The organism is Pseudomonas sp. P867 (assembly GCF_019891455.1).
GTDB classification, from domain to species: Bacteria; Pseudomonadota; Gammaproteobacteria; order Pseudomonadales; family Pseudomonadaceae; genus Aquipseudomonas; species Aquipseudomonas synxantha_A.
Window position 1 is genome coordinate 228,653 of the sequence record NZ_JAFLXB010000001.1, and the last position, 114,238, is coordinate 342,890.

The 114,238-nt window shown below is 60.4% G+C and carries 103 protein-coding genes, 1 other RNA gene, 1 pseudogene and 1 riboswitch (2 of these 106 cut by a window edge); of the genes and pseudogenes, 56 read left to right on the plus strand and 49 right to left on the minus strand.

Annotation, left to right across the window (positions count from 1 at the left end; translation table 11 throughout):
* The 3 genes in view from lptC to J1G33_RS01130 are tightly spaced (at most 8 nt apart) and all read right to left on the minus strand, a layout consistent with a single transcriptional unit that may run on beyond the window.
* Positions 1-347, minus strand: partial view of an LPS export ABC transporter periplasmic protein LptC gene (lptC, locus tag J1G33_RS01120; protein ID WP_032877780.1) — the 5' portion only. It extends 226 nt beyond the left edge of the window; only the first 347 of its 573 coding nucleotides appear in the window; the start codon lies at positions 345-347; its stop codon lies off the left edge, out of view.
* 8 nt (positions 348-355) lie between these two features.
* Positions 356-880: an HAD family hydrolase gene (locus J1G33_RS01125; RefSeq protein ID WP_005784847.1), complete on the minus strand. Its 525-nt coding sequence runs from the start codon at positions 878-880 to the stop codon at positions 356-358.
* Positions 881-1,855 (minus strand): KpsF/GutQ family sugar-phosphate isomerase, encoded by a 975-nt coding sequence (locus J1G33_RS01130; protein WP_223017594.1) that lies wholly within the window; start codon positions 1,853-1,855, stop codon positions 881-883. It abuts the gene before it with no gap.
* 298 nt (positions 1,856-2,153) lie between these two features.
* On the opposite strand from J1G33_RS01130, the gene J1G33_RS01135 reads away from it, so the two are divergent.
* From J1G33_RS01135 to hisC, 10 genes are all read left to right on the plus strand, one after another.
* Positions 2,154-2,963 (plus strand): ATP-binding cassette domain-containing protein, encoded by an 810-nt coding sequence (locus J1G33_RS01135; protein ID WP_005784851.1) that lies wholly within the window; start codon positions 2,154-2,156, stop codon positions 2,961-2,963.
* A complete protein-coding gene (gene mlaE / locus J1G33_RS01140; protein WP_005784853.1) occupies positions 2,963-3,760 on the plus strand; it encodes a lipid asymmetry maintenance ABC transporter permease subunit MlaE in 798 nt (265 codons plus the stop codon). Before J1G33_RS01135 ends, mlaE begins: the two co-directional genes overlap by 1 nt.
* Positions 3,760-4,227: an outer membrane lipid asymmetry maintenance protein MlaD gene (mlaD, locus tag J1G33_RS01145; protein ID WP_005784855.1), complete on the plus strand. Its 468-nt coding sequence runs from the start codon at positions 3,760-3,762 to the stop codon at positions 4,225-4,227. Before mlaE ends, mlaD begins: the two co-directional genes overlap by 1 nt.
* 11 nt (positions 4,228-4,238) lie before the next feature.
* Positions 4,239-4,886 carry an ABC transporter substrate-binding protein gene (locus tag J1G33_RS01150; protein WP_032877773.1) on the plus strand — a complete coding sequence of 216 codons (648 nt, stop codon included), beginning with the start codon at positions 4,239-4,241 and terminating at the stop codon, positions 4,884-4,886.
* Positions 4,883-5,188 carry an STAS domain-containing protein gene (locus J1G33_RS01155; protein WP_005784859.1) on the plus strand — a complete coding sequence of 102 codons (306 nt, stop codon included), beginning with the start codon at positions 4,883-4,885 and terminating at the stop codon, positions 5,186-5,188. Before J1G33_RS01150 ends, J1G33_RS01155 begins: the two co-directional genes overlap by 4 nt.
* Before the next feature lie 116 nt (positions 5,189-5,304).
* Positions 5,305-5,544 carry a BolA family protein gene (locus J1G33_RS01160; RefSeq protein WP_003188597.1) on the plus strand — a complete coding sequence of 80 codons (240 nt, stop codon included), beginning with the start codon at positions 5,305-5,307 and terminating at the stop codon, positions 5,542-5,544.
* A 23-nt stretch (positions 5,545-5,567) separates the two neighbouring features.
* Positions 5,568-6,833: a UDP-N-acetylglucosamine 1-carboxyvinyltransferase gene (gene murA / locus J1G33_RS01165; protein WP_032877771.1), complete on the plus strand. Its 1,266-nt coding sequence runs from the start codon at positions 5,568-5,570 to the stop codon at positions 6,831-6,833.
* A 138-nt stretch (positions 6,834-6,971) separates the two neighbouring features.
* Positions 6,972-7,607, plus strand: coding sequence for an ATP phosphoribosyltransferase (gene hisG / locus J1G33_RS01170; protein WP_003188599.1), 636 nt, complete (start codon positions 6,972-6,974; stop codon positions 7,605-7,607).
* Between the two features lie 128 nt (positions 7,608-7,735).
* Positions 7,736-9,052: a histidinol dehydrogenase gene (gene hisD / locus J1G33_RS01175; RefSeq protein ID WP_003188601.1), complete on the plus strand. Its 1,317-nt coding sequence runs from the start codon at positions 7,736-7,738 to the stop codon at positions 9,050-9,052.
* A 3-nt stretch (positions 9,053-9,055) separates the two neighbouring features.
* Complete coding sequence (gene hisC, locus J1G33_RS01180) at positions 9,056-10,108, plus strand: histidinol-phosphate transaminase (RefSeq protein ID WP_078820295.1); 1,053 nt, start codon at positions 9,056-9,058, stop codon at positions 10,106-10,108.
* 130 nt (positions 10,109-10,238) lie between these two features.
* Here hisC and J1G33_RS01185 read toward each other — a convergent pair whose 3' ends face one another.
* Both J1G33_RS01185 and upp read right to left on the minus strand, forming a co-directional pair.
* Positions 10,239-11,513: a uracil-xanthine permease family protein gene (locus tag J1G33_RS01185; RefSeq protein ID WP_032877767.1), complete on the minus strand. Its 1,275-nt coding sequence runs from the start codon at positions 11,511-11,513 to the stop codon at positions 10,239-10,241.
* 2 nt (positions 11,514-11,515) lie between these two features.
* Positions 11,516-12,154 carry a uracil phosphoribosyltransferase gene (gene upp, locus J1G33_RS01190; protein WP_003188608.1) on the minus strand — a complete coding sequence of 213 codons (639 nt, stop codon included), beginning with the start codon at positions 12,152-12,154 and terminating at the stop codon, positions 11,516-11,518.
* A 164-nt stretch (positions 12,155-12,318) separates the two neighbouring features.
* Between upp and J1G33_RS01195 the strand changes: the two genes are divergently transcribed.
* The 3 genes from J1G33_RS01195 to J1G33_RS01205 all read left to right on the plus strand — a co-directional run bounded on the left by J1G33_RS01195 (position 12,319) and on the right by J1G33_RS01205 (position 13,707).
* Positions 12,319-12,876, plus strand: a complete 558-nt coding sequence (locus J1G33_RS01195; protein WP_005784869.1) for a hypoxanthine-guanine phosphoribosyltransferase — start codon at positions 12,319-12,321, stop codon at positions 12,874-12,876.
* 3 nt (positions 12,877-12,879) lie between these two features.
* Positions 12,880-13,347, plus strand: coding sequence for a WbuC family cupin fold metalloprotein (locus tag J1G33_RS01200; protein WP_223017595.1), 468 nt, complete (start codon positions 12,880-12,882; stop codon positions 13,345-13,347).
* 72 nt (positions 13,348-13,419) lie between these two features.
* Positions 13,420-13,707: a PA4642 family protein gene (locus tag J1G33_RS01205; protein ID WP_032877763.1), complete on the plus strand. Its 288-nt coding sequence runs from the start codon at positions 13,420-13,422 to the stop codon at positions 13,705-13,707.
* 53 nt (positions 13,708-13,760) lie between these two features.
* On the opposite strand, the gene mqo is transcribed toward J1G33_RS01205, so the two are convergent.
* Together mqo and J1G33_RS01215 are read right to left on the minus strand one after the other, a co-directional pair.
* A complete protein-coding gene (gene mqo / locus J1G33_RS01210; RefSeq protein ID WP_005784875.1) occupies positions 13,761-15,269 on the minus strand; it encodes a malate dehydrogenase (quinone) in 1,509 nt (502 codons plus the stop codon).
* Between the two features lie 726 nt (positions 15,270-15,995).
* Positions 15,996-16,229, minus strand: coding sequence for a hypothetical protein (locus J1G33_RS01215; RefSeq protein WP_032877761.1), 234 nt, complete (start codon positions 16,227-16,229; stop codon positions 15,996-15,998).
* A 182-nt stretch (positions 16,230-16,411) separates the two neighbouring features.
* On the opposite strand from J1G33_RS01215, the gene J1G33_RS01220 reads away from it, so the two are divergent.
* Entirely contained in the window at positions 16,412-16,996 is a 585-nt protein-coding gene (locus J1G33_RS01220; protein ID WP_078820298.1) for a YajG family lipoprotein, read from the plus strand.
* A gap of 59 nt (positions 16,997-17,055) precedes the next feature.
* Here the strand turns inward: J1G33_RS01220 and J1G33_RS01225 are convergent, their stop codons facing one another.
* Positions 17,056-17,265, minus strand: coding sequence for a hypothetical protein (locus J1G33_RS01225; protein ID WP_005784881.1), 210 nt, complete (start codon positions 17,263-17,265; stop codon positions 17,056-17,058).
* 182 nt (positions 17,266-17,447) lie between these two features.
* Here J1G33_RS01225 and J1G33_RS01230 point away from each other — a divergent pair, with 182 nt between their 5' ends.
* Positions 17,448-17,696: a hypothetical protein gene (locus J1G33_RS01230; protein WP_032877757.1), complete on the plus strand. Its 249-nt coding sequence runs from the start codon at positions 17,448-17,450 to the stop codon at positions 17,694-17,696.
* Positions 17,697-17,862: 166 nt separating this feature from the next.
* Here J1G33_RS01230 and J1G33_RS01235 read toward each other — a convergent pair whose 3' ends face one another.
* Positions 17,863-19,026: a 1-acyl-sn-glycerol-3-phosphate acyltransferase gene (locus tag J1G33_RS01235; protein ID WP_223017596.1), complete on the minus strand. Its 1,164-nt coding sequence runs from the start codon at positions 19,024-19,026 to the stop codon at positions 17,863-17,865.
* Positions 19,027-19,158: 132 nt separating this feature from the next.
* Here J1G33_RS01235 and J1G33_RS01240 point away from each other — a divergent pair, with 132 nt between their 5' ends.
* The 4 genes from J1G33_RS01240 (at position 19,159) to J1G33_RS01255 (ending at position 21,219) form a co-directional block, all read left to right on the plus strand.
* Positions 19,159-19,341, plus strand: a complete 183-nt coding sequence (locus tag J1G33_RS01240) for a CPXCG motif-containing cysteine-rich protein (protein ID WP_032877753.1) — start codon at positions 19,159-19,161, stop codon at positions 19,339-19,341.
* A gap of 31 nt (positions 19,342-19,372) precedes the next feature.
* Positions 19,373-19,633 carry a DUF2007 domain-containing protein gene (locus J1G33_RS01245; RefSeq protein WP_032877751.1) on the plus strand — a complete coding sequence of 87 codons (261 nt, stop codon included), beginning with the start codon at positions 19,373-19,375 and terminating at the stop codon, positions 19,631-19,633.
* Between the two features lie 37 nt (positions 19,634-19,670).
* Positions 19,671-20,291 (plus strand): SOS response-associated peptidase, encoded by a 621-nt coding sequence (locus J1G33_RS01250; protein ID WP_005784892.1) that lies wholly within the window; start codon positions 19,671-19,673, stop codon positions 20,289-20,291.
* Between the two features lie 109 nt (positions 20,292-20,400).
* A complete protein-coding gene (locus tag J1G33_RS01255; protein ID WP_078820301.1) occupies positions 20,401-21,219 on the plus strand; it encodes a M48 family metallopeptidase in 819 nt (272 codons plus the stop codon).
* A 66-nt stretch (positions 21,220-21,285) separates the two neighbouring features.
* On the opposite strand, the gene J1G33_RS01260 is transcribed toward J1G33_RS01255, so the two are convergent.
* The 3 genes from J1G33_RS01260 to J1G33_RS01270 form a co-directional block, all read right to left on the minus strand.
* Complete coding sequence (locus tag J1G33_RS01260; RefSeq protein ID WP_005784895.1) at positions 21,286-21,870, minus strand: TMEM165/GDT1 family protein; 585 nt, start codon at positions 21,868-21,870, stop codon at positions 21,286-21,288.
* Between the two features lie 88 nt (positions 21,871-21,958).
* Positions 21,959-22,077, minus strand: a riboswitch (yybP-ykoY riboswitch).
* Between the two features lie 51 nt (positions 22,078-22,128).
* Positions 22,129-23,127 carry a class I SAM-dependent methyltransferase gene (locus J1G33_RS01265; RefSeq protein WP_032877748.1) on the minus strand — a complete coding sequence of 333 codons (999 nt, stop codon included), beginning with the start codon at positions 23,125-23,127 and terminating at the stop codon, positions 22,129-22,131.
* Between the two features lie 30 nt (positions 23,128-23,157).
* On the minus strand, positions 23,158-24,123 hold the full coding sequence (locus tag J1G33_RS01270) for a 2-hydroxyacid dehydrogenase (protein WP_223017696.1): 966 nt from the start codon (positions 24,121-24,123) through the stop codon (positions 23,158-23,160).
* Between the two features lie 84 nt (positions 24,124-24,207).
* On the opposite strand from J1G33_RS01270, the gene J1G33_RS01275 reads away from it, so the two are divergent.
* From J1G33_RS01275 to J1G33_RS01295, 5 genes are all read left to right on the plus strand, one after another.
* Positions 24,208-24,840 carry a LysE family transporter gene (locus tag J1G33_RS01275; RefSeq protein WP_078820303.1) on the plus strand — a complete coding sequence of 211 codons (633 nt, stop codon included), beginning with the start codon at positions 24,208-24,210 and terminating at the stop codon, positions 24,838-24,840.
* A gap of 265 nt (positions 24,841-25,105) precedes the next feature.
* Positions 25,106-26,788, plus strand: coding sequence for a fatty acid--CoA ligase (locus J1G33_RS01280; protein WP_005784903.1), 1,683 nt, complete (start codon positions 25,106-25,108; stop codon positions 26,786-26,788).
* A gap of 332 nt (positions 26,789-27,120) precedes the next feature.
* Complete coding sequence (locus J1G33_RS01285; RefSeq protein ID WP_032877744.1) at positions 27,121-28,980, plus strand: DUF1302 domain-containing protein; 1,860 nt, start codon at positions 27,121-27,123, stop codon at positions 28,978-28,980.
* A gap of 42 nt (positions 28,981-29,022) precedes the next feature.
* The gene (locus tag J1G33_RS01290; RefSeq protein WP_005784906.1) at positions 29,023-30,387 is read left to right on the plus strand and encodes a DUF1329 domain-containing protein; all 1,365 of its coding nucleotides are present in this window, start codon (positions 29,023-29,025) and stop codon (positions 30,385-30,387) included.
* Positions 30,388-30,637: 250 nt separating this feature from the next.
* Positions 30,638-33,370 carry a LuxR C-terminal-related transcriptional regulator gene (locus J1G33_RS01295; RefSeq protein WP_148853466.1) on the plus strand — a complete coding sequence of 911 codons (2,733 nt, stop codon included), beginning with the start codon at positions 30,638-30,640 and terminating at the stop codon, positions 33,368-33,370.
* A 12-nt stretch (positions 33,371-33,382) separates the two neighbouring features.
* Here J1G33_RS01295 and J1G33_RS01300 read toward each other — a convergent pair whose 3' ends face one another.
* From J1G33_RS01300 to J1G33_RS01315, 4 genes are read right to left on the minus strand one after another with little or no spacing between them, the layout of a single operon-like run.
* Positions 33,383-33,940: a PqiC family protein gene (locus J1G33_RS01300; protein WP_032877738.1), complete on the minus strand. Its 558-nt coding sequence runs from the start codon at positions 33,938-33,940 to the stop codon at positions 33,383-33,385.
* Between the two features lie 14 nt (positions 33,941-33,954).
* The gene (locus J1G33_RS01305; protein ID WP_032877736.1) at positions 33,955-35,604 is read right to left on the minus strand and encodes an MlaD family protein; all 1,650 of its coding nucleotides are present in this window, start codon (positions 35,602-35,604) and stop codon (positions 33,955-33,957) included.
* Positions 35,585-36,229: a paraquat-inducible protein A gene (locus tag J1G33_RS01310; protein ID WP_223017597.1), complete on the minus strand. Its 645-nt coding sequence runs from the start codon at positions 36,227-36,229 to the stop codon at positions 35,585-35,587. Before J1G33_RS01310 ends, J1G33_RS01305 begins: the two co-directional genes overlap by 20 nt.
* Positions 36,226-36,816, minus strand: coding sequence for a paraquat-inducible protein A (locus tag J1G33_RS01315; protein WP_005784917.1), 591 nt, complete (start codon positions 36,814-36,816; stop codon positions 36,226-36,228). Before J1G33_RS01315 ends, J1G33_RS01310 begins: the two co-directional genes overlap by 4 nt.
* Before the next feature lie 149 nt (positions 36,817-36,965).
* Here J1G33_RS01315 and J1G33_RS01320 point away from each other — a divergent pair, with 149 nt between their 5' ends.
* Both J1G33_RS01320 and J1G33_RS01325 read left to right on the plus strand, forming a co-directional pair.
* Positions 36,966-37,610, plus strand: a complete 645-nt coding sequence (locus J1G33_RS01320) for an MBL fold metallo-hydrolase (protein WP_223017598.1) — start codon at positions 36,966-36,968, stop codon at positions 37,608-37,610.
* A gap of 177 nt (positions 37,611-37,787) precedes the next feature.
* The gene (locus tag J1G33_RS01325) at positions 37,788-38,561 is read left to right on the plus strand and encodes an OmpA family lipoprotein (protein ID WP_032877730.1); all 774 of its coding nucleotides are present in this window, start codon (positions 37,788-37,790) and stop codon (positions 38,559-38,561) included.
* A gap of 69 nt (positions 38,562-38,630) precedes the next feature.
* Here the strand turns inward: J1G33_RS01325 and J1G33_RS01330 are convergent, their stop codons facing one another.
* From J1G33_RS01330 to J1G33_RS01345, 4 genes are all read right to left on the minus strand, one after another.
* Positions 38,631-39,212 carry a BON domain-containing protein gene (locus J1G33_RS01330; RefSeq protein WP_005784922.1) on the minus strand — a complete coding sequence of 194 codons (582 nt, stop codon included), beginning with the start codon at positions 39,210-39,212 and terminating at the stop codon, positions 38,631-38,633.
* Positions 39,209-39,802, minus strand: a complete 594-nt coding sequence (locus J1G33_RS01335; protein WP_007904374.1) for a phosphoheptose isomerase — start codon at positions 39,800-39,802, stop codon at positions 39,209-39,211. Before J1G33_RS01335 ends, J1G33_RS01330 begins: the two co-directional genes overlap by 4 nt.
* Positions 39,803-39,895: 93 nt before the next feature.
* Positions 39,896-40,267, minus strand: a complete 372-nt coding sequence (locus J1G33_RS01340; protein WP_005784926.1) for a YraN family protein — start codon at positions 40,265-40,267, stop codon at positions 39,896-39,898.
* Positions 40,267-42,078: a penicillin-binding protein activator gene (locus J1G33_RS01345; RefSeq protein ID WP_032877729.1), complete on the minus strand. Its 1,812-nt coding sequence runs from the start codon at positions 42,076-42,078 to the stop codon at positions 40,267-40,269. The genes J1G33_RS01340 and J1G33_RS01345 overlap by 1 nt, the downstream gene beginning before the upstream one ends.
* Before the next feature lie 176 nt (positions 42,079-42,254).
* Between J1G33_RS01345 and rsmI the strand changes: the two genes are divergently transcribed.
* The 18 genes from rsmI to lpxC all read left to right on the plus strand — a co-directional run bounded on the left by rsmI (position 42,255) and on the right by lpxC (position 61,787).
* Positions 42,255-43,160 (plus strand): 16S rRNA (cytidine(1402)-2'-O)-methyltransferase, encoded by a 906-nt coding sequence (gene rsmI / locus J1G33_RS01350; protein WP_164699512.1) that lies wholly within the window; start codon positions 42,255-42,257, stop codon positions 43,158-43,160.
* 95 nt (positions 43,161-43,255) lie between these two features.
* Positions 43,256-43,609: RNase P RNA component class A (gene rnpB / locus J1G33_RS01355), an RNA gene on the plus strand.
* Positions 43,610-43,964: 355 nt separating this feature from the next.
* Entirely contained in the window at positions 43,965-44,420 is a 456-nt protein-coding gene (gene mraZ, locus J1G33_RS01360) for a division/cell wall cluster transcriptional repressor MraZ (RefSeq protein ID WP_003171868.1), read from the plus strand.
* 2 nt (positions 44,421-44,422) lie between these two features.
* Entirely contained in the window at positions 44,423-45,364 is a 942-nt protein-coding gene (rsmH, locus tag J1G33_RS01365; RefSeq protein WP_223017697.1) for a 16S rRNA (cytosine(1402)-N(4))-methyltransferase RsmH, read from the plus strand.
* Positions 45,361-45,654 (plus strand): cell division protein FtsL, encoded by a 294-nt coding sequence (gene ftsL / locus J1G33_RS01370; RefSeq protein WP_003188663.1) that lies wholly within the window; start codon positions 45,361-45,363, stop codon positions 45,652-45,654. The genes rsmH and ftsL overlap by 4 nt, the downstream gene beginning before the upstream one ends.
* Positions 45,654-47,396: a penicillin-binding protein 2 gene (locus tag J1G33_RS01375; RefSeq protein ID WP_164699553.1), complete on the plus strand. Its 1,743-nt coding sequence runs from the start codon at positions 45,654-45,656 to the stop codon at positions 47,394-47,396. Before ftsL ends, J1G33_RS01375 begins: the two co-directional genes overlap by 1 nt.
* Positions 47,396-48,859, plus strand: a complete 1,464-nt coding sequence (locus J1G33_RS01380; protein ID WP_005784935.1) for a UDP-N-acetylmuramoyl-L-alanyl-D-glutamate--2,6-diaminopimelate ligase — start codon at positions 47,396-47,398, stop codon at positions 48,857-48,859. The genes J1G33_RS01375 and J1G33_RS01380 overlap by 1 nt, the downstream gene beginning before the upstream one ends.
* Positions 48,852-50,222: a UDP-N-acetylmuramoyl-tripeptide--D-alanyl-D-alanine ligase gene (murF, locus tag J1G33_RS01385; RefSeq protein ID WP_078820310.1), complete on the plus strand. Its 1,371-nt coding sequence runs from the start codon at positions 48,852-48,854 to the stop codon at positions 50,220-50,222. Before J1G33_RS01380 ends, murF begins: the two co-directional genes overlap by 8 nt.
* Positions 50,222-51,304, plus strand: coding sequence for a phospho-N-acetylmuramoyl-pentapeptide-transferase (gene mraY / locus J1G33_RS01390; protein ID WP_005784939.1), 1,083 nt, complete (start codon positions 50,222-50,224; stop codon positions 51,302-51,304). Before murF ends, mraY begins: the two co-directional genes overlap by 1 nt.
* Positions 51,305-51,310: 6 nt before the next feature.
* On the plus strand, positions 51,311-52,657 hold the full coding sequence (gene murD / locus J1G33_RS01395; RefSeq protein ID WP_005784940.1) for a UDP-N-acetylmuramoyl-L-alanine--D-glutamate ligase: 1,347 nt from the start codon (positions 51,311-51,313) through the stop codon (positions 52,655-52,657).
* 8 nt (positions 52,658-52,665) lie between these two features.
* Positions 52,666-53,877 carry a putative lipid II flippase FtsW gene (ftsW, locus tag J1G33_RS01400; RefSeq protein ID WP_164365925.1) on the plus strand — a complete coding sequence of 404 codons (1,212 nt, stop codon included), beginning with the start codon at positions 52,666-52,668 and terminating at the stop codon, positions 53,875-53,877.
* Positions 53,867-54,937 (plus strand): undecaprenyldiphospho-muramoylpentapeptide beta-N-acetylglucosaminyltransferase, encoded by a 1,071-nt coding sequence (gene murG, locus J1G33_RS01405; RefSeq protein WP_032877722.1) that lies wholly within the window; start codon positions 53,867-53,869, stop codon positions 54,935-54,937. Before ftsW ends, murG begins: the two co-directional genes overlap by 11 nt.
* On the plus strand, positions 54,930-56,378 hold the full coding sequence (murC, locus tag J1G33_RS01410; protein WP_005784945.1) for a UDP-N-acetylmuramate--L-alanine ligase: 1,449 nt from the start codon (positions 54,930-54,932) through the stop codon (positions 56,376-56,378). Before murG ends, murC begins: the two co-directional genes overlap by 8 nt.
* Positions 56,375-57,331 (plus strand): D-alanine--D-alanine ligase, encoded by a 957-nt coding sequence (locus J1G33_RS01415; protein WP_032877721.1) that lies wholly within the window; start codon positions 56,375-56,377, stop codon positions 57,329-57,331. Before murC ends, J1G33_RS01415 begins: the two co-directional genes overlap by 4 nt.
* Before the next feature lie 3 nt (positions 57,332-57,334).
* Complete coding sequence (locus tag J1G33_RS01420; protein WP_032803262.1) at positions 57,335-58,204, plus strand: cell division protein FtsQ/DivIB; 870 nt, start codon at positions 57,335-57,337, stop codon at positions 58,202-58,204.
* 15 nt (positions 58,205-58,219) lie between these two features.
* Positions 58,220-59,482 carry a cell division protein FtsA gene (gene ftsA / locus J1G33_RS01425; RefSeq protein WP_003188682.1) on the plus strand — a complete coding sequence of 421 codons (1,263 nt, stop codon included), beginning with the start codon at positions 58,220-58,222 and terminating at the stop codon, positions 59,480-59,482.
* A gap of 75 nt (positions 59,483-59,557) precedes the next feature.
* On the plus strand, positions 59,558-60,763 hold the full coding sequence (ftsZ, locus tag J1G33_RS01430; protein ID WP_005784951.1) for a cell division protein FtsZ: 1,206 nt from the start codon (positions 59,558-59,560) through the stop codon (positions 60,761-60,763).
* Positions 60,764-60,875: 112 nt separating this feature from the next.
* Complete coding sequence (lpxC, locus tag J1G33_RS01435; RefSeq protein WP_003171886.1) at positions 60,876-61,787, plus strand: UDP-3-O-acyl-N-acetylglucosamine deacetylase; 912 nt, start codon at positions 60,876-60,878, stop codon at positions 61,785-61,787.
* Positions 61,788-61,854: 67 nt separating this feature from the next.
* On the opposite strand, the gene J1G33_RS01440 is transcribed toward lpxC, so the two are convergent.
* The 6 genes from J1G33_RS01440 to J1G33_RS01465 form a co-directional block, all read right to left on the minus strand.
* Complete coding sequence (locus tag J1G33_RS01440; protein WP_103734617.1) at positions 61,855-63,339, minus strand: diguanylate cyclase; 1,485 nt, start codon at positions 63,337-63,339, stop codon at positions 61,855-61,857.
* A gap of 105 nt (positions 63,340-63,444) precedes the next feature.
* The gene (locus tag J1G33_RS01445; protein ID WP_032877718.1) at positions 63,445-64,767 is read right to left on the minus strand and encodes an OprD family porin; all 1,323 of its coding nucleotides are present in this window, start codon (positions 64,765-64,767) and stop codon (positions 63,445-63,447) included.
* A 382-nt stretch (positions 64,768-65,149) separates the two neighbouring features.
* Positions 65,150-66,514 carry a heavy metal sensor histidine kinase gene (locus J1G33_RS01450; protein ID WP_148853472.1) on the minus strand — a complete coding sequence of 455 codons (1,365 nt, stop codon included), beginning with the start codon at positions 66,512-66,514 and terminating at the stop codon, positions 65,150-65,152.
* Positions 66,504-67,181 (minus strand): heavy metal response regulator transcription factor, encoded by a 678-nt coding sequence (locus J1G33_RS01455; protein ID WP_005784958.1) that lies wholly within the window; start codon positions 67,179-67,181, stop codon positions 66,504-66,506. Before J1G33_RS01455 ends, J1G33_RS01450 begins: the two co-directional genes overlap by 11 nt.
* Positions 67,182-67,188: 7 nt before the next feature.
* Entirely contained in the window at positions 67,189-70,284 is a 3,096-nt protein-coding gene (locus J1G33_RS01460; RefSeq protein ID WP_223017599.1) for a multidrug efflux RND transporter permease subunit, read from the minus strand.
* On the minus strand, positions 70,281-71,447 hold the full coding sequence (locus J1G33_RS01465) for an efflux RND transporter periplasmic adaptor subunit (RefSeq protein WP_103734613.1): 1,167 nt from the start codon (positions 71,445-71,447) through the stop codon (positions 70,281-70,283). Before J1G33_RS01465 ends, J1G33_RS01460 begins: the two co-directional genes overlap by 4 nt.
* A gap of 193 nt (positions 71,448-71,640) precedes the next feature.
* Here J1G33_RS01465 and J1G33_RS01470 point away from each other — a divergent pair, with 193 nt between their 5' ends.
* Positions 71,641-71,874 carry a hypothetical protein gene (locus tag J1G33_RS01470; protein WP_005784964.1) on the plus strand — a complete coding sequence of 78 codons (234 nt, stop codon included), beginning with the start codon at positions 71,641-71,643 and terminating at the stop codon, positions 71,872-71,874.
* Positions 71,875-72,036: 162 nt separating this feature from the next.
* Positions 72,037-72,819 carry a transporter substrate-binding domain-containing protein gene (locus tag J1G33_RS01475; protein ID WP_078820316.1) on the plus strand — a complete coding sequence of 261 codons (783 nt, stop codon included), beginning with the start codon at positions 72,037-72,039 and terminating at the stop codon, positions 72,817-72,819.
* A 51-nt stretch (positions 72,820-72,870) separates the two neighbouring features.
* Here the strand turns inward: J1G33_RS01475 and J1G33_RS01480 are convergent, their stop codons facing one another.
* From J1G33_RS01480 to J1G33_RS01495, 4 genes are all read right to left on the minus strand, one after another.
* On the minus strand, positions 72,871-73,614 hold the full coding sequence (locus tag J1G33_RS01480) for a YkgJ family cysteine cluster protein (RefSeq protein WP_103734610.1): 744 nt from the start codon (positions 73,612-73,614) through the stop codon (positions 72,871-72,873).
* Between the two features lie 108 nt (positions 73,615-73,722).
* Complete coding sequence (locus J1G33_RS01485) at positions 73,723-74,205, minus strand: GNAT family N-acetyltransferase (protein WP_032877712.1); 483 nt, start codon at positions 74,203-74,205, stop codon at positions 73,723-73,725.
* Positions 74,206-74,208: 3 nt separating this feature from the next.
* Positions 74,209-75,111 (minus strand): chemotaxis protein, encoded by a 903-nt coding sequence (locus tag J1G33_RS01490; RefSeq protein ID WP_223017600.1) that lies wholly within the window; start codon positions 75,109-75,111, stop codon positions 74,209-74,211.
* Between the two features lie 198 nt (positions 75,112-75,309).
* Positions 75,310-76,284 (minus strand): D-glycerate dehydrogenase, encoded by a 975-nt coding sequence (locus J1G33_RS01495; protein WP_223017601.1) that lies wholly within the window; start codon positions 76,282-76,284, stop codon positions 75,310-75,312.
* Between the two features lie 211 nt (positions 76,285-76,495).
* Between J1G33_RS01495 and J1G33_RS01500 the strand changes: the two genes are divergently transcribed.
* Entirely contained in the window at positions 76,496-76,888 is a 393-nt protein-coding gene (locus J1G33_RS01500) for a hypothetical protein (protein ID WP_103734608.1), read from the plus strand.
* Positions 76,889-76,944: 56 nt separating this feature from the next.
* On the opposite strand, the gene J1G33_RS01505 is transcribed toward J1G33_RS01500, so the two are convergent.
* Entirely contained in the window at positions 76,945-77,913 is a 969-nt protein-coding gene (locus J1G33_RS01505) for a LysR family transcriptional regulator (protein ID WP_032877708.1), read from the minus strand.
* A 181-nt stretch (positions 77,914-78,094) separates the two neighbouring features.
* On the opposite strand from J1G33_RS01505, the pseudogene J1G33_RS01510 reads away from it, so the two are divergent.
* The 4 genes and pseudogenes from J1G33_RS01510 (at position 78,095) to J1G33_RS01525 (ending at position 82,855) form a co-directional block, all read left to right on the plus strand.
* Positions 78,095-79,606 (plus strand): annotated as a pseudogene (locus tag J1G33_RS01510) (efflux transporter outer membrane subunit).
* A gap of 10 nt (positions 79,607-79,616) precedes the next feature.
* Complete coding sequence (locus J1G33_RS01515; RefSeq protein WP_223017602.1) at positions 79,617-81,794, plus strand: FUSC family protein; 2,178 nt, start codon at positions 79,617-79,619, stop codon at positions 81,792-81,794.
* Entirely contained in the window at positions 81,784-81,984 is a 201-nt protein-coding gene (locus J1G33_RS01520; protein ID WP_046070983.1) for a DUF1656 domain-containing protein, read from the plus strand. The genes J1G33_RS01515 and J1G33_RS01520 overlap by 11 nt, the downstream gene beginning before the upstream one ends.
* A 10-nt stretch (positions 81,985-81,994) precedes the next feature.
* Positions 81,995-82,855: an HlyD family secretion protein gene (locus J1G33_RS01525; RefSeq protein ID WP_032877703.1), complete on the plus strand. Its 861-nt coding sequence runs from the start codon at positions 81,995-81,997 to the stop codon at positions 82,853-82,855.
* Between the two features lie 506 nt (positions 82,856-83,361).
* On the opposite strand, the gene J1G33_RS01530 is transcribed toward J1G33_RS01525, so the two are convergent.
* Entirely contained in the window at positions 83,362-83,763 is a 402-nt protein-coding gene (locus J1G33_RS01530; RefSeq protein WP_103733347.1) for a nuclear transport factor 2 family protein, read from the minus strand.
* Positions 83,756-84,943: an MFS transporter gene (locus J1G33_RS01535; RefSeq protein ID WP_103733348.1), complete on the minus strand. Its 1,188-nt coding sequence runs from the start codon at positions 84,941-84,943 to the stop codon at positions 83,756-83,758. Before J1G33_RS01535 ends, J1G33_RS01530 begins: the two co-directional genes overlap by 8 nt.
* A gap of 111 nt (positions 84,944-85,054) precedes the next feature.
* Between J1G33_RS01535 and J1G33_RS01540 the strand changes: the two genes are divergently transcribed.
* Positions 85,055-85,912: a LysR family transcriptional regulator gene (locus J1G33_RS01540; protein ID WP_032877699.1), complete on the plus strand. Its 858-nt coding sequence runs from the start codon at positions 85,055-85,057 to the stop codon at positions 85,910-85,912.
* On the opposite strand, the gene J1G33_RS01545 is transcribed toward J1G33_RS01540, so the two are convergent.
* From J1G33_RS01545 to J1G33_RS01555, 3 genes are all read right to left on the minus strand, one after another.
* Positions 85,909-86,721 (minus strand): SDR family oxidoreductase, encoded by an 813-nt coding sequence (locus J1G33_RS01545; RefSeq protein WP_032877698.1) that lies wholly within the window; start codon positions 86,719-86,721, stop codon positions 85,909-85,911. The genes J1G33_RS01540 and J1G33_RS01545 overlap by 4 nt on opposite strands.
* Before the next feature lie 14 nt (positions 86,722-86,735).
* On the minus strand, positions 86,736-87,200 hold the full coding sequence (locus J1G33_RS01550; RefSeq protein ID WP_005784995.1) for a hypothetical protein: 465 nt from the start codon (positions 87,198-87,200) through the stop codon (positions 86,736-86,738).
* Between the two features lie 167 nt (positions 87,201-87,367).
* Positions 87,368-87,580: a DUF3077 domain-containing protein gene (locus J1G33_RS01555; protein ID WP_148853492.1), complete on the minus strand. Its 213-nt coding sequence runs from the start codon at positions 87,578-87,580 to the stop codon at positions 87,368-87,370.
* 193 nt (positions 87,581-87,773) lie between these two features.
* On the opposite strand from J1G33_RS01555, the gene J1G33_RS01560 reads away from it, so the two are divergent.
* Positions 87,774-91,502, plus strand: a complete 3,729-nt coding sequence (locus J1G33_RS01560; protein ID WP_223017603.1) for a DUF6543 domain-containing protein — start codon at positions 87,774-87,776, stop codon at positions 91,500-91,502.
* A gap of 140 nt (positions 91,503-91,642) precedes the next feature.
* On the opposite strand, the gene J1G33_RS01565 is transcribed toward J1G33_RS01560, so the two are convergent.
* The 13 genes from J1G33_RS01565 to yaaA all read right to left on the minus strand — a co-directional run bounded on the left by J1G33_RS01565 (position 91,643) and on the right by yaaA (position 109,733).
* Positions 91,643-93,094, minus strand: coding sequence for a mannose-1-phosphate guanylyltransferase/mannose-6-phosphate isomerase (locus J1G33_RS01565; protein WP_032877695.1), 1,452 nt, complete (start codon positions 93,092-93,094; stop codon positions 91,643-91,645).
* A gap of 187 nt (positions 93,095-93,281) precedes the next feature.
* Positions 93,282-93,938, minus strand: a complete 657-nt coding sequence (locus J1G33_RS01570; protein WP_005785001.1) for an alginate O-acetyltransferase AlgF — start codon at positions 93,936-93,938, stop codon at positions 93,282-93,284.
* A gap of 16 nt (positions 93,939-93,954) precedes the next feature.
* Complete coding sequence (locus tag J1G33_RS01575) at positions 93,955-95,124, minus strand: alginate O-acetyltransferase (RefSeq protein ID WP_103733352.1); 1,170 nt, start codon at positions 95,122-95,124, stop codon at positions 93,955-93,957.
* 11 nt (positions 95,125-95,135) lie between these two features.
* Positions 95,136-96,668, minus strand: coding sequence for an MBOAT family protein (locus J1G33_RS01580; protein WP_032877692.1), 1,533 nt, complete (start codon positions 96,666-96,668; stop codon positions 95,136-95,138).
* Between the two features lie 228 nt (positions 96,669-96,896).
* On the minus strand, positions 96,897-98,006 hold the full coding sequence (locus J1G33_RS01585; protein WP_103733353.1) for a mannuronate-specific alginate lyase: 1,110 nt from the start codon (positions 98,004-98,006) through the stop codon (positions 96,897-96,899).
* Positions 98,007-98,014: 8 nt separating this feature from the next.
* A complete protein-coding gene (locus J1G33_RS01590) occupies positions 98,015-99,463 on the minus strand; it encodes an alginate O-acetyltransferase (RefSeq protein ID WP_032881093.1) in 1,449 nt (482 codons plus the stop codon).
* 11 nt (positions 99,464-99,474) lie between these two features.
* Positions 99,475-101,043: a mannuronan 5-epimerase AlgG gene (gene algG, locus J1G33_RS01595; RefSeq protein ID WP_032877689.1), complete on the minus strand. Its 1,569-nt coding sequence runs from the start codon at positions 101,041-101,043 to the stop codon at positions 99,475-99,477.
* Positions 101,043-102,530, minus strand: coding sequence for an alginate export family protein (locus J1G33_RS01600; RefSeq protein ID WP_223017604.1), 1,488 nt, complete (start codon positions 102,528-102,530; stop codon positions 101,043-101,045). The genes algG and J1G33_RS01600 overlap by 1 nt, the downstream gene beginning before the upstream one ends.
* Entirely contained in the window at positions 102,527-103,948 is a 1,422-nt protein-coding gene (gene algK / locus J1G33_RS01605; RefSeq protein WP_223017698.1) for an alginate biosynthesis TPR repeat lipoprotein AlgK, read from the minus strand. The genes J1G33_RS01600 and algK overlap by 4 nt, the downstream gene beginning before the upstream one ends.
* 110 nt (positions 103,949-104,058) lie before the next feature.
* On the minus strand, positions 104,059-105,225 hold the full coding sequence (locus J1G33_RS01610; protein WP_005785015.1) for an alginate biosynthesis protein Alg44: 1,167 nt from the start codon (positions 105,223-105,225) through the stop codon (positions 104,059-104,061).
* 37 nt (positions 105,226-105,262) lie between these two features.
* Positions 105,263-106,744, minus strand: a complete 1,482-nt coding sequence (gene alg8 / locus J1G33_RS01615) for a mannuronan synthase (RefSeq protein ID WP_164699511.1) — start codon at positions 106,742-106,744, stop codon at positions 105,263-105,265.
* An 81-nt stretch (positions 106,745-106,825) separates the two neighbouring features.
* Entirely contained in the window at positions 106,826-108,142 is a 1,317-nt protein-coding gene (locus J1G33_RS01620) for a nucleotide sugar dehydrogenase (RefSeq protein ID WP_014717010.1), read from the minus strand.
* Between the two features lie 811 nt (positions 108,143-108,953).
* Positions 108,954-109,733 carry a peroxide stress protein YaaA gene (gene yaaA / locus J1G33_RS01625; RefSeq protein WP_032877684.1) on the minus strand — a complete coding sequence of 260 codons (780 nt, stop codon included), beginning with the start codon at positions 109,731-109,733 and terminating at the stop codon, positions 108,954-108,956.
* Between the two features lie 120 nt (positions 109,734-109,853).
* Between yaaA and J1G33_RS01630 the strand changes: the two genes are divergently transcribed.
* The 3 genes from J1G33_RS01630 to J1G33_RS01640 all read left to right on the plus strand — a co-directional run.
* Positions 109,854-110,978: a polysaccharide deacetylase family protein gene (locus J1G33_RS01630; protein ID WP_223017605.1), complete on the plus strand. Its 1,125-nt coding sequence runs from the start codon at positions 109,854-109,856 to the stop codon at positions 110,976-110,978.
* 340 nt (positions 110,979-111,318) lie between these two features.
* Positions 111,319-112,713 (plus strand): PhoH family protein, encoded by a 1,395-nt coding sequence (locus J1G33_RS01635; RefSeq protein WP_032877681.1) that lies wholly within the window; start codon positions 111,319-111,321, stop codon positions 112,711-112,713.
* Between the two features lie 310 nt (positions 112,714-113,023).
* Positions 113,024-114,238, plus strand: the beginning of a protein-coding gene (locus tag J1G33_RS01640; RefSeq protein WP_223017606.1) for an autotransporter serine protease. 2,514 nt of this gene lie beyond the right edge of the window; 1,215 of the gene's 3,729 nt are visible here — the first part of the coding sequence; the start codon lies at positions 113,024-113,026; the stop codon falls past the right edge of the window.

Sequence of the window (114,238 nt, forward strand, 5' to 3'; positions counted from 1 at the left end):
AGTTCAACTTCGGTGCCGTCCGAGTTCACCTCGCCACGCTTGCTGGTCACGTGCCAGGGAAATTCGGTACCGCGATACAGATTCAGGTCCGGGTTGGTCAGCAGGCTGACATCGGCTACCTTCAAGTGCTCGACCTTGTCCGATGTCATTTCATACTGCACCTTGCCGTCTGGCAGGAACTGAATGCTGTAGGCGTTGGTGGCGTAATAGTCGATAACACCTTCGTCAACCTGCGCAACAGGCTTGTCGAGAAAGCGCTCCGGGCTGATATTCCAGTAGCCCACCGCCAGGAACAGCGCGGCAATGACCCCGAATAGCAGGAAGTTGCGAATCTTTTTGCTCAGCATATAACGCTCTATAGGTAGGCGGCGTGGGCCGCTTCAAGGCTGCCCTGGGCACGCAGGATCAACTCGCAGAACTCGCGGGCAGCACCTTCGCCGCCACGGGCGGTGGTGATGCCATGGGCGTGTTCGCGCACAAACGCCGCGGCATTCGCGACCGCCATGCCCAGGCCTACCCGGCGAATCACCGGCAGGTCGGGCAGGTCATCACCTAGATAGGCGACTTGTTCATAGCTTAGGTTGAGTTGGCCAAGAAGCTCGTCCAGCACCACCAGTTTATCCTCGCGGCCCTGATACAGGTGAGCAATTCCGAGGTTTTGTGCGCGGCGTTCCACAACCGGCGTCTTTCGACCACTGATAATCGCCGTTTGCACACCCGCCGCCATCAACATCTTGATGCCCTGGCCATCGAGCGTATTGAATGTCTTGAATTCGCTGCCGTCTTCGAGAAAGTACAGGCGGCCGTCGGTCAGCACGCCGTCAACGTCGAAAATCGCCAGCTTGATGTTTTTACCGCGTTGCAACAGATCGCTGGTCATTTACATCACTCCTGCGCGCAGCAAGTCGCCAAGGTTAAGGGCTCCGATCGGTCGATCATCCTTATCGACGACGATCAGCGCGCCGATCCGGTGGTCTTCCATGATTTTCAGCGCTTCAGCCGCGAGCATTTCAGCGCGGGCGGTCTTGCCGTGGGGTGTCATCACCGCGTCGATGGTGGCGGTGTGAATATCAATGGTGCGGTCCAGGGTGCGGCGCAGATCACCGTCGGTGAATATCCCGGCCAAGCGTCCGTCGGTCTCCAGGATTGCCGTCATGCCGAGGCCCTTGCGGGTCATTTCCATCAGCGCATCCCTGAGCAGGGTACCGCGTGGAACGCTTGGCAGTTCGGCGCCCGAATGCATGACATTTTCCACTTTCAGCAGCAAGCGACGCCCGAGGGCACCGCCTGGATGGGAAAATGCGAAGTCTTCTGCGGTAAACCCGCGGGCCTCCAGCAGCGCCACCGCCAGGGCATCGCCCATGACCAGTGCGGCGGTGGTGGAGGAAGTCGGTGCCAGGTTCAACGGGCAGGCCTCATGGGCCACGTGCACGTTGAGGTTGACGTCGGCGGCCTTGGCCAGGGTCGATTCCGGGTTGCCCGTGAGGCTGATCATCTGGATGCCCAGGCGCTTGATCAACGGCAACAGGGTCACGATTTCGTTGGTGGTGCCGGAATTGGACAGCGCCAGAATCACGTCATCCTTGGTGATCATGCCCATGTCGCCGTGGCTGGCTTCGGCCGGATGCACGAAAAAAGCGGTGGTCCCGGTGCTTGCCAGGGTGGCGGCGATCTTGTTGCCGATGTGGCCGGATTTACCCATGCCGACCACGACAACGCGGCCCTTGCTGGCCAGGATCATCTCGCAGGCGCGCACGAAATCCGCGTTGATATGGGCCAGCAAGCCTTCTACGGCTTCAAGCTCTAGGCGGATGGTGCGTTGTGCGGATTGAACAAGTTCGCTGGATTGGCTCATGTCTGAAATCGTATAGCCTGACGAAAAGGCGGCGATTATAGCGGTAATGATCAATTCCCTCACGTAAGTTCGTCAGGCTTTGTGCGCGAAGTTCCAGCCAATCACCTTCGGTAACGGTTATTCCCTGTCCTAAATCTGAACGAGCGCTGTTCCGGCCTTGGGGGCGCCGCACCAGCGGTGATATAGTTCGCCGCCAGTTCGGTCCGCCCAACCCATGTACCTAATTATTGCGCATCCGTTGCAAACCAAAGTCGCACACATGGTGTCTGAGTGAAAGGCTGCATCCCAAGGAGATTAGATGAGTGCCGATAACGCCTACGCGGTCGAGCTGAAGGGCCTTACCTTCAAGCGCGGTTCGCGCAGCATCTTCAATAACGTCGATATTCGCATTCCTCGCGGCAAGGTCACGGGCATCATGGGGCCTTCCGGTTGCGGCAAGACCACCCTGTTGCGCCTGATGGGCATGCAATTGCGCCCCAGTGCCGGCGAAGTGTGGGTCAACGGCCAGAACCTGCCGACGCTGTCGCGTAGCGATCTGTTCGATGCGCGCAAGCATATGGGCGTGCTGTTCCAGAGCGGCGCGCTGTTTACCGACCTCGATGTTTTCGAAAACGTAGCGTTCCCGCTGCGGGTGCATACCCAGCTGTCCGATGAAATGATTCGTGACATTGTGTTGCTGAAGCTGCAGGCCGTTGGCCTTCGCGGTGCCATCGACTTGATGCCGGACGAACTGTCCGGCGGTATGAAGCGCCGTGTCGCCCTGGCGCGGGCCATTGCCCTCGACCCGCAGATCCTTATGTACGACGAGCCATTCGTGGGTCAGGACCCGATCGCCATGGGTGTGCTGGTGCGCCTGATCCGCCTGCTCAATGATGCATTGGGAATCACCAGCATCGTGGTGTCTCACGATCTGGCCGAAACCGCGAGCATCGCCGACTACCTGTACGTAGTGGGTGATGGCCAGGTGCTGGGGCAGGGTACGCCTGAAGAGCTGATGAACGCCGATAACCCGCGTATCCGCCAATTCATGACCGGCGATCCCGATGGCCCGGTGCCTTTTCACTTTCCGGCAGCGGACTACCGCTCAGATCTTCTGGGGAAGCGCTGATGCGCAAGACATCTCTCATCGAAAAGGTTCGCCTTTTCGGTCGCTCGGGCATCGACATCATCGAAGTCCTGGGGCGTTCGACCATTTTCCTGTTCCACGCCTTGCTGGGCCGCGGTGGCATCGGCGGGGGCTTCGGCCTGCTGCTCAAGCAGCTGCACGCAGTGGGTGTGATGTCCCTGGTGATCATTGTGGTCTCCGGGGTGTTCATCGGCATGGTGCTGGCGCTGCAGGGCTTCAACATCCTGTCCAGCTACGGCTCGGAGCAGGCGGTAGGCCAGATGGTGGCCTTGACCCTGCTGCGTGAGCTCGGCCCGGTGGTCACTGCCTTGCTGTTCGCGGGGCGTGCAGGTTCGGCGCTGACCGCCGAAATCGGCAACATGAAGTCCACCGAGCAACTGTCCAGCCTGGAAATGATCGGTGTGGACCCGCTCAAGTACATTGTTGCCCCGCGCCTGTGGGCCGGCTTCATTTCCCTGCCATTGCTGGCGATGATTTTCAGCGTGGTGGGTATCTGGGGCGGTTCGTGGGTGGCGGTTGACTGGTTGGGCGTCTATGACGGCTCCTACTGGGCCAACATGCAAAACAGCGTGACCTTCACCGGTGACGTGCTCAACGGCATCATAAAGAGCATTGTCTTTGCCTTTGTAGTGACGTGGATTGCCGTATTCCAAGGCTATGACTGCGAGCCCACCTCAGAAGGGATCAGTCGTGCCACTACCAAGACCGTTGTGTACGCCTCGCTGGCGGTACTGGGCCTTGACTTCATTTTGACCGCCTTGATGTTTGGAGATTTCTGATGCAAAACCGCACTGTGGAGATCGGTGTCGGCCTTTTCTTGCTGGCTGGCATCCTGGCTTTACTGTTGTTGGCCCTGCGAGTCAGCGGCCTGTCGGCCAGCCCCACCGCCGATACCTATAAACTTTACGCGTATTTCGACAATATCGCCGGTTTGACGGTCAGAGCCAAAGTGACCATGGCCGGCGTTACCATCGGCAAGGTCACGGCAATCGATCTGGACCGCGACAGCTTCACCGGGCGAGTGACCATGCAGGTGGACAAGAAGGTAGATAACCTGCCGACCGACTCCACGGCATCTATCCTCACTGCGGGGCTACTGGGCGAGAAATACATCGGTGTCAGCGTGGGCGGGGAAACAGCCTTGCTCAAGGATGGCTCTACAATCCACGACACACAGTCGTCGTTGGTACTTGAAGACCTGATCGGTAAATTCCTGCTCAATACGGTCAATAAAGACGCTAAATGAGGAATCTGTTCATGATCTCTACCTTGCGACGTGGCCTGCTGGTACTGCTTGCAGCGTTGCCGCTGATGGCCAATGCGGCAGGTTCTGCGCACGATTTGGTGCAGGACACGACCAGCAGGATGCTGGCCGACCTGAAGGCCAACAAAGAGCAGTACAAGCAAGACCCTTCCAGGTTCTACGAAGCACTCAACACGATTGTTGGCCCGGTGGTCGATGCCGAAGGTATTTCCAAAAGCATCATGACGGTCAAGTATTCGCGCAAGGCAACCCCGGCGCAGATGCAGACGTTCCAGGAAAACTTCAAGCGTGGTCTGTTCCAGTTTTACGGCAACGCTCTGCTGGAATACAACAACCAGGGCATCGTCGTTGACCCTGCCAGGGAGGAGTCGGGCGACCGTGCCGAGGTCGGGATGAAAGTCTCGGGCAGCAATGGCGCGATCTATCCGGTGTCCTACACCCTGACGAAAATCAACGGTGAATGGAAGCTGCGCAACGTGGTCATCAACGGCATCAACATCGGCAAGCTGTTCCGTGACCAGTTCGCCGATGCGATGCAGCGCAATGGCAATAACCTGGACAAGACCATCAATGGTTGGGCCGGTGAAGTGGCCAAGGCCAAGGAAGAAACCGACAAAGCTGCCGGGAAGCCTGCGCAATGACCGAGGCGGCTGTTCGTATCGGCGACGCCGGCGAGCTGTTGCTCAGCGGCGTGCTCGATTACCGTACCGGGCCTGACCTGCGCAAGCAGGGCCAGGCACTGATCAAGGCCAGCAATGCGCCTGCGCTGGTGGTTGACTGTTCGGCGGTGACCAAGTCCAGCAGCGTCGGTCTGTCGTTGCTGCTGTGCTTCATGCGCGATGCCGAAGCAGCAAAAAAGCCGCTCAGTATCCGTGCCTTGCCTGAAGACATGCGCGAGATTGCCGAGGTTTCCGGCCTGACCGAGCTGTTGGCACACCCTTAATACACATTTATCAGAAAAGCCCCCCCGTCAGAGTCCTGCTATGCGGGGTTCGCAGGCGCGGGGCTTTTTTGTATGATGTGCGACCCGTGCGCACTGGGCGCCGATAGAGGTTGAGCATGCAGGCCCTAGAAGTTAAGAGCTTCCTTGAAGGAAAGCTGCCGGAAACGACTGTTGAAGTTGAAGGCGAAGGCTGCAATTTCCAGCTGAACGTGATTAGCGATGAACTGGCGGCATTGAGCCCGGTCAAGCGTCAGCAGCAGATCTATGCCCATTTGAACCCATGGATCACCGATGGCAGCATCCATGCGGTCACTATGAAATTTTTCAGCCGCGCGGCCTGGGCCGAGCGCACCTGAGCCCCCAAGGCGTCGAGATTCTTATGGATAAATTGATTATTACCGGCGGTGCCCGCCTTGATGGCGAGATCCGCATTTCCGGTGCGAAAAACTCCGCCTTGCCGATCCTGGCAGCGACCCTGCTGTGCGATGGCCCGGTGACTGTAGCCAACCTGCCGCACCTGCACGACATTACCACCATGATCGAGCTGTTCGGCCGCATGGGCATTGAGCCGGTGATCGACGAGAAGCTGGCCGTCGAAATCGACCCGCGCACCATCAAGACCCTGATCGCACCGTACGAACTGGTGAAAACCATGCGTGCGTCGATCCTGGTGCTGGGCCCGATGGTTGCTCGTTTCGGCGAAGCCGAAGTGGCCTTGCCTGGCGGTTGCGCCATTGGTTCGCGTCCGGTCGACCTGCACATCCGTGGCCTTGAGGCCATGGGCGCAGTCATCGACGTCGAAGGCGGCTACATCAAGGCCAAGGCGCCGGAAGGCGGCCTGCGTGGCGCGAACTTCTTCTTTGATACCGTCAGTGTGACCGGTACCGAAAACATCATGATGGCCGCTGCCTTGGCCAACGGCCGCAGCGTGCTGCAAAACGCTGCGCGTGAGCCGGAAGTGGTCGACCTGGCCAATTTCCTGAACGCCATGGGCGCGAAGGTTTCCGGTGCTGGCACTGACACCATCACTATTGATGGTGTAAAGCGTCTGCACACCGCCACCTACAAAGTCATGCCTGACCGCATCGAGACCGGTACCTACCTGGTTGCCGCTGCTGTGACCGGTGGCCGCGTGAAGGTCAAGGACACCGATCCGACCATCCTTGAAGCCGTCCTGGAAAAACTCAAGGAAGCCGGCGCAGAGATCACCACCGGCGAAGACTGGATCGAGCTGAACATGCACGGCAAGCGGCCAAAAGCCGTCAATGTGCGTACTGCTCCGTATCCGGCGTTCCCGACCGACATGCAAGCGCAGTTCATCTCCCTGAACGCCATTGCCGAAGGCACCGGTGCCGTGATCGAGACCATCTTCGAAAACCGCTTCATGCATGTGTATGAATTGCACCGCATGGGCGCCAAGATCCAGGTCGAAGGCAATACCGCCATCGTCACCGGCATCGACAAGCTCAAGGGCGCGCCAGTAATGGCTACCGACCTGCGTGCTTCCGCCAGCCTGGTAATCTCGGCACTGTGCGCCGAAGGCGACACCCTGATCGATCGCATCTACCACATAGACCGTGGCTACGAGTGTATCGAAGAAAAACTGCAGATGCTCGGCGCGAAGATCCGCCGCGTACCGGGCTAACCCCCACTGCCCTGTAGGGGTGAGCAAGCTCGCTCCTACACACTGGTTTGTTTCAAATCGAGGCTGTCATGGCCTCGATCTGTGTCTGGCACTGTTTGTGACCGGACAGCAATAGCCTGATGAAGGACTGACGTTCCCATGTTGACCATCGCACTGTCCAAGGGCCGCATCCTTGACGACACGTTGCCGCTTCTGGCTGAAGCGGGCATCGTGCCGACCGAGAATCCGGACAAGAGCCGCAAGCTGATCATCCCCACGACCCAGGACGACGTTCGCCTGCTGATCGTGCGGGCTACCGACGTGCCGACCTACGTTGAACATGGTGCCGCCGACCTCGGTGTCGCGGGTAAGGATGTGCTGATGGAATACGGTGGCCAGGGCTTGTATGAGCCACTGGACCTGCGTATCGCCCTGTGCAAGTTGATGACCGCTGGCCGTGTCGGTGATGTCGAGCCCAAGGGCCGTCTGCGAGTGGCGACCAAGTTCGTGAACGTCGCCAAGCGCTACTACGCCGAACAGGGCCGCCAGGTCGATATCATCAAGCTCTACGGCTCGATGGAGCTGGCACCGCTGATCGGCCTGGCCGACAAGATCATCGACGTGGTCGACACCGGCAACACCCTGCGCGCCAACGGTTTGGAGCCACAGGATTTCATCGCCGACATCAGCTCTCGCCTGATCGTCAACAAAGCTTCTATGAAGATGCAACACGCCCGTATCCAGGCGTTGATCGACACCCTGCGCAAGGCAGTGGAGTCTCGACACCGCGGTTGACTCACCCGCGTAGCCCAAAGGCTGCGCCCGTCTATCCGCCTCATAGCCAGAATTCTCAGGTGCCCAAGCGGAAACGACTGCTAGTTTAGGGCGCCTGAGTTTTTGCCAATTCTATTGAGGCCCTCGCTATGACCACGTCCACTGCAATTGCCCGACTCAACGCTGCCGACCCGGATTTCGCCCATCATCTGGATCATCTGCTGAGCTGGGAAAGCGTGTCCGACGATTCGGTCAACCAGCGGGTGCTCGACATTATCAAGGCCGTGCGCGAGCGCGGTGATGCGGCGCTGGTGGACTTCACCCGTCAGTTCGACGGCCTGGACGTCAAGTCGATGGCGGACCTGATCCTGCCCCGCGAGCGCCTTGAGCTGGCCCTGACGCGTATCACCGCGCCCCAGCGCGAAGCCCTGGAAGTCGCAGCGGCGCGGGTACGCAGCTACCACGAAAAGCAGAAGCAGGACTCCTGGAGCTACACCGAAGCCGATGGCACCGTACTGGGCCAGAAGGTCACGCCGTTGGACCGTGCCGGCCTTTACGTGCCGGGCGGTAAAGCCTCTTATCCGTCGTCCGTGTTAATGAACGCGATTCCGGCCAAAGTGGCGGGCGTCACTGAAGTGGTCATGGTGGTGCCGACCCCTCGTGGTGAAATCAACGAACTGGTACTGGCTGCCGCCTGCATCGCGGGTGTCGACCGAGTGTTCACCATCGGTGGCGCCCAGGCCGTCGCGGCTTTGGCCTATGGCACCGAAAGCGTGCCGAAGGTCGACAAGGTTGTTGGCCCAGGCAACATCTACGTCGCCACCGCCAAGCGCCATGTGTTCGGCCAGGTCGGCATCGACATGATCGCCGGCCCTTCGGAAATTCTGGTGGTGTGTGACGGCCAGACCGATCCGGACTGGATCGCCATGGACCTGTTCTCCCAGGCTGAGCACGACGAAGATGCCCAGGCGATCCTGGTCAGCCCCGATGCCGAGTTCCTCGACAAGGTCGCCGCCAGCATCAATAAGCTGCTGCCGACCATGGAGCGTGCCGAAATCATCGAGAAGTCGATCAATGGCCGCGGCGCCCTGATTCTGGTGCGTGATATGGAGCAAGCCATCGAAGTGGCCAACCGCATCGCGCCGGAACACCTGGAGCTGTCCGTAGCGGATCCACAGGCCTGGTTGCCGTCGATTCGTCACGCCGGTGCGATCTTCATGGGGCGTCACACCAGCGAAGCCCTGGGCGACTACTGCGCCGGGCCTAACCACGTGTTGCCGACCTCCGGCACTGCGCGTTTTTCATCGCCGCTGGGGGTGTATGACTTCCAGAAGCGTTCGTCGATTATCTTCTGCTCGCCACAAGGTGCTTCCGAGCTGGGCAAGACTGCCTCGGTGCTGGCCCGTGGTGAATCCCTCAGCGCTCACGCACGCAGCGCTGAATACCGCATCGTCAAGGGAGAGTAAGGCATGAGCAAATTCTGGAGCCCTTTCGTCAAGGACCTTGTGCCTTACGTACCCGGTGAGCAACCGAAGCTGACCAAGCTGGTCAAGCTCAACACCAACGAAAACCCATACGGCCCATCGCCCAAGGCATTGGCAGCGATGCAGGCCGAGTTGAACGACAACTTGCGCCTGTACCCGGACCCCAACAGCGACCTGCTTAAACAGGCAGTGGCCAGGTATTACGGAATCGACGCCGGGAAGGTATTCCTGGGCAACGGTTCCGATGAAGTCCTGGCGCACATCTTTCATGGCCTGTTCCAGCACGATCTGCCACTGCTGTTCCCGGATATCAGCTACAGCTTTTACCCCGTCTATTGCGGCCTCTACGGCATCAAGTACGACGCGCTGGCGTTGGACGAGCAGTTCCAGATTCGCGCATCTGACTATGCCAGGCCCAACGGCGGGATCATCTTCCCCAACCCGAACGCACCCACCGGCTGCGTACTGGCGCTGGATGCGGTGGAGCAGATCCTCAAGGCCAGCCCGGATTCGGTGGTGGTGGTCGACGAAGCCTACATCGACTTCGGTGGCGAAACCGCCATCAGCCTGGTGGACCGTTACCCGAACCTGCTGGTGACCCAGACCCTGTCCAAATCGCGCTCACTGGCCGGTTTGCGTGTGGGCCTGGCCGTGGGTCATCCGGACCTGATCGAGGCGCTGGAGCGGGTCAAGAACAGCTTCAACTCCTACCCGCTGGATCGCCTGGCGATTGTTGGCGCGGCGGCGGCGTTCGAAGACCGTGAATACTTCGAGCAGACCTGCCAGATGGTGATCGACAGCCGCAACAAGGTGGTCGCGCAACTGGAAGGCAAAGGGTTTGAAGTGTTGCCCTCGGCGGCGAACTTCATCTTTGCGCGCCACCCACGGCATGACGCTGCTGGATTGGCAGCCAAGTTGCGTGAGCAGGGGGTTATCGTGCGGCACTTCAAGCAGGAGCGGATTGCCCAGTTCCTGCGGATCAGTATCGGTACGCCTGAGCAGAACCAGGCGCTGATTGATGGCCTGGGCGAGCTCTAAGCCACACTGAAAATCAAAAAAATGTGGGAGGGGGCTTGCTCCCGATAGCGGTGGATCAGTCGATTAGATGTCGACTGGCACTCCGTCATCGGGGGCAAGCCCCCTCCCACATTCTATTTTGCGGCGTTAGTTAAAGAAGCGGCTCATCCGGCTTCTTGTTCTTCCAGCCATCATTGCCCGGCAGCAGCAGGTTCAAGCCAATCGCCACCACCGCACACAGGGCAATGCCCTTGAGGCCGAAATCGTCCGGGCCGGTGCCGGTGCCGACCAGCACACCGCCAATCCCGAATACCAGGGTTACCGACACGATCACCAGGTTGCGTGCTTCACCCAGGTCGATCCTGTGGCGAATCAGCGTGTTCATCCCCACCGCGGCAATCGAGCCGAACAGCAGGCACAGAATCCCGCCCATCACTGGCACGGGGATGCTCTGCAGCAGTGCGCCGAACTTTCCGATAAACGCCAGGCTGATGGCAAACACTGCCGCCCAGGTCATGATTTTCGGGTTGTAGTTCTTGGTCAGCATCACTGCGCCGGTCACCTCGGCGTAGGTGGTGTTCGGCGGGCCGCCAAACATGCCGGCAGCCGTAGTGGCGATACCGTCACCCAGCAAGGTGCGGTGCAGGCCGGGCTTTTTCAGGTAGTCGCGACCGGTCACGCTGCCCACCGCAATCACACCGCCGATATGTTCGATCGCCGGGGCCAGGGCAACCGGGACGATAAACAGGATCGCCTGCCAGTTGAACTCCGGCGCGGTAAAGTGGGGCAGGGCGAACCACGGCGCAGCCGCGATCTTTGCGGTGTCGACCACGCCAAAATAGAACGACATGGCAAAGCCCACCAGCACGCCGGAGATGATCGGCACCAGGCGGAAAATACCTTTGCCGAACACGGCCACGATCAAGGTGGTCAGCAGCGCGGGCATCGAGATCAGCATCGCCGTCTGGTAATGGATCAACTCGGCTCCGTCGCCGGACTTGCCCATGGCCATATTGGCGGCAATCGGCGCCATGGCCAGGCCGATCGAGATGATCACCGGGCCGATGACCACCGGTGGCAGCAGTCGATCGATAAAGCCGGTGCCCTTGACCTTCACGGCCAGGCCCAGGAACGTATAGACGAAACCGGCCGCCATCACCCCACCCATGGTCGCCGCCAGGCCGAATTGGCCTTTGGCGAGGATGATCGGGGTGATAAACGCGAAGCTCGATGCCAAAAATACCGGCACCTGCCGCCCTGTCACCACCTGGAACAGCAATGTGCCCAGGCCGGCGGTGAACAGTGCGACGTTTGGATCAAGACCTGTGATCAGCGGCATCAACACCAGCGCGCCAAATGCTACGAAGAGCATCTGTGCGCCAGACAGGATCTGGCGCCAAAGCGGGTCGTTGAATTCATCCTGCATGTTCACGCGTCCTTCTGCTTGGTGCCGAAGATCTTGTCACCGGCATCGCCAAGGCCTGGGATGATGTAGCCGTGTTCATTCAGGCGCTCATCAATGGATGCGGTGTAGATCTGCACATCCGGATGGGCTTTCTCGACGGCGGCGATGCCTTCGGGCGCGGCCACCAGCACCATGGCACGGATGTCCCGGCAGCCGGCTTTTTTCAGCAGGTCGATGGTCGCGACCATGGAGCTACCGGTGGCGAGCATCGGGTCGATGATCATGGCCAGGCGCTCGTTGATTTCCGGAACGAGCTTCTCCAGGTAGGTGTGGGCCTGCAGTGTTTCTTCATTGCGGGCAACGCCCACGGCGCTGACCTTGGCGCCCGGGATCAGGCTGAGTACACCTTCGAGCATGCCGATACCGGCGCGCAGGATAGGGACGACGGTAATTTTCTTACCGGCGATTTTTTCCACTTGTACGGGACCGGCCCAACCGGGGATCTCGTAGGTTTCCAGGGGTAAATCCTTGGTGGCTTCGTAAGTCAGCAGCGCTCCGACTTCCTGAGCAAGCTCACGGAAATTCTTCGTGCTAATGTCGGCACGGCGCATAAGGCCGAGTTTGTGTCGGATCAGCGGGTGGCGGATCTCGCGAGTGGGCATGGGAAAGGCTCCGGCGGCGGGCAAAAAAACCGGCCTAGATTAATCTATCCGAGAGTGTTGTCCTATAGACATCAAGTACGTTAGTCCATAAAGGCTTGATTGGAGCGCACGAGAAGCGTACCTTCGCCCGCTTTTCTTGCCACAGCACCCCCTTGGAGAGCGCCATGTCTGCTGATCTCGAGCATATCCGTCAAATCATGCACGAGGCTGACTGCCTGTACACCGAAGCGCAGGTCGAAGCAGCAATCGCCAAGGTCGGCGAGCACATCACCCGCGAAATGGCCGACACCAACCCGGTGGTCTTTTGTGTGATGAACGGTGGCCTGATCTTCGCCGGTAAATTGCTCACCCACCTGCAATTCCCACTGGAAGCCTCTTACCTGCACGCCACCCGTTATCGCAACGAAACCAGCGGCGGCGATCTGTTCTGGAAGGCCAAGCCGGAAGTTTCGTTCATTGACCGCGATGTGCTGATCATTGATGACATCCTCGATGAAGGTCATACCCTGGGCGCGATCATCGATTTCTGCAAACATGCCGGCGCGCGCAAAGTGCATACCGCTGTGTTGATCGATAAAGACCACGACCGCAAGGCCCGCCCTGAATTGAAGGCCGATTTTGTTGGGCTGCCGTGCGTCGACCGCTATATCTTCGGGTATGGCATGGATTACAAAGGCTACTGGCGTAACGCCAATGGCATCTTTGCCGTTAAAGGAATGTAATCGATGGCCCGCTTTCTTGATCAGACCCTGTTTGCCGAATTGGCCGAGAAAGCGGCTGCCAATCCCCGTGGGCGTCAGAACGTCAACTTCCATGAGATGCAAGAGCCTTGTCATCGCATGGCGGTCGGCTTGCAGCCCAGCACCTATGTGCAACCTCATCGTCACCTGACCGCTGATAAAGCTGAAACCTTGCTGGTAATGAAAGGGCGCCTAGGTATCCTGATTTTCAGCGACACGGGCGAGGTGTTGAGCAAACGTGTACTGCAGGCTGGAGGAGAGTGCCTGGGTGTAGACCTGTCGCCAGGAGTGTTTCATAGCTTGGTGGTGCTGGAGCCGGACAGCGTGATGTTTGAATGTAAGGCTGGCCCTTACCGTCCGGTTGGCGAGGGCGAATTGGCAAGCTGGGCGCCCCGTGAAGGCGAGGCGGGTATGGCGGAGTATCACCGCTGGATGCTTGCCCAGTTCGATTGAGCCCCTCCCACATCCTGCGTCGCGCAGGTAGACTTCAAACCCCGTGTAAATGTCTGCAGGCTGGAGTCGGTAATGCGTAAAGATAAGAAACAGGTGATTGGCGACGAGATCGGTGACGACCAAATCAAGTTGTTCCTGGACTTCGAGCCGGTTGATGCGACTTCGCCGTCCCTGCACAAACTGATCAAGGCCTATCGCGGCCTGCGTATCGACGACTTCGAGCGTTTCCTGGGCTTTTTCCAAGAAGCAGGCCTGGACCTGGATGGCAAGGACGAGCATGGCCAGACCTTCGTTGATCTGATCAAGGACCAGCGCAACGCCGCCGAGTACATCGAGCTGATCGACAAGGCCCGCGGCTGATTATCCGAGCCACAAAAAAACGCCCCGAGGGGCGTTTTTTTTGCATTCAAACCTTAAGCGTAGCTTTGGGCTTCGTTGCTTTGCTCCACCAGCTCAAGGCTGATGTTGTTCTGCGTGTTGATCTTGCGATACAGCTCGGCATCCGTCTCCAGGACCTTTTCCCGCGCCGGGAAGATCTCGTGCAGCTTGCTCGCCCATTCACCGGCAGCCTTCTGCGGGAAGCAGCGTTCAATCAGCTCCAGCATGATCGATACGGTCACCGAGGCACCCGGAGATGCGCCCAGCAGCGCCGCGAGCGAACCGTCCTTGGCCGCCACCAGCTCGGTGCCGAATTGCAGCACGCCGCCTTTCTTCGGGTCTTTCTTGATGATCTGCACCCGCTGGCCGGCCACTTCCAGGCGCCAGTCTTCGGCTTTTGCCTCGGGGTAGAAGCGACGCAGGGATTCCAGGCGCTGCTCCATGGATTGGCGCACTTCGCTGACCAGGTACTTGGTCAGGTCCATGTTGTCGCGGGCCACGGCCAGCATCGGGCCAATATTGCCAGCGCGAATCGACATCGGCAGGTCAAGGAACGAGCCGTGCTTGAGGAACTTGGTGGTAAAGCCTGCGTATGGCCCGAACAGCAGCGACTTCTTGCCATCCACCACGCGGGTGTCCAGGTGCGGCACGGACATGGGCGGCGAACCCACGGCAGCCTGGCTGTAGACCTTGGCCTGGTGCTGTTTGACCACTTCCGGGTTGTCGCAACGCAGCCACTGGCCACTGACCGGGAAACCGCCGAAGCCTTTGCTTTCTTCGATGCCCGAGGCTTGCAGCAGCGGCAGGGCCGCACCACCGGCGCCGAGGAACACGAACTTGGCGTCCACTTCGCGGCTGTTGCCGCTGTTGACGTCCTTGATGCTCACGGTCCAGCCGGCGCCGTTACGCTTGAGGCCGGTGACGCGCTTGCAGTATTTGACCTGGGCATCCGGCGAACTGGTCAGGTGGCTGAGCAACTGATTGGTCAGGGCGCCGAAGTTGACGTCGGTGCCGTTCATCACGCGGGTCGCGGCGATTTTTTCGTCAAGCGGGCGGCCCGGCATCATCAGCGGCATCCACTCGGCCATTTCGCTGCGGTCTTCGGTGTAGTGCATGTCCGAAAACGCGTGATGCTGGCTGAGGGTCTCAAAACGCTTCTTGAGGAAGGACACGCCTTTGTCGCCCTGCACGAAGCTCAGGTGCGGGACCGGGCTGATGAACGACTTGGACGAGCCGAAGGTGCCCTTCTTGGTCAGGTACGCCCAGAACTGTTTCGACACCTCGAACTGGGTGTTGATGTGCACGGCTTTCTTGATGTCGATGGAGCCATCGGCGGCCTGTGGCGTGTAGTTCAGCTCACACAGCCCGGCGTGGCCGGTACCGGCGTTGTTCCACGGGTTGGAACTCTCCGCGGCACCCGAATCCATCAGCTCAACGACTTCCAGCTTGAGGCCGGGGTCGAGCTCCTTGAGCAGTACGGCCAGGGTGGCACTCATGATGCCGGCCCCTACCAGAACTACGTCGACTGCTTCGTTATGCGCCATTTAACGCGTCTCCAAAATCTGCAGCACCAAATTGACGGCATGGCTGCCAGGAGTGACGGGGCGGTTCACGTGTTGCCCCAGGTTACCCATGGCCAGGATCGCCATGTCCGTTTCGCAATTCTTTGCAACTTCAGCACACGCTTCCTGCCGGGCTAATCTGCCTATGAACGCATTCATGGGCGCCTGTGGCAATTCGACTTATGGTCAAAGCGTGCGATTCGTGCAACCAATCCGTAGCGGACAGGCTCAAGCTCCGGTTTTTGAGAAAGGCTCGATCCTGTGTAATTGGGCTGCCCCAGACGCTGGTGGTGTTTGTACAAACGCCAAACTATTCATTTGCTCGCCACACTCTTGTGAAGTTGTGAAAACCCGTTTTTTCACGCTCTTTTGAAGACGTGAACCTCAAAAAAGGGCTGCCCCAGCCTGGCACCTGGCCCGTAAACCTCTGCCGACATGCGGCAAAACGGGCAAACAACACAAGTGGCCGAGCGCAATGGCAGCTCTGGCAGATCCGATAAAGGCGGGGTGGTTTGCAAAGGAAACAGCAAGCACGCCAGCTTCACTTGATCTGTGTGGGCGGCTCTCTGTGGGCGATTTTGGGGCTAATGCCTGGGCATTAACGATGCTGCGGGGCCCGATCAGGAGACGTCCTTATAATCGGGGGGAGATTGTAGCGAAGAACGCCAGGGAAATGGGCGTGTTTTATGACTTTTATTCGGGTCCCGGTCAGGAGGCCAACGCTTGCCGGTGTTGTGCGCGAAAAACCTGCGGCTTGACCCGGGCGCTGGCCGGCAGAGGGCGGTGCATCCAGCCCAGATGAGTCTCGGTCACTTCTACCCAACCTTCACCGACGGGCGGCAGGCTGCATTGCTTGAATGCCTGGCAATGGCCCTGGGCGTCGAGCAGGGCGAAGTGGCGGTGACGGGCGTGTGACATGAACAGTGTCTTGAGAAGGCGCATGGCTGTGTACCTGGTGTGTTACATGCTTGAAGATTGCCAGTGTGGCATGACACTGCGGTGACCAATTTATGCGAATTTGTAATTTGCCCGTGGCTTCAGCCACTGTTCAGGATTGCTGGTGAGTGGCGTGCGTGCACCGTTATACTGGCGACCTGTCTGCACCTAGTCCTGGAGAAATGAGTATGTTGCAACGCCTGTTGTTCGGTTTGATCACTGTGACCAGTTTGACCCTGGTTGGCTGCGCCAACAGCCCGCAACAACTCAGCCCGCAACCTAAAGTCACCGCGCCGTTGGCTGCGGTAGGTCATGGCCAGCCGGTGTCGGTACGTGTGGTCGACGGTCGTCCGTCGCCAACCCTGGGCTCGCGTGGCGGCCTGTATCCGGAGACTGCGCTGATTTCGGTGACCGGCCAGGATGTGCTGCCCAAGCTGCAGGCCCAGGCTGAAGCCGCTGTGCGCTTGCTGGGCTTTACACCGACCAACTCGCCAGGTGTGCCGCAACTGACCGTGACCCTGGCCGAGCTGAAGTACCAGTCGCCCAAAGAGGGGCTGTATGTGACCGAAGCCTCCATCGGTGCGACCTTCAAGTCTGACGTCAGCGCCGGTACCCGTCGCTACAGTGGCCGCTACGCCGCATCGCTGAACCAGCGCTTCGGCATGTCGCCCAACCAGGAAACCAACACCAAGCTGGTCAGCGATGTGCTCAGCGATGCCCTGACCCGCCTGTTCAAGGACCCAAGCATCGGCCAGTTGCTCAGTTCGCAATAAACCGTGCCCAAAAACCCGGGCTCAGTGATGAGCCCGGTTTTTTTATGCCCGTGGTTTGGTCATGCCGCCGTATCGACATAGAAGTCCAGCACACTCACGCCGGTGAGCAAATCCAGTTCCGGCAAGTCCGCATGTTGGTGGCCGCCGAGGGCGCAATACACCAGCCAGTGGCGATCCTGGACGTTGAACGCAAGGCTGCCGACCAGCGCCTCTTGCTCATCGTTTGGGGCGATCAGATACAGCCGATCCTGGTTTTGCGCGTGCAACATGACTAGCTCCTCAAGCGTCGAAGGGCAACAGAGTGGCTTGTTAAGGTGACGTTCAGGTGACGCTGTAAATTACTGGATACATTAGCCGTCAACGGAGAAGGAGCATTAAAGGCGCAGGAGGCGACTATCGTTCAGGTTGGTATCTGGACTGATATCCGAATACTGATTCGCCGAGGTTTGCGATGGCGCTGCTCATCAATGCTGTTGCCCTGTTGGTTGCCTGCTCGGGCGCCTTGGTGCTGTTTATCACCCGCCTGCATGCGCAACGTGCGATGGCTGAACTCGCCATGCGTAGTGAAGAGCGTGCTATCGACCAGCCGATGCTTTTTCTGGATACGCACACCGAACGGGCGCATCGTCAGGCTTATCGTGTGGGGTTCGGCTGCCTTGGCTTGGCCCTGGCCGCCTCCTGGCTCAGCACCCATTTCTAATTCCACTGCAAAACCAAATGTGGGAGCGGGCTTGCCCGCGAAGGCGGTGTATCAGCCACTGAATCTTTAACTGACCCACCGCTATCGCAGGCGAGCCAGCTCCCACACTGGCCATGTACTGCCCGTAGAATCAGCGCCTGCCACATATCCCCTGTAGGGTCACATATTACAGGGGGATCCCGGCCTTGACTCGGTATTGATTGCGTACCGGCGTCGCATACTGCACCACCAGATAAGGCCGGTGTTCGGCCGGGCATTCGTTCAAGCGTCGCTCCCATTCTGCCTTGGCCTTGGCCAGCTCATCGGCGGGGAATACATCCGCCGCTTTAGGCACCTGCAACTGCGGATCGGCATCATCCCACTGTGCGTACGCCAGGTAATGCACCGGAAACAAGCGGTAGCCACCGAGGATCTGCCGGTCCATTTCCATTGCCAGCAGCTTGGTATCTTCGAAACGCTCGGTAATCGGCGGCGCAAAGTTCACATGTACGCGGCCCTTGTAGCCGGTGATACCCAGGGCGATGCTCACGTCGTCCTCGCCCGGTGCCTTGGTGTAGGTGCCGGTGGTGGCGCGGATATACAGCTCGCGGGCCTTGGCGGCATCGCAAGGGTCGTACTCGTAGCTGATGGATACCGGCGTCAGGTTCAACGACTGGATAACCTCGGCAAACGGCTCGTCCTTGCGGCTGACGTGGAACATCTTGAGAATCGCCGATTCGGTACGGTCATCGCCATCCTTGGCCCGGCCTTCAGCCTGGGCGATCCAGATCGACTGGCAGTCGTTGCGGATCGAATGGTTGATATAGGCCGACAGCAGGTTGTAGGCCGCCATCTTCTCCTTTCGCCCGGTGATCGAACGGTGCACGATGAAGCTCTTGTTCAGGCGCATCAGGTCGCTGACAAACGGCTTTTGCAGCAGGTTGTCACCAATGGCGATGCGTGGCGTCGGCAGGCCGGCGTGATACACGGCATAGTTGACGAAGGCCGGGTCCATCACGATGTCGCGGTGGTTGGCCAGAAACAGGTAGGCGGTGCCGGATTTGAGCTGCTCGACGCCGGTGTAGGTTACGCCGTCGGTCGCCCGGTCAATCGTGTGGTCAACGTAGTATTCGACTTTGTCTTGCAGCGTCGCCACGGTGGTGACGCCGGCAAACTCACGGCGCAATTTGCGCGCGATCATCGGCTTGAGCAACCAGCCCAGGGCGCCGGCAAAGCGCGGGAAGCGAAAGTGGGTCAGGATGTCCAGAAAGGCCTTGTCACTGAACAGACGCGCCAGCACTGCCGGGACTTCGCTGTCGTTGTAAGGTCGGATGGTATCGAATTCGCCCATCATGCTCTCTTGTTAGAAACGGCTAGGGTAAGTAAAGGAAATAGCAGGGGCGGCGTGAGTAAACTGGCTCTGCCGGAAATAGCCCTGTAAATAGACCGGCGATTATACGCACAAGTCACCTTGGAGACTGCGATGCTGGAAACTGCGATGTACGATTGTCCTTATTGTGGCGAAGTGGTCGAGACAACAGTGGATTTGTCTGGCGGGGACCAGACCTATATAGAAGACTGCCAGGTGTGTTGCCGGCCGATCACGTTCAACCTGCAAGTGCATGGTGACGAGTGGATGCTCGAAACCCGCAGCGAAAATGAATGATGCGTAGCGAAAACGAATAACAGGTACGCCCATGCAGCGAATCTACGAGCCGGAAAACCTGATGGAAGGCGAGCTGTTGCAACAGATGCTGGCCAGTGAGGGCATCGAAGCGCACTTGATGGGCCGCCACTTGCTCGGTGGTACCGGCGAGTTGCCGATCTTCGGTTTGCTGGGGCTGGAGGTCGATAATGATCAGGCGGCGTACGCCCGCGAGCTGATCACGGCCTATATCGGCGCGCAACCCTTGCCCGGCGACGAACCCGACAGCTTCCCCGACGTGTTGGTCTGTTAGGCTGTCGGTCGGTTTACCCCAAGAGTCGTGTTGCCCCATGTGTGGACGTTATGCCCTGTTTCGCTGGAACCCTGCCTTTGCTGCCTTGCCCGGCTTCCCCGCCGACCAGCAGGCCCAGTGGAACATTTCCCCCAATGATTCGGTGCTGATCCAGCGCCTGAGCGAAGGCCAGCTCACCCTGGCGCGTGCCCGTTGGGGGCTGACGCCGCCTTGGTTGACGGATCTTTCCCGTACTCCGGCCCATGCCCGCGCCGAAACGCTCGCCGAGCAACCGATGTTCCGCGAGGCATTCCGCCAGCGCCGCTGCCTGTTGCCAGCCAACGGTTTCTACGAATGGCGCGGTACCCAGCGCAAGCGCCCGTATTGGTTGACGCCGGGGGAGGGCTCCACCCTGTTTTTTGCTGCGATCTGGGAAGCGTATCCCGTGCAGGAGCAGGTGTGGCTGAGCACCGCCGTGGTCACCCAGGCAGCGCAAAGCCAACGTCGGCCGTTGATTCTTGATGCAGCGGGGCAAGCCGCCTGGCTCGACCCCGAGACGCCGCTGCACGTGTTGCAAGGGTTGCTGGCCGGTGAGCCCAGCGCTTTACGTGAGCGCGTGTTGGCCAATATGGTCAATGATCCCAAGCTCAATGGGCCGGAGTGTCTGACCCCGGCTTGAGCCTGCACTGTGGGATGTGTCCGAAATTCAGCGGTTAAATGTCTGATGTATCTGGCGCCAATACAAACGACCGCCTACGATACGCGCCATGTTTTCAGGGAGCGTGTTCATGAAGAAGTCATTGGCGGTAAGCGGTTTGGTTACAGCGATGTTGCTGGCGGGTTGCCAGTCGGTCAACACGACCAGCGGCGGTGCTGTTGGGGTTGAGCGCAAGCAATACATGTTCAGCATGTTGTCGAGCCAGGAAGTCGACCAGATGTACGCCCAGTCTTACCAGCAGACCCTGGGTGAAGCCAGTGGCAAAGGCGTTCTGGACAAGACCAGCGCCAACGCCAAGCGTGTGCAGGCCATCGCCAAGCGCCTGATCGCCCAGGCGCCGACCTTTCGCGCAGATGCCGCCCAGTGGAACTGGGAAGTGAACCTGATCAAAAGCGACGAGATGAACGCCAACTGCGGGCCTGGCGGCAAGATCCTGGTGTACAGCGCGCTGATCGACAACCTCAAGCTCACCGATGACGAGTTGGCTGCGGTGATGGGCCATGAAATCGCCCACGCCCTGCGTGAGCACGGTCGTGAAGCGATGTCCAAGGCGTACGGTATTGAAATGGCCAAGCAGGGCGCTGGTGCAATATTCGGTCTCGGCCAGGACAGCCTGGCACTGGCCGATACCGTGGCCAACTATGGCATGACCTTGCCCAACAGCCGCAGCAACGAAAACGAAGCCGACCTGATCGGCCTGGAGCTTTCGGCGCGTGCCGGCTACAACCCGAACGCCGCGATCACCTTGTGGAACAAAATGGCCAAGGCTTCCGAAGGCGCGCCGCCGGAATTCATGAGTACTCACCCGGCTTCCGACAGCCGGATTGCTTCGTTGCAGGCAGCGATTCCGAAGGTAATGCCGCTGTACCAGCAGGCCAAGAAATCCTGAGGCTTGATGACGATCCAAATGTGGGAGGGGCGCACCGCCCCTCCCACAATAGATCGGGTTGCAGTCTTAGATCCAGCCGCTGCTTTGCATGGCTTTGTAGACCGCCACAATCGCCAGTACAAAGAACGCTGTGGCCGCCAATCGACGAATCAAGGTCAGCGGCAGTTTCTCCGCCGCGAAATTCCCCGCCAGAACCACCGGTACGTTGGCAATCAACATGCCCAGCGTGGTGCCGATAATCACCAGCCACAACTCCGGATACTGCGCTGCCAGCATCACCGTGGCGATCTGGGTCTTGTCACCGATTTCCGCAAGGAAGAACGCAATCAGCGTGGTCAGAAATGGCCCGAACTTGCGGGTGGTACTGGCTTCGTCATCATCGAGTTTGTCTGGCACCAGGGTCCAGAGTGCCGTGGCACAGAAGCTCGCCGCGAGGATCCAGTGCAGCACCGCATCCGAGAAGAAACTCCCGAACCAGGCGCCCACGGCACCGGCGGCCGCATGGTTGGCCAGGGTTGCGGCGACAATGCCGGCAATGATCGGCCAGGGTTTGCGAAAGCGGGCAGCAAGAATGAGCGCGAGTAACTGCGTCTTGTCGCCGATTTCGGCCAAGGCAACGATTGCGGTAGGAACGAGTAGTGAATCCAGCATCAGGTAGTTTCCAGGGGCGGGTCGACACGGCTATGACACGTACAGCCTTCCCGCCCCGGGTAAGGTGTGCGTGTCATAGGTCTTGTCAAACCCCGGTCCGTCTGTGCGGACTCCTGGGTCGCATACGCCATGGTCTGCTGACCAAGTATGTTGACGTATGCCGGACGAGCATGGGCTCGTGGGAGACTACTCCCCTAGGACGTTGCGGATTCTGCCTAGGCAAAATCCATTCGGCAAGCGTTCTTTTTCAAACGGCCGTCAGGGGCGCTTGGCGCGGTAGATGCGAAAACCATTGCCTTCGGCCTTGATTGCGCAGATACCCAGATGCTCTTCGATCAGCGGCTGATACTTCAGGAAGCTGTTGGCAACCAAGCGCAGTTCGCCACCTTTTGCCAGATGTTTGGCTGCTTTTCGCAGCAGGTTTTCCGTGGCGAAGTAATCGGTATGCACCCCGACATGGAACGGCGGGTTGCTCAAAATCGCGTTTAGCCCCATTGGCGCGGCATCGATTCCATCCCCGGTCAGTACCTCGGCTTCCAGGCCGTTCGCCGCCAACGTCAGCCGACTGCTGGCAGCTGCGAAGGCATCCACATCCAGCATTGTCACGGTGTTATGCGGGTAGCGACGCTTGACCGCAGCCCCCAGTACCCCGGCGCCGCAACCGAAATCGAGCAGATGCCCGCTGGGCAGCTTGTCCAGGTGCTCCAGCAGCAACTCGGTGCCGCGGTCCAGGCGGCCATGGCTGAACACTCCCGGCAAGCTCACCACCTTCAGCGGGCCTTCGGCCAGTAGTACATCGAAGACCTGTGCCAGGCTCTCCAGTTCGACCGCTTGCGGGGCGTTGGCGACGGTGACTTGCCATAGCTGGCAATGCCGCGCGTTATCCAGCTTGCGCGGCTTGCCGAAGGGGGTCATCTGCTTGGCAGCGCTTTCGATACCGCCTTTTTTCTCACCCACCAGAAACAGCTCGGCGCCAGGCAGGCGAGCGGCCACGGCGTTGAGCAGGTAGTCGGTGAGGTCCTTGGACTTGGGCAGGAAGATCACCGCGGCATCGAAGGCACGCTCGGGCACATTCACCCCGAACTGGCTGCGCTCGGGAAACCGTGCATCAAGCGCGGCCTGGTCGCCGGCGTGCCAGCACCAGCCATGGGCGTTGGGCAAGCGCCCGAGCAAATCGTCGGCAGGCAAACCTACCAGCAGCAGGTTGCCTTGAAAAAGTTCGGCCTGACGAAGCAGTACTTCACTGCGCGGATCCATGGTCTGCTCCTTGAAAAGGGGCGCAGTTTATCAACTGACGACGCGCAGCGGGGCACCGCTGAAAAAGCCTCGGGCGTTTTCCGTCAATTGGCCGACGATGCGTTGCCGCGCTTCGCGACTGCCCCAGGCATTGTGGGGCGTGACAATCAACCGAGGAATGTCGCCGGCCAGCAGCGGGTTGCCATTGACCGGCGGCTCCACACTCAACACGTCGGTCGCCGCGCCACCCAAATGCCCGCTGCGCAACGCGTCCGCCAAGGCCTGTTCGTTGATCAAGCCACCACGTGCGGTGTTGACGATGAACGCGCCGGGCTTGAGCAGCGCCAGTTCACGGGCGCCGATAAAGTCGCGGGTGTGTTCATTGAGCGGGCAATGCAAGGTCAGCGCATCGACCTGGGCCAGCAGTTGATCCAGTGGCACGCGGTCGGCGCGGGCAGGGCGCCCGGGAATCGCGCCGAGTACCACGCGCATGCCGAAGGCTTCGGCCAGGCGCGCCACCGCGCTGCCCAGTTCGCCATGGCCGAGCAGGCCGAGGGTTTTGCCTTCCAGCTCGACAATTGGATGGTCCAGCAGACAGAACTGCCTGGCCTGCTGCCATTTTCCGGCGGCGACATCCTGTTGGTAGTCCTTCAAGCGCGTGGCGAGGTTGAGCAGCAGCATGATCGTGTGCTGGGCCACCGACGGCGTGCCGTAACCCTGGCAGTTGCTCACGGTGATGCCGTGGGCGCGGGCGGCTTCGAGGTCGATATTGTTGGTGCCGGTGGCTGAAACCAGGATCAGCTTGAGCTCGGGGCACGCCGCCAGGGTTTGCGCCGTGAGCGGGATTTTGTTGCTGATCGCGACTTGAGCGCCCTGCAAGCGTTCCACCACATTCTGTGGCGTAGTCTGCTCAAACAGCTGCAACTGGCTGAAGCAGTCGCGCAAACCGCTGAGGTCGAGGTCGCCCAAGTCCAGTGAAGGGTGGTCGAGGAAGACGGCGCGGCGATTGTTCATGATCAACTGTACCTTTTGCGACGAGGTTCGAAGGCGTAATCTTCCGAGCCTATCAGATGAAATAATCAGTTACTTAATGGAGTGAGCATGTACGTCGCCGAGTTTTTGACCGTAGCCTTGATTCACTTGTTGGCGGTGGCCAGCCCCGGCCCGGATTTCGCCGTGGTGGTCCGTGAGAGCGTGACCCACGGTCGCCGCGCCGGCACCTGGACGGCCCTGGGCGTTGGCACGGCGATTTTCGTGCATGTGGGTTACTCGTTGCTGGGGATCGGTTTGATCGTGTCCCAGTCCATCGTGTTGTTCAATGCGCTCAAATGGGCCGCAGCGGCGTACCTGCTGTATATCGGTTTCAAGGCCCTGCGTGCGCAGCCGGCCAAGCCCGCCGCCGAGGGCGAGTTGCACCGCGAAGCGGGCGAGCGCACCCCACGCGGTGCGTTTACCGCAGGCTTTGTGACCAATGGCCTGAACCCCAAGGCGACGCTGTTCTTCCTCTCGCTGTTCACCGTGGTGATCAACCCGCATACGCCACTGGCGGTACAAGCGGGTTATGGCGTGTACCTGGCGGTGGCGACGGCGGTGTGGTTCTGCCTGGTGGCCATGTTGTTCAGCCAGCAGCGTGTACGCGCCGGCTTTGCGCGCATGGGGCATTGGTTTGATCGGACCATGGGCGCGGTGTTGATCGCCATTGGGGTGAAGTTGGCGTTTACCAGCATGAAGTAATCAATTTTCTCAAGGGTACACAGCTCAAATGTGGGAGGGGGCTTGCTCCCGATAGCGGTGTGTCAGCCCTACATAAGCTGACTGACACCCTGCTATCGGGAGCAAGCCCCCTCCCACATTGGTCTTTCATAAGCTGCAGATACTGGCGCAAAGCTAGCATTTACTGAGTTCCGCAAATCATTCCTTTGGCTGATTTGGTTGAAACATAAGCCCTCTACAGTGCAGGTCTTCAAGTCAAGACCGTGCAGTCATTAAAGGGATTCGTATGTTGCAGACCCGTGTTATCCCGCCCGCCGAAGGTGCGTACCAATACCCGCTGCTGATCAAGCGCCTGTTGATGTCCGGGACTCGCTACGAGAAGACCCGTGAAATCATCTACCGCGACAAGCTGCGCTACACCTACCCGACGCTGATCGAGCGCGTTGCGCGCCTGGCCAATGTGCTGACCGAAGCCGGGGTCAAGGCTGGTGATACCGTGGCGGTGATGGATTGGGACAGCCACCGTTACCTGGAATGCATGTTCGCCATTCCGATGATCGGCGCGGTGATCCACACCATCAACGTGCGCCTGTCACCGGAACAGATTCTCTACACCATGAACCACGCCGAAGACCGCTTCGTGCTGGTCAACAGTGAGTTCGTGGGGCTCTATCAGGCGATTGCCGGGCAGCTCACCACCGTCGACAAGACCCTGTTGATTACCGATGGTGACACCCACACCGCCGAACTACCCAACCTGGTCGGTGAGTACGAAACCCTGCTGGCCGCCGCCAGCCCCCAGTACGACTTCCAGGACTTCGACGAAAACTCCGTCGCCACCACCTTCTACACCACCGGCACCACCGGTAACCCCAAAGGGGTGTATTTCACCCATCGCCAATTGGTGCTGCACACCATTGGCGTGGCGACCATCATGGGCAGCGTCGACAGCGTGCGTCTGTTGGGCACCAACGATGTGTACATGCCGATCACACCGATGTTCCACGTACACGCCTGGGGCCTGCCCTATGTGGCGACCATGCTCGGCTTGAAGCAGGTCTACCCCGGGCGCTACGACCCCGAATACCTGGTGCAGCTGTGGCGCAAGGAGAAGGTCACGTTCTCCCATTGCGTGCCGACCATCCTGCAAATGGTGCTCAACGCCAAGGCTGCCCAGGGCGTGGATTTTGGTGGGTGGAAAATCGTCATTGGTGGCAGCGCGCTCAACCGCTCGCTGTACGAAGCCGCCAAGGCCCGCGGCATTCAATTGACCGCCGCGTATGGCATGTCCGAGACCGGGCCGCTGGTGTCGTGCGCACACCTCAATGAAGAGCTGATGGCCGGCAGCGAAGACGAACGCACCACCTATCGCATCAAGGCCGGTGTGCCTGGGCCGTTGGTGGAGGCGGCAATCATGGACACCGACGGCAACTTTCTTCCCGCCGACGGCGAAACCCAGGGCGAACTGGTGTTGCGCGCGCCCTGGCTGACCGAGGGTTATTACAACGAACCGCAAAAGGGCGCCGAGCTGTGGGCCGGCGGCTGGATGCACACCGGCGACGTTGCCACACTGGACGCGTTTGGTGTGATCGATATCCGTGATCGTATCAAGGATGTGATCAAGACCGGTGGGGAATGGATCTCGTCCCTGGCCCTCGAAGACCTGGTCAGCCGCCACCCGGCGGTACGCGAGGTAGCGGTGGTGGGCATCGCCGATCCGCAATGGGGCGAGCGCCCCTTTGCCTTGCTGGTGGTGCATGAGGGCCAAGTGATTGGGGCGCGGGAGCTCAAGGAGCACCTCAAGCCTTACGTTGAACTGGGGCATTTGAGTAAGTGGGCGATTCCGAGCCAGATCGCCGTTGTTACTGAAATTCCCAAGACCAGCGTAGGTAAGCTCGACAAAAAACGTATCCGTATCGACATCATCGAATGGCAGGCCAACAACAGCACCTTCCTGTCTACGCTTTGACGCCCCTCGCCGCGCCCTTTCGGGCGCGGCGCTGCTCTATCTCAAGCCTCTACTTGTGATTTGCCGAATTTCAGCCATTCTTCCCGCGTCGACCTTCGTCGGCGTGGCGAAAGGGTTGTGGCAGACAGGTTGGTGATGCAAATCACACTTTAGAGGGATCAAGCACTACCCCCCTCTGGCTATAGTCCCTTTCAGAGTTTTTCGCGGATGTTGCGCGTCGAGCCAGGGAGGCTCGGTTGCGGTTCGGCATTGGAATCGTTGTATCCCGGCCGTTACATCTGAAGAAAGGGCTCACTGCCATAACAATAAAATATGCACATGGAGTAGCGTCGATGACCCAAGTAAACCAGTTCTGGCGCCGGGCAAGACTGCCCCTGGCCGTCAGTCTCGCTTCTACGCTCGCCGGGCCTGCATTCGGCGTCAGTTTCAACATCGGTGAAATCGAAGGGAGCTTTGACTCCTCGCTTTCGGTGGGTGCGAGCTGGTCTACGGCCAAGCCCAATCGTGATCTGATCGGCGCCAACAATGGCGGCAAGGGCCTGTCCCAGACTTCCGATGACGGTCACCTGAACTTCAAGCGCGGCGAGACGTTCTCGAAGATCTTCAAGGGTATTCATGACCTGGAACTGAAGTACGGCGACACCGGCGTGTTTGTGCGCGGCAAGTACTGGTACGACTTTGAACTCAAGGACGAGAGCCGTCAGTTCAAGGACATCAGCGACAACAACCGCAAGGAAGGCGCCAAGTCTTCTGGAGGTCAGATTCTCGATGCGTTCGTCTACCACAACTACTCGATTGCCGATGCGCCGGGTTCCGTGCGTTTTGGTAAGCAGGTCGTGAGCTGGGGCGAAAGTACCTTCATCGGCGGCGGCATCAACTCCATCAACCCGATCGACGTGTCGGCGTTTCGTCGCCCGGGGGCCGAGATCAAGGAAGGCCTGATTCCGGTCAACATGTTCTACGTGTCCCAGACGCTCACCGACAACCTGTCGGCCGAAGCGTTCTATCAACTGGAATGGGACCAGACCGTCACTGATAACTGCGGCACTTTCTTCTCCCAGCCAGACGTGATCTCCGATGGTTGCAGCAATAACCTGCGGGTGTTGAACAAGCGCTCGACCATTCCCGCTGCGGCACTGCCGACCCTGGGTGCCCTGGGCGTGGACGTGAACAGCGAAGGCGTGCTGGTGCGCCGTGGGCCGGACCGTGATGCGCGTGACAGCGGCCAGTTCGGTGTGGCCATGCATTACAACTTCGAACCGCTGGACACCGAGTTCGGCGCCTACTTCATGAACTACCACAGCCGTGCGCCGATCTTTAGTGCGCAGGGTGCGCCGTCCGCGGCCTACACCCGTCCATTGGGCCCGCTGGGGGCACTGCGTCCACTGATCGTGGCGGGCAGTTCGAACTACTTCGTCGAGTACCCGGAGGATATTCGTCTCTACGGCTTGAGCTTCTCCACCACGCTGCCTACCGGCACCGCCTGGAGTGGTGAATTGAGCTATCGGCCGAATGCGCCGGTGCAGTTGAGTACCACCGACATTCTGTTTGCCGGTGTCACGCCGATCCCTGGCTTTGGCAATGCTTCGGTGCTCAAGGGCTCGCCGGGCCAAGACCTGCATGGCTACAACCGCAAGGAAGTCACCCAGTTCCAGACCACCTTTACACACTTCTTCGACCAGGTGATGGGCGCCAGTCGCCTGACCACGGTCGGTGAAATCGGTGTGACCCATGTGGGTGGCCTGGAAAGCAAGTCCCAGGCTCGCTATGGTCGCGATCCGGTGTTCGGCCCAGGCACGCTGCCGGGTGGGTTCTGCAACGCGCTGAACAACTCCACCGCCAACGGCGCCGGGCTGCCCAACGCTGCCGGCCTGAACACCAACTGCAACAACGACGGCTACACCACTGCAACGTCCTGGGGCTACCGTGCCCGTGCCATCTGGGAATACCCGGACGTGTTCGCTGGCGTGAACCTCAAGCCCAACGTGGCCTGGTCCCATGACGTCAAAGGTTACTCGCCAGGTCCCGGCGGCAACTTTGAAGAGGGTCGCAAGGCGGTCAGCCTTGGCCTGGATGCCGAATACCAGAACACCTACACCGCGAGCCTGGCGTACACCAACTTCTTTGGTGGCAAGTTCAGCACCGTGGATGATCGCGACTTTGTCGCCTTGAGCTTCGGCGCCAACTTCTAAGCACACTCTTTTCAAGTGGCATGTATTCAGGAAGACCAGAGTATGAAAATAACTAAAAGTCTGTTGCACGTCGGTGTGCTTGGGCTGTCGATCCTGGCGAGCAACGTCATGGCGGCAGTCTCGGCGGATGAAGCTGCCAAGCTCGGTACTACCCTGACCCCGATGGGCGCCGAGATGGCGGGCAACGCGGCCGGCACCATCCCCAAATGGTCACCCCTGCCAACCAACGCCGGCGCCGTGGATGCCCGTGGCTTCCTGGCCAACCCATATGCCAGCGAGCAACCGCAATTCACCATCACCGCGCAGAACGTCGAGCAGTACAAAGACAAACTGGCTCCAGGGCAGTACGCGATGTTCAAGCGTTACCCGGACAGCTTCAAGATGCCGGTCTACCCGACTCATCGCGGTGCCACGGTGCCGGCTGACGTGTTCGCTGCCATCAAGAAAAACGCCACCACTACCAACCTGGTGTCCGGCGGCAACGGTCTGGAAAACTTCGAGACCGCCGTGCCGTTCCCGATTCCCAAAACCGGCGTTGAAGTCATCTGGAACCACATCACCCGTTATCGCGGCGGCAGCGTAACCCGTCTGGTCACCCAGGCCACGCCGCAAACCAACGGTTCCTACAGCCTGGTGTACTTTCGCGATCAGTTTGTGTTCCGCGACAAGATGAAGGATTTCGATCCGAAAAACCCGGGCAACATCCTGTTCTACTTCAAGCAGCAAGTCACCGCGCCAGCGCGTCTGGCCGGTGGTGTACTGCTGGTGCACGAAACCCTGGACCAGGTGAAGGAACCGCGTTCGGCGTGGGTCTACAACGCCGGCCAGCGCCGTGTGCGCCGGGCCCCGCAAGTGTCCTATGACGGGCCGGGTACTGCTGCCGATGGCCTGCGCACCTCCGACAACCTCGACATGTACAACGGTGCGCCGGATCGCTACGACTGGAAGCTGGAAGGCAAGAAAGAAATCTACATCGCCTCCAACAGCTACAAGATCGACGATCCGAAGCTCAAGTACGCCGACATCATCAAGGCCGGCCACATCAACCAGGACCTGGCGCGCTACGAGCTGCGCCGCGTCTGGCACGTGGTCGCCACCTTGAAGGAAGGCCAGCGCCACATCTACGCCAAGCGTGACTTCTTCATCGACGAAGACACCTGGCAAGCGGCGGTGATCGACCACTACGACGGCCGTGGCCAACTGTGGCGCGTTGCCGAAGCCCATGCCGAGAACTACTACGACAAGCAAGTGCCGTGGTACGCCCTGGAAACCCTGTACGACCTGCAGTCCGGCCGCTACCTCGCCCTGGGCATGAAGAACGAAGAGAAACAGGCTTATGACTTCGGCTTCACCGCCACCACCAGCGACTTCACCCCAGCGGCCCTGCGCCAGGACGGTGTTCGCTAACCAACACTAGTGCACCCCTGTGGGAGGGGGCTTGCCCCGATGGCGGTCTGACAGTCGATTAAAATTCTGACTGATCCACTGCCATCGGGAGCAAGCCCCCTCCCACTTTTTGTGTGTGCTGTTTGTAGGGATATTTCTTGTCGCAGTTCTTTTTCAGCCAATTGTTGCAAAGATCTACAATCCCGCCGCTTTTACCGCTAGTCTGCGGACATCTGCAATGCCGACAACAGCCTTCTACAAGAGCCCGGCGATGACTGATCTGTCCCGAATCCAAGGGCCTGCCAGTGTGGTGATGCCAACCCTGGAAGGCCGCTTCTACAGGCCCCCATTGCCTGACGGCTACGTGCTGCGCCCGCGCCTGTGCCAACGGTTGAACGCGGGCCTGGACGGGCGATTGTTGCTGGTCTGCGCACCGGCGGGGTTCGGCAAGAGTTCGTTGGCGGTGGAGTTCTGCCAGGGCCTGCCGGCCCACTGGCAAAGTCTGTGGCTGGGCCTGAGCCCACGGGACAATGACCCCGGCCGCTTCCTGGAGCGATTGCTCGACGGCTTGCAGCACTATTTTCCGCAGTTGGGCGCCCAATCCCTGGGTTTGCTGAAAATGCGTCAGCGTCATCAACCCTTTGCCTTTGAAGAATGGCTGGATGGCCTGCTCGATGAGCTGGCGGAGCATCTGTCCACGCGCTCGCCGCTATTGCTGGTGCTGGATGACTACCACCTGGCCCAGGGGCCGGTGCTGGATCGTTGCCTGCAATTTTTCCTCAATCATTTGCCCGACGGTCTGTTGGTACTGGTCACCAGCCGGCAGCGTCCGGATTGGCACCTGGCGCGCCTGCGTTTGTCGCGGCATCTGCTGGAGCTGCATGAACAAGACCTGCGCCTGACTCACGACGAATCCCTGGCCGTGCTGGATGGGCACAGCAGCGCGTTAGGCGGAGAAGCGTTGGAAAACCTGATCCGCCGCAGCGAGGGCTGGGTCGCCGGCCTGCGCTTCTGGCTGTTGGCGGCGTCCGAAGCCGGTGGCAATGAGGGGGCCTTACCCCAAAGCCTTCACGGTGGCGAAGGGCTGATTCGTGATTACCTGCTTGAAGAAGTCATCGACTGCCTGCCTGCCGACGTGCAAGCGTTCCTGTACGACACTGCTCCCCAGGAGCGTTTTTGCAGCGAGTTGTGCGACGCGGTCCGCGAAGCCCATGACAGCGCCGAAATCCTGAATTATTTGCAGGCCCATCAGGTTTTCCTGGTGCCGCTGGATGAACAGGGCCACTGGTACCGCTATCACCATTTGTTTTCCGACCTGCTGCGTACCCGCCGCGAGAAGAGCACCACATTGCCGCCTGCCAGCTTGCACTTGCGCGCCTGCCGCTGGTTCAACGCCCAGGGTTTGATCGACGAGGCAGTAGAGCAGGCGCTGCGGGCCGGCCATCTGGACGTGGCGGCGAACCTGGTCCAGAACCTGTCCGAAGAGCAACTGTTGGCAGAGCAGAATGTTGGCATGTTGCTGCGCTGGAAGATGGACTTGCCCGACAGCCTGCTGATCAGCACGCCGCGCTTGATCGTGCTCTACAGCTGGGCATTGGGGCTGGCGTGCCAATTGGACGCGGCCCAGGAGCTTTCCAGCTACCTCAGTCGCTTCCTGCCGGCACCCTCGGCGACCGCGCAAAGGTCCATGTTGGCCCAATGGCTGGCGTTGAGCGGGATCATCGCCCGTGGGCGCGGGGATCGCGAATTGACCCTGCGCTATTGCAACGAGGCACTGGAGAGCCTGCCGCAAAAGCGCTACGGCCAGCGCCTGATGTGCCTGTCGACCCTGTCCAACCTGGCAATTGTCGATGCCGACCTGTGGCGCGCCCGCGGTTTGAACCGCGAATCCCTGGAGCTGGCGCAGCGCGTCGGTAATCCGTTGTTTGAAGCCTTGGCCCATTACGACCGGGCGCGGGTGTTGCAGTCACGCGGCGAAATCCTGCGCTCCCTGGACGAAGTGCGCCAGGGCCTGGAACGCTTGCACGGCCTGGCGCCCCAGCGCCTGTATGCGGTGCGTGCGCGGTTGTCGCTCTACGAAGGTTACCTGCTGCTGGCGCGTTACCAGCCCGAAGCCGGCCTTGTGCGTTTGCGCGCCGGCCTGGCCGAAGCCCGTGCCTGCCGGGATATCAGCGTGCTGATCGGGCATTGCGTGATCGCCAACTTTGAAGGGCGGCGCGGCCAGTTTTCCAATGCCTTTGCCGAGCTGGCCGAGGCCGAGCGCTTGATGCACATCTGGGACGTACCGCCGATCTATTACCTGGCGATGATTACGTTGATCAAATGCGAGCTATGGCTGGCCCAGGGTCGTACCGAGCTGGCGGACGCCTGGCTGACCAGGCTGGGGCAGACCTACAACGGCGAGCACGCCGCTGCCGCGCCGGAGTTCCACCCACACCTGCCACAACATATCGAACTGCAACAAGCCGCGCTCGATGCCATACGCCATCAGCCCGACACCGCGTTGCAATGTCTGGAAGCATTGGCGCAACAGTCCCAGAACAGTGGGCGACAGATGATTGCCTTGATGGCGCTGACCCAGCAGGTGCAGCTTCTGTTGGCGGGCGGCCAGGAGGCCAAGGCCGGACAGGTATTGGCCCGTGCACTTGAAGCCGGCTCGGGCGGCGCGTTGCAGCCGTTCCAGCGGTTGCTGGAGGGCTACCCGGACTGGATGCGTGAGCAGTTGGGCAAAGATCCCCATGGTCTGCTGAACCAGAGCTTGCTGGCGCTGCTGCCCCAAGTCAGCGTGGTCCAGGCCCCAGCTCATCAAGAAACCCTGAGTACGCGAGAGCTGGCGGTGCTGCGACTGATTGCCCAAGGCTGTTCAAACCAGGAAATCAGCAACCAGCTGTTTATTTCCTTGCACACCGTCAAGACCCACGCCAGCCATATCAACAGCAAGCTCGGCGTGGAGCGCCGAACCCAGGCAGTGGCGCGAGCCAAGGCCATGGGCTTGCTGGTCTGAGCCCAGCGCAGTTTATGGCGCGGCAGGGCAGCCTTTGAGTGACGTGCCGATGGTTTGATTGATCAGTGCCGCGAACCGCTTGAGGTTGTTCTGATGCGCCACCACCAGATCGTCGATGCCTGGCCCCGCGGGTGACTGCAAGGTGCTGCGACAAGTCAGGGCTGGGCGGTCGCCATTGATCTGGCGCAGGCGCCAGCGCACGTCGAGCAGCGCGTACTGCCCGGGGACCGAGTCAAAGCGTTGCACTTCAAGGCGCAGGGCCACAGCGTGGCGTGGATCGCTATTGGCCAATTGATCCACCAACGCGCTCCTGAGTTCGTCAGCGAGGCTGGCGGCCCACCACTGGGTTTCAAGAATCGCCAACCCACTGTCACCCTGGCGCACCACTATCTGCGCGCGGTCGACCTGGGGCGGCACGCTGAGGCTTTCAATCCGTACACCACCGGCATCTGCGCGTGAGCTGTTGCTCGCATGTGCCGGGGTCAGGGTGTGGAAGGCGATGGGGTCACTGCGACAGGCCGCGAGCAACAGCATCGTGGTCAGCAGTGTGATCTTCAACGGCGACGTCATGGCGGCTCCAATGGTCATTTGCGGGGTGGCCCTTGCAGGTCGTTCGGCGCGGCGTTATCAGGACGACCGCGAATCAGCGACTCCGGATGCCGGCCCAGGTAATCGGACAGCTCGCGCAAGGAGCGCGACATGCGTGCCAGTTCATCCAGGGTCTGGGTCAGTTGTTCACGCTGGGGTGAGTCTTCTGCCAGGGTTGAGCTGGCCGATTGCAGGGTCTTGCTCACGTCGGCCAGTGTCGTCTGCACACCCGGCAGTGTCTTGGCGTTGAATTGCGCCAGGCCCTTGCGCAGTTCGACCAGGCTGGCGTCGAGGTTGCCGGCAATCCGCTCGACCGGCAGTTGGCTGAGCTTGTTGACGATACCTTCGAACTTCTCCTGCAGTTGTTCCAGGTTGCCCGGGATGGTGGGAATGCCCACGGGGCGCTGGTTCGGATCGAACGCCACTTTCTCGGCCTTGGGGTAGAAGTCCAGGGCGATGTACAACTGGCCGGTCAGCAGGTTACCGCTGCGGGCCTGGGCGCGCAGGCCGTTTTCAATGAAGCTGCCGATCAGGCGCACGCCGGCCGCCTCATCGTCAGGGTTGTTGTTCATGGCCTTGAGCAGCTTGGTATGGGCCGCGCCGAGCAGTTGCGGGTAGATCACGATGCCGACATTGACCGGGAAGCTGCGTTTCTTCGCATCGAAATCCAGATTGATCGACACCACCTTGCCGAACTCGACGCCGAGGAACTCCACCGGTGCGTCGACTTTCAGCCCACGCAGGGCCTGATCAAAGCGCAGGACCATGTATTGCCCCTTGCCATTGGGCGGGGCGAGGGCGCTTTGCTGGTCTTCGAACAATTCAAAGCCGCGATTTTCCTCGGCCGGCTTGTCGTTGGGGTTGTAGGGTGGGGCCTGGAAGGAGATCCCGCCCATCAGCATGGACGACACCGATTCGGTCTTCAGCGCAAAGCCATTGGCACCGACGCTCAGATCGACACCGCTGGCATTCCAGAACCGCGTGTTCTCGGTGACATACCCATCATTGGGCGCGTGTATGAAGACTTCGACGTTCACGCCCTTGCCTTCGCTGTCCAACTCATAAGCCACCACCTGGCCTACCGGGATTTTGCGGTAATAGACCGGCGAGCCGATGTCCAGGGAGCCCAGCGTCTGCGTGTGCAGGGTGAAACGCTTGCCAGGCTCGCCATAGGTGATGGGTGGCGGGTTTTCCAGGCCGGTGAAATGTTTGGCGCGGGTTTCGGACTGGCCGATATCCGCGCCGATGTAGTCGCCGGACAGCAGCGTGTCGATACCGGATACGCCGCCTGCGCCGATACGTGGGCGCACCACCCAGAATTTAGAGTCTTCGCGGGTGAAGCTTTCGGCCTGTTTGGACAGCTCGATGGTGGCGTTGACACTTTTCTGGTCACCGCTCAAGGCCACGGCGGTCACTTGGCCGATCACCACGTTGCGGTATTTGACCTCGGTCTTGTTGGCGACCAGCCCGCTGCCGGTCTTGAAGTTGAGGACGATGGTCGGCCCTTGTTGCATGACGCTGTGAATCACCAGCGAGATCCCCACCAGCACGGCGACAATCGGCACGATCCAGACCAGCGAGACACTGAAGCGACGCGTCTTGATCGCGGGTTGCCCCGCAGGGGTGTCAGCCTTGGATGCGCTCATCCGAGGTCTCCTCGTTATGTGGGTTTTCCCAGATTAGCCGGGGATCAAAACTCATGGCCGCGAGCATGGTAAATACCACCACCAAGCCAAAAAACAGAATGCCCAGGCGCGGTTCGATCGTGCCCAGGGCTTGAAACTTAACCAGCGCGGCCACCAGTGCGACCACGATGACGTCCAGCATCGACCAATAGCCGATCAGCTCGATAAACCGAAACAGCTTTGAGCGTTCCTTGCGCGCCCACTGGCTGTTGCGCTGCACGGTGATCAGCAGCAACCCCAGTGACAAGAACTTGATGCCCGGCACGGCAATGCTGGCGATGAAAATGATCAGGGCAATGTCCCAGGCGCCATGCTGCCAGAACTCCAGCACGCCGCTCATGATGGTGCTGTCTGCGCCGGAGCCGAGCATGGTGGTGTTCATCACCGGCAGCAAATTGGCCGGTATGTAAAAGGCGAGGGCGGTGAGCATGTAGGCCCAGGTGCGTGTCAGCGATTGAGTTTTGCGCCGGTGCAAGGGCGCGCCGCAGCGCTCGCATTCAGTGGGCTCCAGGCGCATGTCGCAGGCCTGGCCGCAGGTATGGCACAGGCACAGGTTGAGCTCACGGGCGGTGGGCGGTGAACTCATACGGTGTCCCACAGGTCGCGGACATCGCGCCCGGCAATGCGGATCAGCAACAGGCTGAGGGCGGCCAAGGCAAACAGGCCGGTACCGGGGATTACATCCAGCATACCCGCCAGCTTGAACACGGCAACCATGGCGCCCAGCAGGCAGACTTCCAGCATGCTCCAGGGCCTGAGCGCTTCCAGCCAGCGCATGCACAGTTTGAACGCCGGCGAACGCTGGCCGGCCAAGGCAAAACTCAAAACCCAGATCAGCAAGACCAGCTGAAACACCGGCGCGATGATGATGGAGATCGCCGCCACCAACGCAATGAACGTGATCGGCCCCAGGCTCAGCGCCACCACCGAATCCCACAGCGTCGCACTGTTTTTCAAGCCCTGCAGGCTGATGCTCATCACCGGATAAAAGTTGGCAAAGGTCCACAGCACTGCTGCGGTCACCGTCAGCGCGAGGCGTTGTTGCACCGACAGGCCGTTATAGCGCTGCAGCACACCCGAGCACCGCACACACAGGGCTTTTTGATGTTTGGCGAGCGTGACCTTTTCGTACACGCAGTCGCAGTGCTCGCAGATGATCTGTTGATTCGCCATGGGTGTTGCTCCAAATGCGACGGACTGCAGCGGGGGATGGCGCTTGTGTAGCTTAGCAGTGGATACACCGCCGAATCGATCCCTTCCAGAGTGGGGGCAACCTCCACCATACTGCACTTGGAACGCGCCAGAGAGCTTGCAGGACACTCATGACTACCGAAAAATCACCGCTGATTCGAGAAACCTTCCCCGTCGGCCCGTTGCAGTGCAACTGCACCATCATTGGCGACCCGATCACTAAAAAAGCCATCGTAGTCGACCCCGGCGGCAATCACGAATTGATCCTGTCGCGTCTTGATGCGTTGGGTCTGAAGGTGGTGAGCATTATCCACACTCATGCTCACCTGGATCACTTCCTGGCCTCTGGCCAATTGAAAGAAAAAACCGGAGCCACGCTGCACCTGCACAAAGATGATCAATTTCTATGGGATAACCTGGAAATGCAATGCCAGATGTTTCGCGTGCCCTATGTGCCAGTGCCGTCGCCGGATCGCTGGCTGGAACACGATGAAGAATTGGCCTGTGGATGCGGTGTTGCCTTGCACACCCCTGGGCATACGCCGGGTTCGATGAGCTTCTGGTTTGCCGATGCCAAGCTGCTGATTGCCGGTGACACCTTGTTCCGGCGCGGCGTCGGGCGCACGGATTTGTGGGGTGGCGACCAGGCGACGATCGTGCGGTCGATCAAGCAGCGCTTATACACGCTGGATGAGCGCGCGACAGTGGTGACAGGGCATGGGCCGGATACGTTGCTGGGCGATGAGATGCGAGAGAATCCTTTCGTGCGTGCGTGATGGGTTGTCGGCTCTGATACAAGTCGGTACAGACACGCAGGCACAGGCTCGAGCCAAAGACAGCTATGCTTTGCGCACGCCCCACGGAATTTTTACCGCTTGTCGCGTTCCAAACTCGGCACAGGTCCATTGCCAATGTCCTCTGCATCACAGAATGCAAAAGTAGGAGCTCCCTTCATGTTTACTCCGCGTCGTCTGCTTGTTGTCGCTACCGCCGTAGCCCTGTTGTCTGGCTGTGCCTCACCTAATCCTTATGACGGCAGCCAGGGACAGGCCGGCAATGGTTCTGAAAGCGGTATGAGCAAGACCGCCAAGTACGGCGGCCTCGGCGCGCTGGCCGGTGCATTGGCCGGTGCGGCCATCGACCATAACAACCGTGGCAAGGGCGCGCTGATTGGCGCCGTCGTTGCGGGTGCCGGTGCTGCCGGCTATGGCTACTACGCCGACCAGCAAGAGAAAAAACTGCGTGAAAGCATGGCCAACACCGGTGTGGAAGTGCAGCGCCAGGGTGACCAGATCAAGCTGATCATGCCGGGCAACATCACCTTCGCCACCAACTCGGCCGCGATCGCCAGCAGCTTCTACCAGCCGCTCAATAACCTGGCCAACTCCCTCAAGCAATTCAACCAGAACACCATCCAGATCGTTGGCTACACCGACAGCACCGGTAGTCGCCAACTGAACATGGACCTGTCCCAGCGCCGTGCGCAGAGCGTGGCCGACTACCTGACTTCCCAGGGTGTGAGCGCTGCCAACCTGAGTGCTCGCGGTGCCGGCCCGGATAACCCGATTGCCAGCAACGCCGATGTGAATGGCCGTGCCCAGAACCGTCGTGTCGAAGTCAACCTCGGCCCGATCCCAGGCCAGCAATACGGCCAGCCTGGTCAGCAACAACAGGCGCCACAGCAAAACAATCAGTTCCAGGGCAACCCGTACCAGCAGTACCAGTAAACACTGGCCACTAAAAAGGGCGCCGTGCAGTCAATGCACGGCGCCCTTTTTTGTGGCTGTGTGTCTACATCAGTCGATGTATTCGAACACCTTCACGATCTTCTGTACGCCCGACACGCCCTGCACCAGGTTGGCGGCACGGGTCGCTTCGGCCTGGGTCAGCAGGCCCATCATGTAGACGATGCCATTATCGGTAACGATCTTGATGCGCGAGCCCGGCACCGCGCTGTCGGTGAGCATCTGCGCCTTGATCTTGGTGGTCAGCAGCGCATCGTTGCTGATGGCCAGCAGGGTGATCGGGTCCATGACCTGCAATTCGTTGTGGACCTTCTTGACTCGTTGCACGCCCGCAGCGGCTTGTTCAGCCTGGGCCTTGAGGTCGGCGCGCGGGGTTTGCCCTGCCAGCAGGACGACGCCGTTGAAGCTGGTCACCACGATGCGCGAGGCGCCGTTGCCCAGGTCTGTGGCGGCCTTGGCGACATTGACCTTGACCTTGGTTTCGATCAGCGAATCATCGATGGTGCTGCCGAAAGTACGTGTGCCCCGGTCGTCCTGGATGGGGGTGTCCCGTGTAGCGGTGATTGCCGAGCTGCAGCCGCTGATGGCGAGGCACAGCGTAATGGCCAAAAGGCTGAGGCGGTTAACGGTCATTCTTCACTCCCGAACAGTTGGCTGTCGATCAGATCGCACAGGCAGTGGATCGCCAGCAGGTGGACTTCCTGAATGCGTGCAGTGACATTGGCCGGGACGCGAATCTCCACGTCCTCAGGCAGCAGCAGCGAAGCCATGCCGCCACCATCCCGACCGGTCAAGGCTACGACAATCATTTCACGATCATGTGCGGCCTGGATCGCTTGAATAATATTCGCCGAGTTGCCGCTGGTGGAAATCGCCAGCAACACATCGCCCGGCTGGCCGAGGGCGCGGATCTGCTTGGAGAAGATTTCGTTGTAGCTGTAGTCGTTGGCAATCGAAGTGATTGTCGACGAGTCGGTAGTCAAGGCAATGGCCGGCAGGCTCGGGCGCTCGCGCTCGAAGCGGTTGAGCAGCTCTGAAGAGAAATGCTGGGCATCGCCAGCCGAACCACCGTTGCCGCACGAAAGCATTTTGCCTTCGTTGAGCAAGGCGTTGACCATGACCTGACTGGCTTGCTCGATGTGCGGTGCAAGTACGTCCATCGCCTGTTGCTTGGTGTCGATGCTGGCCTGGAAAAGCTGGCGAATTCGGGATTGCATGTCCATCTGTGTGACCTTAAGTAGCGCGGCTGTTTGGCACAGGTAATGTGCAGCCCGCAATGCAAAGAGCAAAAGTGTGTGGTGAAGGTGCCGGGTGCGTCAGCTGTCGAAGGCATCTTTGAGCCAGTTCAGATCAGCAGGACCCGACGGTGTGCTTTCTATGGCGACCACATCGAAACGGCAGGGGCTGTCAGCCCAGCGATGCTCTTTTAGCAGAAAAAACTGCGCGGCGAGTATCAGTTTCTGACGCTTGCGCCCGTCGATACTGGCGAGCGCGCCACCCCATTGTGCGTGTTTTCTGTAGCGGACTTCGACGAATACTACTGTATCGCCGTCAAGCATGACCAGATCAAGCTCGCCGCGTTTACATAACCAGTTCTGCGCCAGAAGGCGCAGACCCTGTTGTTGCAGATATTTCAGCGCTTGAAGTTCGGCATCCTTGCCGCTTTGTGCGCTGGACCGCTCAGGCATCAGCGTGGGGTATCGGGCAGGCGCTGAATGGCGCCGCCGACGAACTTCGCCCATGGCATCTGGCGGTCAACGCGCTGGTTGGCGCTGATGCCCAGGTTGCCCGAGAGACCGTCGACACGGGTGTCCGGCAATGCCTTGAGTTGGCCAAGGCGCGGTGCCAGGCGGTAGGCGTCGACGCCCATCGCGTACAGGCGGCCCAGGCTGCCATTGGCTTGCGGCCATTGCGCGGCGACCTGGTTGCGCAGCGGGTCGGTGGTGTCAAGCAGCCAAGGGGTTTCGCAGAACATCACGTTGGTCATGTCCAGATACTGGTTGCGGTCGCCGCTGGCACTGAAGACATGGGACGTGGCGTAGACCGGCACATCGCCGGCGTACTGGAAGTTCAGGGTCGGCTTGATCTGCTGGGCCAGTTGCGGGGTGACCGCCAGGAAGATGAACTCGATGTCCTGGCGACGCGAAGGCTGGGCGGCAACGTCGGTGCCGACCGTGCTTTGCAGGCTCTTGGCGCGACCTTCACTTTTACGCAACTGGAACAGGTCGGCGATCTGCTGGGCCAGTGCCACTGGCTGATCGACATACTCGACGCCCATCACAGTGCCGCCATTGGCTTCCCAATCCTGGCGGAAGGCTCTGTAGACACGCTCGCCCCATTCGCCACGCGGCACCATGGCTGCAGCGCGATGCAGGCCATCGGCACGGGCGCGGCGCGACACTTCACGGGCTTCGTCTTCAGCGGCCAGGCCGAACTGGAACAGTTGCGCCGGGCCTTGGTCGGTCTCGCTGTAATTGAGTGCCAGGGTGGTGATCGGCAATTGCGGGCGTGCACTGAGTTGTTTCACCAGTGGTTTTTCCAGCGGGCCGACCACCAATTGCACGCCGGCGGCCTGGGCCTTGGCGTAGAAGTCATCGAGGGAGCTCAGGCGCGAGCTGTCGTAGAACTCGATGACCGGCGCCTTCTGCCCGGCCTGTTCGGCCTGGTAGTGAGCCGCCATGAAACCCTCTCGCAATGCCTTGCCGACCGAAGCCAATGGGCCTTCCTGCGGGAGCAGCACGGCGATCTTGTTCAGGGGCTGGCTGGCCAGTTCCTTGAGCCTGGTCAGCGGCGTGGGCAGTTGCACCGCTGCCGGGTGGCCCGGGTTCTGTGCGCGCCAGGTATCGATAGCGGCCTGTTGTTGCTCCAGGGTGCCGGCGCCCTTGACCGCCTGGGCCAGGGTCACCCAGCCATCGAGTGTCGGGTTGCCGGTGGCTTGCAACTGTTCGGCCGGCAGCGCGGCAATCAGCACCCAGATGGCTTCGTGGTTGCTTGCAGCGGCATCGCCGGTCAGCAGCGGCGCCATGGCAACCCGCTCGCGAGCGGCGGCCAGGGTCTGGCCGTCGGCTTCGTAAGCGCGGGCGTGCACGGTACCGGTGCGGATCTGCTGGTCTGCCGGCAGCTCCTTCAGGCTTTGCAGGCTGGGATGGTTCAGCGCCGCCAATGCCGCCTTGGGCTGGTTGCGAGTCATCGCCAGTTCGGCGGCCAGGGTGCTGGCAAATATCTGCGCGGCGGGTTTGAGGACGTCCAGGGGCACCTGCGCAAGGATCTGCGACGAGCGGCCGGCATTGTTCTGCTGATAGGCCAGGTCTGCCGCACTCAGGCGCAGCATGGCGGCCTTTTCTGGCGTGTTGGCGTTCGTTGCCTGTTCGAGCAGTTGCTCGATACTGGCATCCGGAGTCCGTGGCAGGTCGCCAAGGCTGGACGAGGGCGAGCTGGCACACGCGGCCAGCAAGGCAGCGAGGCAGAGGGCGGAGAGCAGCCGCAGGCAAGCGATCATGTAAGTGTTCCTGATACCGATCAAATTAGCGTGGAAGTGTACCCAAGCACTGGCCCAGGCGCGATGTTAGTGGCGTGAAACCGTGGATTTAGGTCGTGTAAATGTTGCGATTGGCAAAGGCTGGCTGAAACGGCATCCACCGTGATGGCATATTTTCAAGGCGTCTACGCGCTACAATGTGGCTTTTGCCAACCATCGAGGTGTGCGTTTTGACTGCTCCAGGTCCATTGAATTCCACTGCTGGCTCGCTTTTTGTGGTGGCGACGCCGATTGGCAACCTGGACGACATCAGTGCCCGGGCGCTGAAGGTGTTGCGCGAGGTTAAATTGATCGCGGCGGAAGACACGCGACACTCCCAACGGTTGATGCAGCATTTTGGAATCAGCACGCCACTGGCGGCGTGCCATGAGCACAATGAGCGTGAAGAAGGCAGCCGTTTCATCACCCGCTTGCTGGCCGGTGATGACGTGGCATTGATCTCCGATGCGGGTACGCCGTTGATTTCCGATCCGGGATACCACCTGGTCCGCCAGGCACGCGCCGCTGGTATCAATGTAGTGCCTGTTCCGGGAGCGTGCGCGCTGATTGCCGCATTATCTGCGGCAGGCTTGCCGTCGGATCGGTTTATTTTCGAAGGTTTCCTGCCGGCCAAGGCAGTCGGCCGTCGCGCACGCCTTCAGGCCCTGAAGGAAGAGCCGCGCACCCTGATCTTCTACGAAGCTCCGCACCGCATCCTTGAATGCCTGCAGGATATGGAACTGGTGTTCGGCGGCGAGCGGCTGGCATTGCTGGCGCGGGAGTTGACCAAGACCTTCGAAACCCTCAAAGGGCTGCCGCTGGAGGCGTTGCGGGCGTTTGTCGAGGGCGACAGCAATCAGCAGCGAGGCGAATGTGTGGTGCTGGTGGCGGGCTGGAGTGCGCCGGAGAATGAAGACGCCGTGGGCAGCGAAGCCATGCGCATCCTCGACTTGTTGCTCAAGGAGATGCCGCTCAAGCGTGCCGCTGCCCTTGCCGCAGAAATTACCGGGGTGCGTAAAAACGTGTTGTATCAAGTGGCGCTCGATAAACAGAAGGCTGAATAGTTCCGGGGTCGAATCTGTATTTCGTCTGAACATGATGGCACTGCCGCACTTTAATACTTGTCCTCAGACCTTCGTGCCGTTAACCTGCGCGGCGGAGAGTCGATTGGACAGTCGCTGCCCTCTATGAAAATTAGGGGGGGGAGGAAAGTCCGGGCTCCATAGGGCGAAGTGCCAGGTAATGCCTGGGAGGCGTGAGCCTACGGAAAGTGCCACAGAAAATAACCGCCTAAGCGCTTCGGTGCCGGTAAGGGTGAAAAGGTGCGGTAAGAGCGCACCGCACGACTGGCAACAGTTCGTGGCTAGGTAAACCCCACTTGGAGCAAGACCAAATAGGGTCCCAAGGCGTGGCCCGCGCTGGGACCGGGTAGGTTGCTAAAGATGTCCAGTGATGGCCATCGTAGACGAATGACTGTTCAAGACAGAACCCGGCTTACAGATCGACTCTCCACCTTTTTTCCTTGCGTTCGAATCTCGTGCGCAAACCCGGTAGTAACGCAAGAATCCCTCCCTGCCAAATCATTGGCAGATGCGTCTTCGTAATACCAAAAAAATCTTACTCTTAATAAATTACTTTAACTTTAAGTCGTAGCTCCATGAGCTATTTGCCGTTGTTGAGTCAAAAACATCGTCAAACTCTGGTTTCTCCTCCTCTTACCCTCCTAAATCTCCGTTCTGTAAGGCTTTTCCTTGAATCCGCGCCTTGACGGTGTGGTAGGCGCATTCCTATAGTGTGCGCAAGTGGCGGAAAGTGGCACAAAGTGGGTTTTTTGAACGTAAAACGCTAAAATTTGGAGAAACGCATCTGTGTTTCGCGGAGCTAACGCTATCAGTCTCGATGCAAAAGGCCGTCTCGCCATGCCGAGCCGGTATCGTGACGAGCTCATTTCGCGAAGTTCAGGGCAGTTAATCATCACGATTGACGCCGTTGACCCTTGTTTGTGTGTTTACCCCCTCGATGAGTGGGAGTTGATTGAAACCAAGTTGCGCGCGCTGCCTTCATTGCGTGAAGAAAACCGCCGCCTCCAGCGTTTGCTGATCGGCAATGCCGTTGACCTTGAACTCGATGGCAGCGGTCGTTTCCTGGTGCCGCCGCGTCTGCGCGAGTACGCCAAGCTCGACAAGCGCGCAATGCTGGTGGGCCAGCTGAACAAGTTCCAATTGTGGGACGAAGATGCCTGGGATGCTGTGTCTGCAGCTGACCTGGCTGCTATTCAACAACCGGGCGCCATGCCTGATGAACTGCGTGATTTGATCCTGTGACTATTGATAGCGGCTTTAACCACATCACCGTACTGCTTGACGAAGCCGTTGAGGCTCTCGCCGTACGCGCGGATGGCTGCTATTTGGATGGCACCTTCGGCAGGGGCGGGCACAGCCGTTTGATACTCAGCCAGCTCGGGCCCGACGGTAAGCTCCTCGGGTTCGACAAGGACCCTCAAGCGATTGCCACCGGGCAAGCGCTAGCGGCCGAAGACGGCCGCTTTGTCGTTGTGCAGCGCAGCTTTGCCGAGCTGGGTGTCGAAGTCGCCGAGCGCGGCATGGCAGGCAAGGTGGCCGGGGTTTTGCTCGACCTGGGCGTGTCTTCGCCGCAGCTCGACGACCCTGAGCGCGGCTTCAGCTTCATGAACGACGGCCCCCTGGATATGCGCATGGACCCCACCCGTGGGGTCAGCGCTGCCCAGTTCATCGCCACCGCACCGGTGGAAGAAATCGCCCGCGTATTCAAGGAATACGGCGAAGAACGCTTCGCCGGCCGGATGGCGCGTGCCGTGGTCGAGCGTCGGGAAATCCAGCCTTTCGAGCGTACCGCCGACCTGGCCGAAGTGTTGAAGGTCGCCAACCCGGCGTGGGAAAAGGGCAAGAACCCGGCAACTCGCGCGTTCCAGGGCCTGCGCATTCACGTCAACAACGAATTGGGCGATCTGGAAGCCGGCCTCGAAGCCGCTCTGGACGCTCTGGAAGTGGGCGGCCGCCTGGTGGTGATCAGTTTCCACTCCCTGGAAGACCGCATCGTCAAACTGTTCATGCGTCGTCTGGTCAAGGGCGAGTCCGACAACCTGCCGCGCAACCTGCCGGTACGTTTCGAAGCCTTTGTGCCGAAAATCAAAATCCATGGCAAAGCGCAGTTCGCTTCCGAAGCCGAACTCAAGGCCAACCCACGTTCCCGTAGCGCCGTCATGCGCGTCGCGGAGAAGCTGCGGTGAGCAAGCTTTTCGCCAAACCCCTGCCGGGCGGCAGCTTCTTTATGTTGCTGCTGTTTGTCGGCGTGCTGGTGTCCGCGATTGCGGTGTCCTACAGCGCCCACTGGAACCGTCAGTTGCTCAATACCCTGTATGGGGAGTTGAGCGTGCGTGACAAGGCGCAGGCGGAGTGGGGCCGGTTGATCCTCGAACAAAGTACCTGGACAGCCCACAGCCGTATCGAAGTGCTGGCCACCGAGCAGTTGAAGATGCACATTCCGGGCGCGGCCGAAGTTCGCATGGTGGCGCCATGATGAAGCTCGAAGGCGCACTCTACCCGTGGCGTTTCCGCCTGATGCTCGGCTTGCTGGCATTGATGGTGGGTGCCATCGTCTGGCGCATCTTCGACCTGCAGGTGGTCGACCGCGACTTCCTGATCGGCCAGGGTGACGCCCGCAGCCTGCGGCATATTCCAATTCCTGCGCACCGCGGCCTGATCACCGACCGTAATGGCGAGCCCCTGGCCGTCAGTACCCCGGTGACGACGCTGTGGGCCAACGCTAAAGAGCTGCAAGTTGCCAAGGACAAGTGGCCCGAGCTGGCCGCCGCCCTTGGCCAGGACCGCAAGGCCCTGACCGATCGCCTCGAAGCCCAGGCCAACAAGGAATTCATCTATCTGGTTCGCGGGCTCACACCCGAGCAGGGCCAGCAGGTGCTCGACCTTAAAATCCCCGGTGTCTACGGCATCGAGGAGTTTCGTCGTTTCTACCCGGCCGGTGAAACCACCGCGCACATGGTCGGCTTTACCGATATCGATGATCATGGTCGCGAAGGCGTTGAGCTGGCCTACGACGAATGGCTGGCCGGAGTTCCGGGCAAGCGGCAGGTCATCAAGGATCGGCGCGGCAGGCTGATCAAGGATGTCCAGGTCACCAAAAACGCCAAGGCCGGCAAGCCTCTGGCGTTGTCGATCGACCTGCGCCTGCAATACCTGGCCAACCGCGAACTGCGTAACGCGATCATCGAGAACGGCGCCAAGGCCGGTAGCCTGGTGATCATGGACGTGAAGACCGGCGAGATCCTCGCCATGGTCAACCAGCCGACCTACAACCCCAACAACCGTCGCAACCTGCAGCCGGCGATGATGCGTAACCGCGCAATGATCGACGTGTTCGAGCCCGGTTCGACCATGAAAGCCATCTCCATGAGCGCTGCCCTGGAAACCGGGCGCTGGAAACCTACCGACAAGGTCGAGGTTTACCCAGGCACCTTGCAACTTGGCAAATACACCATTCGTGACGTATCCCGCAGCGAAGGTCCGGTGCTGGATCTGACAGGCATCCTGATCAATTCCAGTAACGTGGGCATGAGTAAGGTTGCCTTCGACATTGGTGGCGAAACGATCTATCACCTGGCGCAAAAAATCGGTCTGGGGCAACCCACCGGCCTCGATTTCCCGGGTGAGCGCGTGGGCAACCTGCCGAACTACCGCGAGTGGAGAAAGGCCGAGACTGCCACGCTGTCCTACGGCTACGGCCTGTCGGTCACTGCGATCCAGTTGGCCCACGCGTTTTCGGTGTTGGCCAATAACGGCCGCATGGTGCCGCTGAGCCTGATCCATGTGGACGAACCGCCGAAAGCCAACCAGGTCATTCCGGAAAAAGTCGCCAAGACCATCCAGGGCATGCTGCAACAAGTGATCGAAGCTCCACGCGGCGTGTTCCGTGCCCAGGTGCCGGCATATCACGTGGCAGGCAAGTCGGGTACTGCGCGCAAGACATCGGTAGGCACCAAGGGCTACGCCGAAAACTCCTATCGCTCGCTGTTTGCCGGTTTTGGCCCGATGAGCGACCCGCGCTACGCCATCGTCGTGGTCATCGACGAACCGAGTAAAGCCGGCTACTTCGGTGGCCTGGTCTCGGCGCCGGTGTTCAGCAAAGTGATGTCCGGCACCCTGCGCCTGATGAACATCACGCCGGACAATCTGCCGCCGACCCAACAAGCCAACGCCGGACCACCGGCCGCCGCTGTCAAAGCCAATGGAGGGCGCGGCTGATGTCTCTGAGCCTCAACAAGATTTTTGCCCATGCCGGCCGCGATCTGCTGATTCGCGAATTGAGCCTGGACAGCCGCAACGTACGCGCCGGTGACCTGTTCCTGGCGGTGCCTGGCGGCAAGTTCGATGGTCGTGCGCATATCGCAGACGCCCTGCAGCGCGGCGCGGCGGCTGTGGCCTATGAAGTGGAAGGCGCCACTGTGCTGCCGATCACCGACGTGCCGTTGATTCCAGTCAAGGGCCTGGCTGCGCAGCTCTCTGACATCGCCGGGCGTTTTTACGGCGACCCGAGCCGCCAACTCAACCTGATCGGCGTGACCGGCACCAATGGCAAGACCAGCGTGACCCAGTTGGTCGCCCAGGCTCTTGACCTGTTGGGCCAGCACTGCGGCATCGTCGGCACCCTGGGCACTGGCTTTTATGGTGCGCTGCAAAGCGGCCTGCACACCACGCCGAACCCGATTGCCGTGCAAGCGACCCTGGCCGACCTGAAAAAGGCCGGCGCCAAGGCGGTTGCCATGGAAGTTTCCTCACATGGTCTGGATCAGGGGCGAGTGGCTGCCCTGGCCTTTGACGTTGCGGTGATGACCAACCTGTCCCGTGATCACCTCGACTACCACGGCACCATGGAGGCGTACGCCGCCGCCAAGGCCAAGCTGTTTGCCTGGAATGACCTGAAGTGCCGGGTGATCAACCTGGACGACGCATTTGGCCGTCAACTGGCTGGCGAAGAAAGCGAAGCACGCCTGATCAGTTATAGCCTGAAAGATTCCAGTGCCTACCTGTATTGCCGCGAAGCCCAGTTCAATGACGAGGGCGTACGCGCCACGTTGGTCACGCCCCAGGGCGAACACCACTTGCGCAGTACCTTGCTCGGCCGCTTCAACCTGAGCAACGTACTCGCTGCCATCGGCGCGCTGCTGGGTCTGGATTACGCCCTGGATGAAATCCTGCGCGTACTGCCCAAGCTTGAGGGCCCGGCTGGCCGTATGCAGCGCCTGGGTGGCGGCAAACAGCCGCTGGTGGTGGTCGATTACGCCCATACCCCGGATGCCCTGGAAAAAGTTCTCGAAGCCCTGCGCCCACATGCCAAGGGCAAATTGCTCTGCCTGTTCGGCTGCGGCGGTGATCGCGATCGCGGCAAGCGTCCTTTGATGGCTGAGATTGTCGAGCGTTTGGCCGACGGCGTACTCGTCACCGACGACAACCCGCGCAGTGAAGACCCAAGCCAGATTTTCGATGACATCCGTGTCGGCTTCAAAGATGCCTCCAAGGCCACCTTCGTTGCTGGTCGTGGTGCCGCCATTGCCCAACTGATTGCCAGCGCCAGCGCTGACGATGTGGTGGTGCTGGCGGGCAAGGGGCACGAGGACTACCAGGAAATCAACGGCGAGCGCCATGCCTTCTCCGATCTGGTCGAGGCTGATCACGCCTTGACTGCCTGGGAGGTCGCCCATGCTTAAAGTCATGCAGTTCAGCCAACTCACCCAGGCCCTGTCGGCCCGCGTAGTGTCGAGCGATTGCACCTTCAACGGCGTGAGTATCGACAGCCGCAACATTCAGCCTGGGCAGTTGTTTGTCGCCTTGGCAGGCCCGCGCTTCGATGGTCACGACTACCTGAACGAAGTCGCCGCCAAAGGTGCCGTCGGTGCCTTGGTACAGCGTGAAGTGCCCGACTCCACCTTGCCGCAATTGCTGGTGCCCGATACTCGCTTGGCCTTGGGTCAATTGGGTGCGCTCAACCGCGCTGCTTTTGATAAGCCGGTGGCGGCCATTACCGGCTCCAGCGGCAAGACCACGGTCAAGGAACTGCTTGCCGGTGTCCTGCGTACGCGCGGGCCGGTGCTTGCGACCCGTGGCAACCTCAACAATGATTTCGGCGCACCGCTGACCCTGCTCGAACTGGCCCCGGAGCACACGGCAGCCGTGATCGAGCTGGGGGCTTCGCGTATCGGCGAAATCGCCTACACCGTGGCGCTGACCAAGCCTCACGTGGCGATCATCAACAATGCCGGTACCGCCCATGTCGGCGAGTTCGGCGGCCCGGAAAAAATCGTCGAAGCCAAGGGTGAAATTCTTGAAGGGCTCGACGCCTCGGGCACCGCTGTGCTGAACCAGGACGACAAGGCTTTCGCGACCTGGCGTGTACGCGCCGCCGGCCGCAAGGTGCTGACGTTTGCGGTGCTCAATGCCGCGGCCGACTTCCATGCTTCAAATATCACCGTCGACGCCCGCGGTTGCCCGTCCTTCACCTTGCATACCCCGCAAGGCAGCGAACACGTGCAGCTGAACCTGCTGGGCAACCATAACGTTGCCAACGCCCTGGCCGCCGCCGCCGCCGCCCATGCCCTGGGCGTGTCGCTGTTCGGTATCGCTACGGGCCTGGGCGCGGTGCAGCCGGTCAAGGGCCGCACTGTGGCGCAATTGGCTGCCAACGGCATGCGCGTGATTGATGACACCTACAACGCCAATCAGTCCTCGGTCTGCGCCGCCATAGATCTGCTCAAGGGTTTCGATGGCCGCAAAGTACTGGTGCTGGGCGATATCGCCGAGCTGGGCGACTGGGCCGAGCAGTCCCATCGGGAAGTAGGTGCCTACGCCAGCGGCAAGGTCGACGCGCTCTACGCGGTCGGCCCGAACATGACTCACGCCGTGAGCGCCTTCGGTCCCGGTGCGCGGCATTTTGCGACGCAAGCTGAATTGATCCAGGCGCTGACGGCGACTGAACACGACAAACACACAACCATTTTGATCAAGGGATCGCGCAGCGCGGTGATGGAAAACGTCGTCGCAGCCTTGTGTGGCTCAAGTACGGAGAAACATTAATGCTGCTGCTGCTGGCTGAGTATCTGCAACAGTTCCACAAAGGCTTCGCGGTCTTTCAGTACCTGACCCTGCGCGGGATCCTGGGTGTGCTGACCGCGCTGTCTTTGTCACTGTTCCTGGGGCCGTGGATGATCCGCACCCTGCAGAACCTGCAAATTGGTCAATCGGTTCGCAACGACGGCCCGCAGTCGCACCTGTCCAAGTCCGGTACGCCGACCATGGGCGGTGCGCTGATCCTGTCGTCCATCGGCGTCAGCACCTTGCTCTGGGCCGACCTGCATAACCGCTACGTGTGGGTGGTGCTGCTGGTGACCCTGCTGTTCGGTGCCATCGGCTGGGTGGATGACTACCGCAAAGTGATCGAGAAAAACTCCAAGGGGCTGCCAAGCCGCTGGAAGTATTTCTGGCAGTCGGTGTTCGGTCTCGCTGCGGCAGTCTTCCTGTACACCACTGCGCCAAGCGCCGTGGAAACCACCTTGATCATCCCGATGCTCAAGGATGTGAGCATTCCACTGGGTGTCGGCTTCGTGGTGCTGACCTATTTCGTGATCGTCGGCTCCAGCAACGCGGTGAACCTGACCGACGGCCTTGATGGCCTGGCGATCATGCCGACGGTGATGGTTGGCGGTGCACTCGGCATCTTCTGCTACCTGTCGGGCAACGTGAAATTCGCAGAATACCTGCTAATCCCTTACGTACCGGGCGCCGGTGAGCTGATCGTGTTCTGCGGCGCGCTGATCGGTGCCGGCCTGGGGTTCCTGTGGTTCAACACCTACCCGGCACAAGTCTTCATGGGTGACGTCGGCGCGCTGGCGCTGGGCGCTGCCCTGGGCACCATTGCGGTGATCGTTCGCCAGGAAATCGTGCTGTTCATCATGGGCGGTGTGTTCGTGATGGAAACCCTGTCGGTGGTCATCCAGGTGGCTTCCTTCAAATTGACCGGGCGTCGTGTGTTCCGCATGGCGCCGATCCACCACCACTTTGAACTCAAGGGCTGGCCCGAGCCACGTGTGATTGTCCGTTTCTGGATCATCACCGTGATTCTGGTACTGGTCGGCCTTGCCACCCTGAAACTGAGGTAGAAACGAGTGTCCCTGATCGCTTCAGACCACTTCCGCATCGTTGTCGGCCTCGGCAAGAGCGGCATGTCCCTGGTTCGCTTCCTGGCGAACCGGGGCACGTCGTTTGCCGTGGCCGACACGCGGGAAAATCCACCGGAGCTGGTCACGCTGCGCCGTGACTACCCGCACGTGGAAGTGCGTTGTGGCGAGTTGGATGTCGAGTTTCTGTGCCGTGCCGATGAGCTCTACGTGAGCCCCGGCCTGGCCCTGGCTACACCCGCCCTGCAAGCTGCTGCAGCGCGTGGCGTCAAGCTGTCCGGCGATATCGATCTGTTTGCGCGTAACGCCAAGGCGCCGATCGTGGCCATCAGCGGTTCCAATGCGAAGAGCACCGTGACCACCCTGGTCGGCGAAATGGCGGCTGCGGCCGGCAAGCGCGTGGCCGTGGGCGGCAATCTTGGTGTGCCGGCGTTGGACCTGCTCAGTGACGACGTCGAGTTGTACGTGATGGAGTTGTCGAGCTTCCAGCTGGAAACCACCCACGATCTCGGCGCTGAAGTGGCCACCGTGCTGAATGTCAGCGAAGACCATATGGACCGCTACAGCGGCCTGCCGGCTTATCACCTGGCCAAGCACCGGATCTTCCGTGGCGCCAGGCAATTTGTAGTCAATCGCCAGGATGCCCTGAGCCGTCCGCTGATGGGCGAGGGCATGCCTTGCTGGACTTTCGGCCTGGGCAAACCCGATTTCAAAGGCTTCGGCATTCGCGAAGAGAACGGCGAGAAGTACCTGGCCTTCGAATTCCAGAACCTGATGCCGGTACGCGAGCTGAAGATCCGTGGCGCACATAACCAGTCCAATGCCCTGGCTGCACTGGCACTCGGTCATGCGGTTGGCCTGCCATTCGACGCGATGCTCGCCAGCCTGCGTACGTTCGCTGGCCTTGAGCATCGCTGCCAGTGGGTACGCGACCTCAATGGCGTGAGCTACTACAACGACTCCAAGGCCACCAACGTCGGTGCCGCCCTGGCTGCCATCGAGGGCCTGGGTGCCGATATCGACGGCAAGCTGGTGCTGATCGCGGGTGGTGATGGCAAGGGCGCCGACTTCAAGGACCTTGCAAATCCGGTCGCCGCCCATTGCCGCGCCGTGGTGCTGATGGGTCGCGATTCGGACCTGATCGCCGCCGCCCTCGGCGACGCGGTGCCGCAAGTACGCGCGACCTCGCTGGATGACGCCATTGCCCACTGCAAAGCCCTGGCCCAGCCGGGTGACGCGGTGCTGCTGTCGCCGGCCTGCGCCAGTTTCGACATGTTCAAGAATTACGAAGAGCGCGGTCAGCTGTTCGCCCGCGCCGTGGAGGCCTTGGCATGAGCCTCAACCTGAAAAACATCATCAAGCCGTACCCGTCGCCGATCATTACCGGGCGCGGCATCGACCTCGATTTCCCGATGCTCGCCGGGTGCCTCGCGCTGCTCGGCCTGGGCCTGGTGATGATCACTTCGGCATCCTCCGAAGTGGCTGCCGTGCAGTCGGGCAATACCCTTTACATGATGATCCGTCACCTGGTGTATCTGGTGATCGGCCTCGGCGCGTGCATCGTCACCATGATGATTCCTATCGCCACCTGGCAGCGTCTGGGCTGGCTGATGCTGATCGGCGCGTTCGGCTTGCTGGTGATGGTGATCGTGCCCGGCATCGGCCGCGAGGTGAACGGTTCGATGCGCTGGATCGGCTTCGGCGCGTTCAACGTGCAGCCCTCGGAGATCGCCAAAGTGTTCGTGGTGATCTACCTGGCCGGTTACCTGGTACGCCGTCAGAAAGAAGTGCGCGAAAGCTGGATGGGCTTCTTCAAACCCTTCATCGTGCTGCTGCCCATGGCCGGGCTATTGCTGATGGAACCCGACTTCGGTGCCACCGTGGTCATGATGGGGGCTGCGGCGGCCATGCTGTTCCTCGGCGGCGTCGGCCTGTTCCGCTTCACCTTGATGGTGGTATTGGCAGTCGCGGCGGTGACCATTCTGGTACAAGCGCAGCCTTACCGGATGGCGCGTCTGATTACCTTTACCGACCCCTGGTCCGATCAGTTCGGTTCCGGCTACCAGTTGACCCAGGCGCTGATTGCCTTCGGTCGCGGCGAGTGGCTGGGCGTGGGCCTGGGCAACAGCGTGCAGAAGCAGTTCTACCTGCCCGAAGCCCACACCGACTTCGTGTTCTCGGTACTGGCCGAAGAGCTGGGTGTCGTGGGTTCGCTGTGCACTGTCGGCCTGTTCGTATTCGTCTGTGTACGCGCCATGTACATCGGTCTGTGGGCCGAGAAGGCCAAGCAGTTCTTTGCCGCCTACGTTGCCTACGGGCTGGCGTTCCTGTGGATCGGCCAATTCCTGATCAACATCGGCGTGAACGTCGGCCTGTTGCCGACCAAGGGCCTGACCTTGCCGTTCCTCAGCTACGGTGGCAGTTCGTTGGTGATCTGCTGCGCCTGTCTTGGCTTGTTGCTGCGTATCGAGTGGGAGAGTCGAACCCACTTGGGCAGCGAAGAGATGGAGTTCAGCGAAAGCGACTTCGCCGAGGAGCCGACCCATGGGCGCTAACGTGTTGATCATGGCCGGCGGCACCGGGGGGCATGTGTTCCCGGCCCTGGCTTGCGCCCGTGAATTCCAGAACCGCGGCTATACCGTGCACTGGTTGGGTACGCCCCGTGGCATTGAAAACGAGTTGGTGCCCAATGCCGGTTTGCCCCTGCATTTGATCAACGTCACCGGCCTGCGTGGCAAGAGCAAGTTGTCCCTGCTCAAGGCGCCGTTCGTGTTGCTCAAGGCGGTCATGCAGGCACGCAGGATCATCCGCGAACTGAAGCCGGTGTGCGTGCTCGGTTTCGGTGGTTATGTGACCGGCCCTGGTGGCGTTGCGGCGAAGCTCGCTGGCGTACCGGTGATCGTGCACGAACAGAACGCCGTCGCCGGGACTGCCAACCGTCTGCTGGTGCCGTTGGCATCGCGGGTGTGTGAAGCCTTCCCGAAAACCTTCGCTGCCTCGGACAAGCTTCGTACCACCGGTAACCCAGTGCGTACCGAACTGTTCATGGCCATTGCGCGTGACGCTCTGGCCGGCCGCAAGGCGCACCTGCTGATCCTGGGCGGAAGCCTGGGCGCCGAGCCACTGAACAAATTGCTGCCTGAAGCCGTTGCGCAACTTCCTGAGACTCTGCGCCCGGAGATCTTCCACCAGGCCGGCAAGAACCATGATGAAGTCACCGCCACGCGTTATCGCGAGGCCGGTGTGGAGGCCAATGTACAGCCCTTCATCAAAGACATGGCCCAAGCCTATGGCTGGGCCGACCTGGTGGTCTGCCGCGCTGGTGCGCTGACCGTCAGTGAACTGGCCGCTGCCGGTCTGCCGTCGTTGCTGGTGCCTTTGCCCCATGCGATCGACGATCACCAGACCCGCAACGCCGAATATTTGGCCGGGGAGGGCGCTGCCTTCCTGCTGCCGCAAAGAACGACTGGCGCCGCCGATTTGGCCGCACGCCTGACCGAGGTTTTGATGCAACCGGAACGACTCAACAGCATGGCGAGCACCGCAAGCCGCCTGGCCAAACCTGACGCAACCCGCACCGTGGTCGATATCTGCCTGGAGGTGGCCCATGGTTGAGAATCAGAAAGCCATGCCGCAACCCGAGATGCGCCGCATCCGTCGCATTCACTTCGTCGGTATCGGTGGTGTGGGCATGTGCGGCATCGCCGAAGTACTGCTGAACCTGGGCTACCAGGTGTCCGGCTCGGACTTGAAAGAGTCGCCGGTCACCGAGCGTCTGAAGTCCTTCGGTGCGCAGATCTTTATCGGCCACCGTGCCGAGAACGCCGCCGAGGCCGACGTGCTGGTGGTGTCCAGTGCCGTGAACACGTCCAACCCGGAAGTGGCCACCGCCCTTGAACGCCGTATCCCGGTGGTGCCGCGTGCCGAGATGCTCGCCGAACTGATGCGCTATCGCCACGGCATCGCCGTCGCCGGTACCCATGGCAAGACCACCACCACCAGCCTGATCGCTTCGGTGTTCGCCGCCGGTGGCCTGGACCCGACGTTCGTCATCGGTGGCCGCCTGAATGCAGCCGGCACCAATGCCCAGCTCGGCACCAGCCGCTATCTGATCGCCGAAGCCGATGAGAGCGATGCGAGCTTCCTGCACCTGCAACCGCTGGTCGCCGTCGTCACCAACATCGACGAAGACCACATGGCGACCTACGACGGTGACTTCAATAAACTGAAGAAAACCTTCGTCGACTTCCTGCACAACCTGCCGTTCTACGGTCTGGCGGTGGTGTGCCTGGACGATCCGGTGGTGCGTGAAATCCTGCCGCAGGTCAAGCGTCCGACCGTGACCTACGGCTTCAGCGAAGACGCCGATGTGCGCGCAATCAATGTACGCCAGGAAGGCATGCAAACCTTCTTCACCGTGCTGCGTCCCGACCGCGAACCGCTGGATGTCTCGGTGAACATGCCGGGCAACCACAACGTGCTGAACTCCCTGGCGACCATCTGCATCGCCACCGATGAGGGCGTCAGCGATGAAGCCATCGTCGAAGGGCTGTCGCGCTTTGCCGGTGTCGGCCGTCGCTTCCAGGTCTACGGCCAGTTGCCGGTTGAAGGCGGTGACGTGATGCTGGTGGACGACTACGGTCACCACCCGACCGAAGTTGCCGCTGTGATCAAGGCCGTGCGCGGCGGCTGGCCGGAGCGCCGCCTGGTGATGGTTTACCAGCCGCACCGCTACAGCCGTACCCGCGACCTGTACGACGATTTCGTCAATGTGCTGGCCGATGCCAACGTGCTGCTGCTGATGGAGGTTTACCCGGCCGGTGAAGAACCGATCCCGGGCGCTGACAGCCGCAAGCTGTGCAACAGCATCCGCCAGCGTGGCCAACTGGACCCGATCTACATCGAGCGTGGCGTCGACCTGGCCCCTATCGTCAAGCCGTTGCTGCGCGCCGGCGACATCCTGCTGTGCCAGGGTGCCGGTGATATCGGTGGCCTTGCGCCCAAGTTGCTGGCGAGCCCGCTGTTTGCAGCCGTGGCAAAGGGGGCGTCGAAATGATCACTGACTACGGCTCCCTGTTTTCCACTGTCGCGCCTGCCGATTTCGGTCGCGTCGCTGTGCTGTTCGGCGGCAAGAGCGCTGAGCGCGAAGTGTCGCTCAAGTCCGGCAATGCCGTGCTCCAGGCGCTGCAAAGTGCCGGTGTGAACGCCTTTGGCATCGACGTCGGCGATGACTTCCTCGCCCGTCTGCAAGCCGAGAAGATCGACCGCGCCTTCATCATCCTCCATGGTCGTGGCGGTGAAGACGGCAGCATGCAAGGCCTGCTCGAATGTGCCGGCATCCCCTACACCGGTAGCGGTATCCTCGCTTCCGCGCTGGCGATGGACAAATTGCGCACCAAGCAGGTGTGGCACAGCCTGGGTATTCCGACCCCGCGTCACGCCGTGCTGTGCAGCGAAGACGATTGTATTTCTGCGGCCAAGGAACTGGGCCTGCCTTTGATCGTCAAACCAGCCCATGAAGGCTCCAGTATCGGCATGGCTAAAGTGAACTCGGCCGCCGAATTGATCGACGCATGGAAAGCGGCAAGTACCTATGATTCGCAAGTGTTGGTGGAACAGTGGATTTCCGGTCCCGAGTACACCATCGCCACCCTGCGTGGCCAGGTATTGCCGCCCATCGCTTTGGGCACGCCCCACACCTTTTATGACTACGACGCTAAGTACCTGGCTTCCGATACCCAGTACCGGATCCCATGTGGCCTCGAAGCAACCAAGGAACAGCAATTGATGGACCTCACGGCGAAAGCCTGTGAGGCGTTGGGTATCGCCGGTTGGGCGCGGGCAGACGTGATGCAGGATGACCAAGGGAATTTCTGGTTCCTTGAAGTCAACACCGCACCGGGGATGACCGACCACAGCCTGGTGCCGATGGCCGCTCGCGCAGCCGGCCTGGATTTTCAGCAGTTGGTGCTGGCGATCCTGGCGGCAAGTATCGAGTCACGAGGCTAAGACATGAAAGGCGCATCGCTTCGTCATCAGCCCCCACAAGCACCGAGCCGCAAGCCGGTGCCACGGGGTGCCAGCCGCATGGTGGCCAAAGAGCCGATGTCGGCGCGCCTGCCCAAAGCCAACTTTGGTTTTATCAAGGCGCTGTTCTGGCCGGTATTGCTGGTGGTGCTGGGGTTCGGTACCTACGAAGGCGCGCAACGCCTGCTGCCGTATGCCGACCGGCCGATCACCAAGATCAGCGTGCAGGGCGACTTGAGCTACATCAGCCAGCAGGCGGTACAGCAGCGCATCGGCCCGTACCTGGCCGCGAGCTTCTTTACTATCGACCTGGCCGGTATGCGCTCGGAGCTGGAACAGATGCCGTGGATCGCACACGCTGAAGTGCGCCGCGTATGGCCCGACCAGGTCACGATCCGCCTGGAAGAACAACTGCCCGTGGCCCGTTGGGGTGATGAAGCGCTGTTGAACAACCAGGGCCAGGCGTTCACCCCGCGTGAGCTGGCCAACTATGAGCACCTGCCGCAGCTGTTCGGGCCGCAGCGGGCGCAGCAGCAAGTGATGCAGCAGTACCAGGCCTTGAGCCAGATGCTGCGGCCACTGGGCTTCTCCATTGCACGCCTGGAACTGCGTGAACGGGGCAGCTGGTTTTTGACGACCGGGGCAGGCAGTTCCGGCCCGGGCATCGAGTTGTTGCTGGGACGCGACCGCTTGGTGGAAAAGATGCGCCGCTTTATTGCCATCTATGAAAAAACCTTGAAAGAACAGATTACGAACATTGCGAGCGTCGACCTGCGTTACGCCAACGGCCTGGCCGTCGGCTGGCGTGCACCGGCCGCGCCCACGGCAGCACAACCCGCTGTCGCGAAGAATTAAGAAGAGGCAGGACCCATGGCAAACGTGCAAAGCGGCAAAATGATCGTCGGTCTCGATATCGGCACCTCCAAGGTGGTGGCGCTGGTGGGCGAGGTTGGGGAAGACGGCGCGATCGAAATCGTCGGTATTGGCACGCATCCGTCCCGGGGCCTGAAGAAGGGCGTGGTGGTGAACATCGAGTCCACCGTGCAATCGATCCAGCGCGCCATCGAAGAAGCGCAGCTGATGGCCGGTTGCCGGATTCACTCGGCGTTCGTCGGCGTGGCCGGCAACCATATCCGCAGCCTGAATTCCCATGGCATCGTGGCGATCCGCGACCGTGAAGTCAGCTCGGCCGACCTTGAGCGCGTCCTCGACGCCGCCCAGGCCGTGGCGATCCCGGCTGACCAGCGCGTGCTGCACACCCTGCCGCAGGACTACGTGATCGATAACCAGGAAGGCGTGCGCGAGCCCCTGGGCATGTCGGGCGTACGTCTGGAAGCCAAGGTCCACGTGGTGACCTGCGCCGTCAACGCCGCACAGAACATTGAAAAATGCGTGCGCCGTTGCGGCCTGGAAATCGACGACATCATTCTCGAGCAGTTGGCTTCGGCCTACTCGGTACTCACCGACGACGAAAAAGAGCTGGGCGTGTGCCTGGTGGACATCGGCGGCGGCACCACCGACATCGCGATCTTCACCGAGGGTGCGATCCGTCACACCGCGGTGATCCCGATTGCCGGCGACCAGGTCACCAACGACATCGCCATGGCGTTGCGTACACCGACCCAGTACGCCGAAGAAATCAAGATCCGCTACGCCTGCGCCCTGGCCAAACTGGCCGGTGCCGGCGAGACCATCAAGGTGCCAAGCGTGGGCGACCGTCCACCGCGCGAACTGTCGCGCCAGGCTCTGGCCGAAGTGGTCGAGCCGCGCTACGACGAACTGTTCACCCTGATCCAGGCCGAACTGCGTCGCAGCGGCTACGAAGATTTGATCCCGGCCGGCATCGTGCTGACCGGTGGCACCTCGAAAATGGAAGGCGCGGTCGAACTGGCCGAAGAGATCTTCCACATGCCTGTGCGCCTGGGCGTGCCCCATGGCGTGAAAGGCCTGGGCGACGTCGTGCGCAACCCGATTTATTCCACCGGTGTGGGCTTGCTGTTGTACGGGCTGCAAAAGCAGACCGATGGCATTTCCCTGTCGGGCCCGAGCATCCGCGACAGCTACCGCAGTGACGACGAAGCCAAAGCGCCGTTGTTCGAGCGGTTGCAGGCTTGGGTCAAAGGCAATTTCTAAAGATTTACCGCGACACCGCAGCACCCGCAGTAAGCAGTAGGCGAAAAAACTAGAGAAAACGAAAGGAGAGGGAACATGTTTGAACTCGTAGACAACATCCCCGCTAGCCCGGTTATCAAAGTAATCGGTGTCGGCGGTGGCGGCGGCAACGCTGTCAACCACATGGTCAAGAGCAACATTGAAGGCGTTGAATTCATCTGCGCCAACACTGATGCCCAGGCGCTGAAAAGCATCGGCGCGCGGACCATCCTGCAATTGGGCACAGCGGTGACCAAGGGCCTCGGCGCTGGCGCCAATCCGGAAGTCGGCCGTCAAGCCGCTCTGGAAGACCGCGAGCGTATTGCCGAAGTGCTGCAAGGCACCAACATGGTGTTCATCACCACCGGCATGGGCGGCGGTACCGGTACCGGTGCTGCTCCGATCATTGCCGAAGTAGCCAAGGAAATGGGGATTCTGACCGTTGCGGTCGTGACGCGTCCGTTCCCGTTCGAAGGCCGCAAGCGCATGCAGATCGCCGACGAAGGTATCCGTCTGCTGTCTGAAAGCGTCGACTCGTTGATCACCATCCCCAACGAGAAACTGCTGACCATCCTGGGCAAGGACGCAAGCCTGCTGTCTGCGTTCGCCAAGGCTGACGATGTACTGGCCGGTGCCGTTCGCGGTATCTCCGACATCATCAAGCGTCCGGGCATGATCAACGTCGACTTTGCCGACGTTCGTACCGTCATGAGCGAAATGGGCATGGCGATGATGGGCACTGGCTGCGCCAGCGGTCCTAACCGTGCACGCGAAGCGACCGAAGCGGCCATCCGCAACCCGTTGCTCGAAGACGTGAACCTGCAAGGTGCACGCGGCATCCTGGTGAACATCACCGCAGGTCCCGACCTGTCCCTGGGTGAGTACTCCGACGTGGGTAGCATCATCGAAGCCTTCGCGTCCGAGCACGCCATGGTCAAGGTGGGTACCGTTATCGATCCGGACATGCGTGATGAACTGCATGTAACCGTGGTTGCGACCGGCCTGGGTGCGAAAATCGAGAAGCCTGTAAAGGTCATCGACAACACCCTGCACAACAGCCAGGTCAGCCAGGCTAATCAGGCAGCGGCCGCTGCAGCACCTGCTCGCCAGGAACTGCCGTCGGTGAACTACCGTGATCTGGACCGTCCGACCGTGATGCGCAACCAGGCCCAGGCCGGTGCTGCTGCATCCCGTAGCCTGAATCCGCAAGATGATCTGGACTACCTGGACATCCCGGCATTCCTGCGTCGTCAGGCCGATTAATGGAATGTATCAGGGCTATGAAGGTGATTGGTGTTCAGCAAAGGTCTGGTCTGTTATTATCGCCAGCCTTTGTTGATACCAGTTCGCAATTTGCGCTGAAGCGGTCCAAGCCATGATTAAACAACGCACCCTGAAGAATATTATCCGTGCCACAGGTGTAGGTCTGCACTCCGGGGAGAAGGTATACCTGACCCTCAAGCCCGCACCTGTCGACACCGGCATCGTGTTTGTTCGTGCCGACCTGGACCCTGTGGTGCAGATTCCTGCTCGCGCGGAAAACGTTGGCGAAACCACGATGTCGACCACTCTGGTCAACGGTGACGTCAAAGTGGACACGGTGGAGCACTTGCTCTCGGCCATGGCTGGCCTGGGCATCGATAACGCCTACGTCGAGCTCTCCGCGTCCGAAGTCCCGATCATGGATGGCAGCGCTGGACCCTTCGTATTCTTGATTCAATCTGCCGGCCTGGAAGAACAGGACGCAGCCAAGAAGTTCATTCGCATTCTGCGGGAAGTGACAGTAGAAGACGGCGACAAGCGCGCCACCTTCGTCCCGTTCGAAGGCTTTAAAGTGAGCTTTGAGATCGATTTCGATCACCCGGTATTCCGTGACCGCACCCAAAGTGCAAGCGTGGATTTTTCCAGCACTTCGTTCGTAAAAGAAGTCAGCCGCGCCCGTACCTTTGGTTTCATGAGTGACATCGAGTACCTGCGCAAGCACAATCTCGCACTCGGCGGCAGCGTTGAAAACGCCATTGTGGTCGACGCGGATGGTGTACTGAACGAAGACGGCCTTCGCTACGAAGACGAATTCGTGAAGCACAAGATCCTCGATGCAATCGGTGACCTCTACCTGCTGGGCAATAGCCTGATAGGCGAGTTCAAAGGCTTCAAGTCGGGCCACGCCCTTAACAACCAGCTGCTGCGCAAGTTGATTGAGCAGACAGACGCTTGGGAAGTCGTGACCTTCGAAGATGCCAGCACCGCACCGATCTCTTACATGCGTCCCGTTGCGGCGGTGTAAGTAACAACTCTCTTTCTTTAGTTTTTAAAGGCTGCCTTCGGGTGGCCTTTTTTTATGGCGCGCCGTTTTATATGGGAAGGGTTGCCGCATCCACAATGCGGTTACGCCCACTGTGCTTGGCCTCATACAACGCTTGGTCAGCCTTGAGCAGCAAGTCCTCAAGGGTGATACGGCTGTGCTTGTGCCAGGTACTCATGCCGATGCTCACCGTGATCGGCTGATCATCCCCGGCCACCTGCGGCAAATGCTGAACGCTCTGGCGGATACGCTCGGCGATCACCCAGGCGCCCTTGGCGTCGGTATGGGGCAGCACCGCGGCGAACTCTTCACCGCCATAACGCGCGGCCAGGTCGGCCGGGCGACGGATAGTGCTGTTGATTACCTGCGCGACTGCCCGCAACGCATCATCCCCACCCTGATGGCCGTGGCGGTCGTTGAAGGCCTTGAAGTGGTCCACGTCGATCATCAGCACAGTCAGCGGCTCGGTTGAGCGCTGCGCACGGTCCCATTCCATACGCAAACGCTCGTCCAGAGTACGACGGTTGGCCAGGCCGGTGAGGGCGTCGGTGGCTGCCAGTTCTGACAGCACTTGCTCAGCACGATGGCGACGGCGCAATTCCATGCACAGCGCCCAGGTCAGCCACAACAGACCCACGCATAACACCCCCGTCGCAAGGCTGACCAGCCACGCTGCGCGCCGCCAGGGCGCGAACACTTCATCACTGGAAAGGGCCACCGCAACGATCAATGGCAAATTGCCCACATTGGAGAAACTGTAAAGGCGTGCCTGATGGTCGACACTGGAGATGCTTTGGAAACTGCCGTCCCGTTCACGCAGCATACGTGCGACGTTGGGGCGTTGGCTCAGGTCCTTATTGATGATATCCGCTTCCAGCAAAGGCTCTTGCGCCAGCAGGATGCCTTGGTGGTTGAGCAGGTTGATCGTGCTGTTGCTGCCGATATTCAGGCTGGTGAACAGCTGGTGGAAGTACGACAGGCGCATGGACGCGACGGCGACTCCCAGGAAGCGCCCGTCCGGTGACGAAACGCGGCGGCTGAACGCGATGCGCCATTGGTCATCGCACACACAGCGGGCCATGAACGGACGGCTGATGTACAACCCCACGTCCGGATTCTGGCGGTGAACCTGAAAATAGTCCCGATCAGCGAAGTTGCCGGGCTTGATCGTGAGCAGTGACGAGTCGGCAATCACCTCGCCGGTGGGATCCAGCAACAGGACATCGCCCTTGTATGGCGCGGCGGCGGAGCGGTCGAACAGCACCAACTGACGGATACTCGCGGATACATCCTGCAGGTCAGTACGTTCGGTAGCGGTGATCAAACCCTTGAGGCCCACATCGTAGAGTTCGACATTGCGCAACACGTCGGCGTCGATCAATTGGGTGATGGTATTGGCGGTGCGCTTGGCCGTCTGCAAGGTATTGGCGTGTTCACGAATCAGCAGCGCCGTGACGACTCCCACGATCAGCAACACTGTCAGCGTGCTGCCCAGAATAAGCAGGCGCTCAGGGCGGGTAAGGCTTGGGCTCATCGGACGCACTTCTGCTTTGAGGATGCCAATAGCTTAGTAGCAACTCTGGAATAGGTCGCAGAACCCAAATGTGGGAGCAATCCCCCTCCCACATTTGGAACGTTGTCAGAAGATGTTGATGGGGTAATCCACAATCACACGGTACTCATCCACATCCCGATCCACTGCCGAGTAGCCATTGCTTCCTCGATTAGTCGCCCATTGCAGGCGCACGGCCAGGTCCTTGGCCTTGCCACCCTGCACCACATATTTCACGTCGATATCCCGTTCCCAATGCTTGGCGTCCTTGCCGTCGGCGCTGTACCAACTGCTGTAGCCACGACTGTTGGGGTCGACCTTGGTCAGGTCGGTCTTGCCGCTGATGTAGGACACGGCAGACGTCAGCCCCGGCACGCCGAGGCCGGCGAAGTCGTAGGCGTACTTGAGCTTCCAGGAGCGCTCGTTGGGGCCGTTGAAGTCCGAGTACTGCTGGGAGTTGTCCAGGTACACGCTGTCGCCCTGGGTGATGTAGTCGAACGGCGTGTTGCCGTTGACCCGCTGATAGGTGGCCGTGACGCTGTGGTTGCCCACGCCTACAGTGAAATGCAGGCTGTAGGTGTTGTTGTCGATATCACCCAGCAGCGATTGGCCGGTGTCCTGGGTGTGGTAGTAGTGCAGGCCGGGGGTCAGGCTGACCAGATCATTGAGGGCGTAGGTATATTCGAGGTCGTAGTAGTACTGGTGCCATACGTCCTTGAGTTCGGAGGCGTACAGGTTGCTGGTCAACCCGGCAATGCCGCTGAACGACACGCCGGCCCAGTCCAGGTGCTGGCTGTCGGCATTGGCCGGCAATGCACCGTAGCTGGTGCCGATGCGCCGATGGCCGCTCTGGTTGTAGAGCTTGGTAAAGCTGGCCTGGCCGCCTTCGATCATCCAGCCGTCAAAGCTGTGGTTGGTCAGGCTTACACCCCGGAACGTCTGCGGCAACATGCGCGTCATGCCGCCGGCGATCACCGGGTTGTTGAGGAACAGGTCGCCGGCTTTCAGTTCGGTATCGAAGGCACGCATTTTCAAGGTGCCGCCGGCGGTGGAAAACGAACCCGGTGCCTTGCCGTTGCCGCTGCCGTAGGGAAGGATGCTGGAGCCATCAGTGCCGCCGCCGCCGTCGAGCTTCAGGCCGAGCATGGCGTTGACGTCCAGGCCAAAGCCGACGGTGCCCTGGGTGTAGCCGGACTCGAAAGTGCCGATAAAGCCCTGGCCCCATTCCTTGCTGTCATCGGTATGGATGTCGCGACGGTCGCGGTTCATGTAGTAGTTGCGGGTGTTGACCGTGAGGTGTGAACCCTCGACGAAGCCTTCGTCGGGCGGGGCGTCCGCCGCGTGGGCAAGGGGGATGATCGTTGCTGCGATTGCGAGGAATAACGGGGTGAACGTCAGCGAGTTCTTCACCGGTGGAGCTCCTTTGGTCAATCATGAACGGCCAGTGTCGTGGGGTGTGCCCGGCCTTTTTTCACGGCAAAAAAAAGCCGCTGAAGTCAGCGGCTTTAAGACAGATTCCCAGTGTAGAGCCCTGGAAATAAGTCGAGGGAAATTCGGGTAAGCGGGTCAGCTGCCTTTGCCGTCGCGCTCATCGATGCGTCAAAGTAACGCAGGCGAGCGGTGCGATACAGAGTGTAACAAGATAATAACTATTGCCCAAATCGCAACAGTGTGGGCGATAGGATCTTCTGTGGGAGCTGGCTTGCCTGCGATGCAGACACCTCGGTATGCCAGGCGCACCGGGGTGATGCTATCGCAGGCAAGCCAGCTCCCACATTTTTGACCGAGTTGTTTAGACCGGAAGGGTGATACCAAAGGTATTGCCACCGCCTTCGCTGCGCACAAACACATCCCCGCCATGCATCAACGCAATCGCCTTGACGATCGCCAGCCCCAGCCCGTGATTGGCCCCGCTGTTGCTGCGTGATGCATCCACCCGGTAGAAACGTTCGAACAGGCGTGGCAAGTGTTCGCTGGCGATCGCCTCGCCCGGGTTGGTCACGCCAATCGCTACCTGTTGCCCCTGCACCTGGATGTGCACGTTGATAACCTGTCCGGGCGCGGTATGTTGCACGGCATTGCTCAGCAGGTTGATCAGCGCACGCCGCAGGTGGGCCTTTTCGATATGCACCCGGGCGTCGCCGTGCACCCGCACCCGCACCTGAGCGTCTTCGAGGATGAAGTCCAGGTAATCGAGGGTGGTGGCCACTTCATCGGCCAGGGAGCATTCGATCAGCTTGGTGGCTTTGCTGCCCTGGTCGGCGCTGGCGAGGAACAGCATGTCGTTGATGATCGAGCGCAGCCGTTCCAGCTCTTCCAGGTTCGATTGCAACACCTCGAAATAGTGCTCGGCCGAACGCCCGCGTGTCAGTGCGACTTGGGTCTGGCCGATCAGGTTGGTCAGCGGCGAGCGCAGTTCATGGGCCACGTCGGCGTTGAACGATTCCAGGCGCGAGTAGGCTTGTTCCACGCGGTCGAGGGTGGCATTGAACGAATTGACGAACAGGCTCAACTCCGGCGGCAGCGGTGACAATTGCAAGCGCCCCGAGAGTTTGGGCGGGGCGAGTTTGCGCGCTTCGTCGGAGAGCTTTTCCAGTGGCTTCAAGCCGATGCGCGCAACCCAGAAACCCAGCAGCGCGGCCATGACCACACCCACCATTGCCAGGCTGATCAACGCCACCAGCAAATGATGCTGGGTGGCGCGGAAGTTTTCGGTGTCGATGGCGATCATAAAGCGCAACGCCGGGCGCTGGTCCTTGGCCGCAAACTGGCTGACCAGCACCTTGAACGGATAAGCGTGGCCGGGCAGGCGCAGGTCGCGCTTGCCCGTCGGGCCCTGTGCAAAGGCGCGGATTTGCGCGTCCGGCTCGCCATATTCATAGCTCGGGTCGCTGCTGACCACCCAGAATCGAATGCGCTTGTCCTCTTCCCCCAGCAGCTTGAGCTTGGACTTTATCTTGACCCAATGCTCCGGCGTGCCGAAGCGGTTCACCGACGATTCCAGCACGCTGTAGCGCGCATCCAGTTCGGCGCCCGGCAACAACCCCAGGCCGCGATCCACCTGCTGGTACAGCGCGCCGCCGATCAACACGAAGATCAGCAGCGCCACCAGGGTGAACATGCCGCTCAGGCGCAGGGCGATGGAGTTAGCCGACACTGCGGTTCTCCAGCACATAGCCCATGCCGCGAATGGTGTGCAGCAGCTTGTGTTCGAACGGCCCGTCGAGCTTGGCGCGCAGGCGCTTGATCGCCACTTCCACCACGTTGGCATCGCTGTCGAAATTGATGTCCCAGACCATCTCGGCAATCGCGGTCTTGGACAGGATTTCTCCCTGGCGACGCGCCAACACGCTGAGCAGCGAGAACTCCTTGGCGGTCAGGTCCAGGCGTACACCGTTGCGACTGGCCTTGCGGCTGATCAAGTCGATCCACAGGTCGGCGACGGTTACCTGCACCGGCTCATGGCCGCCGCTGCGGCGGGTCAGGGCTTGCAGGCGCGCCACCAGCTCAAGAAACGAAAACGGCTTGCCCAGGTAATCATCGGCGCCCTCACGCAGGCCGCGAATGCGGTCCTCCACGCGCTCGCGGGCGGTGAGCATGATCACCGGCGTCTGCTTGCGGGCGCGCAACGCCCGCAATACGCCAAAGCCGTCCAGGCCGGGGAGCATCACGTCGAGCACGATCACCGCGTACTCATTCTCCAGCGCCAGGTGCAGGCCCTCGACGCCTTCGCGTGCCACATCGACGGTGTAGCCTTGCTCTGTCAGGCCACGGTGCAGGTAGTCTGCGGTTTTCTCTTCATCTTCAATAATCAGGACGCGCATGACCGCCTCAGTGTGTGGTCGCCAGCGCCAGCGCTGGTTTGGGCCTGTGGAAAGTCCGTTCAAGGTACAAGTATATGACCGGAGTCGTGAACAGCGTCAGCGCCTGGCTCACCAGCAAGCCTCCCACCACCGCAATGCCCAGCGGTTGACGCAGTTCCGCCCCCGGGCCCGAGCCCAGCATCAAGGGCACCGCGCCGAGCAGGGCGGCGAGGGTGGTCATGATGATCGGTCGGAACCGCGTGACGCAGGCTTCATAAATTGCATCCTCCGGCGTCAGCCCGCGCATGCGCTGGGCCTCCAGTGCAAAGTCGATCATCAAAATGCCGTTTTTCTTGACGATGCCGATCAGCAACACCAGGCCGATCAAGGCCATGATCGAAAAGTCCTGGCCCAGCAGCCACAGCATGATCAGCGCCCCCAGGCCCGCCGAGGGCAGGGTGGAAATGATCGTCAGCGGGTGCACGAAACTCTCGTACAGCACACCCAGGATGATGTACACCGCCACCAGCGCTGCGAGGATCAGCCACGGTTGGCTGGCCAGCGAACTCTGGAACGCCTGGGCCGCGCCCTGGAAGTTGCCGATGAGGGTGCTCGGCATACCGATGTCGCTCTTGGCCTGGTCGAGCATGATCACCGCGTCGCCCAGGGCCACGCCGGGCGCCAGGTTGAACGACAGGTTGGCGGCGGGGAACATGCCGTCATGGCTGATGGACAACGGCCCCACGCTGGGCGGCTCGACCCTGGCCAGTGCCGACAGCGGCACCATTTCGTTGGTCAGCGGCGAGCGCAGGTAAAAGTAGTTGAGGCTTTCGGCCTTGCCGCGTTGCTGGCTGTCCAGTTCGAGTATCACCTGGTACTGGTTGATCTCGGTCTGAAACTCGTTGATCTGGCGCTGGCCGAAGGCGTCGTACAGCGCCTGGTCGACATCGGTGGCGGTCAGGCCGAAGCGGGCAGCGGCCTGGCGGTCGATGTTGATGTGGGTAATGCTGCCGCCCAGTTGCAGGTCGTTGGACAGGTCACGAAACGCCGGGTTGCTGCGCAGTTTCTCGGTGAGGCGTTGGGTCCAGGTGTTGAGCGTCGGGCCGTCGTTGCTCTTGAGCACGTATTGGTACTGGGCGCGGCTGGGGCCGGAACTCAAGTTGATGTCCTGGCCGGCGCGCAGGTACAGCACGATACCGGGCACCTTCGCCAGTTGCGGGCGCAGGCGGTCGATGAACTGGCTGGCGGACACGTCGCGATCACCGCGATCTTTCAAGGCAATCCAGAAGCGCCCGTTGGCGATGGTCTGGTTGCTGCCGGTGACGCCCACCGAGTGGGAAAACGCCTGCACCGCCGGGTCGGCCTTGACGATGTCCGCCAGGGCCTTGTGCTTGGCGACCATGTCTTTGTAGGACACATCGGCCGCCGCCTCGCTGGTGCCGAGCACGAAACCGGTGTCCTGCACCGGGAAGAAACCCTTGGGGATAAACACATAACCGACCACGGCCAGGGCCAGGGTCACCACGAAGATCGCCGCCATGCTGCGTTGGTGCGCCAGTGCCCGGCGCAGATTGCGTGCGTAGCCGGCCAGCAGGCGCTCGCTGAAGGAGGGTTTGGCGTGGGCAGGATGGCTCGGTGCGCGCATGAACAAGGCGGCCAGGGTAGGCGCCAATGTCAGCGAAACCACCACCGAAATCAGGATGGTCGAAGTGGCCGTCAGCGCGAATTCCTTGAACAACCGCCCGACCACACCGCCCATGAACAGCAGCGGAATAAACGCCGCCACCAGCGAGAAGCTGATGGACACCACGGTAAAGCCGATTTCGCCGGAGCCTTTGATCGCCGCTTCGCGCTGGCCCAGGCCGGCCTCCAGGTGCCGATGGATGTTCTCCACCACCACAATCGCATCGTCCACCACAAAGCCCACGGCGATCACGATAGCGACCAGGGTCAGGTTGTTCAGGCTGAACCCCATCACGTACATCAGGGCAAAACTGGCCACCAGCGATACACCCAGCACGGCCGACACTATCAGTGTCGCCGAGAGCTGGCGCAAAAACAGCGCCATCACCGCCACCACTAGCAGGATGGCGATCAGCAGGGTCATTTCCACTTCATGCAGGGAGGCGCGGATGGTCTTGGTGCGGTCGGTCAATACGCTGACCTGCACCGAGGCCGGCAACATGCCTTGCAGGCGCGGCAGTTCGGCCTGGATGCGGTCGACGGTTTCGACGATGTTGGCGCCGGGCTGACGCGAAATCACCAGGTTGACCCCTGGCGTATCGCCGGACCAGGCTTGCACGTAGGCGTTTTCCGAACCATTGATGACGTTGGCGATATCGCGCAGTTGAACCGGTGCGCCGTCTTTGTAGGAAACGATTAACTGGCCGTAGTCTTCGGGGTGAAACAGCTGGTCGTTGGTCGACAGAGTCGAGACGCTGTTCTCGCCATAGATCGCGCCCTTGGCCAAGTTGAGGCTCGACTGCTGAATGGCCAGGCGTATGTCGGCGAGGGTCAGCCCGATGGCCGCGAGTTTGTCGGGGGAGGCCTGCACGCGAATCGCCGGGCGTTGCTGGCCGGTAATGTTGATCTGGCCGACGCCGTCGATCTGGCTGATCTGGCGCGCCAGCAGGGTTTCCACATAATCACTCAGCTCGGTGCTGGGCATGCTGCCTGAACTGACGCTGAGGATCAGTACCGGGCTGTCCGCCGGGTTGACCTTTCTCCAGGTCGGCAAGTTCGGCATATCGCTGGGCAGCTTGCCGGAGGCGGTGTTGATCGCGGCCTGGACTTCCTGGGCGGCGGTGTCGATGCTTTTTTCCAGAGTGAACTGCAACGTCAAAAGGCTTGAGCCCAAGGCGCTGCTGGAGGTCATCTGGGTCACGCCGGGGATGGCACTGAATTGCACTTCCAGGGGCGTGGCCACTGATGAGGCCATGGTGTCCGGGCTGGCACCGGGCAGTTGCGCGGTGACCTGGATCGTCGGAAATTCCGCTTCCGGCAACGGGGCGATGGACAGGCGTGGGAAGGCGATGACCCCCAGCAGTACCAAGGCAAACGTCAACAACAGGGTGGCGACCGGGTGATCAACGCACCAGGCCGAGGGCGAACGGCTGCCGCTCATGGTTGCACCGTGGCGTCAGCGGTCTGGATCACCTGTGGTGGCTCCTTGAGTACTTCCACCTGGGCGCCGGCCTTGAGCCGCGACTGACCGTCGCTGACCAGCACGTCCCCAGCCTGCACGCCTTTGATGATGTTGATCTCGCTGTCCTGATAGGCAACCTGTACCGGCACCACTTCTGCTTTATCACCGTTCACCCGGTACACGAAGTGCGAGTCCAGCCCACGCTGTACTACGGTCGGTGGCACCACTAGAACATGCTTGTCGAGGGCCGTCTGGATCTTGATGGTCACCAGTTGCCCCGGCCACAGCTTTTGCGATGGGTTGTTGAACTCGGCCTTGGCCCGCAGGGTGCCGGTGGTGGAGCTGATCTGGTTGTCGATCAGGCTCAGGTGGCCTTCGCCGAGCAGGTGGCCGGTGTCGCCGTCGGTATCGGCGCCCAGGTAGGCGTCGACGCTGGCCGGGGTTGGCGCCGCGATCAGACCCTGCAGGGTCGGCAGCATCTGCTGCGGCAGGGAGAACTCAACGGCGATCGGGTCGAGCTGGGTGACGGAGAACAACCCCTGGGTGTCGCTCATGCGCAGGAAATTACCTTCATCCACACTGCGAATGCCCACGCGACCACTGACGGGGGAGCGAATCTGGGTGTAGGAAAGTTGTACCTGAGCAGCATCAATCGCAGCCTGATTGCCTTGCACGGTGGCCCTGAGCTGGTTCACCAATGCCTGCTGCTGGTCATAGGTCTGCTTTGATACGCCGTCGTCAATGCTCAGTGCCTTGTAGCGCTTGAGGTTGACCAGTGCCACTTGCAACTGCGCCTGGCTTTCACCCAGTTGCGCCTTGGCCTGGTCGAGGCTGGCGCGGATCGAGCGGTCATCGAGGGTCGCCAGCAGGTCACCGGCCTTCACCGACTGACCTTCTTTGACCAGCAATCGGGTGAGGATGCCGTCGATCTGCGGGCGAATCACCACATTGTGCAACGACAGCACCGAGCCGATGCCGCTGACAAACCGCGGAACATCCTGTTGCGTCACGCTCACCACCCGCACGGGAATGGCGGTAGGCGCCGCCAGCCGTGCTTTGACCGGCCGGGTCAATGCCCAGGCTGCGACAGCCAGTATCAGGAGGGCACCCACTATCAGGGCCATGTTTCGTTTGATCTGCATAGGAGGGCGCCGGCGCAAACTGCACGTTGGAGTTTGGAAAGCTGCTTTATAGCGCTGTTTCACCGTCAGCACGGTGACGGCAAACTGACAGCCGTGACAGTTAGGCTGTGTGAGCCTGTCGCTTGAAGTTACTGCTGGCAGCCTCGGCCCCGTATACTCGCGTTTTTACACCTATAGCTGTGCCGGAGCCCCTATGACTTCCCCCACCCAACCCCCTGTTGAAGCGGCCGACCTCGTTGATTCGGCCACCGCCGACAGTGCTGAAAAAGCCGAGATCCCGGCGTTCAAGTTCCCCTTCAAGCCGGGTGAGCTGGCAGGCGCCAAAAACGCCAGCCAGCCCTGGTACAAAGGTGGCGCCAAGAACGGCCATACCAAGACCCCAGGCATGGCACCCCCAGGCACGCGCCGTTCGATGGGTAAACGTTAAGGCTAAATCGAAGCTCGCGTTATAGGCTGTTGCCTACGTCGCCTGTCGATATTTCTACTTGTAGGTCCGCGGTCGATTCTTGAAAGCTTGCACAGCGTTTGCTTCGTCCCGATGACGCTCCATCGGGACGAGTGAGTAAGCTTTCCGGAAAAGGACGTTCCCGTGGCCCTGATACACCTCTGTGCAGTGCTTGCCTTCTTGCTCTCGACGACTGCCGTTGCGGGCGACGTTCAACCGCGGCGCGAGATTCGTTTCGCCGTGGCCGCGCATTTTCCCCCCTTTCAGAGCCGCAACCCGCAAGGGCAATTGGTGGGTCTGAACATCGAACTGGGCAATGCCTTGTGCGAACAACTCAACGTGCGCTGTATCTGGGTTGACCAAGTCGTCATGGAAAATTTTCCGGCCCTCGAAGCCCGGCAGTTCGACGCGATCATGGGTATGGCGCCGACATGTCGGCGCCGACAACGGGTGAGTTTTACCGATGACCTCTACCCGATCACCACCCGCCTGGTGGGTCGTAAAGGCTCAGGCTTGATCCCTGGCCGGCGCTCGCTCAAGGGCAAGCGCGTGGGGGTGTTGGTCAGGAGTAATCGTGAAGCCTTTGCGCTCTCGCAGTGGGCACCGGCGGGGGTGATCATCAGAAGTTTCTGGCTCAACGATCAACTGATTCAGAGCCTGGTGTCGGGTGATATCGATGCGACCTTGCAAGGTGCCGTGGAGATCCGTGAGGCGCTGCTCGACACCGCCGACGGCCTGGACTTCGGTTTCCTGGGGCCTGTGGTGTCATCGGGCCTGTTGGGCAACAGCGTGGCTATCGCGGTACGCAAACCTGATACCGCGCTGCGCAATGAGCTGAACCATGCGCTTGAACAGCTGATGCAAAACGGCGAATACCAACGCATCCTCCAGCCCTATGGTCTGGATGTAGCGCCTGCCACTCCATGATCGAGATAGATCTCAATGCGGGAGCAGACTCAGTCAAATCCCCGCCGGCGGTCAGGCAGCCCGCAACGAGATAAACGCATAGTTGGCCGGCACTTCGGTGGCAATCTGCGCCCCGGCGTCCAGCAGTTGTTCGGCGATGTCCATACCGGATACATGGAACACCCATTCATTGGCCATGCTCGGCTGGACCACTGCCTGCTCGACAGCTTGGGCAAACGCCTGCATATCCGGCAGGTAGGCGGTAAAGCCGTCGCCCTTGAGTGCTGTGGTACGAATGCCGAGCAACGCACACACCGCTTCCTTGGTTTGTACATCATCACGGTCGGCCTGGCGCGAGCGGCCGATCAGTTCAGCCAGTTCCTTGTCCATTAACTCGCCACCGACGATCAAAGCCGGGCCCTGTTCCCAGGATTCTGGCGGGCAATCCTTGGCACTCGGGTTCAGCGGGATATGCGGGTTGATCTCCATCGGGTAGATCCGGCACACCAGTGGGCGTCGTTCATAGATGCGGCAAAGGTTGTCTTCGTCAAGATTCCGGCAGCGTCCGGCGTTATAGGCGGCAAAGGTGATTGCCACAAACGCCTCGGTAGTGCCGCTGGGCACCATCACCGATCGGCGCTCGGCGTGTTCACGTTGTTGCAGGGGCAGGCCCAGGCCGTTGCCGAGGAAACCCTCGACCAGGACGATGACGTTACCGCCGTCCGCCGCCCAGCTACGGGCTTCTGCGAGGGTCAGGGGGACGTGATGGTCGCTGCAGCATTTGCCGCAACCTACGCAAGAAAACTGAGTGTTCATGGCGGATCTGTCACCAGGCTAGGTCAGAGGGCACGCTTGAGGGGTGACGGGTTTTTTACCTCTATCGACCGCTCGGCACTCTGGAAGCAAGTTATGCGCCAGGGGTTGTCAGCCCTTGGGCACAGTGTCGCGCAGGACAAATCTCATATCGGCACTTTCATACAGTTGCCGGGCACGCAGGTTGCTTTCCAGCACCTTGAGGTCGACATAAGGTTCGCCGCGCTGCTTGAACACCTGAAAGCTGTGCAGCAACAAGGCGCGCCCCAGCCCCTGGCCCTGGGCGCAAGGATGTATCGCAAGGTTCTTGATGAAGGCGCTGGTCCAGCACTGGGCGACACCGAGAATGCCGTCGGCGTTAATGGCGACCAGGCACAACGTCGGGTCGCACTCGGCATCGGTCACGAACTGTCGGCGCCATTCATCCAGGCTGGCGACACGGCCTCCGCCCTGGTCTTGAGTCATGCGCAACACGGCATGGATCGCCGGGGCCAATTCATCCCGGTAATGATCCAGCCGCGTATTCGCTGGCCACTGCGGGGCGGGCAGGCTGCCCGTGAGGTCGCGACGCAGCAGCTGGAAATACTCGGCCACTGCTTACAGGCCCTTTTGTGCCACGGTTTGCGCGGCGATGACCAGGTACTTGGTCAGCTCCGGGGAGGAGAACTTGGTGAGCACCGCATCGGCACCGGCCAGGCGGGCTTTCTCGCTGTTCATCGCGCTGTCCAGGGAAGTGTGCAACAGCACGTATAGGTCCTTGAAATCCGGGGTTTCGCGCAGGGTGCGGGTAAGGGCGTAGCCGTCCATCTCGGACATCTCGATATCCGACACCACCACATTGATCTGCTCGCCCGTGCCTTGCAGTTCCAGCAACACATCGATGGCTTCCTTGGCGCTGCGCGCGGTGTGGCAGGTCAGGCCAAGGTTACGCAGGGTGTGTACCGACTGCTGCAAGGCCACTTGGCTGTCGTCCACCACCAGGATGCGGGCGTTGCCGAGCACTTCGGCTTCTTCCATGGTCAGGTCGGTCGGCGCCGTTTCAATCGGTGCCGGGGCGATGCCGTGGATGACTTTCTCGATATCCAGCACCTGTACCAGGCCACCTTCCACTTGGGTTACCCCAGTGATAAATGCACGGTTGCCCCCGGAGCCGTAGGGTGGCGGGCGGATGTCGGTGGTCAGGCAATGCACGATCTTGCTCACTGCCTGCACATGCAAACCCTGCTTGGAACGGCTGACGTCGGTGACGATCAGGCAGCCGCCGTCCGGGTCTTGCAAGGGCATTTCACCGAGGGCGCGGCTCAAGTCGATCACCGACAGCGAGGTGCCGCGCAAGGTGGCAATGCCTTTGACGTGCGGGTGGGACTCCGGCAGCTTGGTCAGCGGCGGGCAGGGGATGATTTCACTGACTTTCAACAGGTTGATGGCCATCAGCTTGCCGCTGCGCAGGGTAAAGAGCAGAAGCGAAAGTGAGTCTGCGCGGGCTTTGGTGGTGGGCATAAAAACCTTCTGTGGATCAGGGATGACGATCATCTATGGAAGGTTATCGACTCGGCTGGCCTGGGCTTTAACCGGATTTTGTGTCGGGCACTGCTAATGTGGGAGGGGGCTTGCTCCCGATATCGGCGTGTCAGTCAGCAGATGTACAACTGATCCACCGCCATCGGGAGCAAGCCCCCTCCCACATTGGGTTATGTATCAGCCCTTCCAGACCTGCGGGTTCACCAGGTCCTGCGGGCGCTGGCCCAGCAGTGCGCTGCGCAGGTTATCCAAAGCACGATTGGCCATGGCTTCGCGGGTTTCACCGGTGGCCGAACCGACGTGCGGCAGGGTCACGGCATTGCTCAACTGGAACAGCGGCGATTCGGCCAGCGGTTCCTTTTCATACACATCCAGCCCGGCACCGCGAATTTTCTGGGTTTGCAGGGCTTCGACCAGCGCCGGTTCATCCACCACCGGCCCACGGGAAATATTGATCAGGATCGCGTTGGACTTCATCAGGCCTAATTCGCGCGTGCTGATCAGGTGACGGGTCTTGTCGCTCAATGGCACCACCAGGCAGACAAAATCCGCCTCGGCCAGCAACTGGTCCAGGCTACGGAACTGCGCGCCCAGTTCTTGCTCCAGCGCAGTCTTGCGGCTGTTGCCGCTGTACAGGATCGGCATGTTGAAACCCAGGCGCCCACGCCGGGCCACGGCCGCGCCGATATTGCCCAGGCCGACGATGCCCAGGGTCTTGCCGTGTACATCGCAGCCAAACAACGGCGCGCCGACGCTGGCTTTCCACTGACCGGCCTTGGTCCAGGCGTCCAGCTCGGCCACCCGGCGTGCGCTGCTCATCAGCAACGCAAAGGCCAGGTCGGCAGTGCTTTCGGTGAGTACATCAGGGGTGTTGGTCAGCATGATGCCGCGCTCGTTGAAGTACGGCACGTCGTAGTTGTCGTAGCCCACCGATACACTGGACACCACTTCAAGCTTGCTCGCGCCTTCAAGCTGTTCACGGCCCAGCTTGCGGCCCACGCCGATCAAGCCGTGGGCATGGGGCAGGGCGTCGTTGAACTGCGCGTTGATATCACCCAGTTTGGGGTTGGGCACGATCACCTCGAAATCCTGTTGCAGGCGTTCGATCATCGGTGGGGTGATGCGGCTGAAGGCCAGGACAGTCTTTTTCATGGCAGGCGGGCTCGTCGACTACGGAAGAATGCCAAGCACGCTAACATTCCCGATAAGAATTTTGCAGGGTTTTGATCGGTCCTGCTTCTCTTCCATTGGTTTTAATACCTGTCAACTGTGAAAACTACGAGCTGTTCGGCCAATACGTGAGCGCCTATTCTCGTTTTTCAAGGCAGGGGTTGATGCCTTTGTTAAACAGGAGATCACTCTTATGAATATCGACGATGAGATAAAGCGAATCAGGGATTTTTTAGCCGCTGGTAAAACACGCAACGAGCCTGACGAGGCTTTGCCGCAGGCTCCCACAATCGAATTGATCGTCAATGGCGAGTTGTTCGTCGACCATGTACCTGGGACGGGGCTGAAGGTTGGGGTGGATTACGACACTATGCTGGAGGGTCAGGAGTTCGTTTTATATTTGTTCAGCAATACGCCTTCGGATGGCGACTATAACGAGACCGTTCCAGTGATAGAGGTGAAACCTTACGTTGTTACCGTACCCAAGGAAAAGATTGAAAAGTTGCATAAAAACGAGCTTGGTCTTTGTCTTTACTTCATCGATGGCAAAGAAACCTCTGAGTGGACGACCTTCACCGTCAGATGATGCGTCCTATCAAGGCATACGGTGACCTGTTCAAAACCAGTCACCGCATGCCTGGCTCAATTACTCAAGCGAGCACCACCTAAACCACCGCTCAATTCATACGCCACCAGCTCCGCCTGGTGCGCCGCCAGAATTTCCGGCAACGAACCACGCAGGTACTCCACCCAGGTCTTGATCTTCGCATCCAGGTATTGGCGCGAAGGGTAGATGGCGTACAGGTTCAGTTCCTGGGAGCGGTAGGTCGGCATCACCCGCACCAGTGTGCCGTTGCGCAGCCCTTCGATGGCGGCATACACCGGCAGCAGGCCTACGCCCATGCCGCTGGTAATTGCGGTTTTCATCGCGTCGGCCGAGTTGACCAGGAACGGCGAGCTGTTGATCGCCACGCTTTCCTGACCTTCAGGCCCGTTGAAGGTCCATTTGTCCAGTTGGATCACCGGGCTGACCAGGCGCAGGCACGCATGGTTGAGCAAATCCTGCGGCCGCTGTGCACAGCCCTTGGCCTTGACGTATTCCGGGGAAGCACAGGCAATGCTGTAGGTGATGCCCAGGCGCTGGGACACGAAACCCGAGTCCGGCAGTTCACTGGCCAGCACGATGGACACGTCGTAGCCCTCGTCGAGCAGGTCCGGTACGCGGTTGGCCAGGGTCAGGTCGAAGGTCACGTCGGGGTGGGTGCGGCGGTAACGGGCAATCGCGTCGATGACGAAATGCTGGCCGATCCCGGTCATGGTGTGCACTTTCAACTGCCCGGCAGGGCGGGCGTGGGCGTCGCTGGCCTCGGCCTCGGCTTCTTCGACGTAGGCGAGGATCTGCTCGCAACGCAGCAAATAACGTTTACCGGCCTCGGTCAGCGCGATGCGCCGGGTGGTGCGGTTGAGCAAGCGGGTTTGCAGGTGGGCCTCAAGGTTGGAGACCGCGCGCGAGACATTGGCCGTGGTGGTGTCCAGTTGCACGGCGGCGGCGGTGAAGCTGCCGGCTTCGGCCACGCAACTGAAAGCGCGCATGTTTTGCAAAGTGTCCATGGAGTGTTCTCAAGGGAGATGACAAATTGTGACAGAAAGTTACGCCGACCAGTGATCCCTACCAACGGATTATCGCCTGAACGGTAACAAAGATTCACAGGAATACCAGCTTATCGTCCTCCATGCTGCCGCCTAGAATTGCGCCACCTCTTGCGCAACACCTCTCAGGAATTCGCTTGCCGTGCCGCGTCGCATCAGCAGAGAGCTGAAGACTCTCAGTGTTTGGGCCTTATCGTTAGCCATCAGCGGTTGCATCGGAACCGGAGGAATTGCCCCCCAAGGCCAGGCCCTCAACGCCAATACCCTGGCCACCGATGAAGCCATTCAAGACGCCTCCCAGGACGCCCATTGGCCCACCGCCTAATGGTGGCAAGCCTACGGCGACCCGCAGCTCAACCGTTGGGTCGAACTCGCCACCCAGAACAGTCCCAGCCTGGCCGTGGCCGCCGCACGCGTGCGGCAAGCGCGGGCGCTGGCCGGGATTGCGGAGTCGGCCGAGTCGTTGCAGATCAATAGCGATACCACCCTCAAGCGCCACAACTGGCCGAAAGATCAGTTCTACGGCCCCGGCGAATTGAGCGGCGCCAACACCTGGGATAACAACTCGTCCCTGGGTCTGAGTTATGCCCTCGACCTGTGGGGGCGGGAAAGCAACAGCACCGAACGTGCGGTCGACCTGGCGCACATGAGCGCTGCCGAAGCACGTCAGGCCCAGCTCGAACTGCAGAACAACGTGGTGCGCGCCTATATCCAGTTGTCGTTGCATTACGCCGACCGCGATATCGCCGCGGCCACCCTGGCCCAGCAACAGCAGATTCTCGACCTGGCCAACAAACGCCTTAACGCCGGGATCGGCACCCACTTCGACGTCAGCCAGGCCGAAACCCCGCTGCCGGAAACCCATCGCCAACTGGATGCCCTGGACGAGGAAATCGCCCTGAGCCGTAACCAGTTGGCGGCGCTGGCCGGTAAAGGCCCGGGCGAGGGTGCGCAGTTGCAACGCCCGACCCTGGCCCTCGCCGCGCCATTGAAGTTGCCCTCAAGCCTGCCTGCGCAACTGCTCGGCCAACGCCCGGATGTGGTCGCCAGCCGCTGGCAGGTGGCGGCCCAGGCCCGTGGCATCGATGTGGCCCACGCCGGTTTCTACCCCAACGTCGACCTGGTCGGCAGCCTCGGCTACATGGCCACGGGCGGCGGTATGCTGGAGTTCCTGGCTGGCAAGAAATTCAACTACAACGTCGGTCCGGCGATCACCTTGCCGATCTTTGATGGCGGCCGCCTGCGTGCTCAATTGGGCGAAGCCAGTGCCGGCTATGACATCGCGGTCGCCCAGTACAACCAGACGCTGGTCAATGCGCTCAAGGGCATCAGCGACCAGTTGATCCGCCGCGAGTCCATGGACAAGCAGTCGGCTTTCGCCGCGCAGTCGGCGGCCTCGGCGCAGAAGACCTACGATATCGCCATGATCGCCTACCAGCGTGGCCTCACCGACTACCTCAATGTGCTCAACGCCCAGACCCTGCTGTTCCGTCAGCAACAGGTCGAGCAACAGGTGCAGGCGGCGCGCCTGAGTGCCCATGCCGAACTGGTAACGGCATTGGGCGGCGGCCTTGGTGCCGGCAACGATGTGCCCCAGGATGCCAAGACCCTTCCAAGCAAGACCCCGGCGGCACTTGCCGTGTTCGACCACTGAGTAGGATTCGATGACTTCCTTGCCTGCACCGCTGCGCTGGTTGCATTCCCTTGAGTGGCGCCGTGGCTTTTTCGACTGGGCACGCAGCGACGGCGTGACCTGGGTGTATATCTTCAAGGTACTGGTCGCCGCGTTCCTCACGCTGTGGCTGGCGATGCGCCTGGAACTGCCGCAACCGCGCACCGCGATGATCACCGTGTTTATCGTGATGCAGCCCCAGAGCGGCCAGGTGTTCGCCAAGAGTTTCTACCGTTTCCTCGGTACCTTGGCGGGCTCGGCGGTGATGGTGCTGTTGATCGCCTTGTTTGCACAGAACACCGAACTGTTCCTCGGCGCGCTGGCGATCTGGGTGGGCATTTGTACCGCTGGCGCTACGCGCAACCGCAACTTCCGCGCCTATGGGTTTGTGCTTGCCGGCTACACCGCCGCGATGGTCGGCCTGCCGGCGCTGGCTCACCCGGACGGCGCCTTTATGGCAGCGGTGTGGCGGGTGCTGGAAATCTCTCTGGGGATTCTGTGCTCGACAGTGGTCAGCGCCGCCATCCTCCCGCAGACCTCCAGCGCCGCCATGCGCAACGCGCTGTACCAGCGCTTTGGCGTGTTCGCGCTGTTCGTCACCGACGGCCTGCGCGGGCGCAGCCAACGCGAAGGGTTCGAGGCCAGTAACGTGCGCTTTATCGCCGAAGCCGTGGGCCTGGAAGGGCTGCGCAGCGTCACCGTGTTCGAAGACCCGCACATGCGCCGACGCAACGGGCGGCTCAGTCGCCTCAACAGCGAATTCATGAGCATCACCACGCGCTTCAACGCCTTGCACCAGTTGCTTGAACGCTTGCGTGCCGATGAGGCCGATCATGTGGTCGCAGCGATCAAACCCGGCCTGCAAGACCTGGCCGAAGTGCTCGACAGCTTCTCGGGCCGCGCCCTCACCAGCCCGGACGCCGCGCGTCTGGTTAATCAACTGAGCGCCTACAAGGACGACCTGCCCGCCAAGGTGCGCAGCCTGCGGGCGAGCTTCCAGGACGGTAACCCGACCGAAGCCGAGCAGTTGGACTTTCATACCGCCTACGAGCTGCTGTACCGCTTCGTCGACGACCTGCACAACTACGCGCAAACCCACGCGTCCCTGGCTGACCACCGCCATGCGCGGGAAGACTGGCACGAAGCCTATACACCAAAAACCAACTGGCTGGCCTGCGCCGCCGCCGGGGTGCGGGCCTCGTTTATCCTGATCGTGCTGGGCAGTTACTGGGTAGCCACCGCCTGGCCCTGCGGCGCGACCATGACCTTGATCGCGGCGGCCACGGTGGGCCTCTCCGCTGCCACACCCAACCCCAAGCGCATGGCGTTCCAGATGGCCTGCGGCACCTTGATCGGCGCCTTGGTCGGCTTTGTCGAAATGTTCTTCGTGTTCCCCTGGATCGACGGCTTCCCGCTGCTGTGCGTGATGCTCGCACCGGTGATCATCTTCGGTGCTTTCCTCTCCTCCCGCCCGCAGTACGCCGGTGTCGGCGTGGGCCTGTTGATTTTCTTCAGCACCGGCTCGGTGCCGGACAACCTCACGGTCTACAACCCTTACACCTTTATCAACGACTACATCGCCATGGTCATCGGCATGTTGGTGTGCGCGGCGGCGGGGGCGATCATCCTGCCACCCAACAGCCGCTGGCTGTGGCGCCGCCTGGAGCAGGACCTGCGTGAGCAGGTGGTGTATGCGATCAGCGGCAAGCTCAAGGGCCTGGCGTCGAGTTTTGAAAGCCGTACCCGCGACCTGCTGCATCAGGCTTACGGCCTCGCGGCCGGCCAGCCGCAGGTGCAACGCGACCTGCTGCGCTGGATGTTCGTGGTGCTGGAGGTCGGCCACGCAATCATCGAGTTGCGCAAGGAGCAGGCGATCCTGCCGGTGCATCCGGCCTATGCCGAGTCCCAGCCGTGGCGCCAGGCAATCCGCGTGATGGGCCGTTCGCTGGTGCGCTTGTTCCTGCAACCCAGCGCCAGCAACCTGGAGCGCGGCTTGATCGCCGTCGACCATGCGATCAGCCGCGTGCAGGCCACCGACGAACCTTTCGCCCCGCACTTCGATACCTCGGCCCTGCGCCGGGTGAAGAGCTACCTGCACTTTATCCGCACTTCGCTGCTCGACCCGCAATCCCCACTGGCGGCCCTAAAAGGAGCCTCGAATGCCTCGTGAAATCGCATTTCATGGCATCTATATGCCGACCATGACCCTGATGTTCCTGATCGCCGCGGTGTTGGCCTGGGCGATTGATCGCTTCCTGGCCGGGTTCGACCTGTATCGGTTTTTCTGGCACCCGGCGTTGCTGCGCCTGAGCCTGTTCGCTTGCCTGTTCGGCGCCCTGGCGCTGAGCGTCTACCGTTGAGAATGCCCCGATGAAAAAGTTTTTCAGCCTGCTCGCGACCTTGCTGGTTCTGGCCTTGGCGATCTGGATTGGCCGCACGTTGTGGGTGCACTACATGCAAACGCCATGGACCCGCGACGGCCGCGTACGCGCCGACATCATCAACGTCGCGGCTGACGTGACCGGCGAGGTGGTGGACGTGCCGGTACGCGATAACCAGTTGGTAAAAAAAGGCGACCTGCTGATGCAGATTGACCCCGAGCACTACCGCATTGCCGTCAAGCAAGCTCAATCGCTGGTGGCCTCACGCAAGGCTACCTGGGAGATGCGCAAGCTCAACGCCCACCGCCGCGCCGACCTCGACGCCCTGGTGATCTCCAGGGAAAACCGCGACGACGCCAGTAATATCGCTGACTCGGCCCTGGCCGATTACCAGCACGCCCTGGCGCAACTGGAAGCCGCCGAACTCAACTTGAAACGTACCCGCGTGCTGGCGGCGGTGGATGGCTACGTCACCAACCTCAACGTGCATCGCGGCGACTATGCGCGTATCGGTGAAGCGAAGATGGCTGTGGTGGATATGAATTCGTTCTGGGTCTATGGCTTCTTTGAAGAAACCAAGCTGCCCCACGTCAACGTCGGGGATAAAGCCGATATGCAATTGATGAGTGGCGAGACACTCAAGGGTCACGTGGAAAGCATCTCCCGTGGCATCTACGACCGCGACAACCCCGAGAGCCGTGAGCTGATTGCCGATGTGAACCCGACGTTCAACTGGGTAAGGTTGGCGCAGCGTGTGCCGGTGCGGATTCACATTGATGAAGTGCCGGAGGGCGTGCTGTTGGCGGCCGGGATTACCTGCACTGTGATCGTCAACCCAACACAAAACTAAACTGTGGGAGGGGCATGAGTATCTACACAACTTTTCGGTATACCGCGGGCCCCTGTGGGAGGGGGCTTGCCCCCGATGGCGGCCTGACAGCCGACCAGGATGTTGGATCAGACCGAGTACATATCCGTTATTTGGGTAACGGCTGCTATTGGTTCCGCTTTTACAGCGGGTCACTTTGGAAAAGAGCCCCAAAGTAACCAAAGGGCTCTTGCCCCACCACTCGGCACCTCGCTTAGGCTCGGTGTGCCCGTAATCCGACAGTGATTTGGGGGGCCGCCGCCACGCGCCATCCATGGCGCGGGGCGGCTAAACCGGCATCCCTGCCGGTTTACCCCCCAAATCCCTGTCGAATTCCGGCCAGCGTGGTTTAACGGGGCGCCTAAGATCAAAAGCAGATCAAGAGCAAGAGCGGCTCGCTTCGCATCGTGGTTACCATTGGCGACTACAAAGTTGTGTAGATACCTATGCTCATCGGGGGCAAGCCCTCTCCCACATTCAGGCCCGCGTTAAGCTTTGATAAACGTCTCATGCAAGTGCCGCCAAAGCAGCGCACCACTGGCCTGCTTCTCGAACACCACCGTGGCGCGGCGATCTGTCTGGGTGCCACTGTCATCCACCTGATGCTCGCGATACGTCACCGTGGCTCCCCGCGCATGACGATCAATCCCGGTCATTTCACTCAAGGTGATTTTCAACCCCGGCCGCATCCCTCCCAGGCGCGTGAACAATGCATTAACCCCGGCCCTGTTGACCCGGGTGCCGGTGGCCGGCGCGACCATGCTGAACTCCGGTGAGAAGCGTGCCAGCAGGTTTTCCAGCGTGCCCTCAGGTGCAACCCCGGCAAACCATTGTTCGATCTCGACGTGAGTCTGGATCACTTCCTCAAAAAAATCGCTGTAGTCAATCATGCTTGGGCTCGCTGCAAGGGTGAAGCAGCGTGCGTATCCTGGAGGCATCCAGGCGCAACACTGCGAAAAGCGGCAACAGGGTCAGAGCTGCCGCTATCGTGAAGGTTATGGCGAAGGAATCCAAGGTCGACAGTACTGCACTGAGCAAGGCGGCGCCGACGCAGAAGCTCACTTGCCGGTTCATGTTCCACAACGCGCTGGCGTGGCCCATGCGCTCGGCGGGAATATCCAGAAAGGCCAGGGTTTGCGCGGTGCTGCTGCACAAGCTGCCGCCCAGGCCCATCAAGACGTAGGCCGCAATGATCAGCGCCGGCTCGTTGAGCAACAGGATGCCGCCGCATTGCAGCACCATGCCCGCCAGCAGCAAAGGTTTCGGGCCGCAGCGATTGAAGAGTTTTTTGCTCAAGTAAATCGCCACTGCCGAGGCCAGTGCCCACGGCAACATGAGCACGCCGGTCTGGGTGGCGTCATACCCCAGGTCACGCACGTAGAGGATGGCGATCAGGCTGGTGCCGATAAATATCCCCGGAATACACAGGTAAACCAGCATTGCCACACGCAGCATCGGGCTGGCTGCTTGTTTGAACATACTGCCCAGGTCCAGGGGCGGGCGTACGGTGGAAGGCACATCGGGTTTTATCCACAGCAGCGCCAGCAGCAGGGTCACCAGCGCCAGAGGCAGGTTGGCGTAGAAAATCCAGCGCCAGGACAGGCTGTCGACAATTACCCCACCCAGCGCCGGAGACAATGCCGGTACCAGCAATGCCACCGACATGACCCGCGCCGTCAACTGGCTGCGCTCGGCCGCGGGAAAGTGTCGGTAAGCCATGGCTTGCCCCACCGGAATCAACAAGCCGCCGCCGAGCCCCTGCACAGCGCGCCAGCCAATCAACGCGTCGATGGAGCCGGCCTGGCCGACCATCACCGATGCCCCGGCAAACAGCAGCAGGCTGGTGGCGATCAGGGTGCGCTCGCCCATGAGCGCCGCCAGCCACACACTCAAGGGAATGATCACCGTCAGCCCGAGCATGTAGGCATTGCTGATCCACGCCAGTTGCGTGACCGAGGCGTGCAGTTCGCGGGCGATGTCCGGGTAGGCGACGGTGGCGACAAACATGTTCACCAGGTCCAGGGCAAAACCCAGTAGAAAGATCCAGGCAATTTTCGAGCGGTAGGTCATGAACGCGATCCTGCGAATGAGGCGCGCAGGGTAGGCGGCAAGCAGGGTTTGGGATACGTCGGTTTGCCTGTTAGTTTGTCAAAAATATTTTGACAAACGGAGGGCGTGGCCATGGTCAGCCTGGATCGATTCGACACCTTCAAGGCCGTGGTCGAGGCCGGCTCGCTCACGGCCGCCGCGGATCTGCTCGGCCAGACCCGCGCCGTGGTCAGCTTCAACCTCAAGCGCCTGGAGGCGGAGCTGGGCGTCACCCTGCTGACCCGCAACACTCGCCAGCTGGCGCTCACCGATGCCGGCGAACGTTTCTACCTGCGCTGCACACGAATGCTCGAAGAGGCGCGCCTGGCGGTGGAAGAGGCCCGTTCCGAACATGCGCAGCTCAAAGGCACGCTGCGCATCACCACCACCGTCGAGTATGCCCTGGCCGTGGTCGCCCCGGCGGTGGAAGCGTTTCGCCGCCTGCACCCGGACCTGAATATCCACTTATCCACATCCTCCACCCACGCCGATTTGATCTCCGAGCGTTTTGACGTGGCTATTCGCCTGGGGCGCTTGCTGGACTCCAATCATCGAGCGGTGCGGTTGTCGACGTTTGAAGTGTTCGCCGTCGCTGCGCCAGCGTTTGCGGGCGTTCAGACCCTGGAGGAGTTGGAGCAGGTGCCCAGGCTGGGCCATGGCCGCTTGACGGAGTTGAGCGTGACCGACCCTGCCGGCGATGGGCATCAATACCGCGCAGGTCCGGCCGCCTTGGTGGCCGACAGTGCGGCGGTGCTCCAGGCGTTTGCGGTGCGTGGCCACGGTGTGGCGATCTTGCCACAGTGGCTTGTGCAGGAGGATTTGGAGGCGGGACGGCTGGTGCGTGTATTGGCGGACTATCGCTTCGCGCCCCAAGGGGTCTACGCGATGTATCCGGATACCCGGCATTTACCGCTTAAGGTGCGGGCGTTTATTGATTTTATGAAGGGTTAGAGTTTACCGCCCAACCCAAAGCGCTTCTTCAACACCTTCTCCAGCAACCCCTTGGGCAACAGCGCCGCCATCAATGGCAACGCCCGGCTGCCATTGCCCGACCTTAGCAGACGCGGTGGCTGCGCTTGCTGCACGGCCTTGAGCACATCCGCCGCAAATTCAGTGGCTGGGGTTGGCTTGTCCTGGGAGGCCTGGCTGCGCGCCCGAATGCCTTCGCGCAACGGCCACCAGGGCGATGTTTCGTTGATCAACAATTCGGCCTGGGCCCCGGCATTCTTCGCAAAATGGGTATTGATCGCACCGGGCTGCACTTCCATCACCCGCACGCCAAACGGTGCCAGTTCCATGCGCAGGGCATCGCTCAAGGCATGGACAGCGGCTTTGGATGCGCAGTAGGCGCCGGCGAACGGCGTCACCAATACCCCGGAAACGCTGCCGATATTCACCACCAGTCCTTTGCTGCGGCGCAACGCGGGAAACAGTGCCTGGGTGACGCCAACGATGGAAAACACATTGGTTTCGAATTGGCGTCGCATCGCCTCGGTGCCGCCATCGAGCAACGGGCCCATGGCGCCGTAGCCCGCGTTGTTGACCAGCACATTCAGTTCGCCCATTTGTTCGGCCAAGCGTTGCAAGGCGGCGCTGTCATTGACGTCCAACTGCACGGCATTGAAGCCAGCGGTAGCGAGGGCGGCGACGTCATCTGGCTGGCGGGCGCTGGCCCACACGTTGAAGCCTGCGGCTTTGAACGCGTCGGCGAGGGCGCGGCCGATGCCGCTGGAGCAACCGGTGATCAGTACGTTGGGCATGCATCATTCCTTTGTCAGTCCGAGAAACTGCCTTGCAGGTGCTCGGCGCGAAATTCCAGGGTTTGCGGGCGATAGCCGGGGCGCAGTGGCGGTGTGGGCAGGCAATCGTCCCAGGTGGCCCCGGCCTGCAACTCGCCGGGGCCTCGATAGCGTGGGGCGGCGTAGACATTGTCGGCCAGGTTGACCGTGTCGCCCGGCGCGTAGGCGGCCACGCGCCAGCGCAGTTCGGTCAACGGCACGTCGTTGCCGTTGTTGAGGGTCAATTTCAGTGGGCGGTCGGCCGGGCAGTCCTGCGGGGCATAGCTGATGCGCAACTCAAGGCGTGCCAGTTGCGCGGCTTCGCGGTTGTCCAGCCACACCACCCAGACGGCGACGAAACCCAGGCCGACGGCAGCCGCCAGCGAAACCGGCAGCGCCTTCGCCGGGTAGCGCAGCAGCAGGATCAGCCAGGTGATGATCAGGAGAACGCCGAAGAACATGGAGACCACCTCGAATGGGGAACGAGCATCCTAACTTAAGCGTAGGTGGGATTGGTTAACTTGAGTGCTGTGGTGGCCGTGCGGGCCTCATCGGGAGCAAGCCCCCTCCCACCTTTGATTTGTGAACACATTCAAATGTGGGAGGGGGCTTGCTCCCGATGACTTACTTACTGAGCAGCAGCGTCCACCTGCAAACCTTCGATGTGGGCCTCGACCAAGGCCAAGCCGGTTTCGGCTAATTGCAAGCTGGCCCAATTCAGGTAGCTCTGGTGTTCGGTGTATAGGTCCTGAGCAGCCAGGGTGAGGACTCGAGTGGTGCCCAGTACATGACTGGCATGTTCCAGCGCATGTTCGAGGGGAAGGGGCTGTACGCCAGGCAGGTGTTTTTCACTTCAATCAATAGGACCGTACAGTGCCCTGGTACTTGGTCTTGCATTTTCAGCAGAGCTCACAGCGTTCTGCTACTTGAGCTTACATTCGGGACAGGAACCGGAGCGCATTAAACGTCCACTTATCTGACGACCTACAGGGAGGTAGCGGCGACGTTCAACTCTTCTATGTAAGGTTTATTTCATGTTTGCAGCGACCGAAAACTCGACCCACCTTTCCCCCCCACAAAGCGTTGTTGCTCCAAACGCATTGGCCACCCAAACCGATATTGCCGTTGAAACATCTGCGCAACCCCCTGTTCACCTGCCACCGGTATTGACCTACGCGCCGGACGGTATTCCTCTTCCCACCTCGGCCGGCATACCCCCGGTCGGGGTGGAATACCCACGGCTCATGCAGCAATTCAAGGTTACCAATCAGGAGGCGTTTGTCACCCAACACGCCCTTCAGTCCCGCGACATGCAGCGTTTGCACGGTGAGCAACCGAGCTTCCAGGACTTCCTGCGCCAGCAAGTGGACCAAATGTTTCCGTACATGTCGACCCTGAAGCCACAAGACCTGGTCTTCAAGCGCTGGGTCGAGCAGGACGATGGCTCTATCAAAACACTGTCGTCCGAGCCGGTGCTGGACGCCTTGAACAGGAAGGTTGCGACCTTGCTGGCCAATCCTGGCCAGCAGCCCGTCGTTGACGATGTTGAACAGTCCGGCATTTTTACCCCGGACACGGACACTAGCCCGGGCACCCTCGTCACGCCACAGTTGACACTGGATACGATTGCCCAGCGCATGGTCACGCAGTTTCCGATGGCCCTTCAAACCTTCTGGACAACCCCCCGCCCGACGTTGAAAGACCCTCAGGTTCTGCAGGCCCCTCAAGACCAGTTGTTGACCTTGCACAAGCAACAACTGTCGACGCTGGCGGCATTGCGCGTGAGCGATGGAACACTGAGCGCGGCGAGCAAGCGGTTGATCGACGCAGCACTGCAATACCCCACGCTGGCTGAACGGGAAGCTGTCTTCCCCAATGGCGCACGCCCTGGTGTCTACCCGCTTACCGTTGATGACGGTAGCGAGCGGGGAGCCTTGATGGCGGGCTGCTTCCTAATCACCAGCACCGACGGTTCCGGGGCGACGCCCCCCGTCTGGACCAAAGGCCGGACCTTGGCACTCGATGAGACTAATGGGCCGGTCGTGCTGTACACCCCGGGTGAGGGGTTCGAGCAGTTTGCGACGCCAGCCCTGGCGCGCCAGGCGATTGCAGCGCGCCTTGATGAGGGGGGCACCGACGCGGACCTACTGTTGCAAACACTGCCGTTGTCGTTACAAAACAAGTCGGAACCGCCTTCTGGCGACGATGTGATGTTGAGCGCCGAACCCTTGACGGGGGATGTGCTGGCCGAGGGCATCCCCTGGATGCTCAAGCGTCAGCAGGAGGAAGTCGTTGCGAATCTCGCCCGGGTATCGACAGAGCCGGGAGCACTCAAGCGCATGGATGATGCCGCTGACTGGTCGTACCTGCTCAGTGGCGAAAACGCCATGGCGGCGCGAGATGAACAACTGGCTGACAAGCTGGCCCCCGAGTGGCTGAAAAACCTGAGCCCGGCCCAGGAAGCGTTGTTTGATTACCTGGAACACTCCGAGGACCGCAGTGCAAATGCGCTGGCGTCATCGCTGGCAACTCTTCCTTCTCTGGGTAGCTTTTCCCGCGATCGGATGAACGAAGCGATCAAACGGCAGTTCCCCGCTGCGCAGGTCGATGCGGACAAGCTGATGGTGCGGGTGAAAACCAGGTCCAATCCTCACTCTGGCGGGCAAAGCAGCAGTCATACGCTCACCGTCAAGCAGCACCGCGTATCGCTGACTGATCTGGCGCTGAAAAACCCCAGTGAGTTTCCAGCCGTCCAGCACGGCCATTTCAGCCGGTCCACCTTCGAACTGCCGCTGACCGATACTCACGGCAACCCTCTGCTGGGCGACGATGGCAAGCAGGTCGTCCTGGATACCGAGCAGCTCAAAGCGTTGGTCAACACTGCCGATGTGGGAGGCGCCTATACCGAGCTGCTTAAACAGGAGTTGGCCACGGATGCCGAGTCGGGTGCTGCCGGCGACGTCCGCAAAGCGTGGAAAACCCACCTGAGCGACATGCTGGATAAAGAGGCTTTTCTCGCAGCACTCAACCCCAATACCTACAACATAGACGCTACCCAAGACACCAGTACCAAACGAGGGGCGCAGTGGGTCGCGGCTGTTCTTGACTACCCGGACCCGGCTGACCGGCCTCTGGTGGATGGGAAAAAAATTGTCACCAGTGCCCTTATTCAGCGTGGGTTGCCGGTTCAGGGCGCGATGGTGATTGGCAATGACACAGACGCCTCGCTTGTACTGTGCACGCCGAATGCGCCCGACGGCGTGTGTTTTCGCGAATTGGCGGATGTGAATGCGCTGAACGCCTTGATGGAGAAAAAGGAGTGGAGGCTCTACACCGCGAGCAGAGCGTCGCCGGTCGATAAAAACGACGTGGTTAAAGCTGGCGAGGCGATCAAGGAGCGCGCATTCGATCCGACGAAGAGCCCATTGCGCACGCTGGATGCGCTCGTCACTGCATTCAAATTGACGAGCGCTCCGGTGACACTCAAACCCTTCGATGGCAACTTTCAGGATGAGCTGTACAAGCAGAAAGTGAAGTTGCTCATCGATCACGCGGACCACCAAAGCGTCAGCAGCGCAGAGGTTGCGCATCAATCGAGAATCAACAAGGTTCAGTTCGGCATTGAGGTGGCCTCCATCTTCCTTGATTTGTTGCCAGTGCTCGGAAAAGGCATCTCCATGGGGGTTCGCTTAGGAAAGGCTGGCGTGACGGCCTTGCGCGCCAATGCTCGAATCTTGCCGCGGCTGCTCAAAAGTCCGGGCGCGATGCGTGCGGTCTACTCGGATTTCACGATGGCCGCCTCTGGTATTCCCAATGTGAATGCCGTGCCGTTGCGGCCGGTGTTCAAAAGCCCGGTGGTGCCGCCAGCCCCTCCAGTCATCGCCAGAGCACCAACGGCCGGCACGAGTCCAAACCTTGATCTGAGCGCCTTTTCCGTGTCGGAAGATGTCATCAAAGGCCGCATTTTGAGGCCGGACGGTACCTATAATGTGGGCGATAATTTTTACGTGCGCTATACCGACAGTACCGGGGTCAACAAGGTGTATCAGATTGATTCGGCCTTCCACGCACGTGACGGGCGGGTCGCTATCGTGGATCCTCAGGCGCCATTGACGACGTCGAAGCTCTATAGGGTTCAAGCATTTCTGGGGTCTGCGGGTAACGGTGAGTGGCGATTGAGCCGATTGCCGGGCGGGGTTCCCACTGCTACGGGGACATCCCGGCCGAACAAGCGTCCGTTGGACCAAGGCAGCTTTTCAGGCAACGTCGACACGAATAACGCGACAAGTGCTCAACCGGCCAATAAGCAACCTAGAGTGGAGGGCGTCCCTGACGGTTTAAAGGCGCTGCTGGATCCACCGGTAAAAGGTCAGAATGTTTTTTATCACTACACCGGGAAAAATCCTCATCACGAAATCATGGGTGAGAAAGCCCTGACTTCTTCAGCGTCAGATTTTGATGGTCAACGTCTGCCCCAAGGTAAAGGCAGGCATTACTTTACGGACTTGGCGCCAGGAGATATGCCGACCAAAAAGATTTCCGAAACCATCTTTGGGAAGCGTAAATATCAAAATGCGTTGGATAAAATGTCGCACTACTATGAAATCAATACGTCGGGGTTGAACGTTATCCAAAGCTCTCATAACCCACATATTTTTTATGTGGAGACGAAGTTTGCAATTCCTTTGCAGTACCCAGCTGGTCCTGACCGTGTAATGGTCAATCGCGTTATTTCTCATGGGAAAACGCCGATTAAAATATAAGCCCATGGCGTTGGCCGGTATTGGGTAAGGGCCCATGATGGCTTTAAATTGACCACAAAGGCCCAAACAAAAAGCCCCCACCCAACCCACTGCGGATAGGGGACGCAATGGGTTGGGTGAGGGCTTCTTGTACGACTGTTTTATTGCGCGATAGTTTTCACCGAAACACCTCGTTCAACCGGTGTCGAGCGCCCGTAGATATCTTCGAACCGCTCGATATCGTCCTCACCCAGATAGCTGCCCGATTGCACTTCGATGATCTCCAACGGGATCTTGCCCGGGTTGCGCAGGCGGTGCACTGAGGCGATCGGGATGTAGGTGGACTGGTTCTCGCAGAGCAGGAACACGTTGTCGTCACAGGTGACTTCCGCGGTGCCGCTGACCACAATCCAGTGTTCGGCGCGGTGGTGGTGCATCTGCAGCGACAGGCACGCGCCCGGCTTGACCGAGATGTGCTTGACCTGGAAGCGGCCGCCCATGTCCACCGAGTCGTAGGAGCCCCACGGACGGTAGACTTCGCAGTGGTTCTGGGTTTCGCTACGGCCTTGCTCGTTGAGCGTGTTGACCATCTGCTTGACGCCCTGGACCTTGTCCTTGTGGGCAATCATCATCGCGTCCTTGGTTTCCACCACCACGATGTTGTCCAGGCCGATCACCGATACCAGTTTGCCGTTGCCATGCACCATGCAGTTGCGGCTGTCCTGGATCACCACGTCGCCTTTGCTCACGTTGCCGTTGGCGTCTTTATCATTGACCGCCCACAGCGAGGCCCAGCAACCCACGTCGCTCCAGCCGGCGCTCAATGGCACCACGCAGGCACGCTGGGTTTTTTCCATCACTGCGTAGTCGATGGAATTGTCCGGGCAGCAGGCAAAGGTGGCGTCGTCGAAGGTCACGGTGTCGTGGGTCTGCTCGCTGCGCTCCAGGGTCAGTACGCAGGTGTCGTAGATGTCCGGATCGTGCTTTTTCAGCTCTTCGAGGAAGCGGCTGGCGCGGAACAGGAACATACCGCTGTTCCAGAAGTAACCACCGCTTTTGACGAACTCGATGGCGCGCTTTTCATCGGGCTTTTCCACGAACTGCTGCACGCGGCTCACGCCTTCGGGCAACAGCGAGTCGTTGGTGGACTTGATGTAGCCATAGCCGGTTTCCGGACGGGTTGCCGGTACGCCGAACAGCACCATCTCGCCACGCTCGGCCGCCACGGTGGCCAGGGCCAGCGCACGTTGCAGGGCTTTCTGGTCGTCGATCACGTGGTCGGCGGGCAGCACCAGCATCAGCTCGTCACGGCCTTCGTTGACCAGCATCATCGCGGTCAGGGCCACGGCCGGTGCGGTGTTGCGGCCAAAGGGCTCCATCAGGATGCGTTGGCATTCGAGCTTACGTGCGCTCAGTTGCTCGTTGACGATGAAGCGGTGGTCCTTGTTGCAGACCACGATCGGGGAGTCCATGCCTTCGAACACCAGGCGCTCCAGGGTTTGCTGGAACAGCGTGTGTTCGCCGGTCAGGGCCAGGAACTGCTTGGGGAACTGTTTACGCGAAAGCGGCCAAAGACGTGAGCCGCTACCACCGGAAAGGATTACTGGGATCATGGGTGTTTCTCCTTGAATCAGTTTGGGTCAGAGCTACGAAGGTTTGTCGTTTCACTCTTGTTTTTGTCTCGGTCCTGAGTTGAAAACCGGTCAGTGTGGGAGCTGGCTTGCCTGCGATGGCGCCTACAAGACCGCCATCGCAGGCAAGCCAGCTCCCACAAGGGGACGTGTCAACTCAGGGAAATAATCAGCGGGTCGACACTGGGCGCTTGACCCAGACTGGCGACAGGCTCGAACCGGAACCGGTGACATACAGCACCGCTGCCTCACCACGCTCCAGGGCCACCGGCTTCACATCGCCGACCTTCTTGTCACCGTCATACAGCGCCAGGCTCACTTTCACCGGGTTGATTTCACGTTCGCCACGGCCCTTGGCGGCCACCGACTTGACCACATCGGTCTTGCCGTCGGCAGTTTTCAGGCTCAGGGCCTTGTCGCTGAGGTTCTGCACGCGTACCAGGGATTTCTGCTTGTTCTTGAATGGCGGTTCTTCGATCAATTGCGGCTGGCCGCTTCCGCTGTTGACCAGGGTGTAGTAGTGGTCGGCGGCGAGTTTGACCGGCACGGTCTGGCTGCCGACCTTGGCGCTGTAGTCACCGCCTGGCATGAAGCTGAAGTCGCTGCTGGCCAACGGTGCAACGTCGCTGAGGTTGGTGGCGCCGACGGTGGCGCTGACTTCCTGGTTGCTGGCGTTGTAGATGCGCACGAAGCTGGAGCCCTTTGGCGCGGTTGGGCCGTAGAGGGCGGCGTCACCACCGGCGAAGGCGGACATTGATACGAAGCTCAGGCCGGCAGCGATAGCCAGGGTCTTGGCGAGACGACGAGGAGTAGTAGTGAAAGTCATGTGAGTTACCTCTCTTTCAGTTTTGCGCCCGGTCGGGCGTCTCGGATTTAGTGTTGATTGCCATGTTCTGTTGGCGCGAACCGGCTTGTTTAAGCTGCGCAACCCACGCTGGGTCGGCGTCACCGATTTCGTTATTCACGGGCAGATAGCGTTCGGGGAATTCCCAGATCAGCAGCTGGGGCGGGTTGTTCTTGAAATCGTCACTTTTGAGGTAGCTGAGCATCGGCAGGATCGGGCCGTGGCCGTCTTCGGCGTAGCTGACCACGTCGCTGTGCAAGGCTTGCTTGAGCGCGCCCACGAAGTTCCAGTTGGGGTTGGCGCTGTAGCTGGTGCCGACCAGGGCCACCGGGGTTTCGCTGTCGCTGAACAGCGCGTCATCACCTTTTTCTTCGGCCAGGTGCGTGACGCGTTTTTCCAGCGGCTCTTTAGGCGGCATCAGGTTTTCGAACAGCGGGTCCAGGGGCAGGAACAGACGCAGGTCGCCTTTGTGTGGCTCGATCTTTTCGGCCTCGGTGACAAAACGCTGCGGCTCGCCACTCAGCGGGGTCTTGTCTGCAATCGCCTTGGCCAGTTGCTTGGCGGCGATTTCCGCACCGTCCGGAGTCCAGTGAGTGTCTGTACGCAGAAACACCTGCTTGCCACCCAGCTTGGCCTGTTGCAGCGGGCCGAGCAGGTCGGGAGCCGGGATGTTGTCGGCGGCGACCCGGGCGTGGAAGTCCTGGTACAAGTTGGCGTGGATGCTCGCCGGCTTCACCTCACCCAGGTGTTCCGGGTACAGGCGCACCTTGGCCGGCACAATCGCCATCACCAGTTGGATGCCTTGGGCCTTGAGTTTCTGGCGCACGCCTTCGACCAGTGCGTAATTGCCTTCAAGGTTCTGGTCTTCGTTGACGGCGGGATTGAACTCCTCGTCGCTGTACAGCCAGTGGTCGCGGCCCAGCACTACGCCAGGGCGACCTTCATTGAACAGCTTGTAGTCCAGCGCAGCCCACAGGTTGGTGCCCAGGCGCTTGATCGGGAACTCCTCGTCATAGTGAGTCTCGACGGCTTTGGTCCAGCGACCGTTAAGCACCGTGGCATCAGCGTTGGTGCTGAAGCCAAAGAAGCTGCGCAGTGACCACGCCCCCAGTGCCAGCAGCAGCACCAGGAACAGGCCGATATAGAGGACGCGTAATGAACGGGTCATGGTCGGCTCCCTCAGAATTGGAAGTAAAGGAACGGCGAGAAACTCTGCGCCGACAGTTTCAGGATCGACGCCACGAACAGCAGCAGCACCGCAGCGCGCATGGCGTAGCGTGGCCAGTCAGCGGTCCAGTAGGCCGGTTGCACAGCGGCGTCACGGCCCACGCTGAAACCGGGCTCGTGAATGCTGCCTGGGTTGTCGCCCGGCACCGCCTTGATCAGGCTCGGATCGGCCGGCTTGGTCTTGTCGGCTGGGCGGTTGGTGTAGAAATCGCGCAGGCCGAAGAACGCCAGGGTTGCGTAGGCCACGACCAACGTTGCCACTTGCAGGCCGGTAAGGTTGGCGCGGTTGAGTTCCGACAGCGACCATTCGCTGAAGCTGAACATCGCACCGTACATGCGGCCTGCGACGTGCAGGTTTTCGGCGCGGAAGATCACCCAGCCCATCACCACCAGCAGGAAGGTGAAGGCCCAGCGCAACACGTTGAAGCTGCGCGGCGCAGTATTGAGGCCGATGGCTTTTTCAATCGCCAGCCACATGCCGTGCCAGGCGCCCCACACGATGTAGGTGATGTTGGCGCCGTGCCACAGGCCACCGAGCAGCATGGTCAGGAACAGATTGCGGTAGGTGGTCAGCGTGCCTTTGCGGTTGCCGCCCAGGGTGATGTACAGGTAATCACGCAGCCAGGTAGAGAGGCTGATGTGCCAGCGCCGCCAGAACTCGGTGATCGACTGGCTGATGTATGGCTGCTTGAAGTTTTCCATGAAGCGGAAACCCATCATCAAGCCCAGGCCGATGGCCATGTCGCTGTAGCCGGAGAAATCGAAGTACAGCTGCGCGGTGTAGGCCAGCGCGCCGAGCCAGGCGTCACCAGTGGTGGGATTTTGCAGGGCGAAGCAATGGTCGGCCACCACCGCCAGGGTGTCGGCAATAAATACCTTCTTGATGAAACCCTGCATGAACCGCGTGCAACCCTCGGAGAACTTGTCGAGGGTGTGGGTGCGGTTGTTGAACTGGTCGGCCAGGTCGCGAAAACGTAGCACGGGGCCGGCGATCAGGTGCGGGAAGATTGCCACGAACGCCGCGAAGTCGATCAGATTGCGGGTCGCCGGGGTATCGCCACGGTACACGTCGATGATGTAGCTGATGGACTCGAAGATGTAGAACGAGATCCCGATCGGCAACAGCACGTGGGTGAGAATGAACGGCTCCAGGCCCGCTGACTTCATCATTACATTGATGCTGTCGACGCCGAAGTTGGCGTACTTGAAGTAGCCGAGGATGCACAGGTCGACCGCCACGCCGAGCAGCAGCCAGCGCTGCGCCGGCTTGGTGCGCACGCCGGCGGCACCGACCTTGAGGCCGATCCAGTAATTCCACAGCGTGACGGCGGCGAACAGCGCCAGGAAGTCCACTCGCCACCAGGCGTAGAACACGTAGCTGGCAATCAGCAGCAGCAGATTGCGATAGCGTTGCCCGCTCAAGTAGTACAAGCCGAGAAAGATCGGCAAGAACAGAAACAGGAACACATTGGACGAGAAAACCATCCCGATCTCTCCATGTTTAACCAACAGTCAAGGGCCAGAGCCCCCCCAAACCCCCCCACGATTTCGGAGGAGGTTGTATTGCAATTTCACTGAAGGAACCGGGTTAACGGTGGGAGCTGGCTTGCCTGCGATGGCGGTGTATCAGTCGACATCAATGTTGAATGTCAGACCCCTATCGCAGGCAAGCCAGCTCCCACAGTTGGACCGAGTCCAACCGGGAGCTATGTATCAGCTGCCTTTGTTGCCTTTTTCGTGCGCCGGGTCGTACACCTTGGTCAGGTCGCCACCCAGGCGGAACGTCTTGAAGGGTTGCATCCCGTGCTTGCGCTCGATCACATCCGGCGCGCAGGTGTAGAGGGTGCAGAAGGGTTCAAGCCAGGCGAATTTCATGTCCTGCTTCAAGTCCTTCATGTCCTGCTCTTTACCGTTCTTCTGCTCGAAGATGTCCGGATCTTTCACCCCGGCCAGCACCTTGTCGCCCAGGCGCTTGAGCGCGCTGTTGTTTTCCTGGCGCAGGTCCACACCGTTGACCAGGGCAAAACTGGCGATCATCGACAGCGGCGGCAGGGCGTAGTTGTGGTACGACAAGGCGCGTTGCTGACGCTTCAATTCGTTCGGCAGGAAGCCTTGGTCATCGACCTGGTTCACACCGACCTTGTATTCCTTCACGGCCCAGTCAAACAGGTCGCGACGGTTGGTGGCGATGGAGGTCGCCATCACCGACCAGGCGGCCCAGTAAGAGTGGTTGTTGGTTTTTTCCAGGGGCAGGTTGTCCCAGTCGCTCACCACCTGATCGGCCAGCTTGTTGAACCAGGCTTCGATCAGTTGCGACTCCTGCTGATGGTTGGCCAGCGGGTGAGATTCGGAGAACTTCAGGCGTACATAGGCCGAGGCCATGCTGCCCAGTGCCCATTTGCGCATGGACTTGCCGGTGTGGTTGAAGTCCTTGGACATCAGTGCGTCGGCCTTGGCCCACGAGACCAGCCAGTTCAGGGTGCATTCGAGCTGCTGCGGGCGACCGTCGCGCATGAACTGCATCACCCGTTTGCTGGTGTCTTTTTCCAGCTTGGTGATGTCGGCGGTGCTATCGCGGAAGGCTTTTTCCGACTGCACGTTCAGCGTGGAGCGCGCCTTGTCCGAACCTTCGTACTTGCTGCGAAACTGCAACGGCCCGGTGTAGGGCGTCGGCATGGTGTCGCAGTTTTCCTTGAAGTCGCCGGTCTTGAACGCTTCGATCGGTGCGAAATAGCCCTGGGGCGGGCGCAGCGGCGCGGCGGCGTTGGCTGCCCCGGCGAAGATCGCCAGGCCCAGTAACGATGGAATCAATAGCTTCTGCATAAGTAACCTCATTGCCCAGTTGAAGCGGTCTGCTGACCACCGCTTGGGAATACGTTGCGTGTGCAAATTTTCGCTTCGACTTTCTGCGCGGCAGCACCCTTTTCCGGGCCCTGCACTTCCACGGCCAGCAAGTTCTGCGAGGCCCAGTCTTCATCGGTGCGCAGTTCAAAGGCGAAACGCCCGTCTGTATCGGATGTCTCGGGTTTCTCGATCTTGATGTCCTCGTGGCGACCGTTCATGTACCAGAGGGTGGCTTGCAAGGTTTTTACCGATGGATCGGCGAAGCGGATATCGACCTGATGGTTGGCGTTGCGCAGGTCTTTGTTCGCGCTGTTGACCATCAGTTCGTTCTTGCCGGGCTTGAGGGTGGTGCTGGCGGACATCTGTGCAGGCTTGCCTTCGCAACCGTTGTCCAGCAGCGCCATCATCTGGCGGTAGATGGTTTCCTGGTCGAGACGGTACAGCGGCGAGAATTCCCAGATCAGGATCTTCGGTGGGGTCTTCTGGAACTCGTCGCTGCCCAGGTACTGCAACATCGAGCCTTCCAGGCCACCGCCGGGGAAGGCGACGTTGAGGATGTCGGCACCGATTTCTTCTTCGAGGAAACCGGCGAAGTTGTAGTTCTTGCCGCTGTGGCTGGTGCCCACCAGGGTGATCTGCGGGTTGCCCGAATCGCTGAACAGGTCACCGTCACCGGCTTCGCCCTTGGGCTCGGTGGTGAACTGGTCCATGTACTGGATCGCATAGCTGGTGCCGCACAGTTGCCCGGCCATGTTGTGCAGGGTGCCGGTCTTGCCCATGCGGCCCGAGCGCTTGGTCTCGAATTCGCGCTTGGGAATCTCGGCGTACTCCGGCATCTGCTTGACCTTGGCGGCGACGATCTTCGCCGTGCGCTGGGCGCCGTAGGGGGTCCAGTGCTGGTCGCCGCGGAAGTAGAAGTCGTGAGCCGGCAGCTCGTCCGGCAACTGCTCGTTGGTCAGCGGCGACAGGTCCGGCACCACGTAGCCCATCTTGGCGAAACGGCCAAGCATGGTCTTGTAGTTGGTCAGCGCCTTGTCGAAGTCGAACTTGGCTTTTTCTTCAGGGTTGAGCTTGTTGCGGTTCACCAGGCCACGGGTCGGCTGGTAGACCACCACCAGTTCCACGCCCTTGGCCTTGAACGCATCGTGCAATTGCTGCATGCGTTTGTAGCCGGCCGGTGTGGTGTCGAATTCGGTGCGCAGGTCTTCCTGGGTTCGGAACAGCCAGTCGCCCTGGGCTTGTACCAGGGTGGTGAAGTTCTGCTGGTAGCGCGTGGTGTAGTTCTTCGCGTCATGGGCGGCCGGGCACAGGCTGCAGCACGGTTCGGCGGTGAAGGTCGGTGCTTTCACTTCATCGGCGCGCACGCCCTGGCTGGCTGCCAGCAGGCCGAGGGTCAGACCCGAGAGGCTCAACAGCTTGATCATGTGTGGGTGCATAAGGGTCATCCTCAGTCCTGCAATTCGGTCTGGCGTTCGACGGGGTCGATCAGCACGGCTTTCTGCTGGCGCACCAGCAGGTCGAGAATTTCTTCCTGGCGATCGCCCAGAATGCCGGAGAAGCTGATACCGCTGGATTTGGTCGGCGCCAGCATCGACACGCGATACAACTCGATACTCAACGGCGAATCGATGGACAGCGGCCCGCTGCCGTTACCCGCCAGCTCACCACCCACCACGATCAGCGAGACCTTGGCATCGAACGGGTCGAGGGCGATGTCGCGGTCGGTGTCGGTCAAGTCCTTGATGTGGCCGTACACGCCGGTCAGGCCGTTGGCCATCGAGGTATTTTCGTAGAGCTTGATGTTCACGCTGTTACGCACGCGGATACCGTGGCGACGGTTGCTGATCACCTTGTTGCCCCACAGCAGGTTGTCACCGCTCTCATAGAGGGTGATGCCGTCGGTGTGGTTGCGGTAGATCTCGTTGTCGGCGATCAGGTTGTTGACGCTGTTACGGTCGATCACCAGGCCCGAGAGCTTGTTGTCGTAGCTGCGGTTATTGAAGATGAAGCTGTCGTTCACTTCCCGGGAAATGATGATGCCGTGCTTCTTCTTGGTGCCGTATACGGTGTTGTCGGCGATGATCAGGCCGTGGGAACGGTCATGGGGGTCAATGCCGTAGACGATGTTGTCTTTGTAGGTATTGCCCTTGATCACAAAGCCCGTGGTCTCGTAGCAGTAGAAGCCGTACCACATGTCCGAGAACTCGGAGTCGATGATCCAACCGGTCGGCTCAGGACGCTTGAGCACCTTGGCCATGTTCGGCGTGTACTGGGAAATACTCACCCCGTAGGACTTACTATTGGCGTAGCCGAAGCTGGCCATCTTGGTCTTGGAGATATAGGTCTCAGTGCCGCCCCAGGCCAGCAGGAACGGGCGGAATTCCTTGGGCGACTTGAACAGGGCAGGGCCGTTGGTTTTTTCATTCCAGCCGGTGACCTTGGTGTCACGTACGAACAACTGGCCGTCGTTGATCAAAAACGAGCCGGCTTGCTGGGACAGGCGCAATTCCTGGGTGTTCTTGTCGATATCGAGGATGCCTTTGCGGCCCACCACAATCGGTAGCTTGGCCAGGAACACTCCCGGCGAAGTCTCGCTGAAGTACTGCTTGGGCACCTTGCCCAGCAGGTCCTTGAGGTTCATGTAGCCGTCGTCGACAAAGATCGCCTGAGGAATGCCATGCTGGCGCACCACCCACTCGGCCATCTTGTTATCGCCACCGATAAAGTCCTTGAGCGCGTCTTCCTGCATCATGCGGCGGATGCTGATCTTGCCCGCCTTGGTCTTGATGATCTTCTTTTCCATGGCCGCGGCGGTGTAGCCCGACAGATCGGGCAGCGCCGGCTTGGCCATTTCCAGCGGCGCGGTGGGCGGGCTGGAAATGGTGTAGGTCTTGGCCTGTTGCAGTTCCTTGGCGATGATCGGCGCCTTGGCCGCCGTATCGGCAAACGCTGTGGCGCTGGCCATCAGCATTGCCGCGACGAGTAGGCTTTGAGCATTCATGGCGCAGGCTCCCATCAGAATTTCCAGACCACGTCGACAAACGCGCGGTGCATGTAGGAGTCGACCTGGCTGCCATAGGCGTCGCCCGGCTTGAACACGCCGGCACGCAAGCGCACCAGGGCCGATGGCTCGTCGATCGACTGGCTCAGCGCGGCGGGCAGCAAGCCTTTCTTGAAGTACTTGGTGACCACCAGGTCCATCTCCTGGCCGAGGTCCTTCTTGCCATCTTCCAGCGGCAGGGAGGTGCTGGAGAGGATCGCGCCGGTGACGTCATCGGTGTTGTTTTGCACCGCATCGATACCGTTGCTGCCCACCGGCTTGTTGCCGTCCACGCGCCAGAACTTGTGGTACACCAGGCTGGCGTCGTAGTCCTCGCGCAATTGCCAGGAACCGAACAGGCTCATGGACTGCATGTTGTTCATCTCGCCGCGATACGCTTCGCCGAAGCGGTGTACGCGGGACTGGGTGCCGGTCCAGTTCGAACGGTTGCTTTGCAGGCCGTTCTGTTCGTATTCGGCGCTGGCACGGGAATAGGCCGCGCCGACTTGCCATTGCGGGTCCAGGCGCAGGCGCACACCGATGTCGGTGGCCCAGCCGCTGAGGTCATCGCTGCGCTTGGCGCTGGTGGGGCGCGTGCCGTCGGCGTTCAAGGCGTTGACCTTGTCGCGGTCCCCGCGCATACCGGTGATGCTGGCCCAGTAGTTGACGGTGTTGGTATTGCGCCAGTTATAAGCATCGCTGTTGGCTTCGATGCCGAGCCAGGTCAGGTCGCCGTTTTCGCGCTTGTCCAACGGGTCACTGGCCACACCCGGTTCGGCGTAATCGAGCTTGCCGTCGTCATGAGTGTGGTGGCCGCGCAGGCCGATCCACTGGCCCGGCGTCCACTGGTAGGCGGCGTCGGCGTAGAAGTGCTGGCGGTCTTTGTCGACCGGCGAGAGTTCCTTGAGGTCGGTGCGGTATTCGCTGAAACGTTCGGCGGCGCCGACATTGGCCTTGAGCAAGGTGGTATCGAAGGTCCAGTTCAGTGCTTCGATGTTGGTGTCGCGCCATTGGCCGTCGTCATTGCGCAGGCGCTGGCGACCGAACTTGAGGATCTCGCCGGGGTAGGGCGTGAAGCCGCTGTAGCCGACCCAGAACTCGCGCAGGGCCAGGTAGTTTTTCTTGGCCTTGCGGTCGTCGTTGCTCGATTGTTCGGTGGTGTCATCGGCCGACTGTTGCAGGGTGTCGGTCTCGATGATGTCGCTGGACACGACGGCCTGGCCCATGGCGTAGGCACTCCACGCGCCGCTTTCGCCGTAGATCCAGGGGCGCAGGTCAAGGCCGATACCGTTGACGTCGCCGCCTTTCTGGGTGCCCAGGTCGCGGTCGTCTTCGGACTGCGCGGTGGCTTTGACTTCCAGGCCGAAGTTCTTGGCTTCGGTCAGCGCGGCCAGGGTCGGGCACGACCACAGCAGGGCGAAGGACAGGCCGATACCGGCCTTGACGAATGGGTTGAGCTTCATAGGGATTCCTCGCCGTCTTCTTCTTGCAGGGCGTGCAGTTGCAGCGTGCTTTGGGCCAGGGTGCCGCGGGCGGCCAGTTCCTGTTGCACCAGGCGTTGGCCCTCGGCGCGTTGCTCAGGGGTCAACGGCGCTTCGAGCTGGGTGGCCAGGTCATTGGCCTCTGGCGTGTCCTGGGCCTTGGCCAACTGGCTGAAGACATAGGCGTTCAATGGGTCGGGCTTGGTGCCCTTGCCTTGGGAAAACAGTTGGGCAATGGCAAAGTCGGCGCTGTTCTGGCCGTTGCGCGCAGCGGTCAGCAAGTGGTCCAGGGCCTTTTGCGGGTAAACCTTGCCCAGGTAGCCACGGCGGTAGATCTGGCCGAGGTAGTAATCGGCGGCCACTTCACGGCCCACGGCTTTTTCGAAATGCGCCTCGGCGGCCTTGGCGTCGGCCGGCACCCACTTGCCTTCGTAGTAGAGCTTGCCCAGCAGCAATTCGGCGCGCGGCTGGTCGGCGGCGCGGCCGTTGTCCAGGTACTTCATCATCTGCTCGACATCGCCCAGTTCGGGGAAGTCGTAGAGCAGCTGCGCCAGGCTGACCCAGGACGCCGGGTAGCCGGGGGCGATTTTTTCAAGCAATGCCTGAGCGGTTTTTTCGTCCGGCGTGCCGAGGCTGGCATCACCGAGTACGCGGGCGACGCTGTCGACGCGCTGGGCGGTGACTGTGCCACGGCTGTAGCCGGCTTCCATTTGCTTGAGCAGTTCGGCCTGTTGTTCCGGCTGGGCTTTTTTCTGGTAGACCGTGGCCAGCTCGACATAGCAGATATCGGTGGTGTTCAACGCGGCCTTGCAGATGCGCTCGATATCATCCAGGTGCTGGTCGTAAGTGCCCTGGGTGCGATACAGCAGCACCTGGGCCAGGCCGGCTTCCGGGTAACCGGCCGCTTGCCATTTGCTGATCTGCTGCTGGGCATTCACGTTGGGGAAGCTGTGCGGGTATTGCAGGTACAGCATCGCCAGCGGGATCAGGGTGTTGCCTTCGCCATTGGCGAAGGCTTTTTTCAGCAGGCTTTCGGCTTCATGGTGCTCGGCCTCAGTGGCGCCAGGCTTGGCCGCCAGCAGGCGACCCAGGCGTGCCTGGGCACGCGGCGAGGTGTCTGCCGCTGCACGGTAAGTGGCTTCGGCCTGCTTGATTTGCGCCGGGTCGCGGGTACCGACCTGGATATCGGCCAGGCCCACCTGGGCCTCGCTGTAGCCCAGGTCTGCCAGTTGCTGGTAATTCTGCTGCGCGGTGACGGTGTCGCCGCGTTTCAGCGCTTCATTGGCCAGGCGTTGGTCGGGCAGGCCGGCGCAACCGGCCAGGCTCACGGCCAGTGCCAGCGCGCAGTACGCAGAGGCCAAGTGAAATCTGCTCTGTGTGGGAGCTGGCTTGCCTGCGATGGCATCGCTGCGGCGCAACTGATGCACCGAGTCGCCTGCATCGCGGGCAAGCCCGGCTCCCACAGAGGTCAGCGGTGTTGTTGGAATAGGGTTCACAGGCATGTCCTCGCTTACAGACCGTGAGCCATGGCTTTGTCGATCAGCCAGTTCAGCGATGGGCCACGGTCACTGGTGACTTCCACCGGGCGACCGGCATAGGTGCTGTCCAGCGGTGCGTCGGGCTTGATCTGCACACGGATGTCAGAGGACAGGTCGGCGCTGTTCAGGCTGGTGCTGCTGACGATGGTGCCGGTGCGAACCTGTTCTTCGTCGGCGACCTGGAAGCTCACCGGCGTACCTGGACGCACATCGCCAAACTGGCGGTAGGTGAAGCGGGCTTCGACGTTAGCCTGGCTGCCACGCGGCACCAGTTGGAAGATCACATCGCCCTTGCTGGCGTACTGGCCGTCGGCGACCAGTTGCTGGGCGACCACGCAATCGCATGGCGAGGTGAGGGTGCCGGTCATTTGCTTGCCGAACAGCTCTTCAACCTTGGCCGGTTGCAGTTGGTCTTCGTCCAGGTGGCCCTTGAGCACGTCGAGCATACTGGTGCTGAACGTCGCCAGTGGCGCGCCCTTGGCCGCTACCGAGTCACCTTTGAGCAGGCTCTGCACGGTGCCGTCACGCGGCATGGTCACGTTCATGCCCGGTACGCTCACAAGGCCGGCCTGGGCGTGGCTGACGAAGTACATGCCGTACAGCGATTTGAAGACAAAACCGAAGGCGGCCAGGCCAACCAGGAAAATCGCCAGGCTGAACGTCACCGCACGCAGGCGACCGAACGCGGTCATGCCACTGCCGCCGTCCTTGACCTTGCGCGCCTTGGTGAAGTTGTCGCGTTGCAGCGTCGCCAGCACGTCGCCCATGGTCACAATGTCGCCGGACAAGTGCGAGGTGATCAGGTGGCGCAGGGTGGAAATATCCTGGGCATCGAGGTTCTGGAACTGGCAGCCGGTGCGGCCGGTCTGGCGGTCGTAGGAGCGGATTTGCAGCTCCACGTCCATGGCCAGGCCGAGGTTATCGATCACGAACTGCAGGCGGCCCTTGTGCACTTGGCCGACGGTGAGCGGCTGGGTGGCGGTAAAGGCCAGGCCACCGGCGGACAGGTCGATCACGCGTGCTTCAGTTGGCGTGCGGTCGCTGTTGAAGAAGCGCAGCTTGGCCGGGATTTTGACCCGGGCGTGCTGGCGCTGGGCTTCGGATTCGTGGACAACGTTGGCGTTTACTTGGCTGTTCATAGTATTCGATTTCCTAGTTAATTCAGGCTTGGCAGGGTCAGACCATCATCAGCAACACGGCAACGAAGATGCTGCCGGCGGAGAAGGTCATGGTCCGAGACGACCAGGTGTTGAACCAACGTTGAAAGCTGGCCAAATCGCGGGTCAGTTTGGTGTCCTGGCGGGTCCAGGACTGTTGATCAAGGCGGAAGAACACGTAGATCTTCACCAACGCGCCCATGATCTGGTTGTAATAGAGAATCAGCGGGTAGGCCGGGCCGATCTTGTGGCCCGAGCACGACAGCAACAGGGTCAGGATCAGGCGGGTGATACCGATCCACAGCAGGTACGCGAGGATGAACGCGCCGCCATACTTGAACGTGGCGATCATCGCCACGGTCAGGCCGAGCAGGGAGGTCCACATCGACACGCGCTGGTCGAACAGCACCACGCTGGTGAACAGGCCGAGGCGACGCACGCCCAGCCCGAGGGCACGGGAGTTCTGGCGCAGGTTGTTGCCGTACCAGCGGAACATCAGTTTGCGGCTGGCTTTGATAAAGCTCTTTTCCGGCGGGTGTTCCACGGTGTTGATCGCGGCGTCCGGTACGTAGAAGGTGTCGTAGCCCAGGCGCATCAGGCTGAACCAGCTGGACTTGTCATCGCCGGTGAGGAACTTGAAGCGCCCCAGGCGCCAGTGTTGCAGCGAGTCGCTTTCCACGTCGGCGATAAAGCCCGGGTCAGTCACTACGCTGGCGCGGAACACCGACATGCGCCCGGTCATGGTCAGCACGCGCTTGGACAGAGCCATGGAGCACATGTTGATGTGGCGCTGGGCGAAGCGCAGCTTGTGCCACTCGCTCATGATGTAGCCGCCGCGCACTTCGCAGAATTCGTTGGTGGTCAGGCCACCGACATTGCCGAACAGCTGGAACCAGGGGACGGTCTTGCGGACCACGCCTTCGGCGAGCACGGTGTCGCCATCGATCACAGCTACCACGGCACGGTCATCCGGCAGGTGGCGCGAGATGGCGCGAAAACCGAAGGCCAAACCGTCACGCTTGCCGGTACCGGCGATGCGCACGAAGTCGAGCTTGACGTGAGCCGGCGGGTTCATCTTTTCCCAGAGGCTTTTCACCAGCAGCTCATCGGACATTTCCACCAGCGAGCAGACCACGGTGGTCGGGAAGCCGCATTCGATGGCTTCGCGAATCACCGAGCTGTACACCTGGGCGGTGGTCAGCGCATCGATACGAAAACTGGTGACCATCAGGAACACGTGGGACGGGTCGGCGGCCTTGCCCAGCTTGCGCACTTTGCGGCGCAGGTGCGGGTACACCACGTAGAGAAACAGCATGCCGCGAAAGAAATGCGTCGCACCCATCGAGTAGCGCCAGATACCCACGGCGCCAATCAGGAAAATAAAATTCTTCGATTGCGAATCGAAAGTACTCGCCGGCAACAGCAGGGCGAGACCCATCAACAGGCTGAGGAATAACAGCCAGCCGGCCGATTGCAGAAATACATGTTTTAACTTGGACATAAGCGTCATCCGGAAGGGGAGGAGGCTTCAGGCTGCAAGTGCTGGGGTAAGCCACTGGCAGCCTGAAACTTGCCGTTGCTGTTACCAGCAAATACCTTCAGTACGGCCACTCACGCTGGTGGCCTTGGACATGAAGCCCACCAGGTCGACCACTTGCTTGCCTTCCGGAGCGTTATGCGCCAGGGCACGGAACTTCTCGTCACGGTTACCGAGGATGATCACGTCGGAGTTGTTGATCACATCATCGAAATCCGAGTTGAGCAGGGACGACACGTGCGGGATCTTGCCTTCGATGTAGTCCTTGTTCGCGCCGTGCACACGGGCGTACTCGACGTTGCTGTCGTAGATGCTCAGGTCGTAGCCCTTGCCGATCAGCATTTCCGCCAGTTCTACCAATGGGCTTTCACGCAGGTCATCGGTACCGGCCTTGAAGCTCAGGCCCAGCAGGGCGACTTTGCGCTTGTCGTGGCTGGAAACGATGTCGAAGGCGTTCTGTACCTGGGACTCGTTGCTGCGCATCAGCGAGTTGAGCAGTGGTGCTTCCACGTCCAGGGAACCGGCGCGGTAGGTCAGGGCACGCACGTCTTTTGGCAGGCACGAACCGCCGAAGGCGAAGCCTGGGCGCATATAGTACTGGGACAGGTTGAGGGTCTTGTCCTGGCAGACCACTTCCATCACTTCACGACCATCGACGCCGACGGCCTTGGCGATGTTGCCGATCTCGTTGGCGAAGGTGACCTTGGTGGCGTGCCACACGTTGCAGGTGTACTTGATCATTTCGGCGACGGCGATGTCCTTGCGGATGATCGGCGCGTCGAGTTCTTCGTACAGCGATTGCAGGACATCGCCGGAAGCTTTATCGAACTCGCCGATGACGGTCATCGGTGGCAGGTCGTAGTCGGCAATGGCGGTGGACTCACGCAGGAATTCCGGGTTGACCGCAACGCCGAAGTCGACGCCGGCTTTCTTGCCGGAGCAGTCTTCGAGGATTGGAATCACTACGTTGGCGACAGTGCCCGGGAGGACGGTGCTGCGCACCACGATGGTGTGGCGGGTGGTCTTGTCACGCAGGACAAAACCGATCTCGCGGCATACCGACTCGATGTAGTTCAGTTCCAGGTCGCCGTTCTTCTTGCTGGGCGTGCCGACGCAAATCATCGACAGGTCGGTATCGCGAATCGCCTCGGCGAAGTTGGTAGTGCCACGCAGTCGGCCGGTCTGGATACCCTGGCTCAACAGCTCGCCCAGACCCGGCTCAACAATCGGCGATTTACCCGCATTGATCAGGTCGATCTTTTCCTTGGAGATGTCTACGCCGACCACTTCGTGGCCACGGGCAGACAGGCAACCGGCACACACGGCGCCAACGTAACCCAAACCAAATATGCTGATGCGCATCGCAATTACCTCTTTGTTTAATTCATGCCATTAAATGGCCGGAGTTCATGTTTGCAAGCGTCACTGATGCCGCGAAAGTTAGGCGAATAGACGCCGACTTACCGCGTGCAGGCATGTTGAATAACGAGTGACTAACTATTGCACTCAAGTTGTGCGCAACGAGGCCTTATTATTGGGGCTTGCCCTGAAATGCAGCCGTGCTTCCTTGGAGGAAGGCTCCGGCGCCGGTGCGGCAAGGTTTTGATGAAGGCAAAATGCCTTTTTTATCAATGCCTTGTGTGTGTGCACGGGCTCATTTAGGTCAGCGCTGCCTTGGCCTGCGGGGGATAGCAATGCGTACTTATCGCCACCCTTAACTCGATCAGTTGATGTTATGACCATAGAACCAAAGTGTTTTATGACAACTTGGCTACTTCCGTTGGTCGTTATGTAAGTCATCTCTTACGTAAGCAGAGAATTTCGTTACCGGTGGTATGAGCGGTGCATCAGGACGAAGTTCCTGGCCGCTCATCCTGTTTCCGGAAATTTCTTGAAATATTAGAAAAGATGGCACTGGCACTATAGTGATAGCACTTGCTATTTAGGCCAGTAGTTATGGGGAGTTGGTACGCGTAGATAGTTTTGTGCCACTACTGATTAAAAAAAGTGGTGCCACTACGAAAAAAACCGACGAGTGTCGAGTGAATAAATCGTTAGGGTTATGTCTGGATGGTTTTCTGGCGCCAAATAAATGACGATTTATGGTTTGGAATACAAACAAAATGTGGGAGGGGGCTTGCTCCCACATTTGATCCGCAGTGTCTGTGCAGCCTTACTCCGGTGCGTGATCGCGCAAAAACACCAGGTTATCCGGCTTGGACTGCTCCGCATTGAAGCGATAGCCCTGCACATCGAACTGCTTGAGCTTGGCCGGATCGTTGATGCGTTCTTCAATCACAAAGCGGCTCATCATGCCCCGGGCCTTTTTCGCGTAGAAGCTGATGATCTTGTACTGGCCGTTCTTCAGGTCCTTGAACTCGGTGTTGATGATCCGCGCGTTCAGGGCCGTGCGCTTGACCGCCGAGAAGTACTCATTGGACGCCAGGTTGAGCAGCACATCGTCGCCTTGTGCGGCCAGGGCCTCATTCAACCATTCGCTGATGCGGGTGCCCCAGAACGCGTAAAGGTCCTTGCCCCGGGCGTTGGCCAGCTTGGTGCCCATCTCCAGGCGATACGGCATCATCAGGTCCAGCGGGCGCAGCAGGCCGTACAGGCCTGAGAGCATACGCAGGTGGTCCTGGGCATAGCTGAAATCGGCATCGCTGAAGGTCTCGGCGTTCAGGCCGGTATACACGTCGCCCTTGAAAGCCAGCAGCGCCTGCTTGGCGTTGGCCGAGGTGAAGGCGGGCGTCCAGCTGCCGAAGCGGGCGGCGTTGAGGCCACCGATCTTGTCGGAGACGTGCATCAACTCGCTGATTTGCGCCGGACTCAGTTCGCGCAGCTGTTCTATAAGCTCCTGGGAATGGTCCAGGTATTGCGGTTGGGTAAAGCGCGCAGTGACCGGCTTGGACTCGAAATCGAGGGTTTTGGCGGGGGAAATCACCATCAGCATGAAGTTGGCTCCTGGAATCGTGGGCGAGATTCTAGGGGTTGGGGCGTTTGGACTCCACCTATGATGGCGATAGATGCGATCCGCTATGATGGGCGGTAACTCTGGAAAGGAAGACCCCGTGTGCGATTAGCGCTTTTATTGTCGGCTTGCCTGCTGTGCGTCACCGCCCAAGCGGCGCCGGTGGATGTCGCCAGCCTAGACCGTAGCACCTGGCCGGAAAAACTCAGCAGCCCGGCGCTGTTCGATGTGGCTTCGCGGGCAGAAATCCTGATGTTTGCCCACGGCCTGCTTGCCAGCGAAGCCTTGGACGAAAGCGCGCTCAAGCAACGCCTGGGGCTGAAGATCATCAACCTGGCGGCCATCGACGACCTGCGCCGCCAGCTCTGGCAACGGCTGTTGGAGAACTACAGCTTCGCCCAGCAAAGCTGCGAGGAAGATGCTTCGTTCTGCTACCTGGTGGAAAACATGGACGACCTGCGCGAGCAGGCCGGCAAGTTCGAGGTCAGTGACAACTCGTTCTATATAGGCTGGGCCGCACCCAGCCGGCACTTTCATGAGCGCTATCTGGATGAGCTGCTGCGCAAGGCTGCGCTGTTCCCGCAGATCAGCAGCGAAGTGGCGCGTTTCGGCGACCATGAGCGCAATGGCGACGAGCTCAACGATCGCATGTTCCTGCTGACCTTCGACGGCGGCCCGGCGTTGGTGGGCGGTAATACCGACTGGCTCACCGACTACCTGCGCAAGCAGAAGATGAACGCCACGTTCTTCGCCCTCGGCAGCAGTTTGCAAAGCCGTGTGGAGCGCAGTTCTGTCGCGGATGTGCAGGCGCTGTACCAAGGGCAGTGCGTAGGTATCCAGGGTTGGCAATACCGTTCCCATAGCCATTGGGTCGACTGGCAAAGCTCCATCACCCGCAGTGCCGCGCTGGTACAGAACCTGATGCCGGAAAACTATGTGCCGCTGTTCCGACCGCCTTATGGGCAGCGTCGTGCGGACAGCCAGGGGTTCTTCCAGCAGCAGGGTTTGCAGGTGGCGTTGTGGGACATCGACTCCCAGGACGATCCGGGCAAACTCAAGGCCGAGGAATCGGCGCAACGGGTGCTGACGCTGATGCTGCTGTGGCGCAAAGGCGTGGTTGTGTATCACGACACCCAGGACAAGGCGCGGGTGGCAATACCGATAGTGTTGCAGGCAACGGCGCAGAGTGGTTTGGGTTGGCAGGAGTGTCGCGAGGCATTTCGCTGAAAATCCCCGGCCCCGTTGGGGATGAGTCATTTCTGGGGTGATTTGCTGCGACATTTCGATGCAGGCGGACTTCCGACTTTAACGGGGTGGCTGGCACTCGGCTAGTGCTATTCGTCATCCTGAAAAATAAACTTCAAAAAAGCGTCAAAGTGCTTTTTCCTGTCATGGGTTTTGCGGTATTACGAAGTCAGACCGCCGAACCCTGCAACACAGGTGGCGTCTTCCAAGACTCCTCATGTGGGCACTGCACTTGACGTCACTCAGGTGTGGTCGGTGGTCGAATCGAGGCGCAGCACCGCCCAGGTATTGCGTCGACTGGCTCCCACAAAGGTGACCGAGTATGGATGATCATGGACGTACCCCTTCTTCCGACCAGCCAATCCTTTACGTGCTTGATACCAACGTATTGATCCACGATCCAAACGCACTGCTTAACTTCGAAGAACACCACGTCGCCATCCCGATGATCGTGCTTGAGGAGCTCGACAAACTCAAAAGCGGCCACCACAGCGTCGCCGCCGAATGCCGCCAGGCCATCCGTCTGATCGACAAGACCCTGGGCGAAGCCTCGCCCGAGGACGTTGAGGTCGGTGTGCCGATCCAGCGTGGCAAAAGCGGGCCCAAGGGCTTGCTGTCGATCCTGATGAGCAAGCGCAGCGAGCCCAACAGCCTGCTGCCGGAAAACCTGAACGACAACAAAATCATCAACCAATTGATCGACCTGCACGCTCGCGACAAGGACCTGCGCGTAGTGCTGGTGACCAAAGACATCAATATGCGCCTCAAGGCACGAGCGTGTGGGATCGCTGCCGAGGACTACAGCACTGACCAGCTAGTCGACGACGTGTCGATGCTGTCGCGGGGTTATCACATGATGACCGGTTCGTTCTGGGACCGTGTCAGCAAGGTCGAGACCCGTCAGGACCATGGCCGCACCTGGCACCAGGTACAGCTGATCGACAACCTGCCGGCCGTGCATATCAATGAATTCATCGTCGACGAACAGGGCTTCGTGGGCTGGATCAAAGAGATCCAGGTCGACAAGCTGCTGATTCTCGACCTGCATCAGGAACCCCTGTTGCACCAGGAAGCCTGGGGCCTGAAACCGCGTGATATCTACCAGAGCCTGGCGCTGTACGCGCTGCTGGACCCGGACATCCATCTGGTCAACCTGACCGGCGCCGCAGGCTCGGGCAAAACCATCCTCGCCCTGGCCGCTGCCATCGAACAGACCATGGTGACCAAGCGCTACCGCCGCATCATCGCCACCCGCAGTGTGCAGGGCCTGGACCAGGAAATCGGCTTTTTGCCCGGCACCGAAGCGGAAAAAATGGAGCCGTGGCTGGGGGCGATCACCGACAACCTCGAAGCCTTGCACATGGATGACGAAAACACCCATGGCAGCGTCGATTACATCCTCAGCAAAGTGCCGTTGCAGTTCAAATCCCTCAACTACATCCGAGGTCGCAGCTTCCAGCAGAGCCTGATCCTGATCGATGAATGCCAGAACCTTACCCCGCACCAGATGAAAACCATCATCACCCGTGCCGGCGCCGGTTCCAAAGTGGTGTGCCTGGGCAACCTGGCACAGATCGACACCCCTTACCTGTCCGCGACCAGCTCCGGGCTGACCTACCTGACGGAACGTTTCAAAGACTTCCCCAACGGCGTGCATATCGCGCTGCAAGGGGTGCCTCGTTCGATCTTGGCCGAGTACGCCGAGTCCCACCTGTAACTACCCGTAATCCAATAAGTGGCTAAATGCCATGAATCACCCCGGATTTTTCACGAAATCCGGGGTTTTTGTTGTGTGCGACATTTGCCTGCGATAACGCGCCCTGGGTGCTTGTGGTTTTTGTAATTATTTTGTTACATTTTTTCTCGCGGTAGAAATAATAAAAACACTCCACAACCCGTCGGAGCGCCACCTCCTTGATTCGACGAACCTTTTGAAGACCTATCTAGGGTTTTCACTGTGACCCTGCCTATTACAAAAGCCCGAAATATCGCTCATTGACGACGCACATATCCAAAGGGAAAGGAAAATGGACGTAGCAGGTAATGGCTTCACTTTGTCGCAACGCAAGCACGCCACTCGTTTAAAGCAGATACCCCTGACACCTATCGCGCTCGGTCTGGCCCTCTGGCTGGGCCAGGGCTCATTGGCCTGGGCGGACGACAATCCCTACACCTCCCAGGTACTGGAGTCGGCATTTCGCAAAGCCGTCGCCTCGTTCGGCCCCGACACTGAGGTGTACAAGAACCTGCGGTTTGCCTACGCGGATATCGTCGACCTGGCGGCCAAGGACTTCGCCGCCCAGTCCGGCAAGTTCGATTCGGCCCTCAAGCAAAACTACGAGCTGCAACCGGAAAACCTCACCATCGGCGCCATGCTCGGCGATACCCGGCGACCGCTGGACTACACCTCGCGCCTGGATTACTACCGCAGCCGGCTGTTCAGCAACAATGGTCGCTACACCACCAATATTCTCGATTTCTCCAAGGCCATCATCGCCAACCTGCCGGCCGCCAAGCCCTATACCTACGTAGAGCCGGGTGTGAGCAGCAATCTCACTGGGCAACTGAACGCCGGGCAATCCTGGGCTGGCGCAACCCGTGACTGGAGCGCCAACGCGCAAACCTGGAAAACCCCGGAAGCCCAGGTCAACTCCGGCCTGGACCGCACCAACGCGTATTACGCCTATGCCCTGGGCATCACCGGCAAGGGTGTGAATGTCGGCGTGCTCGACTCGGGCATCCTTACCCGGCACTTCGAGTTTCAGGGCAAGAATGCCCTGGGCCAGGACCGGGTACAGGCGGTGACATCCACTGGCGAGTACTACGCCACCCATCCGCGTTACCGTCTTGAAGTGCCCAGCGGCGAGTTCAAGCAGGGTGAGCATTTCAATATCTCCGGGGAATATGACCCGGCGTTCAACGATGGCCACGGGACGGAAATGTCCGGTGTGCTCGGCGCCAATCGCAACGGCACCGGTATGCACGGCATTGCCTTCGATGCGAATATCTTTGTCGCCAACACCGGCGGCAGCGACAACGATCGGTACCAAGGCTCCAACGACCTCGACTACAACGCGTTCATGGCCAGCTACAACGCCCTGGCGGCGAAGAACGTGTCGATCGTCAACCAGAGCTGGGGGCAAAGCTCGCGCGATGACGTGGAGAACCACTTTGGCAATGTCGGCGACAGCGCCGCGCAAAACCTGCGTGACATGACCGCCGCCTATCGCCCGTTCTGGGAC

Excerpts from the sequence above, each read along its gene's own strand:
- J1G33_RS01340 (WP_005784926.1), bottom strand. The coding sequence starts at position 40,267 with ATGCCTGAGCGGTCCAGCGCACAAAGCGGCAAGGATGCCGAACTTCAA.
- J1G33_RS01465 (WP_103734613.1), bottom strand. The coding sequence starts at position 71,447 with ATGCAGATCAAACGAAACATGGCCCTGATAGTGGGTGCCCTCCTGATA.
- J1G33_RS01575 (WP_103733352.1), bottom strand. The coding sequence starts at position 95,124 with ATGACCCGTTCATTACGCGTCCTCTATATCGGCCTGTTCCTGGTGCTG.
- yaaA (WP_032877684.1), bottom strand. The coding sequence starts at position 109,733 with ATGCTGATGGTGATTTCCCCCGCCAAAACCCTCGATTTCGAGTCCAAG.
- J1G33_RS01205 (WP_032877763.1), top strand. The coding sequence starts at position 13,420 with ATGCGTAAAGATAAGAAACAGGTGATTGGCGACGAGATCGGTGACGAC.
- J1G33_RS01315 (WP_005784917.1), bottom strand. The coding sequence starts at position 36,816 with ATGGCGAATCAACAGATCATCTGCGAGCACTGCGACTGCGTGTACGAA.
- J1G33_RS01480 (WP_103734610.1), bottom strand. The coding sequence starts at position 73,614 with ATGAACACTCAGTTTTCTTGCGTAGGTTGCGGCAAATGCTGCAGCGAC.
- J1G33_RS01490 (WP_223017600.1), bottom strand. The coding sequence starts at position 75,111 with ATGCCCACCACCAAAGCCCGCGCAGACTCACTTTCGCTTCTGCTCTTT.
- ftsZ (WP_005784951.1), top strand. The coding sequence starts at position 59,558 with ATGTTTGAACTCGTAGACAACATCCCCGCTAGCCCGGTTATCAAAGTA.
- J1G33_RS01160 (WP_003188597.1), top strand. The coding sequence starts at position 5,305 with ATGCAGGCCCTAGAAGTTAAGAGCTTCCTTGAAGGAAAGCTGCCGGAA.
- mqo (WP_005784875.1), bottom strand. The coding sequence starts at position 15,269 with ATGGCGCATAACGAAGCAGTCGACGTAGTTCTGGTAGGGGCCGGCATC.
- hisG (WP_003188599.1), top strand. The coding sequence starts at position 6,972 with ATGTTGACCATCGCACTGTCCAAGGGCCGCATCCTTGACGACACGTTG.
- J1G33_RS01420 (WP_032803262.1), top strand. The coding sequence starts at position 57,335 with ATGAAAGGCGCATCGCTTCGTCATCAGCCCCCACAAGCACCGAGCCGC.
- algG (WP_032877689.1), bottom strand. The coding sequence starts at position 101,043 with ATGGGAGCCTGCGCCATGAATGCTCAAAGCCTACTCGTCGCGGCAATG.
- hisD (WP_003188601.1), top strand. The coding sequence starts at position 7,736 with ATGACCACGTCCACTGCAATTGCCCGACTCAACGCTGCCGACCCGGAT.
- murF (WP_078820310.1), top strand. The coding sequence starts at position 48,852 with ATGCTTAAAGTCATGCAGTTCAGCCAACTCACCCAGGCCCTGTCGGCC.
- J1G33_RS01530 (WP_103733347.1), bottom strand. The coding sequence starts at position 83,763 with ATGATTGACTACAGCGATTTTTTTGAGGAAGTGATCCAGACTCACGTC.
- murG (WP_032877722.1), top strand. The coding sequence starts at position 53,867 with ATGGGCGCTAACGTGTTGATCATGGCCGGCGGCACCGGGGGGCATGTG.
- J1G33_RS01535 (WP_103733348.1), bottom strand. The coding sequence starts at position 84,943 with ATGACCTACCGCTCGAAAATTGCCTGGATCTTTCTACTGGGTTTTGCC.
- mlaE (WP_005784853.1), top strand. The coding sequence starts at position 2,963 with ATGCGCAAGACATCTCTCATCGAAAAGGTTCGCCTTTTCGGTCGCTCG.
- J1G33_RS01125 (WP_005784847.1), bottom strand. The coding sequence starts at position 880 with ATGACCAGCGATCTGTTGCAACGCGGTAAAAACATCAAGCTGGCGATT.
- J1G33_RS01345 (WP_032877729.1), bottom strand. The coding sequence starts at position 42,078 with ATGATCGCTTGCCTGCGGCTGCTCTCCGCCCTCTGCCTCGCTGCCTTG.
- J1G33_RS01330 (WP_005784922.1), bottom strand. The coding sequence starts at position 39,212 with ATGACCGTTAACCGCCTCAGCCTTTTGGCCATTACGCTGTGCCTCGCC.
- upp (WP_003188608.1), bottom strand. The coding sequence starts at position 12,154 with ATGCCCACTCGCGAGATCCGCCACCCGCTGATCCGACACAAACTCGGC.
- J1G33_RS01495 (WP_223017601.1), bottom strand. The coding sequence starts at position 76,284 with ATGAAAAAGACTGTCCTGGCCTTCAGCCGCATCACCCCACCGATGATC.
- J1G33_RS01220 (WP_078820298.1), top strand. The coding sequence starts at position 16,412 with ATGTTGCAACGCCTGTTGTTCGGTTTGATCACTGTGACCAGTTTGACC.
- J1G33_RS01155 (WP_005784859.1), top strand. The coding sequence starts at position 4,883 with ATGACCGAGGCGGCTGTTCGTATCGGCGACGCCGGCGAGCTGTTGCTC.
- J1G33_RS01440 (WP_103734617.1), bottom strand. The coding sequence starts at position 63,339 with ATGAGCCCAAGCCTTACCCGCCCTGAGCGCCTGCTTATTCTGGGCAGC.
- J1G33_RS01590 (WP_032881093.1), bottom strand. The coding sequence starts at position 99,463 with ATGCACCCACACATGATCAAGCTGTTGAGCCTCTCGGGTCTGACCCTC.
- J1G33_RS01415 (WP_032877721.1), top strand. The coding sequence starts at position 56,375 with ATGATCACTGACTACGGCTCCCTGTTTTCCACTGTCGCGCCTGCCGAT.
- J1G33_RS01130 (WP_223017594.1), bottom strand. The coding sequence starts at position 1,855 with ATGAGCCAATCCAGCGAACTTGTTCAATCCGCACAACGCACCATCCGC.
- J1G33_RS01235 (WP_223017596.1), bottom strand. The coding sequence starts at position 19,026 with ATGGGCGAATTCGATACCATCCGACCTTACAACGACAGCGAAGTCCCG.
- J1G33_RS01185 (WP_032877767.1), bottom strand. The coding sequence starts at position 11,513 with ATGCAGGATGAATTCAACGACCCGCTTTGGCGCCAGATCCTGTCTGGC.
- J1G33_RS01135 (WP_005784851.1), top strand. The coding sequence starts at position 2,154 with ATGAGTGCCGATAACGCCTACGCGGTCGAGCTGAAGGGCCTTACCTTC.
- J1G33_RS01525 (WP_032877703.1), top strand. The coding sequence starts at position 81,995 with ATGAAAAAGTTTTTCAGCCTGCTCGCGACCTTGCTGGTTCTGGCCTTG.
- J1G33_RS01620 (WP_014717010.1), bottom strand. The coding sequence starts at position 108,142 with ATGCGCATCAGCATATTTGGTTTGGGTTACGTTGGCGCCGTGTGTGCC.
- J1G33_RS01275 (WP_078820303.1), top strand. The coding sequence starts at position 24,208 with ATGTACGTCGCCGAGTTTTTGACCGTAGCCTTGATTCACTTGTTGGCG.
- J1G33_RS01380 (WP_005784935.1), top strand. The coding sequence starts at position 47,396 with ATGTCTCTGAGCCTCAACAAGATTTTTGCCCATGCCGGCCGCGATCTG.
- hisC (WP_078820295.1), top strand. The coding sequence starts at position 9,056 with ATGAGCAAATTCTGGAGCCCTTTCGTCAAGGACCTTGTGCCTTACGTA.
- J1G33_RS01600 (WP_223017604.1), bottom strand. The coding sequence starts at position 102,530 with ATGAAGCTCAACCCATTCGTCAAGGCCGGTATCGGCCTGTCCTTCGCC.
- J1G33_RS01225 (WP_005784881.1), bottom strand. The coding sequence starts at position 17,265 with ATGTTGCACGCGCAAAACCAGGATCGGCTGTATCTGATCGCCCCAAAC.
- J1G33_RS01150 (WP_032877773.1), top strand. The coding sequence starts at position 4,239 with ATGATCTCTACCTTGCGACGTGGCCTGCTGGTACTGCTTGCAGCGTTG.
- J1G33_RS01460 (WP_223017599.1), bottom strand. The coding sequence starts at position 70,284 with ATGAGCGGCAGCCGTTCGCCCTCGGCCTGGTGCGTTGATCACCCGGTC.
- J1G33_RS01550 (WP_005784995.1), bottom strand. The coding sequence starts at position 87,200 with ATGTTCTTCGGCGTTCTCCTGATCATCACCTGGCTGATCCTGCTGCTG.
- J1G33_RS01240 (WP_032877753.1), top strand. The coding sequence starts at position 19,159 with ATGCTGGAAACTGCGATGTACGATTGTCCTTATTGTGGCGAAGTGGTC.
- J1G33_RS01300 (WP_032877738.1), bottom strand. The coding sequence starts at position 33,940 with ATGACGTCGCCGTTGAAGATCACACTGCTGACCACGATGCTGTTGCTC.
- J1G33_RS01285 (WP_032877744.1), top strand. The coding sequence starts at position 27,121 with ATGACCCAAGTAAACCAGTTCTGGCGCCGGGCAAGACTGCCCCTGGCC.
- J1G33_RS01635 (WP_032877681.1), top strand. The coding sequence starts at position 111,319 with ATGGATGATCATGGACGTACCCCTTCTTCCGACCAGCCAATCCTTTAC.
- J1G33_RS01305 (WP_032877736.1), bottom strand. The coding sequence starts at position 35,604 with ATGAGCGCATCCAAGGCTGACACCCCTGCGGGGCAACCCGCGATCAAG.
- J1G33_RS01560 (WP_223017603.1), top strand. The coding sequence starts at position 87,774 with ATGTTTGCAGCGACCGAAAACTCGACCCACCTTTCCCCCCCACAAAGC.
- lpxC (WP_003171886.1), top strand. The coding sequence starts at position 60,876 with ATGATTAAACAACGCACCCTGAAGAATATTATCCGTGCCACAGGTGTA.
- J1G33_RS01470 (WP_005784964.1), top strand. The coding sequence starts at position 71,641 with ATGACTTCCCCCACCCAACCCCCTGTTGAAGCGGCCGACCTCGTTGAT.
- J1G33_RS01335 (WP_007904374.1), bottom strand. The coding sequence starts at position 39,802 with ATGGACATGCAATCCCGAATTCGCCAGCTTTTCCAGGCCAGCATCGAC.
- J1G33_RS01310 (WP_223017597.1), bottom strand. The coding sequence starts at position 36,229 with ATGAGTTCACCGCCCACCGCCCGTGAGCTCAACCTGTGCCTGTGCCAT.
- ftsA (WP_003188682.1), top strand. The coding sequence starts at position 58,220 with ATGGCAAACGTGCAAAGCGGCAAAATGATCGTCGGTCTCGATATCGGC.
- J1G33_RS01260 (WP_005784895.1), bottom strand. The coding sequence starts at position 21,870 with ATGCTGGATTCACTACTCGTTCCTACCGCAATCGTTGCCTTGGCCGAA.
- J1G33_RS01265 (WP_032877748.1), bottom strand. The coding sequence starts at position 23,127 with ATGGATCCGCGCAGTGAAGTACTGCTTCGTCAGGCCGAACTTTTTCAA.
- J1G33_RS01565 (WP_032877695.1), bottom strand. The coding sequence starts at position 93,094 with ATGATCCCAGTAATCCTTTCCGGTGGTAGCGGCTCACGTCTTTGGCCG.
- rsmI (WP_164699512.1), top strand. The coding sequence starts at position 42,255 with ATGTGGCTTTTGCCAACCATCGAGGTGTGCGTTTTGACTGCTCCAGGT.
- J1G33_RS01255 (WP_078820301.1), top strand. The coding sequence starts at position 20,401 with ATGAAGAAGTCATTGGCGGTAAGCGGTTTGGTTACAGCGATGTTGCTG.
- J1G33_RS01610 (WP_005785015.1), bottom strand. The coding sequence starts at position 105,225 with ATGAACAGCCAAGTAAACGCCAACGTTGTCCACGAATCCGAAGCCCAG.
- murC (WP_005784945.1), top strand. The coding sequence starts at position 54,930 with ATGGTTGAGAATCAGAAAGCCATGCCGCAACCCGAGATGCGCCGCATC.
- J1G33_RS01500 (WP_103734608.1), top strand. The coding sequence starts at position 76,496 with ATGAATATCGACGATGAGATAAAGCGAATCAGGGATTTTTTAGCCGCT.
- J1G33_RS01375 (WP_164699553.1), top strand. The coding sequence starts at position 45,654 with ATGAAGCTCGAAGGCGCACTCTACCCGTGGCGTTTCCGCCTGATGCTC.
- J1G33_RS01455 (WP_005784958.1), bottom strand. The coding sequence starts at position 67,181 with ATGCGCGTCCTGATTATTGAAGATGAAGAGAAAACCGCAGACTACCTG.
- J1G33_RS01580 (WP_032877692.1), bottom strand. The coding sequence starts at position 96,668 with ATGGTTTTCTCGTCCAATGTGTTCCTGTTTCTGTTCTTGCCGATCTTT.
- J1G33_RS01230 (WP_032877757.1), top strand. The coding sequence starts at position 17,448 with ATGGCGCTGCTCATCAATGCTGTTGCCCTGTTGGTTGCCTGCTCGGGC.
- J1G33_RS01320 (WP_223017598.1), top strand. The coding sequence starts at position 36,966 with ATGACTACCGAAAAATCACCGCTGATTCGAGAAACCTTCCCCGTCGGC.
- J1G33_RS01540 (WP_032877699.1), top strand. The coding sequence starts at position 85,055 with ATGGTCAGCCTGGATCGATTCGACACCTTCAAGGCCGTGGTCGAGGCC.
- J1G33_RS01280 (WP_005784903.1), top strand. The coding sequence starts at position 25,106 with ATGTTGCAGACCCGTGTTATCCCGCCCGCCGAAGGTGCGTACCAATAC.
- J1G33_RS01215 (WP_032877761.1), bottom strand. The coding sequence starts at position 16,229 with ATGCGCCTTCTCAAGACACTGTTCATGTCACACGCCCGTCACCGCCAC.
- murA (WP_032877771.1), top strand. The coding sequence starts at position 5,568 with ATGGATAAATTGATTATTACCGGCGGTGCCCGCCTTGATGGCGAGATC.
- J1G33_RS01585 (WP_103733353.1), bottom strand. The coding sequence starts at position 98,006 with ATGCAGAAGCTATTGATTCCATCGTTACTGGGCCTGGCGATCTTCGCC.
- alg8 (WP_164699511.1), bottom strand. The coding sequence starts at position 106,744 with ATGTCCAAGTTAAAACATGTATTTCTGCAATCGGCCGGCTGGCTGTTA.
- J1G33_RS01505 (WP_032877708.1), bottom strand. The coding sequence starts at position 77,913 with ATGGACACTTTGCAAAACATGCGCGCTTTCAGTTGCGTGGCCGAAGCC.
- J1G33_RS01295 (WP_148853466.1), top strand. The coding sequence starts at position 30,638 with ATGACTGATCTGTCCCGAATCCAAGGGCCTGCCAGTGTGGTGATGCCA.
- J1G33_RS01570 (WP_005785001.1), bottom strand. The coding sequence starts at position 93,938 with ATGACTTTCACTACTACTCCTCGTCGTCTCGCCAAGACCCTGGCTATC.
- J1G33_RS01290 (WP_005784906.1), top strand. The coding sequence starts at position 29,023 with ATGAAAATAACTAAAAGTCTGTTGCACGTCGGTGTGCTTGGGCTGTCG.
- J1G33_RS01250 (WP_005784892.1), top strand. The coding sequence starts at position 19,671 with ATGTGTGGACGTTATGCCCTGTTTCGCTGGAACCCTGCCTTTGCTGCC.
- J1G33_RS01200 (WP_223017595.1), top strand. The coding sequence starts at position 12,880 with ATGGCCCGCTTTCTTGATCAGACCCTGTTTGCCGAATTGGCCGAGAAA.
- J1G33_RS01520 (WP_046070983.1), top strand. The coding sequence starts at position 81,784 with ATGCCTCGTGAAATCGCATTTCATGGCATCTATATGCCGACCATGACC.
- J1G33_RS01325 (WP_032877730.1), top strand. The coding sequence starts at position 37,788 with ATGTTTACTCCGCGTCGTCTGCTTGTTGTCGCTACCGCCGTAGCCCTG.
- mraY (WP_005784939.1), top strand. The coding sequence starts at position 50,222 with ATGCTGCTGCTGCTGGCTGAGTATCTGCAACAGTTCCACAAAGGCTTC.
- mlaD (WP_005784855.1), top strand. The coding sequence starts at position 3,760 with ATGCAAAACCGCACTGTGGAGATCGGTGTCGGCCTTTTCTTGCTGGCT.
- J1G33_RS01545 (WP_032877698.1), bottom strand. The coding sequence starts at position 86,721 with ATGCCCAACGTACTGATCACCGGTTGCTCCAGCGGCATCGGCCGCGCC.
- J1G33_RS01515 (WP_223017602.1), top strand. The coding sequence starts at position 79,617 with ATGACTTCCTTGCCTGCACCGCTGCGCTGGTTGCATTCCCTTGAGTGG.
- J1G33_RS01195 (WP_005784869.1), top strand. The coding sequence starts at position 12,319 with ATGTCTGCTGATCTCGAGCATATCCGTCAAATCATGCACGAGGCTGAC.
- J1G33_RS01245 (WP_032877751.1), top strand. The coding sequence starts at position 19,373 with ATGCAGCGAATCTACGAGCCGGAAAACCTGATGGAAGGCGAGCTGTTG.